Annotated in this window: 112 protein-coding genes and 1 pseudogene (2 of these 113 only partly in view); 59 read left to right on the top strand and 54 right to left on the bottom strand. The window is 63.7% G+C overall.

Annotated features, from left to right (window positions below):
* Positions 1-843: the beginning of a DEAD/DEAH box helicase gene (locus tag IF690_RS26495; RefSeq protein ID WP_202698068.1), read on the bottom strand. 3,474 nt of this gene lie to the left of the window's left edge; 843 of the gene's 4,317 nt are visible here — the first part of the coding sequence; it begins with the start codon at positions 841-843; its stop codon lies off the left edge, out of view.
* 381 nt (positions 844-1,224) lie between these two features.
* Between IF690_RS26495 and IF690_RS26490 the strand changes: the two genes are divergently transcribed.
* Together IF690_RS26490 and pgnE are read left to right on the top strand one after the other, a co-directional pair.
* Positions 1,225-2,109 (top strand): sugar nucleotide-binding protein, encoded by an 885-nt coding sequence (locus tag IF690_RS26490; RefSeq protein ID WP_202698067.1) that lies wholly within the window; start codon positions 1,225-1,227, stop codon positions 2,107-2,109.
* Positions 2,102-3,031 carry a UDP-N-acetylglucosamine epimerase PgnE gene (gene pgnE / locus IF690_RS26485; RefSeq protein WP_202698066.1) on the top strand — a complete coding sequence of 310 codons (930 nt, stop codon included), beginning with the start codon at positions 2,102-2,104 and terminating at the stop codon, positions 3,029-3,031. Before IF690_RS26490 ends, pgnE begins: the two co-directional genes overlap by 8 nt.
* Positions 3,032-3,077: 46 nt before the next feature.
* On the opposite strand, the gene IF690_RS26480 is transcribed toward pgnE, so the two are convergent.
* The 6 genes from IF690_RS26480 to IF690_RS26455 form a co-directional block, all read right to left on the bottom strand.
* Positions 3,078-4,409, bottom strand: coding sequence for an IS4 family transposase (locus IF690_RS26480; RefSeq protein WP_202696895.1), 1,332 nt, complete (start codon positions 4,407-4,409; stop codon positions 3,078-3,080).
* A gap of 118 nt (positions 4,410-4,527) precedes the next feature.
* Entirely contained in the window at positions 4,528-5,226 is a 699-nt protein-coding gene (locus tag IF690_RS26475; RefSeq protein WP_087092695.1) for an OmpW/AlkL family protein, read from the bottom strand.
* Between the two features lie 235 nt (positions 5,227-5,461).
* Positions 5,462-5,980, bottom strand: a complete 519-nt coding sequence (locus IF690_RS26470) for a DUF3299 domain-containing protein (RefSeq protein ID WP_202698065.1) — start codon at positions 5,978-5,980, stop codon at positions 5,462-5,464.
* Positions 5,981-6,006: 26 nt separating this feature from the next.
* Positions 6,007-7,272, bottom strand: coding sequence for an ABC transporter permease (locus IF690_RS26465; protein WP_202698064.1), 1,266 nt, complete (start codon positions 7,270-7,272; stop codon positions 6,007-6,009).
* 1 nt (position 7,273) lies between these two features.
* Complete coding sequence (locus IF690_RS26460) at positions 7,274-7,984, bottom strand: ABC transporter ATP-binding protein (protein ID WP_202698063.1); 711 nt, start codon at positions 7,982-7,984, stop codon at positions 7,274-7,276.
* Between the two features lie 125 nt (positions 7,985-8,109).
* Positions 8,110-8,700, bottom strand: coding sequence for a DUF2796 domain-containing protein (locus IF690_RS26455; protein WP_202698062.1), 591 nt, complete (start codon positions 8,698-8,700; stop codon positions 8,110-8,112).
* A gap of 132 nt (positions 8,701-8,832) precedes the next feature.
* On the opposite strand from IF690_RS26455, the gene IF690_RS26450 reads away from it, so the two are divergent.
* A complete protein-coding gene (locus IF690_RS26450) occupies positions 8,833-9,186 on the top strand; it encodes a hypothetical protein (protein WP_202698061.1) in 354 nt (117 codons plus the stop codon).
* 104 nt (positions 9,187-9,290) lie between these two features.
* Here the strand turns inward: IF690_RS26450 and trxA are convergent, their stop codons facing one another.
* The 3 genes from trxA to IF690_RS26435 form a co-directional block, all read right to left on the bottom strand.
* A complete protein-coding gene (gene trxA / locus IF690_RS26445; RefSeq protein WP_202698060.1) occupies positions 9,291-10,163 on the bottom strand; it encodes a thioredoxin in 873 nt (290 codons plus the stop codon).
* 162 nt (positions 10,164-10,325) lie between these two features.
* Positions 10,326-10,982 (bottom strand): class I SAM-dependent methyltransferase, encoded by a 657-nt coding sequence (locus IF690_RS26440; protein ID WP_202698059.1) that lies wholly within the window; start codon positions 10,980-10,982, stop codon positions 10,326-10,328.
* Positions 10,979-11,437: a hypothetical protein gene (locus IF690_RS26435; RefSeq protein ID WP_202698058.1), complete on the bottom strand. Its 459-nt coding sequence runs from the start codon at positions 11,435-11,437 to the stop codon at positions 10,979-10,981. The genes IF690_RS26440 and IF690_RS26435 overlap by 4 nt, the downstream gene beginning before the upstream one ends.
* Positions 11,438-11,566: 129 nt before the next feature.
* Here IF690_RS26435 and nrdR point away from each other — a divergent pair, with 129 nt between their 5' ends.
* The 12 genes from nrdR to IF690_RS26375 all read left to right on the top strand — a co-directional run bounded on the left by nrdR (position 11,567) and on the right by IF690_RS26375 (position 20,396).
* Positions 11,567-12,031 (top strand): transcriptional regulator NrdR, encoded by a 465-nt coding sequence (gene nrdR / locus IF690_RS26430; RefSeq protein ID WP_007924133.1) that lies wholly within the window; start codon positions 11,567-11,569, stop codon positions 12,029-12,031.
* Positions 12,028-13,161 carry a bifunctional diaminohydroxyphosphoribosylaminopyrimidine deaminase/5-amino-6-(5-phosphoribosylamino)uracil reductase RibD gene (ribD, locus tag IF690_RS26425; protein WP_202698057.1) on the top strand — a complete coding sequence of 378 codons (1,134 nt, stop codon included), beginning with the start codon at positions 12,028-12,030 and terminating at the stop codon, positions 13,159-13,161. The genes nrdR and ribD overlap by 4 nt, the downstream gene beginning before the upstream one ends.
* A gap of 46 nt (positions 13,162-13,207) precedes the next feature.
* Positions 13,208-13,870, top strand: coding sequence for a riboflavin synthase (locus tag IF690_RS26420; protein WP_202698056.1), 663 nt, complete (start codon positions 13,208-13,210; stop codon positions 13,868-13,870).
* Positions 13,871-13,886: 16 nt separating this feature from the next.
* Positions 13,887-14,978, top strand: coding sequence for a bifunctional 3,4-dihydroxy-2-butanone-4-phosphate synthase/GTP cyclohydrolase II (gene ribBA, locus IF690_RS26415; protein WP_202698055.1), 1,092 nt, complete (start codon positions 13,887-13,889; stop codon positions 14,976-14,978).
* 91 nt (positions 14,979-15,069) lie between these two features.
* Positions 15,070-15,546 (top strand): 6,7-dimethyl-8-ribityllumazine synthase, encoded by a 477-nt coding sequence (gene ribH, locus IF690_RS26410; protein WP_007924117.1) that lies wholly within the window; start codon positions 15,070-15,072, stop codon positions 15,544-15,546.
* On the top strand, positions 15,543-16,043 hold the full coding sequence (gene nusB / locus IF690_RS26405) for a transcription antitermination factor NusB (RefSeq protein WP_202698054.1): 501 nt from the start codon (positions 15,543-15,545) through the stop codon (positions 16,041-16,043). The genes ribH and nusB overlap by 4 nt, the downstream gene beginning before the upstream one ends.
* Before the next feature lie 178 nt (positions 16,044-16,221).
* Positions 16,222-17,187 (top strand): thiamine-phosphate kinase, encoded by a 966-nt coding sequence (gene thiL / locus IF690_RS26400; RefSeq protein WP_202698053.1) that lies wholly within the window; start codon positions 16,222-16,224, stop codon positions 17,185-17,187.
* The gene (locus IF690_RS26395) at positions 17,184-17,687 is read left to right on the top strand and encodes a phosphatidylglycerophosphatase A family protein (RefSeq protein ID WP_202698052.1); all 504 of its coding nucleotides are present in this window, start codon (positions 17,184-17,186) and stop codon (positions 17,685-17,687) included. Before thiL ends, IF690_RS26395 begins: the two co-directional genes overlap by 4 nt.
* A gap of 10 nt (positions 17,688-17,697) precedes the next feature.
* A complete protein-coding gene (locus IF690_RS26390) occupies positions 17,698-18,456 on the top strand; it encodes a substrate-binding periplasmic protein (protein WP_202698051.1) in 759 nt (252 codons plus the stop codon).
* Between the two features lie 112 nt (positions 18,457-18,568).
* On the top strand, positions 18,569-19,186 hold the full coding sequence (gene ribA, locus IF690_RS26385) for a GTP cyclohydrolase II (RefSeq protein WP_007924108.1): 618 nt from the start codon (positions 18,569-18,571) through the stop codon (positions 19,184-19,186).
* Positions 19,183-19,602 carry an MFS transporter gene (locus tag IF690_RS26380; RefSeq protein WP_202698050.1) on the top strand — a complete coding sequence of 140 codons (420 nt, stop codon included), beginning with the start codon at positions 19,183-19,185 and terminating at the stop codon, positions 19,600-19,602. The genes ribA and IF690_RS26380 overlap by 4 nt, the downstream gene beginning before the upstream one ends.
* Positions 19,602-20,396: a cobalamin-binding protein gene (locus IF690_RS26375; RefSeq protein ID WP_502710157.1), complete on the top strand. Its 795-nt coding sequence runs from the start codon at positions 19,602-19,604 to the stop codon at positions 20,394-20,396. Before IF690_RS26380 ends, IF690_RS26375 begins: the two co-directional genes overlap by 1 nt.
* Before the next feature lie 117 nt (positions 20,397-20,513).
* On the opposite strand, the gene IF690_RS26370 is transcribed toward IF690_RS26375, so the two are convergent.
* From IF690_RS26370 to IF690_RS26355, 4 genes are all read right to left on the bottom strand, one after another.
* Positions 20,514-22,397, bottom strand: a complete 1,884-nt coding sequence (locus tag IF690_RS26370) for a TonB-dependent receptor domain-containing protein (protein WP_202698048.1) — start codon at positions 22,395-22,397, stop codon at positions 20,514-20,516.
* Positions 22,398-22,497: 100 nt separating this feature from the next.
* Positions 22,498-24,393, bottom strand: coding sequence for a 1-deoxy-D-xylulose-5-phosphate synthase (dxs, locus tag IF690_RS26365; RefSeq protein ID WP_202698047.1), 1,896 nt, complete (start codon positions 24,391-24,393; stop codon positions 22,498-22,500).
* 111 nt (positions 24,394-24,504) lie between these two features.
* Positions 24,505-25,392, bottom strand: a complete 888-nt coding sequence (gene ispA / locus IF690_RS26360; RefSeq protein ID WP_038575447.1) for a (2E,6E)-farnesyl diphosphate synthase — start codon at positions 25,390-25,392, stop codon at positions 24,505-24,507.
* Positions 25,389-25,631, bottom strand: a complete 243-nt coding sequence (locus IF690_RS26355) for an exodeoxyribonuclease VII small subunit (RefSeq protein WP_011063724.1) — start codon at positions 25,629-25,631, stop codon at positions 25,389-25,391. Before IF690_RS26355 ends, ispA begins: the two co-directional genes overlap by 4 nt.
* 225 nt (positions 25,632-25,856) lie before the next feature.
* Between IF690_RS26355 and nirK the strand changes: the two genes are divergently transcribed.
* From nirK to IF690_RS26340, 3 genes are all read left to right on the top strand, one after another.
* A complete protein-coding gene (nirK, locus tag IF690_RS26350; RefSeq protein WP_202698046.1) occupies positions 25,857-26,945 on the top strand; it encodes a copper-containing nitrite reductase in 1,089 nt (362 codons plus the stop codon).
* 66 nt (positions 26,946-27,011) lie between these two features.
* Positions 27,012-27,311, top strand: a complete 300-nt coding sequence (locus IF690_RS26345; RefSeq protein WP_202698045.1) for an ArsR/SmtB family transcription factor — start codon at positions 27,012-27,014, stop codon at positions 27,309-27,311.
* 57 nt (positions 27,312-27,368) lie between these two features.
* Positions 27,369-28,379, top strand: coding sequence for a zinc-dependent alcohol dehydrogenase family protein (locus IF690_RS26340; protein ID WP_202701742.1), 1,011 nt, complete (start codon positions 27,369-27,371; stop codon positions 28,377-28,379).
* 24 nt (positions 28,380-28,403) lie between these two features.
* Here IF690_RS26340 and IF690_RS26335 read toward each other — a convergent pair whose 3' ends face one another.
* Complete coding sequence (locus tag IF690_RS26335; protein ID WP_063433162.1) at positions 28,404-28,853, bottom strand: DUF3828 domain-containing protein; 450 nt, start codon at positions 28,851-28,853, stop codon at positions 28,404-28,406.
* Positions 28,854-28,930: 77 nt separating this feature from the next.
* On the opposite strand from IF690_RS26335, the pseudogene IF690_RS26330 reads away from it, so the two are divergent.
* Positions 28,931-29,183 (top strand): annotated as a pseudogene (locus tag IF690_RS26330) (addiction module antidote protein).
* Positions 29,184-29,599: 416 nt separating this feature from the next.
* Here the strand turns inward: IF690_RS26330 and ppa are convergent.
* The 8 genes from ppa to exaC form a co-directional block, all read right to left on the bottom strand.
* Positions 29,600-30,127: an inorganic diphosphatase gene (gene ppa, locus IF690_RS26325; RefSeq protein WP_007933577.1), complete on the bottom strand. Its 528-nt coding sequence runs from the start codon at positions 30,125-30,127 to the stop codon at positions 29,600-29,602.
* Positions 30,128-30,389: 262 nt separating this feature from the next.
* Positions 30,390-31,199 (bottom strand): M90 family metallopeptidase, encoded by an 810-nt coding sequence (locus tag IF690_RS26320; RefSeq protein ID WP_097305256.1) that lies wholly within the window; start codon positions 31,197-31,199, stop codon positions 30,390-30,392.
* A 5-nt stretch (positions 31,200-31,204) separates the two neighbouring features.
* Positions 31,205-31,861, bottom strand: coding sequence for a DedA family protein (locus IF690_RS26315; RefSeq protein WP_202698044.1), 657 nt, complete (start codon positions 31,859-31,861; stop codon positions 31,205-31,207).
* A gap of 252 nt (positions 31,862-32,113) precedes the next feature.
* The gene (locus IF690_RS26310; protein WP_202698043.1) at positions 32,114-32,572 is read right to left on the bottom strand and encodes a GNAT family N-acetyltransferase; all 459 of its coding nucleotides are present in this window, start codon (positions 32,570-32,572) and stop codon (positions 32,114-32,116) included.
* Between the two features lie 107 nt (positions 32,573-32,679).
* Complete coding sequence (eutC, locus tag IF690_RS26305) at positions 32,680-33,504, bottom strand: ethanolamine ammonia-lyase subunit EutC (protein ID WP_202698042.1); 825 nt, start codon at positions 33,502-33,504, stop codon at positions 32,680-32,682.
* A gap of 10 nt (positions 33,505-33,514) precedes the next feature.
* Entirely contained in the window at positions 33,515-34,909 is a 1,395-nt protein-coding gene (locus IF690_RS26300; protein ID WP_009051054.1) for an ethanolamine ammonia-lyase subunit EutB, read from the bottom strand.
* A gap of 55 nt (positions 34,910-34,964) precedes the next feature.
* Positions 34,965-36,413 (bottom strand): ethanolamine permease, encoded by a 1,449-nt coding sequence (gene eat / locus IF690_RS26295; protein ID WP_062824482.1) that lies wholly within the window; start codon positions 36,411-36,413, stop codon positions 34,965-34,967.
* Positions 36,414-36,579: 166 nt separating this feature from the next.
* Positions 36,580-38,100: an acetaldehyde dehydrogenase ExaC gene (gene exaC / locus IF690_RS26290; protein ID WP_180922942.1), complete on the bottom strand. Its 1,521-nt coding sequence runs from the start codon at positions 38,098-38,100 to the stop codon at positions 36,580-36,582.
* A gap of 434 nt (positions 38,101-38,534) precedes the next feature.
* Between exaC and IF690_RS26285 the strand changes: the two genes are divergently transcribed.
* The 4 genes from IF690_RS26285 to IF690_RS26270 all read left to right on the top strand — a co-directional run bounded on the left by IF690_RS26285 (position 38,535) and on the right by IF690_RS26270 (position 42,903).
* Complete coding sequence (locus IF690_RS26285) at positions 38,535-40,457, top strand: sigma-54-dependent Fis family transcriptional regulator (RefSeq protein ID WP_202698041.1); 1,923 nt, start codon at positions 38,535-38,537, stop codon at positions 40,455-40,457.
* 187 nt (positions 40,458-40,644) lie between these two features.
* The gene (gene mpl, locus IF690_RS26280; protein WP_202698040.1) at positions 40,645-41,994 is read left to right on the top strand and encodes a UDP-N-acetylmuramate:L-alanyl-gamma-D-glutamyl-meso-diaminopimelate ligase; all 1,350 of its coding nucleotides are present in this window, start codon (positions 40,645-40,647) and stop codon (positions 41,992-41,994) included.
* A complete protein-coding gene (gene ubiX / locus IF690_RS26275) occupies positions 41,991-42,623 on the top strand; it encodes a flavin prenyltransferase UbiX (protein WP_023969294.1) in 633 nt (210 codons plus the stop codon). Before mpl ends, ubiX begins: the two co-directional genes overlap by 4 nt.
* On the top strand, positions 42,616-42,903 hold the full coding sequence (locus IF690_RS26270) for a YceK/YidQ family lipoprotein (RefSeq protein ID WP_009051050.1): 288 nt from the start codon (positions 42,616-42,618) through the stop codon (positions 42,901-42,903). Before ubiX ends, IF690_RS26270 begins: the two co-directional genes overlap by 8 nt.
* A 50-nt stretch (positions 42,904-42,953) precedes the next feature.
* On the opposite strand, the gene IF690_RS26265 is transcribed toward IF690_RS26270, so the two are convergent.
* The 3 genes from IF690_RS26265 to IF690_RS26255 form a co-directional block, all read right to left on the bottom strand.
* The gene (locus IF690_RS26265) at positions 42,954-43,595 is read right to left on the bottom strand and encodes an oxidoreductase (protein WP_202698039.1); all 642 of its coding nucleotides are present in this window, start codon (positions 43,593-43,595) and stop codon (positions 42,954-42,956) included.
* A 28-nt stretch (positions 43,596-43,623) separates the two neighbouring features.
* The gene (locus IF690_RS26260; protein ID WP_202698038.1) at positions 43,624-45,342 is read right to left on the bottom strand and encodes a C13 family peptidase; all 1,719 of its coding nucleotides are present in this window, start codon (positions 45,340-45,342) and stop codon (positions 43,624-43,626) included.
* 103 nt (positions 45,343-45,445) lie between these two features.
* Positions 45,446-45,901 carry a MaoC family dehydratase gene (locus IF690_RS26255; RefSeq protein WP_053281082.1) on the bottom strand — a complete coding sequence of 152 codons (456 nt, stop codon included), beginning with the start codon at positions 45,899-45,901 and terminating at the stop codon, positions 45,446-45,448.
* A 181-nt stretch (positions 45,902-46,082) separates the two neighbouring features.
* Between IF690_RS26255 and IF690_RS26250 the strand changes: the two genes are divergently transcribed.
* The 3 genes from IF690_RS26250 to IF690_RS26240 are packed head-to-tail and all read left to right on the top strand — an operon-like array spanning position 46,083 to position 47,759.
* Entirely contained in the window at positions 46,083-46,445 is a 363-nt protein-coding gene (locus tag IF690_RS26250; RefSeq protein WP_009045794.1) for a CidA/LrgA family protein, read from the top strand.
* Positions 46,442-47,158, top strand: a complete 717-nt coding sequence (locus IF690_RS26245; RefSeq protein WP_202698037.1) for an LrgB family protein — start codon at positions 46,442-46,444, stop codon at positions 47,156-47,158. Before IF690_RS26250 ends, IF690_RS26245 begins: the two co-directional genes overlap by 4 nt.
* A gap of 10 nt (positions 47,159-47,168) precedes the next feature.
* Complete coding sequence (locus IF690_RS26240; RefSeq protein ID WP_202698036.1) at positions 47,169-47,759, top strand: LON peptidase substrate-binding domain-containing protein; 591 nt, start codon at positions 47,169-47,171, stop codon at positions 47,757-47,759.
* 19 nt (positions 47,760-47,778) lie between these two features.
* Here the strand turns inward: IF690_RS26240 and IF690_RS26235 are convergent, their stop codons facing one another.
* Both IF690_RS26235 and IF690_RS26230 read right to left on the bottom strand, forming a co-directional pair.
* Entirely contained in the window at positions 47,779-49,095 is a 1,317-nt protein-coding gene (locus IF690_RS26235; RefSeq protein ID WP_202698035.1) for a bifunctional DedA family/phosphatase PAP2 family protein, read from the bottom strand.
* Positions 49,096-49,190: 95 nt separating this feature from the next.
* The gene (locus tag IF690_RS26230; protein ID WP_081359655.1) at positions 49,191-49,877 is read right to left on the bottom strand and encodes a DNA-3-methyladenine glycosylase; all 687 of its coding nucleotides are present in this window, start codon (positions 49,875-49,877) and stop codon (positions 49,191-49,193) included.
* A gap of 176 nt (positions 49,878-50,053) precedes the next feature.
* Here IF690_RS26230 and IF690_RS26225 point away from each other — a divergent pair, with 176 nt between their 5' ends.
* The 13 genes from IF690_RS26225 to IF690_RS26165 all read left to right on the top strand — a co-directional run bounded on the left by IF690_RS26225 (position 50,054) and on the right by IF690_RS26165 (position 62,482).
* Positions 50,054-51,319 (top strand): glutamate-5-semialdehyde dehydrogenase, encoded by a 1,266-nt coding sequence (locus IF690_RS26225; protein WP_009051041.1) that lies wholly within the window; start codon positions 50,054-50,056, stop codon positions 51,317-51,319.
* Positions 51,319-51,963 carry a nicotinate-nucleotide adenylyltransferase gene (gene nadD, locus IF690_RS26220; protein ID WP_009051040.1) on the top strand — a complete coding sequence of 215 codons (645 nt, stop codon included), beginning with the start codon at positions 51,319-51,321 and terminating at the stop codon, positions 51,961-51,963. The genes IF690_RS26225 and nadD overlap by 1 nt, the downstream gene beginning before the upstream one ends.
* Positions 51,964-52,023: 60 nt before the next feature.
* Positions 52,024-52,446 carry a ribosome silencing factor gene (rsfS, locus tag IF690_RS26215; RefSeq protein ID WP_009051039.1) on the top strand — a complete coding sequence of 141 codons (423 nt, stop codon included), beginning with the start codon at positions 52,024-52,026 and terminating at the stop codon, positions 52,444-52,446.
* Between the two features lie 9 nt (positions 52,447-52,455).
* Positions 52,456-52,923: a 23S rRNA (pseudouridine(1915)-N(3))-methyltransferase RlmH gene (rlmH, locus tag IF690_RS26210; protein ID WP_150742311.1), complete on the top strand. Its 468-nt coding sequence runs from the start codon at positions 52,456-52,458 to the stop codon at positions 52,921-52,923.
* A 12-nt stretch (positions 52,924-52,935) separates the two neighbouring features.
* Positions 52,936-54,831, top strand: coding sequence for a penicillin-binding protein 2 (gene mrdA, locus IF690_RS26205; RefSeq protein ID WP_202698034.1), 1,896 nt, complete (start codon positions 52,936-52,938; stop codon positions 54,829-54,831).
* A gap of 31 nt (positions 54,832-54,862) precedes the next feature.
* Positions 54,863-55,966 carry a rod shape-determining protein RodA gene (gene rodA, locus IF690_RS26200; protein WP_041987538.1) on the top strand — a complete coding sequence of 368 codons (1,104 nt, stop codon included), beginning with the start codon at positions 54,863-54,865 and terminating at the stop codon, positions 55,964-55,966.
* 17 nt (positions 55,967-55,983) lie between these two features.
* The gene (gene mltB, locus IF690_RS26195) at positions 55,984-56,997 is read left to right on the top strand and encodes a lytic murein transglycosylase B (RefSeq protein WP_009045789.1); all 1,014 of its coding nucleotides are present in this window, start codon (positions 55,984-55,986) and stop codon (positions 56,995-56,997) included.
* Positions 56,997-57,998: a septal ring lytic transglycosylase RlpA family protein gene (locus tag IF690_RS26190; RefSeq protein ID WP_202698033.1), complete on the top strand. Its 1,002-nt coding sequence runs from the start codon at positions 56,997-56,999 to the stop codon at positions 57,996-57,998. Before mltB ends, IF690_RS26190 begins: the two co-directional genes overlap by 1 nt.
* A 184-nt stretch (positions 57,999-58,182) precedes the next feature.
* A complete protein-coding gene (locus tag IF690_RS26185; protein ID WP_202698032.1) occupies positions 58,183-59,340 on the top strand; it encodes a D-alanyl-D-alanine carboxypeptidase family protein in 1,158 nt (385 codons plus the stop codon).
* A gap of 80 nt (positions 59,341-59,420) precedes the next feature.
* A complete protein-coding gene (locus tag IF690_RS26180) occupies positions 59,421-59,696 on the top strand; it encodes a DUF493 domain-containing protein (RefSeq protein WP_008152827.1) in 276 nt (91 codons plus the stop codon).
* Positions 59,696-60,343 (top strand): lipoyl(octanoyl) transferase LipB, encoded by a 648-nt coding sequence (gene lipB / locus IF690_RS26175; RefSeq protein ID WP_202698031.1) that lies wholly within the window; start codon positions 59,696-59,698, stop codon positions 60,341-60,343. The genes IF690_RS26180 and lipB overlap by 1 nt, the downstream gene beginning before the upstream one ends.
* 1 nt (position 60,344) lies before the next feature.
* The gene (gene lipA, locus IF690_RS26170; protein WP_007927101.1) at positions 60,345-61,367 is read left to right on the top strand and encodes a lipoyl synthase; all 1,023 of its coding nucleotides are present in this window, start codon (positions 60,345-60,347) and stop codon (positions 61,365-61,367) included.
* A gap of 167 nt (positions 61,368-61,534) precedes the next feature.
* Entirely contained in the window at positions 61,535-62,482 is a 948-nt protein-coding gene (locus IF690_RS26165; protein ID WP_202698030.1) for a S66 peptidase family protein, read from the top strand.
* 76 nt (positions 62,483-62,558) lie between these two features.
* Here the strand turns inward: IF690_RS26165 and IF690_RS26160 are convergent, their stop codons facing one another.
* The 5 genes from IF690_RS26160 to leuS form a co-directional block, all read right to left on the bottom strand.
* Complete coding sequence (locus IF690_RS26160; protein WP_202698029.1) at positions 62,559-63,881, bottom strand: lytic murein transglycosylase; 1,323 nt, start codon at positions 63,879-63,881, stop codon at positions 62,559-62,561.
* A 61-nt stretch (positions 63,882-63,942) separates the two neighbouring features.
* Entirely contained in the window at positions 63,943-64,104 is a 162-nt protein-coding gene (gene arfA / locus IF690_RS26155; protein ID WP_007927093.1) for an alternative ribosome rescue factor ArfA, read from the bottom strand.
* Positions 64,105-64,318: 214 nt separating this feature from the next.
* Positions 64,319-65,356, bottom strand: coding sequence for a DNA polymerase III subunit delta (gene holA / locus IF690_RS26150; protein WP_202698028.1), 1,038 nt, complete (start codon positions 65,354-65,356; stop codon positions 64,319-64,321).
* Between the two features lie 39 nt (positions 65,357-65,395).
* Positions 65,396-66,001: an LPS-assembly lipoprotein LptE gene (locus IF690_RS26145; RefSeq protein WP_202698027.1), complete on the bottom strand. Its 606-nt coding sequence runs from the start codon at positions 65,999-66,001 to the stop codon at positions 65,396-65,398.
* 88 nt (positions 66,002-66,089) lie between these two features.
* The gene (gene leuS / locus IF690_RS26140) at positions 66,090-68,696 is read right to left on the bottom strand and encodes a leucine--tRNA ligase (protein WP_202698026.1); all 2,607 of its coding nucleotides are present in this window, start codon (positions 68,694-68,696) and stop codon (positions 66,090-66,092) included.
* A 259-nt stretch (positions 68,697-68,955) separates the two neighbouring features.
* Here leuS and IF690_RS26135 point away from each other — a divergent pair, with 259 nt between their 5' ends.
* Positions 68,956-69,276, top strand: coding sequence for a hypothetical protein (locus tag IF690_RS26135; RefSeq protein ID WP_202698025.1), 321 nt, complete (start codon positions 68,956-68,958; stop codon positions 69,274-69,276).
* 127 nt (positions 69,277-69,403) lie between these two features.
* Positions 69,404-70,174 (top strand): YdcF family protein, encoded by a 771-nt coding sequence (locus IF690_RS26130; protein ID WP_202698024.1) that lies wholly within the window; start codon positions 69,404-69,406, stop codon positions 70,172-70,174.
* A gap of 72 nt (positions 70,175-70,246) precedes the next feature.
* Here IF690_RS26130 and lnt read toward each other — a convergent pair whose 3' ends face one another.
* The 5 genes from lnt to miaB all read right to left on the bottom strand — a co-directional run bounded on the left by lnt (position 70,247) and on the right by miaB (position 75,901).
* A complete protein-coding gene (gene lnt, locus IF690_RS26125) occupies positions 70,247-71,782 on the bottom strand; it encodes an apolipoprotein N-acyltransferase (protein ID WP_502710156.1) in 1,536 nt (511 codons plus the stop codon).
* A 260-nt stretch (positions 71,783-72,042) separates the two neighbouring features.
* Positions 72,043-72,882: a CorC family transporter gene (locus IF690_RS26120; protein WP_007927086.1), complete on the bottom strand. Its 840-nt coding sequence runs from the start codon at positions 72,880-72,882 to the stop codon at positions 72,043-72,045.
* Positions 72,883-72,887: 5 nt separating this feature from the next.
* Positions 72,888-73,382 carry an rRNA maturation RNase YbeY gene (ybeY, locus tag IF690_RS26115; RefSeq protein ID WP_202698023.1) on the bottom strand — a complete coding sequence of 165 codons (495 nt, stop codon included), beginning with the start codon at positions 73,380-73,382 and terminating at the stop codon, positions 72,888-72,890.
* Complete coding sequence (locus IF690_RS26110) at positions 73,375-74,394, bottom strand: PhoH family protein (RefSeq protein WP_007927082.1); 1,020 nt, start codon at positions 74,392-74,394, stop codon at positions 73,375-73,377. The genes ybeY and IF690_RS26110 overlap by 8 nt, the downstream gene beginning before the upstream one ends.
* A 181-nt stretch (positions 74,395-74,575) precedes the next feature.
* Positions 74,576-75,901 (bottom strand): tRNA (N6-isopentenyl adenosine(37)-C2)-methylthiotransferase MiaB, encoded by a 1,326-nt coding sequence (gene miaB / locus IF690_RS26105; protein ID WP_202698022.1) that lies wholly within the window; start codon positions 75,899-75,901, stop codon positions 74,576-74,578.
* 135 nt (positions 75,902-76,036) lie between these two features.
* Between miaB and IF690_RS26100 the strand changes: the two genes are divergently transcribed.
* Positions 76,037-76,363 carry a DUF1820 family protein gene (locus tag IF690_RS26100; RefSeq protein WP_020295297.1) on the top strand — a complete coding sequence of 109 codons (327 nt, stop codon included), beginning with the start codon at positions 76,037-76,039 and terminating at the stop codon, positions 76,361-76,363.
* Between the two features lie 47 nt (positions 76,364-76,410).
* On the opposite strand, the gene IF690_RS26095 is transcribed toward IF690_RS26100, so the two are convergent.
* The 4 genes from IF690_RS26095 to IF690_RS26080 all read right to left on the bottom strand — a co-directional run bounded on the left by IF690_RS26095 (position 76,411) and on the right by IF690_RS26080 (position 79,923).
* A complete protein-coding gene (locus tag IF690_RS26095) occupies positions 76,411-76,965 on the bottom strand; it encodes a tetratricopeptide repeat protein (RefSeq protein ID WP_202698021.1) in 555 nt (184 codons plus the stop codon).
* 217 nt (positions 76,966-77,182) lie between these two features.
* Positions 77,183-78,466 carry a glutamate-1-semialdehyde 2,1-aminomutase gene (hemL, locus tag IF690_RS26090; RefSeq protein WP_023969266.1) on the bottom strand — a complete coding sequence of 428 codons (1,284 nt, stop codon included), beginning with the start codon at positions 78,464-78,466 and terminating at the stop codon, positions 77,183-77,185.
* A gap of 24 nt (positions 78,467-78,490) precedes the next feature.
* Positions 78,491-79,108, bottom strand: coding sequence for a thiamine phosphate synthase (gene thiE, locus IF690_RS26085; RefSeq protein WP_202698020.1), 618 nt, complete (start codon positions 79,106-79,108; stop codon positions 78,491-78,493).
* A gap of 17 nt (positions 79,109-79,125) precedes the next feature.
* Positions 79,126-79,923, bottom strand: coding sequence for a hydroxymethylpyrimidine/phosphomethylpyrimidine kinase (locus tag IF690_RS26080; protein WP_202701738.1), 798 nt, complete (start codon positions 79,921-79,923; stop codon positions 79,126-79,128).
* A 292-nt stretch (positions 79,924-80,215) separates the two neighbouring features.
* On the opposite strand from IF690_RS26080, the gene IF690_RS26075 reads away from it, so the two are divergent.
* The 4 genes from IF690_RS26075 to IF690_RS26060 all read left to right on the top strand — a co-directional run bounded on the left by IF690_RS26075 (position 80,216) and on the right by IF690_RS26060 (position 86,671).
* The gene (locus IF690_RS26075; protein ID WP_202698019.1) at positions 80,216-82,594 is read left to right on the top strand and encodes a hybrid sensor histidine kinase/response regulator; all 2,379 of its coding nucleotides are present in this window, start codon (positions 80,216-80,218) and stop codon (positions 82,592-82,594) included.
* A 75-nt stretch (positions 82,595-82,669) separates the two neighbouring features.
* On the top strand, positions 82,670-84,319 hold the full coding sequence (locus IF690_RS26070) for an acyl-CoA dehydrogenase family protein (RefSeq protein WP_202698018.1): 1,650 nt from the start codon (positions 82,670-82,672) through the stop codon (positions 84,317-84,319).
* A gap of 167 nt (positions 84,320-84,486) precedes the next feature.
* Positions 84,487-85,959, top strand: a complete 1,473-nt coding sequence (gene amn / locus IF690_RS26065; protein WP_202698017.1) for an AMP nucleosidase — start codon at positions 84,487-84,489, stop codon at positions 85,957-85,959.
* Between the two features lie 70 nt (positions 85,960-86,029).
* Positions 86,030-86,671: a pseudouridine synthase gene (locus tag IF690_RS26060; protein ID WP_252189519.1), complete on the top strand. Its 642-nt coding sequence runs from the start codon at positions 86,030-86,032 to the stop codon at positions 86,669-86,671.
* Here IF690_RS26060 and IF690_RS26055 read toward each other — a convergent pair.
* Together IF690_RS26055 and IF690_RS26050 are read right to left on the bottom strand one after the other, a co-directional pair.
* Positions 86,666-86,875 carry a DUF2788 domain-containing protein gene (locus IF690_RS26055; protein WP_007927060.1) on the bottom strand — a complete coding sequence of 70 codons (210 nt, stop codon included), beginning with the start codon at positions 86,873-86,875 and terminating at the stop codon, positions 86,666-86,668. The genes IF690_RS26060 and IF690_RS26055 overlap by 6 nt on opposite strands.
* A gap of 227 nt (positions 86,876-87,102) precedes the next feature.
* Positions 87,103-87,582 (bottom strand): Lrp/AsnC family transcriptional regulator, encoded by a 480-nt coding sequence (locus IF690_RS26050; RefSeq protein WP_009045772.1) that lies wholly within the window; start codon positions 87,580-87,582, stop codon positions 87,103-87,105.
* 443 nt (positions 87,583-88,025) lie between these two features.
* Here IF690_RS26050 and IF690_RS26045 point away from each other — a divergent pair, with 443 nt between their 5' ends.
* A complete protein-coding gene (locus tag IF690_RS26045) occupies positions 88,026-89,021 on the top strand; it encodes a DUF6515 family protein (RefSeq protein ID WP_202698016.1) in 996 nt (331 codons plus the stop codon).
* Here the strand turns inward: IF690_RS26045 and IF690_RS26040 are convergent.
* Positions 89,015-89,911: a cation diffusion facilitator family transporter gene (locus tag IF690_RS26040; RefSeq protein WP_202698015.1), complete on the bottom strand. Its 897-nt coding sequence runs from the start codon at positions 89,909-89,911 to the stop codon at positions 89,015-89,017. The genes IF690_RS26045 and IF690_RS26040 overlap by 7 nt on opposite strands.
* A gap of 31 nt (positions 89,912-89,942) precedes the next feature.
* A complete protein-coding gene (pmcY, locus tag IF690_RS26035) occupies positions 89,943-90,362 on the bottom strand; it encodes a periplasmic Zn2+ metallochaperone PmcY (RefSeq protein WP_202698014.1) in 420 nt (139 codons plus the stop codon).
* 117 nt (positions 90,363-90,479) lie between these two features.
* Between pmcY and hrpB the strand changes: the two genes are divergently transcribed.
* Positions 90,480-93,011, top strand: coding sequence for an ATP-dependent helicase HrpB (gene hrpB, locus IF690_RS26030; protein ID WP_202698013.1), 2,532 nt, complete (start codon positions 90,480-90,482; stop codon positions 93,009-93,011).
* A 116-nt stretch (positions 93,012-93,127) separates the two neighbouring features.
* On the opposite strand, the gene IF690_RS26025 is transcribed toward hrpB, so the two are convergent.
* Positions 93,128-94,207 (bottom strand): endonuclease/exonuclease/phosphatase family protein, encoded by a 1,080-nt coding sequence (locus IF690_RS26025; RefSeq protein ID WP_202698012.1) that lies wholly within the window; start codon positions 94,205-94,207, stop codon positions 93,128-93,130.
* Between the two features lie 88 nt (positions 94,208-94,295).
* Entirely contained in the window at positions 94,296-94,955 is a 660-nt protein-coding gene (locus IF690_RS26020) for a DUF7847 domain-containing protein (protein ID WP_202698011.1), read from the bottom strand.
* 180 nt (positions 94,956-95,135) lie between these two features.
* On the opposite strand from IF690_RS26020, the gene IF690_RS26015 reads away from it, so the two are divergent.
* From IF690_RS26015 to IF690_RS26005, 3 genes are all read left to right on the top strand, one after another.
* Entirely contained in the window at positions 95,136-95,918 is a 783-nt protein-coding gene (locus IF690_RS26015) for a DUF2076 domain-containing protein (protein WP_202698010.1), read from the top strand.
* Between the two features lie 147 nt (positions 95,919-96,065).
* Complete coding sequence (locus IF690_RS26010; protein WP_023969253.1) at positions 96,066-96,545, top strand: NYN domain-containing protein; 480 nt, start codon at positions 96,066-96,068, stop codon at positions 96,543-96,545.
* A 32-nt stretch (positions 96,546-96,577) separates the two neighbouring features.
* Entirely contained in the window at positions 96,578-97,189 is a 612-nt protein-coding gene (locus tag IF690_RS26005) for a 3'-5' exonuclease (RefSeq protein ID WP_016703733.1), read from the top strand.
* A gap of 178 nt (positions 97,190-97,367) precedes the next feature.
* On the opposite strand, the gene IF690_RS26000 is transcribed toward IF690_RS26005, so the two are convergent.
* Positions 97,368-97,820, bottom strand: coding sequence for an Lrp/AsnC family transcriptional regulator (locus IF690_RS26000; protein WP_009051006.1), 453 nt, complete (start codon positions 97,818-97,820; stop codon positions 97,368-97,370).
* 161 nt (positions 97,821-97,981) lie between these two features.
* Between IF690_RS26000 and yedA the strand changes: the two genes are divergently transcribed.
* Both yedA and rhlE1 read left to right on the top strand, forming a co-directional pair.
* Entirely contained in the window at positions 97,982-98,896 is a 915-nt protein-coding gene (gene yedA / locus IF690_RS25995; RefSeq protein ID WP_202698009.1) for a drug/metabolite exporter YedA, read from the top strand.
* A 153-nt stretch (positions 98,897-99,049) separates the two neighbouring features.
* Entirely contained in the window at positions 99,050-100,384 is a 1,335-nt protein-coding gene (gene rhlE1, locus IF690_RS25990) for an RNA helicase RhlE1 (RefSeq protein ID WP_016703731.1), read from the top strand.
* 192 nt (positions 100,385-100,576) lie between these two features.
* On the opposite strand, the gene IF690_RS25985 is transcribed toward rhlE1, so the two are convergent.
* Together IF690_RS25985 and IF690_RS25980 are read right to left on the bottom strand one after the other, a co-directional pair.
* Entirely contained in the window at positions 100,577-101,818 is a 1,242-nt protein-coding gene (locus tag IF690_RS25985; protein WP_202698008.1) for a TIGR03862 family flavoprotein, read from the bottom strand.
* A 912-nt stretch (positions 101,819-102,730) separates the two neighbouring features.
* Positions 102,731-103,651: a histone deacetylase family protein gene (locus IF690_RS25980; RefSeq protein ID WP_202698007.1), complete on the bottom strand. Its 921-nt coding sequence runs from the start codon at positions 103,649-103,651 to the stop codon at positions 102,731-102,733.
* A gap of 74 nt (positions 103,652-103,725) precedes the next feature.
* On the opposite strand from IF690_RS25980, the gene IF690_RS25975 reads away from it, so the two are divergent.
* The 3 genes from IF690_RS25975 to IF690_RS25965 all read left to right on the top strand — a co-directional run bounded on the left by IF690_RS25975 (position 103,726) and on the right by IF690_RS25965 (position 105,856).
* Positions 103,726-104,295, top strand: coding sequence for a GNAT family N-acetyltransferase (locus IF690_RS25975; protein WP_202698006.1), 570 nt, complete (start codon positions 103,726-103,728; stop codon positions 104,293-104,295).
* 101 nt (positions 104,296-104,396) lie between these two features.
* The gene (gene tesB / locus IF690_RS25970; RefSeq protein ID WP_202698005.1) at positions 104,397-105,266 is read left to right on the top strand and encodes an acyl-CoA thioesterase II; all 870 of its coding nucleotides are present in this window, start codon (positions 104,397-104,399) and stop codon (positions 105,264-105,266) included.
* Positions 105,263-105,856: an HAD family hydrolase gene (locus IF690_RS25965; RefSeq protein ID WP_202698004.1), complete on the top strand. Its 594-nt coding sequence runs from the start codon at positions 105,263-105,265 to the stop codon at positions 105,854-105,856. Before tesB ends, IF690_RS25965 begins: the two co-directional genes overlap by 4 nt.
* Before the next feature lie 117 nt (positions 105,857-105,973).
* Here the strand turns inward: IF690_RS25965 and IF690_RS25960 are convergent, their stop codons facing one another.
* Together IF690_RS25960 and ypfJ are read right to left on the bottom strand one after the other, a co-directional pair.
* Entirely contained in the window at positions 105,974-106,951 is a 978-nt protein-coding gene (locus IF690_RS25960) for an alpha/beta hydrolase (RefSeq protein WP_202698003.1), read from the bottom strand.
* Positions 106,951-107,847, bottom strand: a complete 897-nt coding sequence (gene ypfJ, locus IF690_RS25955; RefSeq protein WP_202698002.1) for a KPN_02809 family neutral zinc metallopeptidase — start codon at positions 107,845-107,847, stop codon at positions 106,951-106,953. Before ypfJ ends, IF690_RS25960 begins: the two co-directional genes overlap by 1 nt.
* A gap of 139 nt (positions 107,848-107,986) precedes the next feature.
* Between ypfJ and pcaQ the strand changes: the two genes are divergently transcribed.
* From pcaQ to pcaG, 3 genes are all read left to right on the top strand, one after another.
* Complete coding sequence (gene pcaQ / locus IF690_RS25950) at positions 107,987-108,916, top strand: pca operon transcription factor PcaQ (RefSeq protein ID WP_202698001.1); 930 nt, start codon at positions 107,987-107,989, stop codon at positions 108,914-108,916.
* 103 nt (positions 108,917-109,019) lie between these two features.
* Positions 109,020-109,739: a protocatechuate 3,4-dioxygenase subunit beta gene (pcaH, locus tag IF690_RS25945; protein WP_009050995.1), complete on the top strand. Its 720-nt coding sequence runs from the start codon at positions 109,020-109,022 to the stop codon at positions 109,737-109,739.
* 11 nt (positions 109,740-109,750) lie between these two features.
* Positions 109,751-110,356 carry a protocatechuate 3,4-dioxygenase subunit alpha gene (gene pcaG, locus IF690_RS25940; protein ID WP_202698000.1) on the top strand — a complete coding sequence of 202 codons (606 nt, stop codon included), beginning with the start codon at positions 109,751-109,753 and terminating at the stop codon, positions 110,354-110,356.
* Positions 110,357-110,814: 458 nt separating this feature from the next.
* Here the strand turns inward: pcaG and IF690_RS25935 are convergent, their stop codons facing one another.
* Positions 110,815-111,044 carry the final stretch of an FAD-dependent oxidoreductase gene (locus tag IF690_RS25935; RefSeq protein WP_202697999.1) on the bottom strand. Its footprint extends 1,498 nt past the window's final position, so 230 of the gene's 1,728 nt are visible here — the last part of the coding sequence; the start codon falls outside the window, past its right edge — the gene reads right to left on this strand; the stop codon is at positions 110,815-110,817.

Raw genomic sequence — 111,044 nt, 5'->3', positions numbered from 1 at the left:
CAGGGTGGTGCGGTGTTCCCGCGCCAGTTCGGCGATGCGCTCGTAGACCCGCTCCCAGACATCGTTGGCCATGACCGCCGACAGCGGCACGGGCGGCACTTCGATGGCCAGGTCCCGGGGCCGGGCGTGGCCGATGTCGACGATCTCGCAGGGGCGCTCATGACCGACCAGGAAACGCGATACCGCTTCGATGGGCTTCTGCGTGGCCGACAGGCCGATCCGCATCAGCGGCTCGCCGCACAGCGCTTGCAGGCGCTCCAGGCTCAACGCCAGGTGGCTGCCGCGCTTGCTGGCGGCGATGGCGTGGATTTCGTCGACTATCACCGTGCGCGTGCTGGCGAGCATCTGCCGGCCAGAGGTCGAGCCCAGCAGCACATACAGCGATTCAGGGGTGGTCACCAGGATATGCGGCGCGCTCTTGCGCATGGCACTGCGGTCTTTTTGCGGGGTGTCGCCGGTGCGCACCGCGGTGCTGATGCGCAATTGCGGCAGGCCCATGCGTTCGAGCTGTTGGGTAATCCCGGCCAGCGGATCCTGCAGGTTGATCTGGATATCGTTGCTCAAGGCCTTGAGCGGCGAGACGTACACCACCAGCGTCTGTTCCGGCAGCGTGCCACCATTTTCCAGGCCACGGTGCACCAGCTCGTCGATCACCGCGAGGAAGGCGGTCAGGGTCTTGCCCGAGCCGGTGGGCGCGGCGATCAGGGTCGAGCGGCGCTGGCGGATCAACGGCCAGGCCCGGGCCTGGGCAGTAGTCGCCGCGGGGAAGCAGCTGTTGAACCAGGCGCTGACCGCGGGGTGGAAACCCGGCAGGGCGTCGGCGGGGATCTGGGGAAGGTTCATGCACAACGTTATGCGACCGCCGGGGCGAAGTTGCAAGGCTGTCTCGTCAGTGGCTACACGGACGCCACGTGCTCTGTAGCCGCTGCCGCAGGCTGCGATCGAGCTGGGCGGCATTCCGACGTAGCGCTCGTAAAACCAGCCAATGCGATTTTCCAGACAGATCGCGGACTCAGGGTTTGCGGCAACTGCGTTGCCGATCGCAGCCTCGCGGGGCTCGGCAGCGGCTACAGAGGGACGGTATGACCGACGGCGCTGCACTTTCTCAGTGACGATTGCGCCGGAAACCCGCAAAATGCAACGATTCTGAGCAATATTCATGGCCAAACCCCGGGTCTGGCCGCTTCAAACCATCGTTCCGAACAGATTGGGCCTGCTGACTCTATGCGAATGCGCCTTATGTTACTGGGCGGCGGAAATGCCCTTGGGCAGGCGCTGATTCGCCTCGGTGCAGAGGAAGACATCGGTTTCCTCGCCCCCCGTCCGCCGCAAGACGGCTGGGATGCCGCGAGCCTGACGCAACTGCTCGACGACACCCGTCCGGATGCCTTGATCAACCTTGCGTACTACTTCGACTGGTTCCAGGCGGAGAGTGTCCCCGAGGCACGCCTGGCTAGCCAGGAGCGGGCGGTCGAGCGGCTTTCCGAGCTGTGCCAGCATCACAACATCATTCTTCTGCAGCCTTCCAGCTACCGCGTGTTCGACGGTTCGCGGGCCACTGCCTACAGCGAAAAGGACGAACCGGTACCGCTGGGCCTGCGTGGCCAGGCCTTGTGGCGGATCGAGCAGAATGTGCGCGCCACTTGCCCGCAGCATGTGCTGCTGCGTTTCGGCTGGCTGCTGGATGACAGCGCCGAAGGCACCCTGGGGCGTTTCCTGGCCCGTGCCGAGCAGCCCGAAGAGCTGCTGCTGGCCGACGACCGCCGGGGCAACCCGACACCGGTGGACGATGCTGCCCGGGTGATCATTTCCGTACTCAAGCAACTCGATTGCGCCGCGCCGCTGTGGGGCACCTACCACTACGCTGGCCATGAGGCGACCACGCTGCTGGCGCTGGGCCAGGCGATCCTCACCGAGGCCCGCAGCCTGCATCCGCTGGCCATCGAGGCCCCGACCGCCCAGGCCCACGCCGCCCGGCCGGACGCCGCCGAAGAACCGCAGCACGCGGTGCTGGCCTGCAAGAAAATTCTGCACACCTTCGGGATCAAGCCACGCGCCTGGCGCGCGGGACTCCCGGCTCTACTGGATAGGTTTTATCGTCATGGCTGATGGCCCAATTCTGATCACTGGCGGTGCCGGTTTCATCGGTTCGCACCTGACCGACGCTTTGCTCGCCAAGGGCTACTCGGTGCGGATCCTCGACGATCTGTCCACTGGTAAACCCAGCAACCTGCCGCTGGACAACCCGCGGGTCGAACTGATCGAAGGCGACGTCGCCGATGCGGCCCTGGTGGCGCGGGCGATGAGCGGCTGCCGGGCGGTGGCACACCTGGCCGCAGTCGCTTCGGTACAGGCTTCGGTGGACGACCCGGTGCGTACCCACCAGAGCAACTTCATCGGCACCCTCAACGTCTGTGAGGCCATGCGCCAGGCCGGCGTCAAGCGCGTGCTGTTTGCCTCCAGCGCGGCGGTCTATGGCAACAATGGCGAGGGCGAATCGATCGACGAAGACACGCCCAAGGCACCGCTGACGCCCTATGCGTCGGACAAGCTGGCCAGCGAGTACTACCTTGATTTCTATCGCCGCCAGCATGGCCTGGAGCCGGCGATCTTCCGCTTCTTCAACATCTTCGGGCCGCGCCAGGATCCGTCCTCGCCGTATTCCGGGGTCATCAGCATCTTTTGCGAGCGCGCGCAGAAAGGCCTGCCGATCACCGTATTCGGCGATGGCGAGCAGACCCGCGATTTCATGTATGTCGAAGACCTGGTGGACGTGTTGGTGCAGTCCCTGGAAATGCCGCGGCTGGAAGTCGGCGCGGTGAATGTCGGCCTGAACCAGGCCACCACCCTCAAGCAGTTGCTCGAGGCCCTGGGCGAGGTGGTGGGGCAGTTGCCGCCGATCAGCTACGGCCCGGCGCGTTCGGGGGACATTCGCCATTCGCGGGCGAACAACCAGCGCCTGTTGCAACGCTTCAAGTTCCCCGAACCGACCCCGATGAGCGTCGGGCTGGCACGCTTGCTGGGCCTCTGAGCTTTCTCCAGCGATGAAAAAAGGCGCCTTTGCAGGCTAATGCCAGTCAGTTAAGCTGACTGGCATTTTTATTTTTGATCGGATACTTCGGCGATTTGAGCCGGATGGCCCGTGGATAAGCACGCTCTTCCCGGCGATGTGGCAAGACATAGTGCGGGGTCGAGGCATGCAATTCGGCGAGATATTTGGGGATGTTCCCTGAGCGATCCGCAGAAACCCCGTTGATAAACCCCAGGATCGCCCAGGTGCAGGCGGTGAAGCTCAGTTCGCACGGATGGATGCCCGGACAATGGCGGCTCATTTCCACCATCTGATAACGCAACAGGTTGTAGCCCAGCAACACACCCCACAACTCTTGTTCGATCATCTCGGGCGTCTTGCTACGCAGCGTGTAGCTGCTGTTGAGCAGTGTCTGTTTCATCTCCCTGAACCCTAATTCGATCTCCCAGCGATGGCTGTACAGGTCGACGATTTCATCGGATGGGAAGCGCAGCGGGTCGGCCATTGACGTCAAAATCTGACAGACCTTGCCCTTGACGGTTTTGCTCAGGAGCCTTGCAGTCAGGCGCTCCGGCAATCCCGGCCATTGCTTGCGGGCCTGCGGCGAAGTGTTTAACGAGACCACCGCATCCTGACGGCCCAACCGCTGAATCACTTCGTACTGCGCCCCTTTGCGTAACGGCATCAGCCAATGCCGCTCGGTGCCGGCCTGTTGCCACTGATGCAGCAACCCCAGGGAGTAAAAACCGCGATCGAACAGCGTCAGCGAGTGATCCGGCGTGGTGTCGATCAGTTGCTCTGCCAGCTTCATTTCGTTGCTGCGATAGCCGTCAAAGGCACTGCCGATCAACAAATGACTGGTCAGCTCCATTTGGCAAACCATGCGTACCTGAGGAAAACCGGTATCGCCATGTTGATTGCTGGCGGAGTCGTAACGCGCACGGTTTTCGGGTGTATCGGGCGTTCGCCAGACGACGCCATCGACCCCCAGCAAACGCAACCCGGCCCAGGTCGGATGGCCGGCCGCTTCATGCCAGCTTTTCTGTGTCAGATCGAAGACTTGTCGTACGGCCTCGCTGCCCAATCGCCGACGGGCCTGGACTACGGCGCTGGGCGCGACCAGCGGACGTTGCCCAGGCAGCATGATGTTCATGCGACTGACCACATCCCACGCCGACATGCGCCGAAAAAACGCCATGGAGATGACGCACCAAAGCATCATCTCCAAGGGCAAACGGCGCTTGCGCAGAGTGGCCACACCAGCCTGTTCCAGGGCCTGCTCGACCAGAGAGGGGTCAAGCAACGAGTCCAATCCCTCAAGCGAATTGGGGGTTGAGACGATGTTGTGGGTCAGTTCCAGTGCCCGAGCCAGACGCATAAAAAAATCCGATGCCTATTCAGGCATCGGATTTTGATTTCTTGCGGCCAAAGGTCAAGCAGAAGGGCTTAACTGATCGGCATTAGCCTTTGCAGGCGCCTTTTTTTGTCTGGCCGATTTAGAACTTGTAGCCCAGGCCGACCATGTAGACCCATGGATCGACGTCTACGTCGACCTTGGCCCGGGTACCGCCGGCGACTGCGTTGTTGTTCACGTAGGCGGTGGTGTCGATGTCCACGTAACGTACCTGGGCGTTGATCATCACGTTGTCGGTCAGCATGTAGTCGGCACCGACCTGCCAGGCCAGGCCCCAGGAGTTCTTTGCCCGGAAATTATCGAAACCGGCGGCGCTGGCGCGGCTGCCGACGTGCTCGTCATAGATCCAGGTGTAGTTGATGCCGGCACCGACGTAAGGCTGGAAGGCGGCCTTGTGGTCCAGCGGGTAGTACACGACGCTCAGGGTCGGCGGCAGGTGCTTGAGGGTACCGAGCTTGCCGTTGGCGGCGTCCAGCGCGGTGCCCTTGAGCTTCACGTCATGTTCGAACGGGGTGGCTGCGAGCAGTTCGATACCGACGTTGTTGGTCAGCATGTAGGCGAAGTTCAGGCCCAGCTGGGTGTCGCTGCTCATGGTCGCCTTGCCGCCGAGGTTGGCGCCGGCCAACGGGCCGCGGTCGACCTTGACGTCGCCGCTGTCGGCTTTCGGATTGACGGTGATGGCACCGGCGCGAACGATGATGTCGCCCGCTTCGTGGGCGTGGGCGATCGGGGCGGCGAGCGCGAGCGCGAACAGGGAGGCGCTGAGCAGGGACTTGTGCATGGGAGCTCCAAAGGACGGTTCAAATTGGCTAGGTCCAATGGTAAGGATCGTCAAGGAGCAGGCTTTGACTCAGCTCAATGAAAACCGGATCAGCGTCGAAGCAGGGGAACTGCGGGCGCTGTGTAGGCTCCAGAACTGATCGCGAGCAAACATGCGGCTACAGGGAACTGTGCTGCAGTGTGGGGGCCGGTTTGCTTGCGATGAGGTCATGAATGGCACTGCGAAAAACGCGGGTTCACTCCTGCAATTCGTACACGTAGATCTTCTGCGCCTCCATCTGGTAACCCGCGTCGGCGATTTCGCTGGTGGACGCCTTGACCTGCATCGGCCCCTCGATCCAGTACGGCTGATACAGCTCGTCGAGCTTCACGCCGACTGCGCTTTTCACGTGCACGATCTGATTCGACGGCGGTGGCGGCACGTGGATGCAGGCGCCGAAATACGGCACCAGCAGAAACTCCGTGGTGCGGCCTTCCTCACCGACTTCCAGCGGCACTATGTAGCCGGGCAGGCGCACCGACAGGCCGTCCAGGCTCTGCACCACCGGGGCGTTGGGCATCTCCTGCCTGGCCGCCGGGGCGGACTCGGCGGCCAGGGCGTCGCTCATCTGCGACAGGTCGTGCAGCGGCTTCATGTTCGGCACTTCCGCCGGCGCGTCTGGCGGGATCATTTCCGACCAGGCCAGGTCCCGGGGTTCGGCGGCCCATAGCGGCAGGGCGACCAGCATCAACAGTGCAAGCAGGGCACGGGGCATGCCGGAGCTCCTCATGACTTGAGACCTCATAAACGGATGGACAGGCCATCGGCCAGCGATTGTCGGTAGGCGCGCCAGGCCGGCACGCTGCCCATCAGCAGGGCGGCGATCAGGATAGCGCCGAGCAGCGTCCACTCATACTCGCTCGGCCAGGCCAGCGGCAGGTACAGGCCGTAGGCCGACTGCACATAGCCCTGGGCCAGGGCGATGCCCAGGTACAGCAGGCCCAGCCCGGCGAGCACGCCGAACAGCGCCAGGGCGAAGGCTTCCAGCACCAGCAAGGTCGCGATATGCCAGGGGCGGGCACCGACCGAACGCAGGATCGCCATCTCCCGGCGGCGCTCGTTGAGGCTGGTGAGGATCGCTGTGAGCATGCCGATCAGACCGGTCAACACCACGAACAACGACACCACGAACAAGGCCTTTTCCGCGGTGCCCATCAGGCTCCACAGCTCCTGCAGGGCGACCCCGGGGAGGATCGCCAGCATCGGTTCGCCGCGGTATTCGTTGATCTCGCGCTGCACGGCGAAGGTGGCGATCTTGCTGTTCAGGCCGAGCATGAAGGCGGTGATCGCTTGCGGCGTCAGGTCCATGTTGCGCGCCTGGTCGGCGCTGATACGGCCGTTGCCCTGGGCGGGCACGCCGTTGTGCCAGTCGATGTGGATTGCCTCCATGCCGCCGAGGCTGATGTGCAGCGTGCGGTCCACCGGGGTGCCGGTGCGCTTGAGGATGCCGACCACGGTGAAGGGTTTGTCGTCGTGCTTGACCAGGCTGATGGCCGCCACGCCGTGGGCCAGCACCAGCTTGTCGCCGAGCTTGTAATGCAGGGCCTCGGCGACTTCGGCGCCGAGCACCACTTCGAACGGATCGCTGGCGAACTCGCGGCCGCTGGCCAGTTGCAGGTTCTGCTGGTGGCCGTATTGGTAGTGCTCGAAGTAGGCCTCGGTGGTGCCCATCACCCGGTAGCCGCGATGGGAGTCGCCGAGGGAAATCGGGATCGCCCATTTCACTTTCGGGCTACCCGCGAAGTGTTCGAAGCTGTCCCAGCGAATGTTGTTGGTGGCGTTGCCGATGCGGAACACCGAGTACAGCAGCAGGTTCACCGAACCGGAGCGGGCGCCGACGATCAGGTCGGTGCCGCTGATGGTGCTGGCGAAGCTGGCGCGGGCTTCGGTGCGCACCCGTTCGACCGCCAGCAGCAGGCAGACCGACAGGGAGATGGCGAAGGCGGTGAGGATCGCGGTGAAGCGGCGGTTAGCCAGGCTGGCCATGGCTAGACGGAACAGATACATCTCAGACCTCTGCGGGCGTGGCGGCGCGATTGAGTTCGGCCAGCGACAGGTTGCGATCGAACAGCGGCGCCAGGCTCTGATCGTGGCTGACGAACAGCAGGCTGGCCCCGGCCTCGCGGCATTCGGCGAACAGCAGGCGGATAAAGGCTTCGCGGGCATCGTAGTCGAGCGCCGAGGTGGGTTCGTCGGCGATCACCAGTTCCGGTTGGCCGATCAGGGCACGGGCGGCGGCGACCCGCTGTTGCTGGCCGATGGACAGCGAGTCGGCGCGACGTTCGAGCAGGTCGGGGTCTTTAAGCCCCAGGTGGGCGAGCAGGGTGGCCGCGGCCTGGTCGACACCGCCGTGGCGCTGTATGGCGCGGCCGGCGCGCAATCTGGAGAAGTGGCAGGGTAGCTCGACGTTCTCGCGCACCGAGAGAAACGGCAGCAGGTTGAACTGCTGGAAGATGTAGCCGGTGTGATCGACCCGGAAGCGGTCGCGGGCGCCGGCGGAAAGTTCGGTCAGCTCCTGGCCCAGCAGGCGGATGCTGCCGCGGTCGGGTTTCTGCACGCCGCCGAGCAGGCCGAGCAGGGTGGTCTTGCCGCTGCCGCTGGGGCCCTTGAGGAACAGCGTTTCACCCGCTTCCAGGCGAAATGCCGGGATATCCAGCAACTGCGGATGGCCGGGCCAGCTGAAGCCCAGTTCGGACAATTGGATAAGTGCTTGGGTCATGTCGGGCCGATCATGGTGTGAGTTTTGTAGCCGCTGCCGCAGGCTGCGATAAGGTCCGCAGGACCTTCCGAGGACCTCAAGAGCAACGGCCCCTCCGCCTGCGGCAGCGGCTACAGGCGTCGCGGTCAGAACTTCAGGCTGGCGGCCTTGGAGGTCGCTTCCACGCCTTGCTGGCCGCTTGGCGAGATGAGTTGTACCTGAATTTTCTGAGTGGCGGGGAAGGTTTTGAACACGCCGGCCAGGTCCAGGCTTTTCAACGCGCCCGGCGTGGCACAGGTGAACTGGTAGTGTGCATGGATCTCGCTGTGTTCGTGGTGATGTTCGTGGCCTTTGGCGTCCTTCGCTTCGTCATGATCCTCAGGCTTGTCGCCAAACAGCGGGCTTTCCAGTTCCTGTTGCGCCACCACGCAACCGGCGGCGGGCGGCAGGCTGAACAGCGCCAGCGGTTTTTCCAGCTGGGCCCGCACGGCGGCGACCTTGGCCTTGTCCGCGTCGGTGCTGGCGGCGTGCTCGAAACCCACCAGGTTCATCGCCGGGCTTTCCAGCTCCAGCTCCAGGGCCTGGCCGTCCAGCGCGGCGTTCAGGCGAGCCACGCCATGCTCGTGAGCGCCGAGGCTGCCATGCTCATGCTCATGGTCGTGATCGTGTTTTTCGGCCGCGTGAGCAATGGCCAGGGGCAACAGGGCGAACGGCAGGGCGAGCAGCAGACGACGCATGGCAAGTCTCCGGAGCGAACATAAAAAATGTTATGTAATCTTATAACAATGGCCGCGAGAGTTTGACCGCCTGCTTGGCGTTGCGCAAGACGCATGGGAGCATGCCCGTCAGAAATATTCGGGAGCAGAGCGATGGTACGGATTCGTGGAAGCATCGGCGAATGGCCGGTGGATTTGACCCTGGAACTGGACGAGGCCGATTGGGATCAGTTGAGTGCCCGGCTGGGGGCGCCGTTGCAGGCGGCGAAAATCGAAAGCGGCGCGCCCGTGGCCAAGCCGGCGAGCCAGGACGATGCGCTGTGGCAGATCGCCAGGGATTTGTTGCGCAAGGCCGGGCAATTGAGTGGCCCGGACCTGCTGGAGCAATTGGAAGGCCTGACCGGCAGCGCTGCGGCGGGCAAGCGCCTGCTGGTGCGCCTGCGCCATAGCGCTCAGGTCAAGGTGGTGAGCGGCGGCGATACGCCGCTCTACAGCTGGGTCGATTAGGCGTCCTGGAATCGGCGCGCCTGTAGCGAGCTTGCTCGCGATAAACCTCGCGCGGAGTGCCAGGTACACCGCATCGCCAGCACACTGCTGCCCACAGCGGTGAATCAGTACAGCGCGGCGAACAGCTTGCGGCGGTAGGTGGTCACCAGCGGGTGATCGTTGCCCAGCAGCTCGAACACTTGCAGCAAGGTTTTGTGTGGCAGGCCTTCGCTGTAGCCGCGGTTGCGGATGAACAGCTTGAGCAGTGCCTCCAGCGCCGCGTCGTACTGCTGGCGCGCCAGTTGCTGGATAGCCAACTGATACACTGCTTCGTCATCTTGCGGGTTCTGCGCCAGGCGGCTTTTCAGGTCGGCGCTGTCCGGCAGGTCGGCGGCCTGCTTGAGGAAGGTGATCTGCGCCTTGGCCCCGGCCAGCGCGGCCTTGTGCTCATCACCGGTAACCGCATCGAGCACGCTCTGGGCTTCGCCCAGTTCACCGCGTTCGGCCAGGCAGCGGGCGTAGAGGATCAGCGCCTTGGCGTTGCTGTTGTCTTCGCCCAGCAGCACTTTCAGCGTGGCTTCGGCATCGGCGATGCGGCCTTCGGCGAACAGCGTTTCAGCCTGTTCCAGCGGGTCGGCGGCCTTGGGCGGCGGCATCTGCACATGGGGTTCGAGCATGGCACGCACCGCGGACTCCGGTTGCGCCCCGGCAAAACCGTCCACCGGCTGGCCGTCCTTGAACAGCACCACGGTCGGCAGGCTGCGAATACCGAAACGGGCAACGATGTCCTGCTCGATATCGCAGTTGACCTTGGCCAGCAGCAGCTCGCCCTGATAGCTCTCGGCGATCTGTTGCAGCATCGGCATCAGCGCCTTGCAGGGCGCGCACCATTCGGCCCAGAAATCCACCAGCACCGGCTTGTGGAACGAGTTCTCGATCACCGACTGGTCGAAGTCGGCGGTGCTGGCGTCGAAAATGTACGGCGTGTCCTGACTCATGGGGGATCTCGAAGAACGTGAATGGGTCAACTATAAGGCTTGGCGGGGGGCGGCTGAAAGCGGGGTATGGGGTGGCCGGTAGAGTGTTTCGCGGGCAAGCCTCGCTTCTATGGATGCCGCGGGGCTTAGCAGGAGCGAGACTTGCCCGCGATCTGTCCTTCATCAATCACGCTGCGCGTGATACAGGCTCACCTCGCGGAATTCCCAGGGCTCGGCCAGATCCGGCAGGGTCAGGGCGTGGAGCATTTCCAGGCGTCGATACCGCGGATGCTGGAAGTCCTTGACCCGGGAGTCCGCCACCAGCGCCTGGCGTCCGCGGCTGAGGAATTCATCCAGCAGTGGCAGGTTGGCGCGATCGTAGAGCACGTCGGCCACCAGGATCAGGTCGAAGCGGTCGGCTTGCGCGAAGAAGTCCGTGGAGTAACCCAGTTCAACCCCATTGAGCGCGGCATTCGCCCGGCAGGCGGCAATGGCCAGCGGGTCGAGGTCGCAGGCCACCACTTCCAGCGCGCCGGCCTTCAAGGCGGCGATGCCGGCCACGCCGGAGCCGGCGCCGAAATCCAGTACCCGCTTGCCTTGCACCCACTGCGGGTGTTCGGCCAGGTAGCGGGCCAAGGCCAGGCCGCTGGCCCAGCAGAAGCTCCAGTACGGCGGTTCGTGGAGAATTCGCCGGGTTTCTTCCGGGGTGAAGGCGCGGTCCATGTTGTCGGCATCGATCAACCACAGCTTCAGCTCGGTTTCCGGTAGTTCGCTGGCCACCAGCTGGGCGTCGCCCAGCAGTTCGCTCAGGGCGCGTTGCAGGTCGAGCGGTGGGGTCATGGTGCTTTGACGAATTGCAGCTGGCCCACGGCCTGGGTGGTCGGCTGAGTGATGAGTTGCGCCGGCAGGTGCAGGATCAACTGGCCGGACTGGCTGGCGCGGCCGCGCAGTTCGACGCGGGCGCCCAGCGGAAAGACATCGGGATTGAAGCGCAGGCGAAACGGCAGGACCTTGTTGTTGCCGATCAGGTTGCTGCTGGCCAGCAGGCGTTGCGGGCGACCGCGCTCGTCGATCACCAGCAGCGCCAGTTCCACTTCGGCGCCGCTCGGAACGCCTTGCAGGGTGCCGCTCAGTTCGCGCTGATAGGCCGGCAGCGGGCCGAGGTCAGTGGATTTCTGGGCTTTCTTCACACTCTGCTGCGGCGGCACGGTGGAGACGGCCGGTTTCGGGGCGTCGCTGCTGCAAGCCACCAGCAGGCTGAAAAGGCTGAGCAGAACGAGCGGTCGTAGTGGCATGCGAAGCTCCAACAAGGCGAAATTCCATGTGCAAAACATAATAGTCGGTCTGTATACCGTAAAGGCTATGGCTTGTCTTGCCAGTGGGATGCGCTACCATGGCCCTCCCTTTTTTTGTTGCCTGCCACCATGCACTGTCCCTTCTGCGGTGCCAACGACACCAAGGTCATCGACTCGCGTCTGGTCGCCGAAGGCGAACAGGTGCGCCGCCGGCGTGAATGCCTGGCCTGCGGTGAACGTTTCACCACTTTCGAAACCGCCGAACTGGTGTTGCCGCGCCTGATCAAGACCGACGGCAGCCGCCAGCCCTTCGACGAAGAAAAACTCCGCGCTGGCATGCAGCGTGCCCTGGAAAAACGTCCGGTCAGCGTCGAGCGCCTGGAAGCCGCGCTGGTGCATATCAAGCACAAGCTGCGCGCCACTGGCGAGCGCGAGGTCAAATCCCTGGTCGTCGGCGAACTGGTGATGGCCGAACTGCAAAAGCTCGATGAAGTGGCCTATATCCGCTTCGCTTCGGTCTACCGGCGCTTCCAGGATCTCAACGAATTCCGCGAAGAGATCGACCGTCTCGCCCGCGAGCCGGGCAAAGAATGAATATCTCCAGCGAACAGGCGGTGCTCGACGCCCACTACATGGCGCGAGCCTTGGAGCTGGCCGCCAAAGGCCGCTTCAGCACTCACCCCAATCCCCGGGTCGGTTGTGTGATCGTGCGTGACGGCCAGGTCGTCGGCGAAGGCTGGCATGTGCGGGCCGGCGAGCCCCACGCCGAAGTCCACGCCCTGCGTGCCGCCGGTGCCAACGCCCGCGGCGCCACGGCTTACGTGACCCTCGAACCCTGCAGCCATCACGGCCGTACGCCGCCGTGCGCCGATGCCCTGGTGGATGCCGGTGTGGCGCGGGTCGTGGCGGCAATGCAGGACCCCAACCCGGAAGTCGCCGGTTGTGGCCTGCAGCGCCTGGCCCAGGCTGGCATCGCCACCCACAGCGGGGTGATGGAGCAGGAAGCCCGGGCGCTCAACCGGGGTTTCCTCAAGCGCATGGAGCGCGGCCTGCCGTTCGTGCGGGTCAAGCTGGCCATGAGCCTGGACGGGCGCACCGCCATGGCCAGCGGCGAAAGCCAGTGGATCACCGGCCCCGCCGCGCGTTCCGCGGTGCAGCGCCTGCGGGCCGAGGCCAGCGTGGTGTTGACCGGTGCCGACACGGTGCTGGCGGACAATGCCCGACTGACCGTGCGTGCCGAGGAGCTGGGTCTGGATGCGGAGCAGACCGCCCTGGCCATGAGCCGTCCACCCTTGCGCGTATTGATCGACGGTCGCCTGCGGGTGCCGCTCGATGCGCCGTTCTTCAAGGCGGGGCCGGCGCTGGTCGCCACCTGTGCCGCGGTGGAGGAGCAGTACGCCAATGGGCCGGAATGCCTGATCGTGCCGGGTGCCGATGGCCAGGTGGATCTGCGTCGGCTGCTGAGCGAGCTGGCCGCCCGTGGCGTCAACGAAGTGCTGGTGGAAGCCGGCCCACGCCTGGCGGGTGCCTTTGCCCAGCAAGGCTTGGTGGACGAGTACCAGATCTTTGTCGCCGGCAAGTTCCTCGGCTCTTCGGCCCGGCCGCTGCTCGACTGGCCGCTGACGCAGATGCGCGAGGCGCCGCAGCTGAAAATCATTGAAATGCGCGCCGTAGGCGATGACTGGCGAGTCATTGCCATTCCTCTGCCAGCAGCGAGCGTATAATTTCGGGCCTTCGCCACGCGGCGGCCCTGTTCTCGAGGAGGACTCCATGTTTACAGGCATCATCGAATCCATCGGCAGCATCCGTGCATTGACCCCCAAGGGTGGCGATGTGCGGGTGTATGTGGAAACCGGCAAGCTCGACCTGGGCGACGTGAAGCTGGGCGACAGCATCGCGGTGAACGGCGTCTGCCTGACCGCGGTGGAGCTGCCGGGCGACGGCTTCTGGGCCGACGTCAGCCGCGAGACCCTGGACTGTACCGCTTTCCATCAGTTGAAGGCCGGCAGCCGGGTCAACCTGGAAAAGGCCCTGACTCCGACCACCCGCCTCGGTGGCCACCTGGTCAGCGGCCACGTCGACGGTGTCGGCGAGGTGCTGGCCCGGGAAGAAAATGCCCGCGCCATCCAGTTCCGCATCCGCGCGCCCAAGGACCTGGCCAAGTACATCGCCCACAAAGGCTCGATCACCGTCGACGGCACCAGCCTGACGGTCAACGCGGTCAATGGCGCCGAGTTCGAGCTGACCATCGTCCCGCACACGCTGGCCGAAACCATCATGGCCGACTACCGGCCGGGTCGGCAGGTCAACCTCGAGGTCGACCTGCTGGCGCGTTACCTGGAGCGCCTGCTGCTGGGCGACAAGGCCGCGCAGCCTTCGAGCGGCGGCATTACCGAAAGTTTTCTGGCCGCTAACGGCTACCTCAAATCCTGACTCAAGGGGGTGCCGCGTGGCGCTCAACAGCATCGAAGAACTGGTTGAAGACATCCGCCAAGGCAAGATGGTCATCCTCATGGATGACGAAGACCGCGAGAACGAAGGCGACCTGATCATGGCCGCCGAGTGCTGCAAGGCCGAGCACATCAACTTCATGGCCAAGCACGCCCGTGGCCTGATCTGCATGCCGATGAGCCGCGAGCGTTGCGAGCTGCTCAAGCTGCCGTTGATGGCGCCGCGCAACGGTTCCGGGTTCGGCACCAAGTTCACCGTGTCCATCGAGGCCACCACCGGGGTGACCACCGGCATCTCCGCCGCCGACCGCGCACGCACGGTGCAAGCGGCTGCCGCCAAGGACGCCAAGGCCGAAGACATCGTCAGCCCGGGCCACATCTTCCCGTTGATGGCCCAGCCGGGTGGCACCCTGGCCCGCGCCGGCCACACCGAAGCCGCCTGCGACCTGGCGCGCATGGCCGGTTTCGAACCGAGCGGGGTGATCTGCGAAGTGATGAACGACGACGGCACCATGTCCCGTCGCGCCGAACTGGAAGCCTTCGCCGCCGAACACCAGATCAAGATCGGCACCATCGCCGACCTGATTCACTACCGGATGATCCACGAACGTACCGTTCAGCGGATTGCCGAGCAGCCGCTGGACAGCGAATTGGGCCAGTTCAACCTGGTGACCTACCGCGATTCGGTGGAAGGCGACGTGCACATGGCACTGACCCTGGGCAACATCTGCGCCGAAGAACCGACCCTGGTTCGCGTGCACAACATGGACCCGCTGCGCGACCTGCTGATGGTCAAGCAGCCTGGCCGCTGGAGCCTGCGGGCCGCGATGGCCACGGTGGCCGAGGCCGGCAGCGGCGTGGTGCTGTTGCTGGGCCACCCGCTGGACGGCGACGTGTTGCTGGCGCATATCCGCGAAACGGCCGAGCACGCGCCTGCGAAAAAGCCGACCACCTACAGCATCGTCGGTGCCGGTTCGCAGATCCTGCGCGACCTGGGCGTACGCAAAATGCGCCTGATGAGTGCGCCGATGAAATTTAATGCGATATCCGGTTTCGACCTGGAAGTTGTAGAATACGTGCCCTCCGAATAAAAGCCGGCTGCCTGCGGCTTGAAATTCGCGGTTCAAATATCACCAGTGAGCGCGTAGTGAACGCGCTCCGGCTCTTTAAGAGATTTGTCGAATGACCCTGAAGACCATCGAAGGTACCTTCATCGCCCCCAAAGGCCGCTATGCCCTGGTGGTCGGCCGTTTCAACAGCTTCGTCGTCGAAAGCCTGGTCAGCGGCGCCGTTGACGCCCTGGTCCGCCACGGCGTGAGCGAAAGCGACATCACCGTGATCCGTGCCCCTGGCGCCTTCGAGATTCCGCTGGTTGCGCAGAAAGTCGCGCAGAAGGGTGAGTTCGCGGCGATCATCGCCCTGGGCGCGGTCATTCGTGGCGGTACTCCGCACTTCGAATACGTGGCGGGCGAATGCACCAAGGGCCTGGCCCAGGTGTCCATGGAGTTCGGCGTACCGGTCGCCTTCGGCGTGCTGACCGTCGACTCGATCGAGCAAGCCATCGAACGTTCCGGCACCAAGGCCGGCAACAAAGGTGCTGAAGCTGCCTTGTCCGCTCTGGAAATGGTCAGCCTGCTGGCGCAGTTGGAGGCCAAGTGATTAGCGACGATAGCGATCGTTTCAACCCGCGCGATCCGAAACCTGCGGACGCTGGCAAGCCATCCAAGAGCGCCAAGCGTCGCGAGGCCCGTCAGCTCGCGACCCAGGCGCTGTACCAATGGCACATGGCCAAGCACTCGCTGAACGAGATCGAAGCGCAGTTCCGGGTCGACAACGATTTCACCGACATCGACGGTGCCTACTTCCGTGAGATCCTGCACGGCGTTCCGGCCAACAAGAATGAGATCGACAACGCTCTCGCCCCTTGCCTGGACCTCACCATCGAAGAGCTGGACCCGGTCGAGCTGGCGGTCCTGCGCCTGTCCACCTGGGAACTGCTCAAGCGCGTCGACGTGCCATACCGCGTTGTGATCAACGAAGGTATCGAACTGGCCAAGGTCTTCGGTTCCACTGACGGCCACAAGTTCGTCAACGGTGTACTCGACAAGCTGGCCCCGCGTCTGCGTGAAGCCGAAGTGAAGGCATTCAAGCGCTGATCCGCGCTAGCAGCAGTGTCCTGCCTCGCCGATACGTTCCTTTTTTGGGGAGAGTGGCTGTTGTTGCCAGGCAAGGCGCCGCGACAAGTCATAGCCCGCTATGGCGAGGCGCGGCAACGCAGTCTGGCGACAACAGATGTCGCCAAAAAAGAACAGTATTGGTGAGACAGGATACCCAATGGGCGAGTTTGAGCTGATCCGTACCTTCTTCGCTGCCGCGCCTTGTGCCCAGGGTGGCGAGGGCGTTGCACTGGGGATTGGCGACGACTGCGCCTTGCTGGCTGTTGCCCCTGGCGAACAGTTGGCGATTTCCACCGACACCCTGGTGGCCGGTGTGCATTTCGCAGAACCCTGCGACCCTTTCCTGCTCGGCCAGCGCTCGCTGGCAGTGGCGGTCAGTGACCTGGCGGCCATGGGCGCGGCGCCCATCGCCTTCACCCTTGCCCTGACCTTGCCGACGGTTGAAACCGTTTGGCTGCAAGCCTATGCCAATGGCCTGAGCGCCATGGCGCAGAGCTGTGGCGTGCGCCTGGTCGGCGGCGACACCACGCGCGGCCCGTTGACTCTGACCATGACTGTGTTCGGTCGCGTGCCGGCGGGCCAGGTCCTGACCCGCAGCGGTGCCCGTCCGGGTGACCTGCTGTGTGTCGGTGGCGAACTGGGCAATGGTGCTGGCGCCTTGCCTTTGGTGCTCGGGCAGCGTAGCGCCGATCCGGCAGTCGCCGAACCCTTGCTGGCCCACTACTGGTCGCCGCAACCGCAACTGGCCCTGGGCCAGGCGCTACGTGGCAAGGCCACCGCGGCCCTGGATATCTCCGACGGCCTACTGGCCGACTGTGGGCACATTGCCGTTGCTTCGGCTGTCGGCTTGCTGATCGAAAGTGAAAAACTGCCGATGTCCCGGGCGTTGTTGAGCTTTCTCGGTGAGAATGACGCCCGCTTGGCGGCGCTCAGCGGCGGCGACGATTACGTGCTGGCCTTCACCTTGCCCGAGGCCGAGCTGGCGCCGTTGCTCGCCGCCGGCTGGCCGGTGCATGTGCTGGGCCGGGTCGTGGCCGGGCAGGGCGTGGTTCTGCTGGATGCCGAGGGGCGGGACATCACCCCGAGCACTCGGGGCTATCAACATTTTCGGGAGACACCGTGACAGATCATCCCAAACAGGTTCCGGCAGAGTGCGTGCCGCCCTCCGTCTGGCGTAATCCCTGGCATTTCCTGGCCTTCGGCTTCGGTTCGGGCACCTTGCCCAAGGCCCCGGGGACCTGGGGCTCGCTGGTGGCGCTCCCTTTCATTCCGCTGTGGCAGATGCTGCCGGACTGGGGCTACTGGCTGATGCTCGGCATCACCATGCTGTTCGGCTTCTGGCTGTGCGGCAAGGTGGCCGACGACCTGAGGGTGCATGACCACGAAGGCATCGTCTGGGACGAAATGGTCGGCATGTGGATTACCCTGTGGCTGGTGCCGGAAGGCTGGCAGTGGCTGCTGGCGGGCTTCCTGATGTTCCGCTTCTTCGACATTCTCAAGCCCTGGCCGATTCGCTGGATCGACCGGCATGTGCACGGTGGTATCGGGATCATGCTCGACGACGTGCTGGCCGGTGTCTTCGCCTGGTTGGCGATGCAGGGCCTGGTGTGGTGCTTCAGTTGAGGAATTCGCCATGCCGGTCGCTCGCGTTCTACTGGTAACGCTCTGTGTCTTGATCGCCAGCCTGGTCCGGGCCGCTGAACCGGTGGCGCTTCCCGGCGAAATCCGGGTGGCCAGCGAGGAGTGGGACCGCTACACCCAGGCCGATGGCCAGGGCATGGCCTGGGATATCCTGCGCGAGGTCTTCGAGACCCAGGGTGTGAAGCTCGACATGCGCAGCGTGCCCTACACCCGCTCGGTCGGGCTGGTGCAGCGGCGTGAGGTCGATGCCCTGGTCGGCTCCTATCGGGACGAAACCGATGGCGCCCTGTACCCGCGCTGGAACTACGACACCGACCATATCTACAGCCTGGGCCTGGCAACGCATTCGCCACCGACCCTGGCTTCGCTCGGTAACTACCGCCTGGTCTGGGTGCGCGGCTACCGCTACCAGGACTACTTGCCCAATATTCAGCGCTTCAATGAAATCCGCCGGCGTGTCGGTATCTTGCCGATGCTCCAGCAAGGTCGCGCCGACTTTTATATCGATGCCCTGACCGAGGTCGATTTTGTCCTGTCCCAGGCCGAGGACCGCTCGCAGTTCCGACGCACCCATCTGGCCGAACTGCCATTGTTCCTGGGCTTTGCCGACAATGAGCGGGGCCGGGTGCTGCGCGCGCTGTTCGATCGACGGATGGACGAGTTGGTTAAAAACGGTCGTTTGCGCCCGATTTTCCAACGCTGGCAGCAACCCTATCCATTCGATACCGGACGTCCGCCCAAAGACCGCTGATCTAACTTCTCGATCTTTATGTCCGATAATTCAGCCTAAGCGTCTGCCGGAAGCTGCTGTTACAATGCCGCCTCTGCGAATCTCCAGTCCCATACAGATCAGGAGCACAACGGTGCCCGTCGTTTTTGTTGCCGCTTCCAAGCTGCCCACCCCTTTTGCGCAATTCACCATGCACGGTTTTCTCGATGAAGCCACCGGCCGCGAGCACGTCGTGCTCAGCCTGGGTGATATTGCCGATGGCGCTCCGGTGCTCGGCCGGTTGCACTCCGAATGCCTGACCGGCGATGCTCTGTTCAGCCAGCGCTGCGACTGTGGCTCGCAACTGGAAGCCGCCCTGCAGGCGATCGCCCGCGAAGGCCGTGGCGTGCTCCTGTACTTGCGTCAGGAAGGCCGCGGCATCGGCTTGCTCAACAAGATCCGCGCCTATGAGTTGCAGGACGGCGGCGCCGACACCGTGGAAGCCAACGAGCGCCTGGGCTTTGCCGCCGACCAGCGTGACTACGCCATGTGCCTGCCGATGCTTGAGCACCTGGGGGTGAAATCCCTGCGCCTGATGACCAATAACCCGCGCAAGGTCAAGGCCCTGACCGAGATGGGCATAGTCGTTGCCGAGCGCGTACCGCTGCATACCGGCCACAACCCGCACAACAAACTCTACCTGGCCACCAAGGCCAGCAAGCTCGACCACATGATGGGCAACGAGCACCAGGGCGAGGTAGACCGGGCGTGACCCGCGGTCAGGTCCGGCGGCGCCTGGCCGTCAGCTGGTGGCAATACCTGGCGCTGGCGTTGCTGCCGCTGTTCGTGATCAACCTGGTGTTTGGCCAGGGCGAGCCGCTGCTGCCAATCCTGGCGATGCCGTTTTTCATCGCCGGGGTGGCCTCGATGTTTGTCAGCCTGCGTTTTTTCGGCGGCTACAAGCGTGCGTTGATCGTCACCCATAAAGCCCTCGATACCCCTGAAGAGCCGACCGCCTGGATCGAGCTGGCGGCTCGCCGTCGCGCGGCGTTCCTGGCCGCCGCGCTGCCGGCATGGATCGGCGCCCTGGCTGTGTTCGTCGGCCTGGAAGCGGTGCCGCTGATCCTGCTGGCGCTGTCCACCGCCGTGCTGTTCTACCTCTACCGCATCCCGCGTCAGCTCGGTTGATGTCTCGCTGGCTGGCAGTCCTGCTGCTGGCCCTCGGCGGCCCGGCGCTGGCCGTGGAGCGCGTGGTCAGCCTGGCGCCTTCGCTGTCGGAAATCGTTGTCGAACTGGATTCCGCCGACCTGCTGGTCGGTGTGCTGGATGCGGGCGAGCGTCCTTCTGAACTGCAAAACCTGCCGTCGGTGGGGCGCTACGGCCAGCTGGACATGGAGCGGCTGCTCAGCCTCAAGCCGGATTTGCTCCTGCTCTGGCCCGGCAGCGTTGGCCCGGCCCAGCGCGAGCAGCTCAGCCGCCTGGGTATCCCGACCCTGGTGGCCGAACCCCATAGCCTCGACCAGCTCACCACCCAGATCGAAACCATCGCCGCACGGCTAGGGCGCCCACAACGTGGCCTGGAGCGGGCCAATGCGTTGCGGCAGCAGTTGACCAGCCTGCGTCAGCGCCATGCCCGCAGTGCGCCGATGGCGGTGTTTTATCAGGTCTGGGACCAGCCGCTGTACACCGTGGGCGGTGGACAAATCATCAGTGACGCCTTGAGTGTGTGCGGCGCGCGCAACGTGTTTGCCGACCTGCCGCTGCCGGCGCCCCAGGTCAGCGTCGAGGCGGTGTTGCAGCGCAACCCTGAAGTGATCCTGGCCAGTACCCAGGCCCAACTGGATGCCTGGAAAGCCTGGCCGCAACTGAAGGCCGTGGCCCAGGGCCGGTTGTTGCTGATCAGCGATAAAGGCCTGGAGCGGCCGAGTGGACAGATGATTGCCGCGACGGCCAAGCTCTGTGAGTTGCTTGAGTTTGAGTAGCCGCGGCCAGGGCATCGCGGGCAAGGACTGGGCGTCCTCCTGCTCCTGCAGAAAAGCATGCAAATCCGCTATAGGAACGAGCTTGCCCGCGATAGCACCCTGACAGGCGCTGCATGACTAAAACTCCGGCGTCCAGGTCACCCCGAACATCCAGGCCCGGCCTGGCTCCCGATACCCATACTGCGCGCCGTCATGGCTGTACAGCACCCGGCTGTAGGACTTGTCGAGCAGATTGTCGACCTTCAACTCCAGCCGGACCTCGCGATTCAGCGCCCAGCTGCTGCGCAAGCCCAACAGGGCATAACCGCCGAGGCGTTGCTGGTTGGCCAGGTCGTCATAGCTGCTGCTCACCGCCTGCCAGCTGGCGCCGAGGCCCAGGCGGTCGAACTGCCGGTCCAGGTCCAGGCTCAGGGTGCGTCGGGCACGGCGGGCCAGGGTGTGGCCGGTGTCGCGGTCGCGGGGATCGATGATCGCCAGCCCCAGATTGCTCTGCCAGCCGAACAGCTCTTGTCGCAGCGCCGCCTCGAAGCCGTTGATACGTGCCGAGGCAACGTTCTGCGGGCGCGAGTTGCTGCCGAAGATAATCGCGTCTTCCAGGTCGGTGCGGTACAGCGAGGTTTCCAGGCGAGTGCTCTCGCTCAACTGGCTGCGCCATTGCAGTTCGTAGCTTTTCGAGGTCTCGGGCTTGAGGTCGGGGTTGCTGAAGTCGGGGTAATACAGGTCGTTGAAGGTCGGGGCGCGGAAGCCTTCGCTGTAGGTCAGCAGGACATCGTTGTCGGCGTTCAGCGGCAGGGAGAGGGTGCCGCTCCAGCTGTTCTGACTGCCGAACTGCTGGTTCTGGTCGCGACGCAGGCCCAGCTCGGTGGAGAAACTGTCGGCCTTGAAGCGATGCTGGACAAAGGCCGCGCGGTTCCAGCGGCTGTCCTCGGCGAAGGTGGCGCTGCTGTTGACCCGGTCTTGGTACCAGTCGCCGCCGACGATCAGGCTGTTGCGTTCGTCGAGGGTCAGGTCGTTCTGCCAGTTGATCGAGTCACGGTAGGTGTTGAACACCGTGCGTTCGTCGCTGAGCTTGTCGAAAGTCTTCTCGCGGTTTTCGCTGTGGCCCAGTTCCAGGCGTGACTTCCAGGCTTCGTTGATACGGCCGTCGACATAACTGCTGAAACTGCTGACCGCGAATTCGCTGTAGGGCTTCTGGGGGAGGCTCTCGAAGGTGCGGCTGTCGAAGCGCCCGAAGGGGTTGTCGAATTCGCTTTTGCCACGGTTATCCAGCAGGTTCAGGCCCGCTTCCCAGTCGTCGTTGAAGGCGTGGCTCAGGCTCAGGCTGAGGGACTGGTTGCGGTAGGCGTCATCATCGCGATCGCTGGCATAGGATTCGTGGGTGCGATTGCTTCCGGCGGTGTCGTCAAGGCTGGCGCCCAGGCTGAAGCGGGTCTGCTGGTCGCCGCCGGACAGGCCGATGCTGCGTTCCCAGCTCTGGTGGCTGCCCACCCCCAGGTGCAGGCGTGGTTGCAGGCCCTGCTCGGCGCCGCGCCGGGTGAAGATCTGGATCACCCCGCCGATGGCGTCGCTGCCGTAGATCACCGAGCGCGAACCGCGCAGCACTTCCACCCGCTCGATCTGCTCAATGTTCAGATGCTGCAGGTTGCTGTCGCCGGAGCTCGAACTGCCGATGCGCTGGCCGTCCACCAGCACCAGGGTCTGCGCCGACGAAGTGCCGCGGACATAGATCCCCGGCACGCTGCCCCGGCCGCCGCTCTGCGCTACCTGTACGCCCGGCACCCGTTGCAGCAGGTCGGTGACGCTGGAGGGTTGCAGGCGGTCGATATCATCGCGGGTGAACAGGGTGTTGGCGGCGCTGCTGTCGTTGCGTGCTTGCACCTGGCGGTTGGCGCTGATCAGCACGTCCGGCAGCTTGAGGGCCTGTTCGCGCTCGAGGTTGTCGGCCAGCAGTTGGCCGGTGGGCAGCAAGACAAGGGGCAAGAGCAGGCGGGAAGCTTTCATCGACAATCCGTTGCGAATTGGTCAGGCGAGAAAAAATGCTAGCCGCTGCCTCGAAAGCAACGCCCTTCGGGGCGATTGCAGTCTTGGCCGCGGCTACAGGTTACAGGCCGAGCAGCTGCAGGCGTGCTTGTACGGCGGCTTCGATGCCGGCTTCGTCCAGGCCGCATTCGGCCAGCATCTGCGCCGGCTTGGCGTGTTCGACGTAGAGGTCCGGCAAGCCCAGGTGCAGGATCGGCTTGAGAATCGCCTCGCGCGCCAGGAACTCGCCGACCGCGCCGCCGGCACCGCCCATGATGGCGTTCTCTTCGACGGTCACCAGCAGTTCGTGGCTGGCGGCGATTTCGCGCACCAGGGCTTCATCCAGCGGCTTGACGAAACGCATGTCGACCACAGTGGCGTCCAGCTTGTCGGCGACTTTCAGTGCCTCGGCCAGTTGCACGCCGAACACCAGCAGGGCGACCTTGCTGCCCTGGCGGCGCACCACGCCCTTGCCGATCTCGATCGGCTGCAGGTCTTTCTCGATGGTGGCGTTCGGGCCGGTACCGCGCGGGTAACGCACGGCGGCCGGGCCGTTGTACAGGTGGCCGGTGCTGAGCATCTTGCGCAGCTCGTTCTCGTCGCTGGGGGTCATCACCACCATGCCGGGGATGCAACGTAGGAACGACAGGTCGAAGCTGCCGGCGTGGGTCGGGCCGTCCTCGCCCACCAGGCCGGCGCGGTCGATGGCGAACAGCACGTCGAGGTTCTGCACCGCCACATCGTGAATCAGCTGGTCGTAACCGCGCTGCAGGAAGGTCGAGTAGATCGCCACCACTGGCTTGACGCCTTCGCAGGCCATGCCGGCCGCCAAGGTCACGGCGTGCTGCTCGGCAATCGCCACGTCGAAGTAACGCAGCGGGAAACGCTCGCTGAAGGCCACCAGGTCCGAGCCTTCCTTCATCGCCGGGGTAATGCCCACCAGGCGCGGGTCGGCGGCGGCCATGTCGCACAGCCATTCGCCGAACACACTGGAGTACTTCGGCCCACCGGCCTTTTTCGGCGTGGCGGGGCTGTCCAGGGGATCGAGCTTGGTGATGGCGTGGTAGCCGATCGGGTCGACTTCCGCCGGGGCGAAACCCTTGCCCTTTTTGGTCACTACGTGCAGGAACTGCGGGCCCTTGAGGTCGCGCATGTTGCGCAGGGTGGCGATCAGGGTCGGCAGGTCATGGCCATCGATCGGGCCGATGTAGTTCCAGCCCAGCTCTTCGAACAGGGTGCCGGGAACCAGCATGCCTTTTGCGTATTCTTCGGTGCGGCGGGCGATTTCCCAGGCGCCGGGCAGGCGCGACAGCACCTTCTTGCTGCCTTCGCGCATGCTGGCGTAGGTGCGGCTGGAGAGGATCTTGGCCAGGTAATTGGACAGGCCGCCGACGTTGCGCGAGATCGACATGTCGTTGTCGTTGAGGATCACCAGCATGTTGGCGTCCACTTCCGGCGCGTGGTTCAGCGCCTCGAAGGCCATGCCCGCGGTCAGGGCGCCGTCGCCGATCACCGCGATCGCCTTGCGCTCGCTGTTCTGCAGGCGGGCGGCAATGGCCATGCCCAGCGCGGCACTGATCGAGGTACTGGAATGGCCGACGCCAAAGGTGTCGTACTCGCTCTCGGAACGCCGTGGGAAGGCGGCCAGGCCGTCCTTCTGGCGCAGGCTGGCCATGCGCTCGCGGCGACCGGTGAGGATCTTGTGCGGATAAGCCTGATGACCCACGTCCCATACCAGACGGTCGTCCGGGGTGTCGAAGACGTAATGCAGCGCGATGGTCAGCTCGATGACGCCCAGGCCGGCACCGAAATGCCCACCGGTCTGGCCGACCGTATAGAGCAACTCCAGGCGCAACTCATCGGCCAGGGTTTCCAGCTCGGCTTCGCCTAACCGGCGCAGGCCGTCCGGCGTGTTGGCACGGTCGAGCAGGGGCGTGGTCGGGCGCTTGCGGGGAATCTCATGGAACGTCGTGGGCATCAGGCGAATCGTTATAGGTATAAAAGAGGCGGCAGTTTACCTTATGCATCGCAAGCTGCCCACGCAGAGCGCGGAACTTGGCCGATATGCGGTCTGCCGCGCCGGGGTCGATCAGCTGCGTCGTTCGACGATATAACGCGCCAGCTCCCGCAGGGGCTCGGCGCCCGCGTCAAAGGGTCGCAGTGCGTGCAGCGCCTGATCGCGCAGCTCCAGGGCATAGGCCTTGGCCGCTTCCAGGCCGAGCAGGGCCGGGTAGGTCGGTTTGTCCCGGGCGATGTCAGCACCCTGGCGTTTGCCGAGGGTCGCGGTATCGCTTTCCACGTCGAGAATGTCGTCCTGCACCTGGAACGCCAGGCCGATGGCCTGGGCATAGGTCTGCAGGGACTTGAGCTCGTCTTTCTCGGCCCGGCCGCTGGCCAGGGCGCCGAGCTTGACGCTGGCCTCGATCAGCGCGCCGGTCTTGTGCCGGTGCATGTATTCCAGGGCTTTCTGGTCGAGCTTGAGGCCCACCGAACCGAGGTCGATGGCCTGGCCGCCGACCATGCCCGCCGGGCCCGCCGCCAGCGCCAGGGCGCTGACCATCTGCAGGCGGATCTCGGCGCTCGAATCGCTCAGGCGCGGGTCGAGCAGGGCGCTGAAGGCCAGGCTCTGCAAACCGTCGCCGGCGAGGATTGCGCAGGCTTCATCGAAGGCTTTGTGGGTGGTCGGCTGGCCGCGACGCAGGTCGTCGTCGTCCATCGCCGGCAAATCGTCGTGCACCAGGGAGTAGGCGTGGATCAGTTCCACCGCGCAGGCCGCGCCGTTGGCCTGCTCCGGCCGGGCACCGAGGGCTTCGCAGGCGGCATAGGCCAGCAGCGGACGTACGCGCTTGCCGCCGTTCATCACGCTGTAGCGCATGGCCTCGTAAAGACGGGCCAGCTCCGGGCTTGGCGCGTGGAACAGGGTTTCCAGTGCAGCATTGACCCGGGCCTGACTGCTGGCCTGATAGGCCGCAATCATTCTGGCTGTTCCGCGTCGAAGGGTTGTTCGGCCAGCTCGCCATCGCGCTCCAGCAGGATCTGCACCTTCTGCTCGGCCTGGGCCAGCGCCGCCTGGCAATCGCGGGTCAGGCCGATGCCTTGCTCGAAGGCGGTCAACGAGTCTTCCAGCGACAGCTCGCCGTTCTCCAGACGCTCGACCAGCGTTTGCAGGTCGGCGAGGGATTGTTCGAAATCTAAGGCAGCTTTTTTGCGGGCCATGGCGGCTATCCCGGTTGACGTTAAACCGGCGCGACACTAGCAGACATGGGGTGTCGGGGCAAATGAGCGGCGCTCGCCGAACGGCTCGGCAGGGCGATTTTCTGCCCTGGGTCAGGGCTTGTTGCGGGGGCCAGACTTCTGTCGCCATTTCTTGCTTCACGACAAGGAAAGTTGCGCGCGCTTGCCTTGCAATGCCCCATCGTTGATTGGCAAGGAGACGCTGCAATGAGTGTTTTTCGAAGTGTATTGGGAGCCTGTGTGCTGCTTGGCAGTTGTGCCAGCAGCCTGGTCCTGGCCAGTGGGGCCGAGGGGTTGCAGCGGGTGAAGGTCGACCTGGTCGCGCCGCCGCTGGTGCATCCCCATGAGCAGGTGGTCAACGGGCCGCCCAAGGTGATGCAGTTCCGCATGAGTATCGAAGAGAAAAAAATGGTCATCGACGACCAGGGCACCACGCTCCAGGCCATGACCTTCAACGGGTCCATGCCGGGCCCGACCCTGGTGGTGCACGAGGGGGACTATGTGGAGCTGACGCTGGTCAATCCGGCGACCAACAGCATGCCCCATAACGTCGACTTTCACGCAGCCACCGGCGCCCTGGGCGGGGCAGGCCTGACCCAGGTGGTACCGGGGCAGGAAGTGGTGCTGCGCTTCAAGGCCGACCGCAGTGGCACCTTTGTCTACCACTGCGCACCGCAAGGCATGGTGCCTTGGCATGTGGTGTCGGGCATGAATGGCGCGCTGATGGTGCTGCCGCGTGACGGCCTGCGCGACCCTCAGGGCAAGCCCCTGCATTACGACCGCGTCTACATCATCGGCGAGTCCGACCTGTATATCCCCAAGGACAAGGACGGCCGCTACAAGGACTACCCGGACCTGGCGTCCAGCTATCAGGACACCCGTGACGTCATGCGCACCCTGACCCCAAGCCACGTGGTGTTCAACGGCCGTGTCGGAGCCCTGACCGGGGCCAACGCGCTGACCGCCAAGGTCGGTGAAAGCGTGCTGTTCATCCATTCCCAGGCCAACCGCGACAGCCGTCCGCACCTGATTGGTGGCCATGGCGACTGGGTCTGGACCACCGGCAAGTTCGCCAACCCGCCGCAACGCAACATGGAAACCTGGTTTATCCCCGGCGGCTCCGCGGTGGCGGCGTTGTACACCTTCAAGCAGCCGGGCACCTATGTGTACCTCAGCCATAACCTGATCGAAGCCATGGAACTGGGAGCCCTGGCCCAGATCAAGGTGGAGGGACAGTGGGACGATGACCTGATGAGCCAGGTGAAGGCGCCAGGGCCGATCGTCGAGAGCAAGTGATAGGAGGAAGGGCGGGGATATTGCTCAGGTCTTGATCATTTCGGAAAAGTCCGTAATATCCCCGCCATGCTCATCGATCAAATCAAAGCGCTGGCCAGCGACATCCGCATACAGATGCTTGAATGGCTGAAGGACCCGGAAGGCAATTTTCCGCCCCAGGGGCATGACGCACCGAAGGAAATCGGCATCTGCATGACTCACTTGCAGCACAAGGCGGCGCTTTCGGCGTCCAGCACCTCCAGCCATCTGGCGATCCTGCAGCAGGCCGGGCTGGTCGAGGCCACGCGCATCGGCAAGTGGACTTACTTTCGCCGTAACGAAGCTGCTATTGCGGCCTTTGCCGAGCAACTGAAGCGCGAGCTCTGAGTTTTTTTATTTGAACATTTCGTTATTTTTCGAAATGAAAAAGCAACCCAGGAGGATCTGTCCATGAAAGCAATCTACGTACAACCCGGTGGTGGCTACGACAAAGTAGTGGTCGGCGAGGCTCCGGCCGCGGCGCCACAAGCAGGCGAAATCACCGTGCGCCTGCGCGCGAGCTCCCTCAACTACCACGATTTCGCGGTGGTCAGCGGCATGTGGGGGCCAACTGAGTCGCGTATCCCGATGGCCGATGGCGCCGGTGAAGTGATCGCCGTGGGCGAAGGGGTCAGTGAATTCGCCGTTGGCGACTCGGTGGTCAGCACCTTCTTTCCCGAGTGGCTGGACGGCCGGCCCAATGTCGTAGGTTTTGCCACGGTGCCGGGCGACGGCCTGGACGGTTACGCCCGTGAAGTCGTTACCGCCCGCGCCACCTCCTTTACCCGTGCGCCCAAGGGCTGGAGCCACGCCGAAGCGGCGACCCTGACCACCGCCGGTCTTACCGCCTGGCGTGCTCTGGTGGACGACGGCCGGGTGACCGCTGGCGATACCGTACTGGTACAAGGCACCGGCGGCGTGTCGATCTTCGCCCTGCAATTCGCCAAGATGCTCGGCGCTACTGTGATCGCCACTTCGTCCAGCGATGCCAAGCTGGAACGACTGGAAGCCCTCGGCGCCGATCACTTGATCAACTACCGCGAGGATCCGGCCTGGGGCGAAACCGTGCAGAAACTCACTGCCGGCCGTGGTGTCGACCATGTGATCGAAGTGGGCGGCCCGGCCACCCTGGAGCAATCGATGATCGCTGCCCGGGCCGGTGGCCATATCTCGGTGATCGGTATCCTGACTGGCGTGGCCGGCGAATTCCCGATCGTCACCGCGCTGCTCAAGCAACTGCGCCTGCAAGGCGTGCTGGTGGGCAACCGCCGGCAGCAGCAGGACATGGTCCGCGCCATCGATGCCAACGGCATGCATCCGATCCTCGACAAGCATTTCACCCTGGATGCGATAGTCGATGCCTTCCGCTACCAGGCAAGCAACCAGCACTTCGGCAAGATCATTCTCGATATCTGACCCTGCCTGGCCGGCCGCTACGGATCACTCACTCTGATCCGTGGTGGCCAGCACCTCGTTGATCTTCCAGCAACCCTTGTCCTTGACCAGCAGCAGATCGACGATCTGCGTGGTGTCCGGCGTATTGCCCAGGGTCACCGACTCACGCGCCGAGGTGCCTTGCACCTGCGGTTCGCTGACCTTGATCTGAGTCAGCCACTCGTCCATGTAGTCCTGGGTCTTGAGGAAGTAGTCCTCTTCCAGGCCTTCTGGGCTGCTCATCTGCTTCTTGATCCGTTCGATCAGCGCTTGCGTCACGTACTGCTGCAGGTGCGGCAGGTCATCGGTGATCGGGTCTTTTTCGTTGCTGAAACTCTGCAGGTACCAGTTGTAGAAGGCCTCGGCCACCGGCTTGGGCGAGCTGGCGCAATCGGCGAGGGCGAGGGGTTGATGGAAAGCCGCGGCGAGGAGCAGCAGGGGGAACAGCTTTCTCATGGGGCATCCTTACAGGGAAGTGGGGGGCTTTAAGGCATTGAGACAGCAAGAAAGGGGCGGGTGTTCGATTTCACCACGTGGTGGCTTGGATCGCCATCGCCCTGTTTATGGCGGACGCCTTCGAGACCGGCGATGCCGGCAATATCGCCAAGGCCCTGGGCGTGGTAGCGCGGGCCAGGGGCATGACCGAACTGGCCCATGAAACCGGGTTGTCCCGCGAGCAGATGTATCGCTCGTTCAGTGACAAGGGCAACCCGCCCCCTGAAGACCCTGCTGGCGGTGATGCGCGCCCTGGGGCTGGACATGACGGCGCGGGTGCATGGGGTGTAAAGCCCGCAGCCCTTTATCTATTCAGGCGATCAGGTCGATTTTGAGGCTGCATGGGAATATTCCAGGCATTAAAAAGCCGGCTTGTGGCCGGCTTCTCGGGGACTGGCTTGGTTCATTTTTGGTAAACCGCACCAGCCTGCAAAACGTACACCCAGCTCTTGCGGCTGGCTGTGGGACTTGGCGAGAAAATCATCTGCCGCATCGGGCGGATCTGACCGGTTGAACAGGTCGATGCGCAAAGGTGGGGCGCAGCATACTGATATTCGAGGGAAATTCCCAGCGCGAAGAGCTATTGGCGGGCAGAAAACCCGGGTGTTTGGTGTCTGGGGGAGGGGCAATATGCGGCAGGCATAAAAAAGCCCCGGATGACCGGGGCTTTTTCTTGAGGCTTGTCGCTGGAAGCTTGCAGCTGCTTTTTAGCCTTTGTAGGCAGCAACCGACTTCGTGATCGCGGCGCGGGCGGCGTCTGCGCCGTCCCAGCCTTCGATCTTCACCCACTTGCCTTTTTCGAGATCCTTGTAGTTCGCGAAGAAGTGCTCGATCTGCTGAATCAGCAGCGCTGGCAGGTCGGTGTACTCCTTCACGTCGACATACAACTGGGACAGCTTGTCGTGTGGAACAGCGATGACTTTGGCATCGCCGCCGCCGTCGTCGGTCATGTTCAGGATGCCGACCGGACGGGCGCGGATGACCGAGCCTGGAGCCACCGGGTAAGGGGTCACGACCAGCACGTCGAGGGGGTCGCCGTCGTCGGCCAGGGTGTTAGGAATGTAGCCATAGTTGGCCGGGTAGAACATCGGGGTGGCCATGAAACGGTCAACGAACAGGCAGTCGCTGTCTTTGTCGATTTCGTATTTGATCGGCGCGTGGTTGGCCGGAATCTCGATTGCGACGTAGATGTCGTTCGGCAGGTCTTTGCCAGCCGGAATCTTGCTGTAGCTCATTGGGCGATGCCCCCGTTAGTTGACCAGAATGTCTTGGCCGGATTGACCAAAAAGTGGCGGCGATTATAGGCATATTCCAAGGGCTGTGCCACGTACCGAAGGACGTATGGACGCCTTGGCTCCACCGCCGCAAACCCAGCGCAGGAGCGGCTCGCGACGCTCGATTGCCGGCGAAAAGAAGAGTCGCTGCAAGGCGTTTGGTTCAGAGGCGTGCATCAGGATCGGCGATTATTTCGCCAGCGGACGGGCTCCGACGGGCGCCTCAGTGTTGCTGGTAGTGCGGGTCGCTGGCCTGCAGTTGCTGGAGCCGGGCCAGGGGATTCTGCCGGTAAAACAGCTGCAGTTGCTCGTAGACCTTCGGATAGGCCTCGTGGAGCAGGTCCGGGGCGCTGAAGAAGTATTCGCTGGTGACGGCGAAGAATTCCGCGGGGTTTTCCGCGGCGTAAGGATCGATGGCGGTTTCGGCGTCGGGGTTGTGGTCGAGCTGGCGGTTGAGGTCGTCGTAGGCCGCCTGCATCACCTGCGCCCAGTCGCTGATGCGCATGTCGCTGTGCAACGGTGGCAGGCCGTTGGCATCGCCGTTGAGCATGTCCAGCTTGTGCGCCAGTTCGTGGATCACCAGGTTGTAGGCTTCCCAGCCGCCGCTGGCGAGCACGCCGGGCCAGGCCAGGATGATCGGCCCCTGTTGCCAGGCTTCGCCGCTGTGTTCGCCGTCCCATTCATGTTCGACGCCGCTGGCATCGCGATGGCGCTGAGGGCTGAGGAAATCGTCGGGGTAGAGGACGATTTCGTGAAAGCCCTGGTACCAGTTCAAGTCTCCCAGGTGCAGCAGCGGCAACTGGGCCTGCGCGGCCAGCAGCAGGCGCTCGAACTGGTGCAGTTCGACCCCGGGCAGGGCGCTCAGGTGCTTGTCGTCGAGAAACAGTACGCTGGTTTCCCGCAGCCACTGGTCCTCGGCGGCGCTCAGGCCATCAAGGAAGGGCAGGTGCTGGCGCACCCGTTGCCACATCTCATCGGCAACCGGGTGCTTGGCCAGCCGACGCCGGCGGCGCCAGGTACTGAGGGGCCACATACCGATCAGTGGCTTTCGGCCTTTGCCGCCGAGCGGCCCAGGCGGCTGCGCACCACGCCGACGATCATCGGCACCAGCGACAGCAGGATGATGCCCACCACCAGCAGCGACAGGTTTTTCTTGATGAACGGCACGTTACCGAAGAAGTAGCCGAGGGTCACCAGGCCGCCGACCCAGAGGATGGTGCCGGCCACGCTGAAGGCGAAGAAACGCGGGTAAGGCATCTTGGCCACGCCGGCGACGAAGGGGGCGAAGGTGCGGATGATCGGCAGGAAACGCGCCAGGGTCACGGTTTTACCGCCATGACGGTCATAGAAATCGTGGGTCTTTTGCAGGTAGTCGCGGCGGAAGATCTTCGAGTTCGGGTTGCTGAACAGTCGTTCGCCCACCGTTCGCCCGATGATGTAGTTGGTGCTGTCGCCGAGAATCGCCGCCAGCATCAGCAGGCCGCCGAGCAGCACCGGGTCCATGGCGCCACCGGCGGCGACCGCGCCAGCGATGAACAGCAGGGAGTCGCCAGGCAGGAACGGCGTCACCACCAGGCCGGTTTCACAGAAAATCACCAGGAACAGGATGGCGTAGATCCATGGCCCGTAGTTGGTCACCAACATGTCGAGGTAAACGTCGAGATGGAGGATGAGGTCGATCGGGTTGAAATCCATTGAGGCACCTGTGGTGACGGCCCGGTTCGGCGGGTTTGTGCGATGACTGGGGCAAAAACTTACAGCTGGCGCAGATTCATCTTACGCCCCGAAAAGGTCGGCATTATAAGACCTGATAGGTGAAATGGGCGCTGAGTTTGTAGCGGGGAGTGTCTTGGCGGCGCGGACTGGCCAGAGGCGAAAAATCGTGGCCTTCGACAGCGTCTGCGCAGGCGCTGTCGAAGGTGGTGATGGGGGTGTTCCAGATGGGGCTTACTCGTCGCTGATCGGCAATATGTAGTTCTTGAACTCGGTATCTTCGCGAAAACCGATGGATTCATAGGTTTTCTGTGCCACTTCGTTGTCACTGCTGGTGGAAACACGCATGCGCACGGCGTGGGTTTCCTTGGCCATTTTCTTCGCGGTGCGGATCAGGTTGTCGGCCACCAGTTGGCGACGGGCATCTTCGGCGACGTAGATGTCGTTGAGGATCCACACCCGCTTGAGGGACAGGGAGGAGAAGCTGGGGTAGAGCTGGCAGAAACCGAGGAGTTTCTTGTCGTCATCGTCGGGCAGGGCCAGGTAGATCACCGATTCCTTGCGGCGCAGACGCTTTTCCAAGAAAGCCCGGGACGAGTCCGGAAAAGGCAGGGCGCCATAGAACTCGCGGTATTTGACGAACAGGGGGGTCAACAGATCCAGGTGTTCGAGGGTCGCTTGAGTAATCCGCATGAGTTGTCCTCAACTTCGAATGGATACGACGGCAAACGGTTCATTACTCGGGCAGCCGTGTTTCGATGCTGCCTAAAGCGCGGAAAAAGCGCAATCGTCTCGAAAAGTCACGACTTTGCAGGCCCCAGCAGGAAATTACCCTTGGTGGTGTCGGGCGAGTCGCTGTCCAGGGTATTTACCTGGGCTTCGTCTTTCAGGTTGACCCCCGAGAGCTGCCGCCTGCAGGCCTCGCGCATCAGGTATAGCAAGCGGTGGGCCGCCATGCCGTAGCTCAGGCCTTCCAGGCGCACATTGGAGATGCAGTTGCGATAGGCATCGGTGAGCCCGATCTTGGGGTTGTAGGTGAAATACAGCCCCAGGCTGTCCGGTGAGCTGAGGCCCGGGCGTTCGCCGATCAGGATCACGGTCATTTTCGCGCCGAGCAGCTCACCGATTTCGTCAGCCACCGCCACCCGGCCCTGTTCCACCAGAATGACCGGCGACAGCGACCAGCCTTCGGCCGCGGTCTGTTCTTCAAAGCGGGCAAGAAACGGCAGGGTATGGCGATGCACTGCCAGTGCTGATAAACCGTCTGCCACCACCACGGCCAGATCCACACCGCCCGGGTTGGCCGATGCGTGCTCGCGCAGGGCCTGGGCCGACGCGTCGCTGAGTTTGCGCCCCAGGTCCGGGCGTTGCAGGTAGCTGTGGCGATCGCTGGCGGCGCTGTGCAGCAGCAGGCTGTCGCGGCCGCGTTCGGCCAGTTGGCTGCTCAACCCGGCATGGTCGAAGGGCAGGTGCACCGCATCGCGGGCCTGGGCGTGGGCGAACTGGAAGTCCAGCTGGGCGCCGGTGGGCAGGCTGGTGCCGGTACGGCCCAGGGCGATACGCGCTGGGGTCAGGCGGCGCAGCTCCAGCCAGGGGTTCTGGCTGTCGGTCGGATGTTTGTCCATAAGCCTGTCCTTACTGAAGCTGTGCCAGCGCCTGGCGGAAGGCCGGCGGCAGGTTGTGGCCGAACTGCACCTTGCCGTCGGGCTGGGTGAAGATGCCGGTTTTCGCCAGCCACTGCTCGAACTCCGGCGCCGGTTTCAGGCCCAGGGTCTGGCGGGCGTAGAGCGCGTCGTGAAAGGAGGTGGTCTGGTAGTTGAGCATGATGTCGTCGGAGCCGGGGATGCCCATGATGAAGTTGATCCCGGCCACGCCCAGCAGGGTCAGCAGGGTGTCCATGTCGTCCTGGTCGGCTTCGGCGTGGTTGGTGTAGCAGATGTCGCAACCCATGGGTACGCCCAACAGTTTGCCGCAGAAGTGGTCTTCCAGGCCGGCGCGGATGATCTGCTTGCCGTTGTACAGGTACTCCGGGCCGATGAAGCCGACCACGGTGTTCACCAGGAACGGCTTGAAGTGCCTGGCCACGGCATAGGCGCGGGTTTCGCAGGTCTGCTGGTCGACGCCGAAGTGGGCGTTGGCCGACAGCGCGCTGCCCTGGCCGGTCTCGAAATACATCAGGTTCTGCCCCAGGGTGCCGCGCTTGAGGCTCAGGCCGGCCTCGTAGCCTTCCTGCAATACATTGAGGTTGATGCCGAAGCTGGCGTTGGCCGCCTCGGTGCCGGCGATCGACTGGAACACCAGGTCCAGCGGCACGCCACGGTTGATCGCCTCGATGGAGGTGGTGACGTGGGTCAGCACGCAGGCCTGGGTGGGGATTTCATAACGCTGGATGATCGCGTCGAGCATTTCCAGCAGGGCGCAGATCGAGGCGATGCTGTCGGTGGCCGGGTTGATGCCGATCATGGCGTCGCCGTTGCCGTAGAGCAGGCCGTCGAGAATGCTCGCGGCGATGCCCGCCGGCTCGTCGGTCGGGTGGTTGGGTTGCAGGCGCGTCGACAGGCGCCCGCGCAGGCCCAGGGTGCCGCGGAAGCGGGTGACCACGCGGATCTTCTGCGCCACCAGCACCAGGTCCTGGACACGCATGATCTTCGACACGGCGGCGGCCATTTCCGGGGTCAGCCCGGGGGCCAGGGCGCGCAGGCTCTGTTCGTCGGCGGCGTCGCTGAGCAGCCAGTCGCGAAAGCCGCCGACCGTGAGGTGGCTGACGGTGGCGAAGGCGGCCTTGTCGTGGGTATCGATGATCAACCGGGTGACTTCATCGGTTTCGTAGGGGATCAGCGCTTCTTCGAGGAAGTGCTTGAGCGGAATGTCCGCCAGGGTCATTTGCGCGGCGACCCGCTCGCCGTCGTTGAGGGCGGCGACGCCGGCCAGGAAATCCCCGGAGCGCGCCGGGCTGGCCTTGGCCATGACGTCCTTGAGGCTGTCGAAGCGGTAGGTCTGGGCGCCGACGGTGTGGGCGAAACTTGCCATACAGGTTCTCCGTGACGACGCAGGGAACCACCCCCTGCGTCGAGGTTTTCGGCGGTTAGTGCAAGGCTTCTTCAGCTTTCTGAATGGCCGCGAATTCTTCTTCGGGCGTGCCTGCTACCAAGTGATGCCGACTGTAGAAAGCAAAGTAAGCAATTAATACTCCATAGATGATCGCGGCGCCAATGACCACCCGCGGATCCACCAGGAAGCCCGCCACCACGGCGATGCAGGCCAGTACCAGGGCCACGCCGGAGGTGAAGATGCCGCCCGGGGTGCGGTACGGACGATCCATTTTGGGGCGGCGGATGCGCAGGGTGATGTGCGCGGCCATCATCAGCACGTAGGAGATGGTCGCGCCGAACACCGCCACCAGGATCAGCAGGTCGCCCTGGCCGGTCAGCGACAGGCCGAAACCGATGATCCCGGGGATCACCAGCGCCAGGACCGGCGCCTTGCTCTTGTTGGTTTCCGACAGCTTGCGCGGCAGGTAGCCGGCGCGGGACAGGGCGAAAATCTGCCGGGAGTAGGCGTAGATGATCGAGAAGAAACTGGCGATCAAGCCGGCCAGGCCCACCAGGTTGACGAAGCTACCCATCCAGGTCGAACCGCCGTAGGCCTTGGCCAGGGCTTCCACCAGCGGGTTGCCCGAGGTCAGCAGGGCGTTGGCCCCCGCACCACCCGGGCCGATCACCAGGATCAGCAGGGCGAAGCTCAGCAGCACCAGCATGGCGCCGATCAGGCCGCGGGGCAGGTCGCGCTTGGGGTTCTTGGTTTCTTCCGCGGCCAGCGGCACGCCTTCGACCGCCAGGAAGAACCAGATCGCGTAGGGAATCGCCGCCCACACGCCGACATAACCGAACGGCAGGAAGCTGCTGGCGCCCACGGCCTCGGTGACCGGGATGTCCAGCAGGTTGGCGACGGAGAAGTGCGGCACCATCGCCACCAGGAACACGCCCAGGGCCAGGGCGGCGACTGCGGTGATGATGAACATCAGCTTCAGCGCCTCGCCGACCCCGAAGATGTGGATGGCGATGAACACGATGTAGAACGCCAGGTAGATCATCCAGCCGCCGATGCCGAACAGCGACTGGCAATAGGCGCCGATAAACACCGCGATCGCCGCCGGGGCGATCGCGTATTCGATGAGGATCGCGGTCCCGGTGAGAAAACCGCCCCAGGGGCCGAAGGCACTGCGGGCAAAACCGTAGCCGCCGCCGGCGGTGGGGATCATCGAGGACAGCTCGGCCAGGGAAAAGCACATGCACAGGTACATGGTGGCCATCAGCAGGGTGGCGAGGAACATGCCGCCCCAGCCGCCCTGGGCCAGGCCGAAGTTCCAGCCGGCGTAGTCGCCGGAAATGACGTAGGCCACGCCCAGGCCCACCAGCAGGACCCAGCCTGCCGCGCCTTTTTTCAGTTCGCGTTGTTGGAAATAGTCGGAGCCGACTTTTTCAAAGTCGACGGAAGAGCCAGCCGACTGCACGCCGGTATGTTCGCTAGGCATAAGGGTTCACCTGTTCTTATTGTTGTGCCCGGTCGGCAGACCGGATCGGTGTTGCAAGGCGATGGTGTGTTTTGCCTTGAGGACGTCATCGCGAGCTTGTTCGCGACCGGCCCCCAAGGGTGAAGCCGCATTGGCGGCTCCACCCTTGTCCCTGGCTTGATTGGCTTTAGAAGAATCCCAGCGGATTGATGTCGTAGCTCACCAGCAGGTTTTTGGTCTGCTGGTAGTGGTCGAGCATCATCTTGTGGGTTTCACGGCCGACGCCGGACTTCTTGTAACCGCCGAACGCCGCGTGGGCGGGGTACAGGTGGTAGCAGTTGGTCCACACACGACCGGCCTTGATCGCCCGGCCCATGCGGTAGGCGCGATTGATGTCGCGGGTCCAGAGGCCGGCGCCGAGGCCGAACTCGGTGTCGTTGGCGATGGCCAGGGCTTCGGCTTCGTCCTTGAAGGTGGTGATGCTCACCACCGGGCCGAAGATTTCTTCCTGGAACACGCGCATCTTGTTGTTGCCCTTGAGCAGGGTCGGCTGGATGTAATAACCGCTGGCCAGGTTGCCCTCGAGTTTTTCCACCTTGCCGCCGGTCAGCAGCTGCGCGCCTTCGCCCTTGGCGATGTCCAGGTACGAGAGGATCTTGTCGAACTGCTGCTCGGATGCCTGGGCGCCGACCATGGTGTCGGTGTCCAGCGGGTCGCCGCGCTTGATCTGCTCGACCTTTTTCATCACCACTTGCATGAACTCGTCGTAGATCGACTCTTCCACCAGGGCGCGGGACGGGCAGGTGCAGACTTCGCCCTGGTTGAAGAACGCCAGCACCAGGCCTTCGGCGGCCTTTTCGATGAAGCTCGGTTCGGCCTGCATGATGTCGGCGAAGAAGATGTTCGGCGACTTGCCGCCCAGTTCCACGGTCGACGGGATGATGTTCTCGGCGGCGCACTTCATGATGTGCGAGCCCACCGGCGTCGAACCGGTGAAGGCGATCTTGGCGATGCGCTTGCTGGTGGCCAGGGCTTCGCCCGCTTCCTTGCCGAAACCTTGCACCACGTTGAGCACGCCCGGTGGCAGCAGGTCGCCGATCAGCTCCATCAGCACGCAGATGCCCAGCGGGGTCTGCTCGGCCGGCTTGAGTACCACGCAGTTGCCGGCGGCCAGGGCGGGCGCGAGTTTCCAAGCGGCCATCAGCAGCGGGAAGTTCCACGGGATGATCTGCCCGACCACGCCCAGCGGTTCGTGAATGTGATAGGCCACGGTGTTGCCGTCGATTTCCGCGGCGCTGCCTTCCTGGGCCCGCAGGCAGCCCGCGAAGTAGCGGAAGTGGTCGGCGGCCAGGGGGATGTCGGCGTTGAGGGTTTCGCGCACGGCCTTGCCGTTGTCCCAGGTTTCGGTGATGGCCAGCAGTTCGAGGTTCTGTTCGATACGGTCGGCGATTTTCAGCAGGATCAGCGAGCGGGCCTGTGCCGAGGTGGCACCCCAGGCATCGGCGGCGGCATGGGCGGCGTCCAGGGCTTTCTCGATGTCTTCGGCAGTGGAACGCGGGAACTCGGCGATCGGTTGGCCGTTTACCGGCGAGGTATTGGTGAAGTACTGACCTTTGACAGGCGCGACGAATTCGCCGCCGATGTAGTTACCGTATTTGCTCTTGAACGAAACGATAGCGCCTTCAGTACCGGGGTGTGCATAACGCATGGTGGGTATCTCCTGGCTTTTGTGCTTATAGGGGAGGACGCGCTGTTGCGCTTGTAAAAGCGTAGAGCAAAGCCCGGGCCACCGCGTTGCAGGCCAGCCAAATCAAGGGTTTATGAATGTTTCAACGGCTGCGTTCCAGGCGCCTGTGGCAGTTGTGGCACGGCCCTGGTGACACTTTGTATCGTTTGTGGCACAACCTGTGACTCATTGGTCGAAGCGGCATTGCAATGCATCCATGGCTGGAGGATGCTGGGCTTCGCCTTGATCCGAAGGGGTCGATGTAGCCGCTGCCGAAGGCTGCGATCGACCGCAAAGCGGGCGTCGTTCTGGCAACCGCTAAAGGTCCTGCGGACCTTATTGCAGCCTTCGGCAGCGGCTACAGGGTTCGCTTGACGAGCGATCCGGGTCTTACCTCTCGGGGAGAACAATAAGAAATGCACAGCAATCACCTCACCCGGCACGCCCAGCAAGTGCTGACCGTGACCCAAGGCAAGGCCCATTTGCAGGGGCCTGGCAGCGATCCTTCCATCGCCCGTTCCTGGCTGCGTTGCCTGGAGGACTATCACCTCGACCCGGCCCTGAGCATGGCGCCCACCGTGCTTGAGCATGGCCGCCTGCTGGAAAGCCGCGAACGCCTGCAGCAGGTGCTGCAAATCGCCGGCAGCGAGATGACCAGCCTGCACCAGCAACTGTCCGGCGCTGGCCATGCGGTGCTGCTGACCGACGCCCGCGGGGTGATCCTCAACTGCGTCACCGCGCCCGCCGAGCGCAAGATTTTCGAGCGCGCCGGGCTCTGGCTCGGCGCCGACTGGAGCGAGGCCTGCGAGGGCACCAACGGCATCGGCACCTGCCTGGTGGAGCGCCAGTCCCTGACCATCCATCAGGACGAACATTTCCGTGGCCGTCACACCGGCTTGACCTGCTCGGCGAGCCCGGTGTTCGATCCCCACGGCGAACTGCTGGCGGTGCTCGACGTCTCCTCGGCGCGCCCGGATGTGTCGCGGCAGAGCCAGTTCCATACCATGGCCCTGGTCAACCTCTCGGCGAAGATGATCGAGAGCTGTTATTTCCTGCGTTATTTCGACAATCAATGGTTGCTGCGTTTTCACCTGCAGGCCGAGTCCGTCGGCCTGTTCAGCGAAGGCCTGCTGGCGTTCGACGGGGAAGGGCGGATCAGTGCGGTGAACCAGAGCGCCTTGAACCTGCTGGGGCATATTCGCGGCGGCTTGCTGGGCAAACCGGTGGAAGCCTTTTTCGATTGCTCGCTGGACGAGCTGCTGGGGCGCGCCAGTATCAATGCCAGCGCTAGCTGGCCGCTGCGCACCCGCGATGGCCGGCATCTGTTCGCGGTGTTGCGTGGCCAACCGCGCAGCGTGCCGAAACCGCTGCCGCCGAGGACGCTGGAACTGGAGCGTCCGCGGCTGTCCGGGATCTGCCTGGGCGATGCGGCCCTGCAAGAAGACTTCCGCAAATCCTTGCGCGTGTTCGAGCGTGATGTGCCGCTGCTGATCAACGGCGAAACGGGATCCGGCAAGGAGGCGTTCGCCAAGGCGGTGCACCAAGCCAGCCAGCGGGCGGAGAAAGCCTTCGTTGCCTTGAACTGCGCGGCAATCCCCGAGAGCCTGATCGAAAGCGAGCTGTTCGGTTATCGCGGCGGCAGCTTCACCGGGGCGCGCAAGGAAGGCATGCGCGGCAAGTTGCAGCAGGCCGATGGCGGCACGCTGTTCCTCGATGAAATCGGCGATATGCCATTGGCCTTGCAGACCCGTCTGTTGCGGGTCCTGGAGGACCGCATGGTAGTGCCTATCGGCGGCGAACCGCAGTCCGTCAACGTGCGCATCATCAGCGCCACTCACCGCGACCTGCTGGCAAGGGTACGGGATGGCAGCTTCCGCGAGGATTTGTATTACCGCCTCAATGGCCTGGAAATCAGTTTGCCGGCGCTGCACGAGCGCAGCGACAAATCCCAGCTGCTGGATTTTCTCCTGGCGCAAGAGGCCGGCGACCAGCAGGTGTCGCTCGACGGCCCGGCGCGCCAGGCCCTGCTGGACTTCCATTGGCCAGGCAACGTGCGGCAACTGCGCAACGTGTTGCGCACCCTGGCGGCGCTCTGCGACCACGGACGAATCGGCCTGGAGGATATACCGGCGATGATTCGCCAGGGCCGCCCGGTGCCGGTGCAGCCGGCTACCGAGGAGGCGGGCGAATACCCGCTGGACGATGCCGAACGCCTGGCCTTGCTCAACGCCCTGGAACAGCAGCGCTGGCATATGACCCACACCGCCGAGCAACTGGGGGTGAGCCGCAACACCCTCTATAGAAAGCTGCGCAAGCATGGGATCGCGCGCCAGGCGTGAGACCGCGTCAGCGTTCATCGCGAGCAAGCCCGTTCCTGTAGGCGCTTGCTCGCGATAGGCGGCGCAGCCGCCGATTGACCGGCCACCGCTTTGGCGATTTCTACCCTCCTGGTGTTCCCCCATCAGCTAAAGAGTGCGATTTGCAGCCCTCTACGCTAACCTGCCTCGATGTTTTACGAGGCCTTCTATGCACATTCATATTCTCGGTATTTGCGGCACTTTCATGGGCTCGATGGCGGTTCTGGCCAAAGAGCTGGGCCATCACGTCACCGGCTCCGATGCCAACGTCTACCCGCCGATGAGCACCCAGCTCGAAGCCCAGGGCATCGAGTTGACCCAGGGTTACGACCCGGCCCAGCTTGACCCGGCGCCGGACCTGGTGGTGATCGGCAATGCCATGTCCCGCGGCAACCCGGCGGTGGAATATGTGCTGAACAAGGGCCTGCCCTATGTTTCCGGCCCGCAATGGCTGGCCGACCATGTGCTGCAAGGCCGCTGGGTACTGGCGGTCGCCGGCACGCACGGCAAGACCACCACCAGCAGCATGCTGGCCTGGGTGCTGGAGCATGCGGGCATGAGCCCGGGCTTCCTGATCGGTGGCGTGCCGCAGAACTTCTCGGTGTCGGCGCGCCTGGGCGGCACGCCGTTCTTCGTGATCGAGGCCGATGAATACGACAGCGCCTTCTTCGACAAGCGCTCGAAGTTCGTCCACTACCGTCCGCGCACGGCGATCCTGAACAATCTCGAGTTCGATCATGCAGACATCTTTCCCGATCTTGCGGCTATCGAGCGGCAGTTCCACCATCTGGTGCGGACCATTCCGAGCGAAGGCCTGGTCATCCACCCGACCACCGAACCGGCCTTGTTGCGGGTGATCGAAATGGGCTGCTGGACTCCGGTGCAAACCACCGGCGCGGGCGGCCAATGGCAGGTCAAGCTGCTCAGTGAAGACGGTTCGAAGTTCGAAGTGATGTTCGAGGGCGAGGCCCAAGGCGTGGTCGAGTGGGACCTGACCGGCCAGCACAACGTCGCCAACGCCCTGGCCACCCTGGCCGCGGCGCGCCATGTCGGCGTGGTGCCGGCCATGGGGATCGCCGCGCTGAGCGCGTTCAAGAGCGTCAAGCGGCGGATGGAGAAGGTGGCTGAAGTCCATGGCATCACCATCTACGACGACTTCGCTCACCACCCGACCGCCATCGCCACGACTCTGGACGGCCTGCGCAAGCGCATCGGTGATGCGCCGTTGATCGCGATCATCGAACCGCGCTCCAACTCCATGAAGCTCGGCGCTCACCGTGACGGGCTGCCGGAAAGCGTCAACCAGGCCGACCAGGTGGTCTGGTATTCGCCAGCCAACCTCGGCTGGGATCTGGGTGCCACCGCCGCGCTGTGCACCGTGCCATCGATTGTCAGTGACTCCCTGGAAGGCATCATCGAGCGGGTGAAGAGCCAGGCCAAGCCGGGCACCCACGTGGTGATCATGAGCAACGGCGGCTTCGGCGGCCTGCACGGCAAGCTGGCCGAGGCACTGCGATGAACAACGGCCCGGAACGCATCACCCTGGCGATGACCGGCGCCTCGGGCGCCCAGTACGGCCTGCGCCTGCTGGATTGCCTGGTGCGCGAAGACCGTGAAGTGCACTTCCTGATCTCCAAGGCGGCGCAACTGGTGATGGCGACCGAGACTGACGTGACCCTGCCGTCCAAGCCGCAGACCATGCAGGCCTTCCTTACCGAGTACACCGGTGCCGCTGCCGGGCAGATCCGCGTGTATGGCAAGGAGGACTGGATGTCGCCAGTGGCCTCGGGCTCCGGTTCGCCGGCGGCGATGGTGGTGGTGCCTTGCTCCACCGGCACCTTGTCGGCCATCGCCACGGGCGCTTGCAACAACCTGATCGAGCGCGCGGCGGACGTCACCCTGAAAGAGCGTCGCCAGTTGATCCTGGTGCCGCGCGAGGCGCCTTACTCGAGCATCCACCTGGAGAACATGCTCAAGCTGTCGAACATGGGCGTGACCATTCTGCCGGCCTCTCCGGGTTTCTATCACCAGCCGCAGACCATCGACGACCTGGTGGATTTTGTCGTGGCGCGGATTCTCAACCTGTTGAACATTCCGCAGGACATGCTGCCGCGGTGGGGCGAGCATCATCCGGGCAGCGATGAGTAAGTCGCTGCTGATCCTGCTGGTTGCCCTGCAGCTGGGCGGTTGCGCCACTGCGCGCACGCTGAACGCAGCCAAACCGGGCGCGCCGGTGGTGTATTCCGGGACGCGCCTGGATCTGTATGTAATGCAGGGCGGCTGTTGCCCGATGGATCGTTTCGGTGCTGAAGCGCCGAGTTATCCGGGTGTCGATCTGCCGGCCAGCGCCTTGCTCGACACCCTGCTGTTGCCGCTGTCGGTGCTGACGGTATTGGGGGTTGGGTTTCAGGCCACGGGCGGGTTGTAGTTCCTGCGCGGGCAAGTCGGATCGCCGCCCGCGATGCTTTCTAATGTTCGTTATTTACCCAGCTTGCGCAGCTCGTCGGACTCGACGATCCGCACGCCATCCTGCTCTTCCAGCGCCAGGCGCCACATGGCCCGGGCCAGATGGCAGGCTTCGATGCCGTGGTATTTGCCGGGAATCAGCTTGGACAGCGGCCCGGCCAGCTGTTCGGCGAGACGTGGCTCAAGGCGTTCGCCCAGCAGCAGCGACGGCCGGCAAATGGTCAGTTGCGGCCAGTCCTGGGCCTTCAGCGCCTGTTCCATTTCGCCTTTGACCCGGTTGTAGAAAATCGAGGATTTCGCGTCCGCGCCCAGGGCGCTGATCACGACCAGGTGCCGCGCACCCATCTCCCGCGCGCGCTTGCCGAAGGCCACCACCAGGTCCAGGTCGACGGCGCGGAATGCCTGTTCGGAGCCGGCCTTCTTGATGGTGGTACCCAGGCAGCAGAACGCCAGGTCCACCTGGCCGCTGAGCTGCGGCAGGAGTACTGCCGGGTCGCCGACCGGGTTTTCCAGGCGCGGATGTTCGCTCAAGGGGCGTCGGCTGGGCGCCAGAACGCGGGTTACCGTGGGTTCGTTGAGCAGGCGGTCGAGCAAGTGCTCGCCCGTCAGGCCGGTCGCGCCGGCGAGCAAGATATGCTGAGGTGTCAAGTACATAGTGTTTCCCCCTTGATACTGTTTCAGCTTAGTTGCTCTTTGCTTCCTTGCTGTCGTTGGCGGCGCTTTGCAGTGCCTTTCGGGCTTGTTGCTTGCGCAGATGCTGCCAGTGCGCCAAGACCCCCTTGGGCGCCCAGATCTGCGGTTCGGAGGCTTCGAAGTTGTCCGTCAGTTCACGTTCGGCCACGGTCGCCCGGGCCAGCTTGAAGGCCTGTTCCAGGTCGTCGGTCTGGTTCAGTGCCCGGGCGAACAGGGCATCGCCGAAGTAGGTGAAGTCGGCTTCTTCCGAGCAACCGAACGATACGCGATCGGCCTGCGAAGCGGTCATGATCAGGGTCCGCTCATCCTTGAGCGCGGGAATGAACCCGCCGGAATAACAGGCCGAGATCACGATGATCTTGTCGCGGTTTTTCAGGGGCGCCAGTACCGCGGCCAACTCGTCGGCCGGCAGGTCGGCCAGCTCCAGGCGCGGCTGGTCGAGCACCAGTTCGTGTTCGCTGGTGCCGTGACTGGTCAGGTAGATGAACAGCAGGTCTTCCGGGCCACTGCGTTCGGCCAGGACCTGTACCGCGCGCCGCAGGTTTTCCCTGGTGGCCATGGGCCGGCTGTCGAGGCGGTCGCGGTGGTTGACCAGGCGGATCTGCCCGTAGGCGCCGAAGCGGGTGACGAGCATGTTGCTGACATAGTCGGCCTCGCGCAGAAACACGCTTTGCTTGCCGTCACCGGCCAGCGTCAGGCTGTAGAGCTCGATGGCGGGTGTCGACGCCGGCACCGCACTGAGGGCGTCGTCGAGCAGGTGGCCCTGGGCCAGCAGGCCGGTCTCCAGCGGATCGGGCAACAACCGGCCATCGGCATCGCGAACCCGCAGGCCATTGATCCAGTCGCCGCTTTGCACGGTGCCATCGCGCAACACCAGCACACCATGGCCCTGGTAGTTGTCGCCTTCGAAGCCACCGATATAGAAGCTGCCGTCGCTGAGATTCAGGCGGCCCTGGCCGCTGAAGCGCCAGTCGCTGAAACGGCCGATGTAGTGGCTGCCGTCGACGCCGATCAGTTCACCCTTGCCAGTGAGGGCGCCTTCCTTGAACTGGCCGATCCAGACATCACCGTCGGCATTTTCGTAGCGACCCTTGCCGCTGAGCTGGTTCTGTTTGAAACCGCCGACGTAGAGATCGCCCTCGGCGCTACTGAAGGTACCGTTGCCTTCCAGCTGGCCGTCGACGAAGTGGCCGCTGAACTGGTTGCCGCTGGCATCGCTGCGCTGGCCTTCGCCGTTGGGTTTGCCGCGGGAGAACTGGCCCTGGTACTGGCTGCCGTCTTCCAGTTCGAGGCGGCCGAGCCCGGAATACAGGTCGGACTTGAATTCGCCACGGTAGGTCATGCCGCGTTCCTTGAGGGTGCCTTCACCGTCGCGCCGGCCCAGTTTGAAGCCGCCGGTGTAGCTGCTGTCCTTGGTGGTCAGGCTGCCCTGGCCGTGGAACAGGCCCTGCTGGAACTGTCCGCGGTAGACCTCGCCGTCGCTGCCGTGCCATTCGCCCTGGCCATGCCACTGGCCACTGTCGAACTGGCCGGCATACCAACTGCCGTTGGGGTAGTCGATGCGGCCTTGGCCTTGCAACAACCCGTTGACCACATCGCCGCGGTAGCGGCCTCCGTCCGGCAGGCGGGCATCGGGAGGCAGCAGCGATTCGCCGTCTCCACATGCGGTGAGCAACAGGGTTAGAGCCAGGGGTACAAGTGGGCGCATAGCGGGATCCGGGTAATTAGGGGACCGAGTATGCCGCAGCAGCGAGGCTTATATATAGAGAGGCTGCGCGAAACAGCGTGAGCTGTTTCGCATCAGGAAGGTTTCAGACAAAGCAGAGGGACAATGGCTCGGCGATGTAGGCTGGTTTTTCCTGGCCTTCGATTTCAAGTGTGGCGGTGGCCTTGAGCAGCCATTGGCCGGGTTTCTTCTCGGTGACATCCACCAGGTCGACCTTGAGGCGGACCCTGGAATCGACCTTGACCGGCTGGATGAAGCGCACGCTGTCCAGGCCGTAGTTGACCGCCATCTTCAGACCCTCGGGCAGGATCAGGATGTCTTCCATCAGTTTCGGGATCAGCGACAGCGACAGGAAACCGTGGGCAATGGTGCCGCCGAATGGCGTCTGGGCGGCTTTTACCGGGTCTACGTGGATGAACTGGAAGTCACCCGTGGCTTCGGCGAACAGGTTGATACGCTGCTGATCGATGGTGAGCCATTCGGAACGTCCTAGTTCCTTTCCGACATAATCTTTGAGCTCTGCAACAGGAACGTACGGCATTGAGACTCTCCTTGGGTTCATCGGTTTTATCGTTCTAAAAGGGGCGGGGGCGTACCCCCTGACAACCCACTGTAGATCATCATGGGGGGTTGTTCCGGTCAACCTTCCATGCTTTTGGCGAATGCCGGTCCATAGCGTTCGCGTGCTTATAATGCCCGGCGTTTTTTCGGGGAGATGAGAGATGTTGTTACGCGGTCTGACATGGCTGGTGCTGTTTCAATTGCTCGGCACGGCGATCAATCATCTGTTCCTGCCGATCCTGCCGGGGCCGATTGTCGGTCTGCTGTTGCTGCTGATCTTCCTGGTGGCGCGCGGCGAGGTGGGCGAGCCGCTGAACCTGGCCGCCTCCAGTCTCCTGCGTTACCTGCCCCTGTTGCTGGTGCCGCCCGCGGTGGGGGTGATGGTGTACGCGGCGGATATCGCCGCGGATTTCTGGGCGATAGTCGGCGCCCTGGTGTTGTCGCTGGTGATCTCCATGGCCTTCGTCGGCGTGCTGATGCAGCGGCTGGTCAAGCGTCACGGACATCGGGAGGGTGGCCAATGATGTTCGACTGGCAGGGCGCCTGGGCGTCGCTGATCCACCATCCCTTGTTCGGCATCGGCATTACCCTGGGCGCTTATCAACTGGTGCTCGCGGCCTTCGAGAAAACCCGCTGGATCTTTCTGCAGCCGGTGCTGGTCTCCATGTTGCTGGTGATCGGCGTGCTGCTGGGCTGTGGCCTGAGCTACGCCGAGTACCGCAAGAGCACGGAGATCCTCAGCATTCTCCTGGGCCCGGCCACGGTGGCGCTGGCGGTACCGCTGTACCTCAACCTGCGGCGGATTCGGCAGTTGTTCTGGCCGATATTTACTACGCTGGTGATTGGAGGGGTGGTCGCCACCGGCCTGGGCGTACTGCTGGGGTGGTGGTTCGGTGCCGAGAACATGATCCTGATGACCATGGCGCCGAAATCGGTGACCTCGCCAATCGCCATGCTGGTGGCCGAACAGATTGGCGGTGTCGCAGCACTGGCTGCGGTATTCGTATTGATCACTGGGGTGATCGGGGCGATTTTCGGTCCGGCCATTCTCAACCGCTTGCAGGTGCATAGCCCGGAAGCCCGAGGTATGGCACTGGGCATGACGGCTCACGCGGTGGGCACTTCGGTGGCCTTGCAGGAAGGTGACGAGTGCGGTGCTTTCGCGGCGCTGGCGATGAGTCTGATGGGTGTGGCCACGGCGGTCTTCCTGCCGTTGGCGGTGTCATTGGTGGTTTAAGGAAACCTGTATGAGCCTGGCGCTTTTCCCGCTGAACACAGTGCTGTTCCCCGACTGCATTCTCGATTTGCAGATTTTCGAGGCGCGCTACCTGGACATGATCGGTCGCTGCATGAAACAGGGCTGTGGCTTCGGCGTGGTGTGCATCCTTGAAGGCGAAGAGGTGGGCATCGCCCCGGAAGGTTTTGCGCGGGTGGGCTGCGAAGCGCTGATCACCGACTTCCATCAGCAGGACAACGGCCTGCTGGGGATTCGGGTCAAGGGCGGGCGGCGTTTTCGGGTGCTGAGCAGTGAAGTGCAGCGCGATCAGTTGCGGGTGGCTGAAGTCGAGTGGCTGTGCGAGGCGCCGGAGCGGCCGCTGCAGGAGGAAGACGGGGACCTGATCGCCTTGCTCAAGGCGCTGGCCGAACACCCGATGGTCGAAGCCCTGAGCATGGGCACCGAAGCCAGCGGCCAGCAGTCGCTGGCCAACCAACTGGCCTACCTGTTGCCGTTCTCCGAGCTGGACAAGATCGACCTGCTGCAACTGGACGACCCGCAACAACGCCTGGATGCGATCCAGGCCTTGCTGGACGAATTGCAGGGTGAGCTGTTCGCTTGATCCTCGTGGCTACAAGACCTCAGTACGCATAACGCAGCATCGCGTGCGGTAGATGCCTGACTGCTTCGAAACCGAACAACGCTACCAGCGCCGGCAATACCAGCCACCAGATCTTGGCCGGCATGGGTTCCAGCGGGGTCTGGCGCTGGGCGACCCACAGGCTGGCGGCGCACACGCAGGCGGCAAGCATGGCGCCGGCGAGGATGTCGGAGGGCCAATGCGCGCCCAGGTAAATCCGTGACAAGGCAATCGCCGCCGCCGGCAGACAGCCCAGCAGCAGCCAGGTCAGGCGCATGCGCGGCGGCTGGCCGCGACCGGCGAGCACCGCCAGGGTCAGGAACAGGGCGAACGAACCGGAGCTGTGGCCGCTGGGCATGCTGTAGCTGGTCAGTGGGTCGGTCAGGACTTCCGGGCGCACGCGGGCGAAGAACAGCTTGGTGCCGGTGTTGGCCAGCGCGGTGCACAGCAGTGTGGCGCCCGCAAAAATCGCCTGCCGCCATTGCCGGGCAACCAGCAACAGCAGGGTGACCAGGGCGCTGGCGAACAGCATGGTGCGGAATTCGCCGAACTGGGTGAGCACCACCATCACCTCGTCCATTGCCGGGCTGCGGTGCTCCTGGACCAACGTCATCAGGCCCTGGTCGAAATGGTTCAGGTAGGGGTAACCGATGAACAGCCCCACCAGGATCGCCAGGCTGAGGCCAGCCACCAGCGGGCTGGCCTTGCGATGGCGGCGCACGGTGCTGTTGATGCTCAGGCCCAGCAGCACGGCGATACTGGCGGCAACTATTCCCGCCTGCGGCCAGAAACCTTCAGGCAAGGGCAGGCGGATCGCCGCGCCCGTGGCCCAGCCCGGCAGCAGGTAGGCGACGGTCCAGCCGGCCGCGGCCAGCAGGCTGACGGCGAAAAAGCGCGGGAACGACATGTCGAACATGCCGGCGACCATCGGCAGCATGGGCCGCAAGGGGCCGATAAAGCGCCCGACCAACAGACTGGCGATACCGTAACGCTGGAAATAGGCTTCGGCGCCGTTGATCCATTCCGGATGATGGCGCAGGCCCGGCAGGCGGCGGATGTTCTGGTGAAAACGGCGGCCCAGCAGGTAGGACACCACATCCCCGAGCAAGCCGCCGAAGAACCCCAGCGCCAGGGTTTCACCCAGGGACAGGGCGCCGCTGCCGGCCATTACGGCAATGGCGAACAGCAGCACGGTGCCAGGTACGATCAGGCCGGCAATCGCCAGGCATTCGACGCAGGCGACGATGAACACGGCTGCCGCCAGCCATTGGGGGTTCATCGTCAGCCAGCCGGTTATTCCATCGAGCCATTGGCCCATAGGGTTTCAACTCCGGTTATTCGGTGGTTCAACTGTAGGGGCGGGGTGGCTCGCGGTAAAACTATCCGCGGGCACGCCGGCTCCTGCGAAAGGGATCAATCGAGCAGCAAATAGTCGCGACCTTCGACCTGCCCGCGGCGTAGCGGGTTCCGGGTGCAGTAGGGGGCGTAGGCGGCATCGACAAAGCGGTACATCAGATGTTCGTCGCGACCGTGGGGGATGCCCAGGCGGGTGGTCTGGATGATGCTGGCGACGGGCGTGCCGACGTCCTCGACGAACAGCACTTCATGGTCGAAGCGTTTGGCATCCCACACCGGGACTTTCAGGCCCAGGGCCTTGCACAACAGGGTCTGGCCGGCGCAGAGCTTCTGCGAGGGGCGCGGCCGGCCGCTGGCGTCGGGATTGTTCAGGAGCATCTGCGCCAGGCTGGCCGGACCTGAGACTTCGTCGACCCAGGGGTAGGCCGACTTGATCAGCACCGCGTTGCCTGGCCCCTGGGCGCTGAAGTTCAGCGAATCGCCACCGCGGGCGTAGTACATATAGATGTGACCTCCGTCCAGAAACAAAGCCTTACGCTTTTCTGTGTAGCCGAGGGAGGCATGGCTGCCTTTTTCCTCGCAGTAATAGGCTTCTGTTTCGATAATGCGCGCCGACAACCACAGGTCGCCGACCCGATGGCGGATGATTTTGCCGAGCAGTTCACGGGCCAGGACCTGGGCGTCTCGATCGAAAAAGCTGTCGGGCAGGGCCTTGGGCAGCGTCGGAGTGGACAGAATGGACATGGTAGCCAGGAGCGATGACGGGAATTGGGTCGGAATGATATCAATTCCAGGCTTAATTCAGGCTGAACGAGAGGTATTTGCCGTCCATTTCGACCATCCGCCCGTGACCGCTGTCCGTGGGCCGGCGCGACAGCTATAATCAGCCGCTTTCCTCTTTGCCAAGACCACAGCAGACCATGACTGAGTCCGTTCTTGACTACATGACCCGTTTGGGTCGCGCTGCCCGCGAAGCCTCGCGGGTAATCGCCCGTGCCACCACTGCGCAGAAAAACCGCGCATTGCTGGCGGCTGCCGATGCATTGGACGCTGCTCGCCCCGAGCTGAGCGCGGCCAATGAGCAAGACCTGGCCAACGGCCGGGCCAATGGTCTGGAACCGGCATTGCTCGATCGTCTGGCGCTGACCCCGGTGCGTATCGACGAAATGATCGAAGGCCTGCGTCAGGTGGCCAAGCTGCCTGACCCCATCGGTGAAATCCGCGATATGCGCTACCTGCCTTCGGGCATCCAGGTCGGCAAGATGCGCGTGCCCCTGGGCGTGATCGGCATTATCTACGAGTCGCGCCCCAACGTGACCATCGACGCCGCCAGCCTGTGCCTGAAGTCCGGCAACGCCACCATCCTGCGGGGCGGCTCCGAGGCGATCAATTCCAACCGCGCCATTGCCACCTGCATCCAGCAAGGGCTGGCGGTGGCCGGCCTGCCGGCGCAGGTGGTGCAGGTGGTGGAAACCACCGATCGCGCGGCCGTTGGCGCGCTGATCACCATGCCCGAGTTCGTCGATGTGATCGTGCCGCGTGGCGGCAAGAGCCTGATCGAGCGGGTCAGCCGCGACGCCAAGGTGCCGGTGATCAAGCACCTGGACGGCGTCTGCCATGTGTTCATCGACGTGGCGGCCGACCTGGACAAGGCGATTCGCATCGCCGACAACGCCAAGACCCAGCGCTATGCGCCCTGCAACACCATGGAGACCCTGCTGGTCCACGCCGGTATTGCCGAGCGCGTATTGCCGCCGCTGGCGGCGATCTATCGCGACAAGAAGGTCGAGCTGCGCGGTTGTCCGCGTACCCGTGCCTTGCTGGGCGACGATGTGATCGAGGCCACCGAAGAAGATTGGCGCACCGAATACACCGCGCCGATCCTGTCGATCCTGGTGGTCGATAGCCTGGACGCGGCCATCGAGCACATCAACACCTACGGTTCGCAGCACACCGACGCCATCGTCACCGAGAACTTCACCGACGCCCGGCGCTTCCTCAACGAGGTGGACTCCAGCTCGGTGATGGTCAATGCCTCGACCCGGTTTGCCGACGGTTTCGAATATGGCCTGGGCGCGGAGATCGGTATTTCCACCGATAAGCTGCACGCCCGCGGCCCGGTCGGCCTGGAAGGGCTGACCAGCGAGAAATATGTCGTCTTCGGCGACGGCCATGTGCGCACTTGATGAGCAAACGTATCGGTCTGCTGGGCGGTACCTTCGACCCCGTGCACATCGGCCACCTGCGCAGCGCGCTGGAGGTGGCCGACTCGCTGGGGCTCGATGAGCTGCGGCTGACGCCCAGCGCGCGACCGCCGCATCGCGATACGCCGCAGGTGTCGGCCCTGGACCGTCTGGCGATGGTCGAGTGCGCGGTGGCGGGCGTTTCACCCCTGGTGGTGGACGACCGTGAGCTGAAACGGGACAAGCCGTCCTACACCATAGACACCCTGGAACAGATGCGGGCCGAGATGGCCGCGGATGACCAGTTGTTCCTGTTGCTGGGCTGGGACGCTTTTTGCGGCCTGCCTACCTGGCATCGCTGGGAAGAGTTGCTCCAGCATTGCCACATCCTGGTGCTGCAACGCCCGGATGCCGACAGCGAGCCGCCGGATGCGTTGCGCAACCTGCTGGCGGCGCGCTCGGTGAGCGATCCCCTGGCCCTGCAAGGGCCTGGAGGACACATTGCATTCGTCTGGCAGACACCGCTCGCGGTGTCCGCCACCCAGATCCGTCAACTGCTGGCCAGCGGTAAGTCGGTACGTTTCCTGGTGCCTGATGCGGTCCTGGCCTATATCGATGCCCACGGTCTTTACCGTGGGCCGAACTGAAGGCGCGCTGCCGGCCGATGCCGTGCAACGCGCCAAACATACGAGCTGAACGAGTTTTATATGACTAACCAAGTAATGAAAGGCGAAGATCTGGTCAAGGTGGCAGTCGCCGCGCTGGAAGACGTCAAGGCCCAGGACGTCCTGGTGATCGATGTTCGCGACAAGCAGAGCATCACCGACTACATGATCATCGCCACCGGTACTTCCAATCGCCAGATCGGCGCGATGCTGGAAAAGGTCCGCGAGATGGTCAAGGCCCAGGGCGTCAAGCCGCTGGGTGAAGAAGGCAAGGGCGACAGCGACTGGGTGCTGCTGGACCTGGACGACGTGATCGTGCACATGATGACCGCCTCCGCACGCCAGTTCTACGACCTGGAACGCCTGTGGCAGGGCGCCGAGCAGAGCCGTGCGGCCGATGGCAAGCACCACAGCCCGGAACACACCCATGAGCACTTCACCAAGCTCAACAAAGACCAGCAATAAGGGACGGCTGTGCGCCTGCGTCTGATCGCTGTCGGTTCACGCATGCCCAAGTGGGTGGAAGAGGGTTGGCACGAGTATGCCAAGCGTCTGCCATCCGAACTGGCGCTGGAACTGGTGGAAATACCGCTCAATACCCGTGGCAAGAACGCCGATGTGGCCCGTTTCATCCGTCAGGAAGGCGAAGCCATGCTGGCCAAGATCGGCCATAACGAGCGGATTGTCACCCTCGAGGTCCACGGCAAGCCCTGGAGCACCGAGCAACTGGCGGTGGAACTGGATCGCTGGCGCCTCGACTCGCGCACCGTGAACTTCATGGTCGGCGGCCCCGAGGGGCTGGCGCCGGAAGTCTGCGCGCGGGCGGATCAGCGCTGGTCGCTGTCGCCGCTGACCTTGCCGCACCCGCTGGTACGGATCCTGATCGGTGAACAGCTGTATCGCGCCTGGACAGTCCTGTCCGGGCACCCTTATCACAAATAGCCCGCGCGCCTAATGTCCCAGCCGATCCGTATCAAGGACCACGAAAAAGACGCCCGTCTGGTGCGTGGCCGGGTCGTGTTCGGGGCTATTGCCGTGGTCTGCCTGATCGGGGTGCTGATCGCGCGCCTGTATTACCTGCAGGTGATCCAGTACGACTATCACTCGACCCTGTCGGAAAACAACCGGGTCCACGTCCAGCCGATTCCGCCGACCCGCGGCCTGATCTTCGACCGTAATGGCGTGGTGGTGGCCGATAACCGGCCCAGCTTCAGCCTGAGCATGACTCGCGAGCGTTCCGGCGACTGGCGCCAGGTGCTCGACGTCATTGTTGAAGTGCTGGAGCTGACGCCGGAAGACCGGGTGCTGTTCGAGAAACGCATGAAACAGGGGCGCCGGCCGTTCGAGCCGGTGCCGATCCTGTTCGAGCTCAACGAAGAGCAGATCGCCCGGATCGCGGTCAACCAGTTCCGCCTGCCCGGGGTGGAAGTGGTGGCGCAGTTGGTCCGCCATTACCCCCAGGGCGCGCACTTCGCGCACTCGGTGGGCTACATGGGGCGAATCAACGAGAAAGAGCTGAAGACCCTGGATCCGGTGAACTACAGCGGCACCCACCACATCGGCAAGACCGGCATCGAGCGCTTCTACGAGCCCGAACTGCACGGCCAGGTGGGGTACGAAGAGGTCGAGACCAACGCTCGCGGTCGCGTGTTGCGGGTGCTCAAGCGGACCGATCCGATTCCCGGCAAGGACATTGTCCTGAGCCTGGACATCAAGCTGCAGGAAGCCGCCGAGGCCGCCTTGGGCGGCCGGCGTGGCGCGGTGGTAGCGCTGGACCCGAACACCGGGGAAGTGCTGGCCATGGTCAGCCAGCCGAGCTTCGACCCGAACCTGTTCGTGACCGGCATCAGCTTCAAGGCCTATGCCGAACTGCGCGACTCCATCGACCGTCCGCTGTTCAACCGGGTACTGCGCGGCCTGTATCCACCGGGCTCGACCATCAAGCCGGCGGTGGCCATCGCCGGTCTCGATTCCGGAGTGGTGACGGCCTCCACGCGGGTCTATGACCCGGGCTACTACCAACTGCCCAACTACGACCACAAGTACCGTAACTGGAACCGCAGCGGTGACGGTTACGTCGACCTCGACACCGCGATCATGCGATCCAACGACACCTACTTCTATGACCTGGCCCACAAGTTGGGGATCGATCGGTTGTCGGCCTACATGAACAAGTTCGGGATCGGCCAGAAGGTCTCGCTGGACATGTTCGAGGAATCGCCGGGCCTGATGCCGTCGCGGGAGTGGAAGCGTGCCACCCGTCGCCAGGCCTGGTTCCCGGGCGAGACGCTGATTCTCGGGATCGGCCAGGGTTACATGCAGTCCACCCCGTTGCAGCTGGCCCAGGCCACGGCGCTGGTGGCGAACAAGGGCAAGTGGAACCGTCCGCACCTGGCCAAGACCATCGAAGGCGAAAAGCCGGTGGATGAGAACCCGATGCCGGACATCATCCTGCGCGATCCGTCGGACTGGACGAAGGTCAACCACGGCATGCAGCAGGTGATGCACGGTGCCCGGGGTACGGCGCGCAAGGCGGCCATCGGCTCGCAATACCGGATCGCCGGCAAGAGTGGTACGGCCCAGGTGGTCGCGATCAAGCAGGGTGAGAAGTACGACCGCTCCAAGGTTCAGGAGCGTCATCGCGACCATGCCCTGTTCGTCGGCTTCGCGCCGGCGGAAAACCCGAAAATCGTGGTCTCGGTCATGGTCGAGAACGGCGAGTCCGGCTCCGGCGTGGCGGCCCCGGTGGTGCGCCAGGTGATGGACGCCTGGCTCCTCGGCCCGGATGGCCTGCTCAAGCCTGAGTTTGCCGGCCCTATCAGTGCGGAGGCTACGGCCCGTGAAGAGTAATTTCGATCGCATCCTGTCCAGCGAGGATGTGATGCGTCGCCGTGCGACGCTGTTGCAGCGCATGCACATCGACGGTCCATTGCTGATCCTGTTGCTGACCCTGGCGGCCGGCAGCCTGTTCGTCCTGTATTCGGCGAGCGGCAAGAGCTGGGACCTGCTGGGCAAGCAGGCGACATCGTTCGGCATCGGCCTGGTGTCGATGATCATCATTGCCCAGCTCGAGCCCCGGTTCATGGCCCGCTGGGTGCCCCTGGCCTATGTGTTCGGCGTGGTGCTGCTGGTGGTGGTGGATGTCATGGGGCACAACGCCATGGGCGCCACCCGCTGGATCAATATCCCCGGGGTGATTCGCTTCCAGCCCTCGGAGTTCATGAAGATCATCATGCCGGCGACCATCGCCTGGTACCTGGCCAAGCGCAGCCTGCCGCCACAGCTCAAGCATGTGGGCATCAGCCTGATCCTGATCGGTATCCCGTTCATTCTGATCGTGCGCCAGCCGGACCTTGGTACCTCGCTGCTGATCCTTGCCGGTGGCGCCTTCGTGCTGTTCATGGGCGGCCTGCGCTGGCGCTGGATCCTCAGTGTGCTGGCCGCCGCGGTACCGGTGGCGATCGCCATGTGGTTCTTCATCATGCACGACTACCAGAAGCAGCGGATCCTGACCTTCCTCGACCCGGAAAGCGATCCGCTGGGCACCGGCTGGAACATCATTCAGTCCAAGGCGGCCATCGGTTCCGGCGGCGTCTTCGGCAAGGGCTGGTTGCTGGGCACCCAATCCCACCTGGACTTTTTGCCCGAGAGCCACACCGACTTTATTATCGCGGTCATGGGCGAGGAGTTCGGCCTGGTGGGCATTTGCGCCTTGCTGCTGATCTATCTGCTGCTGATCGGTCGTGGGCTGGTGATCACCGCCCAGGCGCAGACGCTGTTCGGCAAATTGCTCGCCGGCGCCCTGACCATGACGTTTTTTGTTTACGTTTTCGTCAACATCGGTATGGTCAGTGGCTTGTTGCCGGTCGTGGGGGTGCCGTTGCCGTTCATTAGCTACGGAGGAACTTCGCTGGTGACGCTGCTGTCAGCGTTTGGGGTTTTGATGTCGATCCATACCCATCGCAAGTGGATCGCGCAGGTTTGAATAAGGTGAAGAATTCAATGCAAGTAATGCGTGGCTGGACCGCTCGGTATGCGCCGTGGGTCGGTCTGGTAGGCATCCTTGGTGCGGCGCAGGAAGCGCTGGCCGGCGGCGAATACGAAGGTTCGCCCCAAGTGGCCGAGTTCGTGGGCGAAATGACTCGCGACTACGGCTTCGCGGGTGAACAGCTGATGGGTGTGTTTCGCGAGGCCGAGCGCAAGCAGTCGATCCTCGACGCCATTTCCCGGCCTGCCGAGCGGGTCAAGCAGTGGAAAGAATACCGGCCGATGTTCATCACCGACGCGCGTATCGCCCGCGGCGTGGACTTCTGGCGCCAGCACGAGGCGGTACTGGCCCGTGCCGAGCAGGAATACGGGGTGCCGGCCCAGGTGATCGTGTCGATCATCGGCGTTGAAACCTTCTTCGGGCGCAACACCGGTAATTATCGGGTGATCGATGCGTTGTCGACCCTGGGCTTCGATTACCCGCCACGTGCCGAGTTCTTCCGCAAGGAATTGCGCGAATTCCTGTTGCTGGCGCGCGAGGAACAGGTCGATCCACTGACCCTCAAAGGCTCCTACGCCGGTGCCATGGGCTTGCCGCAGTTCATGCCGAGCAGTTTTCGCGCCTATGCTGTGGACTTCGACGGTGATGGCCACATCAATATCTGGACCAATCCGGACGATGCCATCGGCAGCGTTGCCAGCTATTTCAAGCGTCATGGCTGGGAGGCCGGGCAGCCGGTGGTCAGCCGGGCCGAAGTGCGTGGCGATCAGGTCGACGAAGGTCTGACCACCGGTATCGAGCCGACGAAAACCGTCGGGGAGTTGCGGGCGCTGGGCTGGTCGAGTCATGATGCGCTGCGCGATGATATGCCGGTCACGGCTTTTCGCCTGGAAGGTGACAATGGCCCCGAATACTGGATGGGGCTGAAGAATTTTTACGCGATCACGCGTTATAACCGCAGCGTGATGTACGCCATGGCCGTACATCAGCTCTCTGAACAGCTGGTCCAAGCACGGGGCGTCAAGTAATGCTGGCATCGCCAATCCGCAAACCCCTGAAGCTGGTGGCTCTTGCCGCGTTGTCCTTGCTGGTGGTCAGTTGCTCGTCAACCCAGGCGCCGAAACAGAAAGGCCCGACGACAGCCGTACGTTCGAAACCGGGCCTGGACATCAATCGCGCCCACAAAGACGGCGCGCCCTGGTGGGACGTCGATGTATCGCGTATCCCCGACGCCACGCCGACCCTGCATACCGGCCCGTACAAGGCCAACCCTTATACGGTGCTGGGCAAGACCTACTTCCCGATGGCCGAATCCAAGCGTTATGTCGCTTCGGGCACGGCCTCTTGGTACGGCACCAAGTTTCACGGGCAGAACACCGCCAATGGCGAGGTGTATGACCTGTACGGCATGAGTGCCGCGCACAAGACCCTGCCCTTGCCGAGTTATGTGCGGGTGACCAACCTGGACAACCACAAGAGCGTGATCCTGCGGGTCAACGACCGTGGGCCGTTCTATTCGGACCGGATCATCGATTTGTCCTATGCCGCGGCCAAGAAGCTCGGTTACGCCGAGATCGGTACCGCCCGGGTCAAGGTCGAAGGCATCGACCCGCAGGAGTGGTGGGCCCAGCGCGGCCGGCCGGCACCCTTGATGCTCAATGAGCCGAAAGCCGCGCCAGTGATGACGGCGTCCACGGGGACGGTAGAGCAATGGACTCCACCTGCGCAGCAGCACGCCGCGGCCGTCGTGCCGGTGCAGCTGGATGCAAAAAAAAACGCTTCTGCGCAAGCCTCTGGCCAGTATCTGCAGGTGGGCGCCTTCGCCAACCCGGACGCTGCCGAGCTCCTGCGCTCGAAGCTGAGCGGGATGGTGAGCGCTCCGGTGTTCATCAGCTCGATCGTGCGCAATCAACAGACCCTGCACCGGGTTCGCCTGGGGCCGATCGGCTCGCCGGGTGAGATCCAGCAAGTGCAGAACAGTGTCCGGCTGGCCAATCTGGGGCAGCCGAGCCTGGTAACCGCCGAGTAATCGGATTCTGATTCATGGTTCACCCGCGGTATTTGGGGAGTGGACCCAGGTTGTTGGCTCGTCGTACAACAAAAGCCCGGCAAGGGTCGTGAGTGAACAACTGAACACGCGACAGCCCTTTAGAAGGCTGTCTGAATAGTTTTGTCCGCGAGGACAAGTTTCCATTAGCAATTTCGAGAGACGGATGAACATCACCACCTTTGCCAAACGCCTGTGTCTGCTTGTCCCGCTGATCATCACGCCTGCCGCCTGGGCGGTAGAAGTGATGCCGTCGCCACCGCAGCTGGCCGCCAAGTCCTATGTGCTCATGGAGGCCAGCAGCGGTAACGTGCTGGTGGAGAACAACGGTGACCAGCGTCTGCCGCCAGCCAGCCTGACCAAGCTGATGACTGCCTACATCGCGACCCTGGAAATCCGTCGCGGCCAGATCGGTGAGAACGATCCGGTGACCGTCAGCGAGAACGCCTGGCGTACCGGCGGTTCGCGGATGTTCATCAAGGTCGGCTCGCAGGTCACTGTCAGCGACCTGCTGCACGGCATCATCATTCAGTCGGGTAACGACGCCAGCGTCGCGGTTGCCGAGCACATCGCCGGCAGCGAAGACGCCTTTGCCGACATGATGAACAAGACCGCCGGCGACCTGGGCATGACCAATAGCCACTTCATGAACCCGACCGGCCTGCCGAACCCCGAGCACTACTCGTCGGCGCACGACATGGCCGTCCTGGCTCGCGCCATCATTCACGAAGACCCGGCTCACTACGCGATCTACTCGCAGAAAGAGTTCTTCTGGAACGGCATCAAGCAACCTAACCGCAACCTGTTGCTGTGGCGTGACAAGACCGTCGATGGCCTGAAAACCGGTCACACCGACGAAGCCGGCTACTGCATGGTGTCCTCGGCCGTGCGTGACGGCATGCGCCTGATCGCCGTGGTGTTCGGTACCAACAGTGAGCAGGCTCGCGCGGCCGAAACCCAGAAGCTGCTGACCTATGGTTTCCGCTTCTTTGAAACCCAGACCTTCTACCAGAAGGGCACCGAGCTGGCTCAGGCGCCTGTCTGGAAAGGCACCACCTCCCAGGTCAAGGCCGGTCTGGCCCAGGACCTGACCATGACCATGCCAAAAGGCCAGCTGAAGAAGCTCGCGGCCAGCATGACCATGAATCCGCAATTGATCGCGCCTATCGCCAAGGGCGACGTGATCGGTAAAGTCGAAGTGAAACTGGACGACAAGGTGGTGCACAGCGCTGACCTGATCGCTCTGGACGCGGTCGACGAAGGTGGTATCTTCCGCCGCATGTGGGATAGCATCCGCCTATTCTTCTACGGCTTGTTCAACTGATATTGTCGACCCGCGTGGCCCTCCCTCTGAAATAGAGCGAGGGCCACGTCCGTCGCCACGGCTTACGAGGCCGTTACGCCATGACAGACACCGAAGTAAAGGCGCCAAAGATCGAATTCCCCTGTGCGGATTACCCGATTAAGGTGATCGGCGACACCGGCGTGGGTTTCAAGGACAAGATCATCGCGATCCTTGAGAAACACGCGACCGTTGACCACAAGACCCTGGCCGAGCGCCAGAGTACCAACGGCAAGTACACGACCATCCAGCTGCACATCATCGCCACCGGTCAAGAACAGCTGTACGACATCAACAGCGAGTTGCGGGCCACCGGCTTCGTGCACATGGTGCTGTGATGCCACAAACGCTGGGCTTTCGCGAGCTCGGCCAGATGGCCTACGAGCCGGTCTGGCAGGCCATGCAACGCTTCACCAACGAACGCGGCACCGACGCTCCCGATGAAGTCTGGCTGGTGCAGCATCCGCCGGTCTTTACCCAGGGCCAGGCGGGCAAGGCCGAACACCTGTTGCTTCCCGGGGATATCCCGGTAGTGCAGGTCGACCGGGGGGGCCAGGTGACCTATCACGGTCCTGGCCAACTGGTGGCCTATCTGCTGCTGGACGTGCGCCGCCTGGGTTTTGGCGTGCGCGACCTGGTCAGCCGGATGGAGCAGTGCCTGATCGAGCTGCTGGCCAGCTACGGCGTGGCTGCGGCGGCCAAGCCGGATGCCCCCGGCGTTTACGTCGATGGCGCGAAAATCGCCTCCCTGGGCCTGCGGATCCGCCATGGTTGTTCCTTTCACGGCCTGGCCTTGAACGTGGACATGGATCTGCAGCCGTTTCGACGGATTAACCCCTGTGGCTATGCCGGGCTGGCAATGACCCAGCTGCGCGACCACACAGGACCGATTGAATTTGCCGAGGTAAGTGCCCGGCTGCGTGCGCAGCTCGTCAAACACCTCGACTATGCTGAGCAGACGACCCTAACGGGCGGAATCGACTGATATGACTACTGCGCAAGACGCTGTGCAAACCCTGATCCCGACGCTGGATGTTTCCGAGCGCCCGGCCCGTGCGAAAGTTGAAACCGGCGTTAAATTGCGCGGTGCCGAGAAAGTCGCACGTATCCCGGTGAAGATCATCCCGACCACCGAACTGCCGAAGAAACCGGACTGGATTCGCGTGCGTATTCCGGTTTCCCCGGAAGTCGACCGGATCAAGCAACTGCTGCGCAAGCACAAACTGCACAGCGTCTGCGAAGAAGCATCCTGCCCGAACCTGGGCGAATGTTTCTCCGGCGGTACCGCGACCTTCATGATCATGGGTGATATCTGCACCCGTCGCTGCCCGTTCTGCGACGTCGGTCACGGCCGTCCGAAACCTCTGGATGTCGATGAGCCGATGAACCTGGCGGTAGCGATCGCCGACCTGCGCCTGAAGTACGTGGTGATCACTTCGGTCGACCGCGACGACCTGCGCGATGGCGGTGCCCAGCACTTTGCCGACTGCATCCGCGAAATCCGCAAGCTGTCGCCGAACGTGCAGCTGGAAACCCTGGTCCCGGACTACCGTGGTCGCATGGACGTGGCGCTGGAAATCACCGCCGCCGAGCCACCGGATGTGTTCAACCACAACCTGGAAACCGTACCGCGCCTGTACAAGGCCGCACGCCCGGGTTCGGACTACCAGTGGTCGCTGACCCTGTTGCAGAAGTTCAAGCAACTGGTGCCGCACGTACCGACCAAGTCCGGCCTGATGCTGGGGCTGGGAGAGACCGACGACGAAGTCATCGAGGTCATGAAGCGCATGCGGGAGCACGACATCGACATGCTGACCCTCGGCCAGTACCTGCAGCCTTCCCGCAGCCACTTGCCGGTGCAGCGTTTCGTGCACCCGGACACCTTCGCCTGGTTCGCCGAGGAAGGTTACAAGATGGGCTTCAAGAACGTCGCCTCGGGCCCGCTGGTACGCTCTTCGTACCACGCCGACGAGCAGGCGAAGCTGGCCAAAGAAGGCCTGGTCTCCTGATGTAATGCGCCCGCAAGGTCTTTCCTTGCGGGCGTCATCTTCCGTTACGCCCGCATCTCCCTCCCTTCATAGACTTTTCCTGCAAGCGCCGTGGCGTTTCGGCACTTCTGTTTGCCTGCTTTCATGTCTACTGTGCACTAGAGAATCCACACAGGGAGAACCATTGGATGACCCTCCAACCGACTGACGTCCTTTGTGCGCAACGCCCGGTGCCGGCGCTGCCTTCGCAAGGGTTGATCGGCTTGATTGCACCTGCCGGGCCCGCTGCCCTGGATACTGAGCAAGCCGCCCGCTGGATGCGCGCTCGAGGTTATTCGCTGCGGATCTACCCCGGGGTCCAGCAGAAGGACGGCTATCTGGCCGGTAGCGATGAGGTCCGCCTGAACGACCTGCACGCCGCTTTCTCCGATGACGATGTCGATACCATCTTGTGCCTGCGGGGTGGCTACGGCAGCCCACGCTTGCTCGACCGGATCGATTACGAGCTGCTACGCCAGCATGCCAAGCCGTTTGTCGGCTACAGCGACATCACCGCGCTGCATCTGGCCATCAATCGTCATGCGGGTTTCGTGACCTTTCATGGGCCGATGCTCAATGCCGACCTGTTGGGCGACAAGCAGCCGCCGACCGAGTCTTCGCTGTTCAGCCTGCTCCGGGGGCAGTTGAAGGCTGGCAGCCTGCTGGCGCATCCGGCGGCTTATCCCTTGACCACCGTCGAGCCTGGCATTGCCTGCGGCCAACTGCTGGGGGGCAATCTGTCGTTGGTCGCCGCGACCATGGGCACGCCGTACGAGATCAATGGCGACGGCATCATTCTGTTTATCGAAGACATCAACGAGCCGCTGTACCGGATCGATCGTCTGCTGACGCACCTGCGTCTGGCTGGCAAGCTCGACAGGCTTCGCGGTGTGCTGGTGGGGGATGTGGCGGGCGTGGAGCCCCTGGCGCTTGCCGGGCTGCTCAAGCAGACCTTCGAACCCCTGTGCATTCCTGTGCTGGCTGGCTGGCGCAGTGGCCACTGCGATCCGAACCTGACCCTGCCATTGGGGGCGATGGTCAGGCTGGATGCGGGGGAGAAGCAATTGATCCTGGAACAGGATGTGGTATTCGGCTGATCAGCCCGTGCTCGCTCCCCTAGTGGGAGCGAGCTTGCTCACGATGCGCCCCTATGATTCGGCGTGTAGGCCCGGCTCAACGCGAGCGCAGGCTCTCCAGCAGCTTGTGGGTCGGATAGCCGTCGGCAGGCCAGCCCAGCGATTGCTGCGCGCTGCGAATCGCCTTGCGGGTGTTGGCGCCGATAATGCCGTCCGGATTGCCGGCATCGTAATTGTTGGCGCTGAGCAGGTTCTGCAACTCGATGCGTTCGGAGCGGCTGAGGGGCATGTCGTCCTTCGGCCAGACGCCGTTGATCAAGCCTGAACCGTTGAAGCGTTGCGACAACAGGTTCACCGCCAGGGCATAGGACGAAGAGTTGTTGTACTTCAGAACGGCGCGGAAGTTGTCGAGGATCAGGAACGCCGGACCGCGATAACCCGCCGGCAGCAGCAAGGCCGCCGAAAGCTGCTCGGAGCCTGGCGGAACGCTGGCGCCGTTGGGCCGCTTCATGCCCAGGCGCATCCACTCGGCCACCGGTTTACGGATCGCACCGTCCGCCAACGCATAGTCGAAGCCGTTCGCCAGCTCCACTTCGAAACCCCATGGCTGGCCTTTCTGCCAGCCGGAGCTTTGCAGATAGTGCGCGGTCGAGGCCAGGGCGTCGGCCGGGCTGTTCCAGATATCTCGACGGCCATCGCCGTCGAAGTCCACGGCGTGGGTGTTGTAGGTGGTTGGGATGAATTGGGTCTGCCCCATCGCACCGGCCCAGGAGCCGAGCATCTTCTCGGGTTGAATATCGCCGTGCTGGAGGATCTGCAGGGCGGCCAGCAGCTGGCTGTTGGCGAAGGCCGGGCGACGGCCTTCGTAGGCCAGGGTCGCGAGGGAGCGGATGACCGATTTGTTGCCCTGGAACTCACCGAAATTGCTTTCCATGCCCCAGACCGCCACCAGGGCCTGGCGATCGACGCCATAACGCTGTTCGATCTGCTGCAGGATGTCGGCGTACTGATTGATCAGCGCCTGGCCCTTGCGCACGCGCAGCGGCGACAGAGCGCCGTCGAGGTACTCCCATACCGGCCGGGTGAATTCCGGCTGGCTGCGGTCGGCCTTGATCACGCCCATGTCCGGGGTGATGCCGGCGAATGCCCGGTCGAAAATATCGGCGCGGATCCCGGCGTTCAGGGCTTCGATACGGAAACCTGCCTGCCATTGGGCAAAGGTCTGGGTCGGCTGGATGTCCAGGTTGTCGACGGCCAGCGGAGCGACGGTTGCAGGCGCGGCGAGAGGGGCGGCTTGAATGCTGGGCAGTGGCTGGGCATCGGCGGCGGTGGGTTTTTCCGCGCAGGCGACGAGCAGGGCAAGGCTGGAGGCAGCGATCAGTTGGCGTAGGTGCCAACGACGGGAAAGACAGAAGGGCATGCACAGGTCCAGAGAATACGAATCAGATACAGACCTTATCACGCCGGCGGGGTTCTCTGCTTTATGCAGCCAGAAAGTAAGAAGCCTCCCAGCTTTTAGACTGGAAGGCTTCGCGGCGGTAGCTGCCTTTGCCCTTGGCGGGTCGTTCCTGACGGCTGCGGAACAGGGGCTGGGCAATGATGGATTTGGCCTTGTTGGGGCCATGCTTGGATGGCTTGCTCATTTTGGGTTCTCGCTTGAGGTGGGTTTGCGCAGCAGATGATCGGCCAGCTTTACCCCGCTGTCCAGCCCCGCGATGTGTAGGGCTTTTCAGTGTTTTTCGTTGGATCTCCCGAACCTGTAGGAGCGAGCTTGCTCGCGACAGCGATTGGCCAGGAAACCGCGGTACCAAGGCTGGTGCTGATCGCGAGCAAGCTCGCTCCTACAAAGTGCTGGGTTTATTCGGCGGGGAGAGGCAGGCGTTGTCCGGCCATCAGCAGCGACAGGCGGCTCAGGCTGCTCCAGGGCGAGCCGGCGGCCTGTCCCTTGATCTGCGCATCGATACGCTGGGCATCGAGCAGCAATTGCGCCCAGCGCGGCGCGGAATAGCGCTGCAGGGCCTTGCTCATCAGCGGCTTGCGTTTGTCCCAGACGGGCGGGCGGGCCTGGCTGAACACCTTGTCCAGCGGCGTGCCCTGGCTGTACTGCAGCGACATATTGGCCAGCGACCGCAGTTCCCGGGACAGTGCCCAGAGAATCACCGGAGGCTCGACACCTTCACCGCGCAGGCCTTCGAGCATGCGCAGGGCATGCGCGGCCTCGCCATTGAGGATGGCGTCCACCAGCCCGAAAACATCGAAGCGCGCGCTGTCGGCGACTGCCGCCTGCACGGTTTCCACCGTGATCTGGCCGCCCTCGGCCATCAGCTTGAGCTTTTCGATTTCCTGGGCCGCGGCCAGCAGGTTGCCTTCGACCCTGGCCGCAATGAGTTCCACGGCGTCCTGGCTGGCGGAAAGCCCGGCCTGGGACAGGCGTTGGCGAATCCACTGCGGCAACTGGCTGGCATCCACCGGCCAGATCTGAATGAACTGGGTCTGCTCGCCGTCGACCAGGGCCTTGCCCCATTTGGTCTTTTGCGCGCTGCCATCGAGCTTGGGCAGGCTGATCAGCAGCAGGGTGTCTTCGGCCGGTCGTGAGCAGTATTCGATGAAGGCCGCGGCGCCTTTGTCACCGGGCTTGCCCGAAGGCAGGCGCAGTTCCAGCAGGCGCTTTTCGGCGAACAGCGACATGCTTGCGCCGGCTTGCAACAGCGTCCCCCAATCGAAATTGGCGTCGGCGCTGAATACCTGGCGTTCATCGAAGCCCTGCTGGCGGGCGGCGCTGCGAATGGCGTCGGCGGCTTCCTGGCACAGCAACGGATCGTCGCCACTGATGACGTAGACCGGTGCGAGCGGGCCTTGCAGGTGTTTGCCGAGTTGAGCGGGGGCGAGTTTCATAAGGAGGGGCAAGCGGGGCGCTTGGGCGCCCCACGAGACTTACTGGTTCGGCAGCTGCATAGGCGACTGCTGCGGGGTTTCCGCCTCAGCCTTCTGCGCGGCTTCCAGCGCTTCGGCCTCGGCCTTGGCGCGGGCATCCGCGGTCTGCTGCAGTTGATCCAGCTGGCTCGGAGTCAGCAGTTGCAGGCGCAGCATCATGTTCTGCACCAGGTCGCGACGCATTTCCTTGCGCACTTCCAGCGACTCCTGGTCGGAACCCACCAGGTTGTTGCCGTCGTGGATATAGACCTTTTGCACTTGCAGCTTGTCGCTGAGTAGCGTCAGGTTGTTCTGGCCCTGGATGTCGTAGTTCAGCACAGTGGTCAGCTCATACTCGGCCGAACGACCGGCACCGGCGTAGCTCAGGCTGCGCTGGGATTCCTGTTCGCGGGTCAGCACCAGCTTGTAGGGCGCGCCGGCGTAGACCTTGACGCCACTGTTCTGCAGGACTTGGCGCAGCTGGGTCACGGTTTCGCCGTAAGCGTTGCGGGCGCTCAGGTCGAGTTCCTTGATCGCCAGTTCGGTGGTGCCGGTACCGCGCAGCTGAAAGCCGCAGGCGCTCAGCAGTACGGCCAGGCCGATCACCAGGAAGTTGCGTTTGATCATCTTGTTGCTCCCCTTGAAACCATGTGGGCCGGCAGGGCGGCCCTGGAGGTTTTATTCGGCGTCAGCCTGGGGCTGACGCCTGATCCAATTAGCTAGCGACGATATTGACCAGCTTGCCAGGCACGACGATCACTTTACGAATCGTCAGGCCTTCGGTGAAGCGCAGCACGTTCTCGTTGCTCCGGGCGGCGGCTTCGATCTCTTCACGGCTGGCGCTGGCCGGCATTTCGATCTGGCCACGCAGTTTGCCATTCACTTGAATGACCAACTGCAGGCTGTCCTGAACCAGCGCGTTTTCATCCAGCACCGGCCAACCGGCGTCGATGATGGCGCCGCTGCGACCCAGCTGGCTCCACAGCTCGTGGCTGATGTGCGGGGTGATAGGCGCCAGTAGCAGGGCCACGGTTTCCAGGCCTTCCTGCAACAGGGCACGGTCCTGCGGGGTGGCTTGCGGTGCTTTTTCCAACACGTTCATCAGCGTCATGACCTGAGCGATGGCGGTGTTGAATTTGTGGTTCTGGCCGACGTCCTGGCTGGCTTGCTTGATCGCCAGGTGGATGGCGCGACGAATGACTTTCTGTTCGTCGTTCAGCGCACCCAGTTCCAGTGCGCCCGGCAGGCCTTGGGCCACATGGGCTTGGGCCAGACGCCAGACGCGCTTGAGGAAGCGGTGGGCACCCTCGACACCGGAGTCGGACCATTCCAGGCTCATGTCAGGCGGCGAAGCGAACATCATGAACAGGCGGCAGGTGTCCGCGCCGTACTGTTCGATCATCGATTGAGGGTCGACGCCGTTGTTCTTCGACTTGGCCATTTTCTCGGTCCCGCCGATTTCCACCGGCAGGCCATCGCTGATCAGCTTGGCGCCGACGATCTTGGCCTTGCTGTCACGCTCCAGCTCGACATCGGCCGGGTTGTACCAGGTGTAGGCGCCATTGGCTTCGCGACGGTAGTAGGTCTCGGCGACCACCATGCCTTGTGTCAGCAGGTTCTTGAACGGCTCGTTGGAGCTGACCAGGCCCTCGTCGCGCATCAGCTTGTGGAAGAAGCGGGCGTAGAGCAGGTGCAGGATCGCGTGTTCGATACCGCCGATGTACTGGTCCACCGGCAGCCAGTGATTGGCCGCGGCCGGGTCGACCAGGCCACCCTCGTATTTTGGCGAGGCGTAGCGAGCGTAGTACCACGAGGACTCGACGAAGGTGTCCATGGTGTCGGTTTCACGCTTGGCGGGCTTGCCGCATTTCGGGCAGCTGCACTCGTAGAACTCCGGCATGCGCGCCAGTGGCGAACCGGCGCCGTCCGGCACCACGTCTTCCGGCAGCACTACTGGCAGTTGGTCTTGCGGTACCGGTACATCGCCGCAACTGTCGCAGTGGATGATCGGGATCGGGCAGCCCCAGTAGCGCTGGCGGCTGATGCCCCAGTCGCGCAGGCGGAACTGGGTACGGGATTGGCCGAGGTTTTTCTTCAGCAGGGCCACTTCGATGGCGTCGAAGGCGCCGGCAAAATCCAGGCCGTTGAATTCGCCGGAGTTGATCAGTTCGCCGTGTTCGCCGTAGGCGTCCTGCCAAGGCGCAGGCGTTTCGTCGCCAGCGCTGGTGCGCACCACGCTCTTGATCGGCAGGTTGTACTTGGTGGCGAATTCGTAGTCGCGCTCGTCGTGCGCCGGAACAGCCATTACCGCGCCATCGCCGTAGTGCATCAACACGTAGTTGGCGACCCATACCGGGAGTTTTTCACCGGTCAGCGGGTGTTCGACGAACAGCGAAGTCGGCAGGCCTTTCTTCTCTTGAGTGGCGATGTCGGCCTCGGCGACGCTGCCGCCCTTGCACTCGGCGATAAAGGCTTGCAGCGCCGGATCGTTCTGCGCCGCCAGGGTGGCCAGCGGGTGCTCGGCGGCCACGGCAACGTAGGTTGCGCCCATCAGGGTGTCAGGGCGGGTGGTGAAGACTTTCAGTGTGCCCGCTTCGCCGATGGAGGCCTGGTCGTAGGGGAATTGCACTTCCATGCCACGGGATTTGCCGATCCAGTTGCGTTGCATGGTCTTGACCTGCTCGGGCCAGCCCGGCAGCTCGTCGAGACTCTCCAGCAGCTCATCCGCGTAGGCGGTGATCTTGAAGTAGTACATCGGGATTTCGCGTTTTTCGATCAGCGCGCCGGAGCGCCAGCCGCGACCGTCGATCACCTGTTCGTTGGCCAGAACGGTCTGGTCGACCGGGTCCCAGTTCACGGTGCCGTTCTTGCGGTAGATCACGCCTTTTTCGAACAGGCGAGTGAACAGCCATTGTTCCCAGCGGTAGTAGTCCGGCTTGCAGGTGGTGACTTCGCGGGACCAATCCACCGCCAGGCCCAGGCTGCGCAGTTGGGACTTCATGTAGGCGATGTTTTCGTAGGTCCACTTGGCCGGCGCGACGTTGTTCTTCATCGCGGCGTTTTCCGCCGGCATGCCGAAGGCGTCCCAACCCATGGGTTGCAGCACGTTCTTGCCTTGCATGCGCTGGTAGCGGGAAATCACGTCGCCGATGGTGTAGTTACGCACGTGCCCCATGTGTAGCTTGCCGCTGGGGTAAGGGAACATCGACAGGCAGTAGTAAGTCTCCTTGCCTGGCTGTTCACTGACTTCAAAGGACTTTTGCTCATCCCAGAACGACTGGGCGGCGGCTTCGATTTCACGGGGCTGATAGTGTTCGTGCATGGCTACTTTTGAACTGAATAGGGGTGGCCTAATCCTCTTCAATGCAACGTTGGGTGGTGATGACGCCAAATGTGGCGTTTTCGCTACCCAGTCGAGCTGGAAGTGGAGTTACAGGAAGCGCCGTAGCATACATGACCGCGCTCTGCCGAGGGAAACCCTGATTACGCGCCGTGGGCCGTTGGTCGCGGCACCCGGCCGGTTTCGGCAGTGCGGCTAAGCTCAAAAAGGGGAGTGAGTCTTACTTTCATGAGGTGAGTGGATGGTTGAGTCGCAGCGAAAAGTTACAAAACCCGAGTTGTACGAACGATTGATAGATCGTCTGGCTTTGGCTCTGGATACAGCGAGAACGGCAGGGAGCTTGCGTAATGAGCGTCCTGTGGAGTTGGAGTTGCGGGGCCTGAGTCATGCCGAGCTCGAGGTGATCAAGGCCTATCTGGATCGTAGCGAGTGTGAGACGCAATTGAACGTGCTCGAATGCCTGAGGCACGAAGTGACTCCTCATTCGGCCAAGGTCATCTGGTTGAAAGACAAGGTGCCCGCCCGGGATGCGGTAAAGGTCCGATCCCTGCACTTCAAGTGAGTCTGCGCAGCCCATTCGGGCATCTGCGCAGCGTCAACGCCGCGTACCTCGTGCATAAAATCTGTTTCGTATCTGTTGTTGCTTTGCTTTTACCCACTTAGGCTTCGAGCATCTTTGGAGATGCTCGATGCCTTTTCGTTATTTCGTCAAACAACTACTCCTGCCGCCAGGCCTTCTGTTGCTGTTGCTTCTGTTCGCCTGGTGGTTTCGCCGCTCGAGGCCGCGATTGGCCGGCGTGTGTTTTACCCTCGGCCTGGGCGGGTTCTGGTTGATGAGCCTGCCTGTGATGGTGGAGTGGGGCGCGAGTGCCTTGGAAAGTGAGCCGGCGCTGACGCAAAGCCAGTGGTCGACCCTGGCCGAACAAGCCGATGCGATCGTGGTGCTGGGCTCGGGACGGGAGCGGGGCGATCCGGCCTGGGGCTCCGACCAGCCGACTGGGGTCGGGCTCGAGCGCCAGCGTTACGCGGCGCGCCTGGCCAAGGCTTCCGGGTTGCCGGTCCTGACCAGCGGAGGCTTGCACTACGGCACGCCGCCTACGGAGGCGGCGCTGATGGCCGAGTCGCTGTTGGACGATTTCGACGTGAAGGTGCGCTGGCAGGAAGGGCGCAGCCGCACGACCTGGGAAAACGCCCAATTCACCGCGCAGGTGCTGGAGCCGCAAGGCGTCAAGCGTGTGGTGCTGGTCACCCAGGCCTGGCATATGCAGCGGGCTGTCTGGAGTTTCGAGCAGGCAGGATTCAGCGTGGTGCCGGCCCCGGTGGGATTCCTCGGGGTGGATAACGCCAGGCCGCTGGGCGGCTGGATGCCAGAGTTCAAATCAATCTGGCAGAGCGGTCAGTTGCTGAACGAGGCGGTGGGGCTGGTGGGCTACAAGCTGTTTTATCGTGGAGAGGACTAGGTTCATCTCGAGCCAGTCCGCTCCCACGGGAATCGCAAATCCCCGGCAGGAGCGAGCAGGCTCGCGATGAGGTCAGACGGTCTTGGCGATCCGACTGGCCAGCAGGGCCCAGCCGAACAGCAGGACGCTCAGGATGATCAGGGGCCAGGAGCGCCATTGCAGGTAAGGCGTCAGGTTGTGCATCGGCACCACTTCGCCATAAAGAATTCCGCGTTCGAACTGTGGAATCTGCACGGTGATCTTGCCGAACGGATCGATCAGGCCGGTCACCCCGTTGTTGGTGGCGCGGATCATCCAGCGGCCGGCTTCCAGGGCGCGCATCTGGGCCATCTGCAAGTGTTGCAGCGGGCCGATCGAAGTGCCGAACCAGGTGTCGTTGCTGATGGTCAGCAGCAGGTCGCTGCGGGCTGACAGGCTGGCGGCGAATTCCGGATACACCACCTCATAGCAGATGAACGGCGCGATCTGGTAGCCCTTGGCTTGCAGCAAGGGCTGGTCGGCGGGGCCACGGGCGAAGTCCGACATGGGCAGGTCGAAGAACGCGATCAGGCCGCGCAATAGGTCTTGCAGGGGCACGTACTCTCCGAATGGCACGAGCTTCTGCTTGAGGTATTCGCCATCGCCTTCGCCGACCACGGTAATCCCGTTGAAGTAGCGTTTCTGGTGGTGCACTTCCTGGCGGATCGGTACGCCGGTAATCAGCGCCGAATGCCGGTCGGCGGCGAAGTTGCCCATCATGTTCAGATAACCTTCGGCCGACTCCTTGAGCACCGGCACCGCGGTTTCCGGCCACACCAGCAGATCCACGCGCTTGGAGCCGAAGCTCAGGTCGCGGTATAGCGCCAACTGGGAGTTGAGTTGTGCGGGGTCCCATTTCAGGCTCTGTTCGATATTGCCCTGGATCGCCGCCACGCTCAGCGGCTCGCCCGACGGGCTGGTCCAGGCGTGTCCCTTGAGCGCGATGCCGATCACCCAGGGGGCAACCAGCAGCACCAGGCCGGCGGCGGTAAACCCCTTGCGTCCGGCACGGATCAGGCCGGGCAGGTTGTAGAGCAGGGCGGCGGTCAGCGCCAGGGTAAAGGAGATCAGCCACATGCCCCCCAGCGGGGCCAGGCCAGCCAGGGGGCCGTCGAGCTGGCTGTAGCCGGAGTAGAGCCAGGGGAAACCTGTCAGGAACCAGCCGCGGAAGGCTTCCTGCCCTACCCAGAGGGCGGCGAAGGCCAGGGCGTCGGCGAGGGGCGCCTCATTACGACGCAGCCAGCGTGCCCAGAGCCAGGCCGGCAAGGCGAAAAAGAAGGCGATGGCGGCAATGAAGGCCAGCATCAGCAAACTGGCCAGCAGCACCGAGGCGCCACCGTAGGTATGGATGCTGACGTAGATCCAGCTGGTGCCGGCGGCAAACAGACCGAAGCCGAAACACCAGCCGCGCCACAGTGCCTGGCGCGGGCTCAGCTCGCGCAGACCGGCATAAAAGAAGCCGACCGCCAGCAGTGCCAACGGCCAGATGTCGTACGGTGCCAGGGCCAGGGTGGTGATTGCACCAGCCGCCATGGCCAGCAGGTTACCGGGCCAGCCGGGGCGGGTTAAGCGCAGCAAGAGGCGTGTCATCTGCTCTTTCCTGTGTCGCGCCGGAGCCTGCTGTTGCGCAAGGCAGGGCGCGAGGAGTGTGGTTTGGTTTTTTCAAATGAACGACGAGTAACCCAGCCCCGCGCAACAGCAGGCCCGACCCTTCGGGTTGTGCCTGAACGCTGGCCAGGCTGCGTTGCAGTCCTTGGAAAGGGAATGCCATTCCCTGCGGACTGCGCCTTGCCTGGCCAGCTTTCAGGTGACAACGCGACGCGGGAAAGAGCAGGTGGCACGCCTTTTCCTTAGCGGGGGATAGGTGTTAGTCGCAGCAGATGAATCCGACGGCTGTCGGCATTCAGGATACGGAAGCGATAGGCACCGATTTCGGTGATTTCGTTGCGTTTGGGCAGGTGCCCGAACGCGCTCATCACCAGGCCGCCGACGGTGTCGAATTCGTCGTCGGAGAACTCGCTGTCGAAAAACTCGTTGAAGTTCTCGATCGGCGTCAGCGCCTTGATCAGGAAGTCGCCGCTCGGCAGCGGCTTGATGTAGCTGTCTTCCTCGACGTCGTGCTCGTCCTCGATATCGCCGACGATCTGTTCCAACACGTCCTCGATGGTCACCAGCCCCGCCACGCCGCCGTATTCGTCGATGACGATGGCCATGTGGTTGTGGTTGGCGCGGAACTCGCGCAGCAGCACGTTCAGGCGCTTGGACTCGGGCACGAAGGTCGCCGGACGCAGCAGGTCCTTGATGTTGAAGCTGTCGCCGTTCTCCTTGAGGATCAGCGGCAGCAGGTCCTTGGCCAGCAGAACGCCCATGACGTCGTCATGGCTTTCGCCGATCACCGGATACCGCGAGTGCGCGGAATCGAGGACGGACGGCAGGAATTCGCGGGGAGTCTGGGTCGCCTTGATGCTGATCATCTGCGAGCGCGGAACCATGATGTCCCGTACCTGCAGGTCGGCGACCTGGATGGCGCCTTCGACGATGGCCAGCGCTTCGCTGTCCAGCAACTTGTTCTGATGGGCTTCGCGCAGCAGCTCCAGCAGCTCCTGGCGGTTTTTCGGCTCATGGGCAAAAGCCTGGGTCAGTTTTCCCAGCCACGACTTTTGCCCGCTGCTCGATCGGTCTTCGCTCATAGCGATTACTCTAAATCCTTGGTTGTTACAGATGGATGTTCTTCGGTTTCGTCGTCCGCATAAGGGTCGGGATGACCCAGTTCTGCAAGCAACGTTCGTTCCAGTGCTTCCATTTCTTCGGCTTCGTCGTCATCTATATGGTCGTAACCCAATAGATGCAAGCAGCCGTGAATCACCAGATGGGCCCAGTGGGCCTGGAGGTCCTTGCCTTGTTCGGCGGCTTCGCGCTCGACCACTTCGACACAGATCACCAGGTCGCCGAGCAATGGAATGTCCAGCAGCTCGTCCGGCACATCGGCGGGGAACGACAGGACGTTGGTGGCATAGTCCTTCTGCCGCCAGGTGCGGTTCAGTTCGCGGCCTTCGGGCTCGTCCACCAGGCGGATGGTCAGTTCCGAGTCGGCGGTGCGCTGGCGCAGGGCCAGCTCACACCATTGGCGGAACAGGGCTTCGCTGGGAGCAGTTCCCCGGCTTTCAAGCTGCAGATCAAGCTCAAGCATCGTGGCGATTGCCTTTTTCCGCGGCGGATTGGGCGGATTCGTCGGCCACGCGCTGCTCGAAGCGCTCGTAGGCTTCGACAATGCGTTGCACCAGCGGATGGCGCACCACGTCCTTGGGCATGAAGTGAGTGAAGCTGATGCCCGGGACATCCTTGAGGACGTTGATCACATGGGCCAGGCCGGACTTGGTGCCCTTGGGCAGGTCGACCTGGGTGATGTCACCCGTGATCACGGCGGTGGAGCCGAAGCCGATCCGGGTCAGGAACATCTTCATTTGCTCGACGGTGGTGTTCTGGCTTTCGTCGAGGATGATGAAGCTGTTGTTCAGCGTACGGCCGCGCATGTAGGCCAGTGGCGCAATCTCGATGACCTGGCGCTCGATCAGCTTGGCGACGTGTTCGAAGCCGAGCATTTCATACAGCGCGTCATACAACGGGCGCAGGTACGGGTCGATCTTCTGGGCCAGGTCGCCGGGCAGGAAGCCGAGCTTCTCGCCGGCTTCGACCGCCGGGCGCACCAGCAGGATGCGCCGTACCTGCTCGCGCTCCAGCGCATCTACCGCGCAGGCCACGGCCAGGTAGGTCTTGCCGGTACCGGCCGGGCCGATGCCGAAGTTGATGTCGTTGCCGAGGATTTCCTTGACGTAGCGCTGCTGATTCAAGCCGCGTGGGCGAATCATGCCTTTTTTGGTGCGCAGGGCTACGGCCGCTTCGGCGACAGGGTGATTGTCCAGTTCTTCGACGGCGGATTCCTGGAGGAACAGGTGCACCATGTCCGGCGACAGCTCGGTACCCTTGGTTTCCCGGTAAAGGCGGCGCAGGAGGTTTTCCGCGGAGGTGGTGTGCTTGGGTTCGCCGATCAGTTCGAACTGATTGCCGCGGTTGCGGATCTCGATGGTCAGGCGTTGTTCGATCAAGCGCAAATGCTCGTCGAATTGCCCGCATAGATTGGCGAAGCGGCGAGCCTCAAAGGGCTCGAGGATGAAACGATGTGGTTCTATGGGTGCGTTCAAGGTCGTTTTTTAGCCGCCCAACGGCAATAAAGGATGAATTCAAGGATAACGCCAGTGGCCTGGGTGCGAAAGCTCTTATACGAAGCAATGTCTTTCGCCACATTTTCCTTGGAAGCCGGCTTCCCGGCGATGGCGTGCCCGAGGTCGTTACCGCTGGTCAGCCAGTATCGGCCGCAGGTTATTACAGCAGCGATCCGCGCAACGAGTGAGGCTGGGCGGAGTCGATATGCACGTCGGCAAACTGGCCGATCAGGGTCGGGTTGTCGCAGCGGAAGTTGACGATGCGGTTGTTCTCGGTCCGCCCCTGGAGTTCGCCCGGGTCTTTCTTCGAGTAGTCGGTGACGAGGATGCGCTGGATAGAGCCGACCATCTGTCGGCTGATTTCGAATCCTTGCTGATTCAACCGGTGTTGCAGCGCATTCAGGCGTTCTTTTTTCAACTCTTCCGGGGTGTCGTCCGCCAGATCGGCCGCCGGGGTGCCCGGGCGTTGGCTGTAGACGAACGAGTAGGAGAAGTCGAAGCCGACGTCTTCGATCAGCTTCATGGTTTGTTCGAAGTCTTTTTCGGTTTCGCCGGGGAAGCCGACGATGAAGTCCGAGCTGATGCAGATGCCTGGCACGGCGGCGCGCAGTTTGCGCAGCTTGGACTTGTATTCCAGCGCCGTATGGTTGCGCTTCATGGCCGCCAGGATCCGGTCGGAACCCGATTGCACTGGCAAATGCAGGTGTTTCACCAGTTCCGGCACTTCGGCGTGGGCCTGGATCAGGCTGTCGGAGAACTCCAGCGGGTGGGAGGTGGTGTAGCGGATGCGCTCGATGCCATCGACCGCCGCGACCACGCGGATCAGTTCGGCGAGGTCGGCCAGGCGGCCATCATGGGTCTGGCCGCGGTAGCCGTTGACGTTCTGTCCCAGCAGGGTGACTTCACGCACGCCGTTTTCCGCCAGGTGGATGATTTCGGAGATCACGTCGTCGAACGGCCGGCTGACTTCCTCGCCACGGGTGTAAGGCACCACGCAGAAAGTGCAGTACTTGCTGCAGCCTTCCATCACCGAGACATAAGCGCTCGGGCCGTCGATGCGCGGCTCTGGCAGGTGGTCGAACTTCTCGATTTCCGGGAACGAGACGTCGACCTGCGGCAGCTTGCTGCTGCGGGCGGCATCGATCATTTCCGGCAGGCGGTGCAGGGTCTGTGGGCCGAAGACCACGTCGACGTACGGCGCCCGGTCACGGATGGCCGCGCCTTCCTGGCTGGCCACGCAACCGCCGACGGCGATGACCATCTCCGGGTTGGCCAGCTTCAGCTCGCGCCAGCGTCCCAGTTGGGAATACACCCGGTCCTGGGCTCGTTCGCGGATCGAGCAGGTGTTGAGCAGGATGACGTCCGCGTCTTCGGCGCGGGCGGTGACTTCCAGGGCCTGGTGTTCACCCAGCAGATCGACCATGCGCGAGCTGTCGTACTCGTTCATCTGGCAACCGTGGGTTTCTATGTAAAGCTTCTTGGCCATGGAAGGGGTCATCACGTGATTCAAAGAACCGCGCATTATAGGGAACATGCTCCGAGGTTCCTACCGCTACGCGTCCGGTGGCTATGCTATAGTTCGCGCCCTCTTTTATATCCCCCGATGTGTTACCCGCCCACCATGACCAAACGCGAAGCTCCAATCTACAAGGTGATTTTCCTCAACCAGGGACAGGTGTTCGAAATGTACGCCAAGCAGATCTATCAAAGTGATCTGTGGGGTTTCCTGGAGGTGGAAGAGTTCGTCTTTGGCGAGCGCACGCAAGTGGTCGTCGATCCGAGCGAAGAGAAGCTCAAGGCCCAGTTCGAAGGCGTGGTGCGCAGCTTTGTGCCGATGCATTCGATCGTGCGCATCGACGAGGTCGAGCGCCTGGGTACGCCGAAGATCAGCGAGGCGCGTGGCATGAGCAACGTCATGCCGTTTCCGATGCCGATGCCTGAGAAGTAAGGGCTGTATCGAGTGGGCTATCGCGAGCAAGCGTGCTCGCGATGCCATCAAGGCAGGGGCGAGAAGGGCGAACGCCCGTCGGCGCTCTGCAATTCCATCAGGTACTTGCGGAAAATCTGCCCCAGCACCTGGGTGGCGACTTCCAGCTCATCGCGCTGCATGTGCTCGGCTACTTCGTCGGCCGTGTCCAGTGCCTCTTCGGCGCCGTTGACCGCCGCCATCTTCAGCACGATATAGGCCTGGACGTTGTTGGCCGGTACGCCTTCGCCGCGGAAGAACATGGTGCCGAGCTTGAATTGCGCCTGGGCGTGGCCTTGCAGCGAGGCCTTTTCAAAGTAGCTCAGGGCCTGATTGAGATCGCGCTGGGTATTTTTACCTTCGTAGTAGAACTCGCCCAACTCGTATTGCGCTTGCGCATCCCCTTCGTCAGCCGCCTTCTGGCAGACCGCCAGGGCCTCGGACAGATCTTGTGACTGAGTATTGAGGGTGCAGCGACCCATCGCTGGGATCAACAACGAGTTGCCGCCTGCTTGTGCATGCGCGAGCAGGGGCTGAAGGAGCAACAGGCAGCCCAGTGCAAGGGCGCGGCCGGTGCGGTTCATGGGAATCGACTTACCTCTGAAGGGCGCGCGGACCCGTCGAGGGATCCAATAAGCGCGCATTATGAAATAAGCAGGGCCAACCTTACAAAGTCTTTACTCGTTTTTCTGCTGCGCGGACGCGATATCTGCCGCTTTCGGGGCTGTTTCGGGAGTTGGGGCGCAAATGCCGCGTAAAACCGGCACCAGGAAGCGCTGGCGCCGGTTTGGCAGGGGAAGATTACTTCAGGGCGGCGAAAGCGCGTTCGGCCGCGTCCAGGGTCAGCTTCAGCTCGGCGTCGCCGTGGGCGATCGAGGTGAAGCCGGCTTCGAAGGCGCTCGGGGCCAGGTAGACACCGCCTTCGAGCATCAGGTGGAAGAAGCGTTTGAACAGGTTGGCGTCGCTGGCCATCACGTCGTCGAAAGTGACAATGTCGTCGGCGCCGCTGAAGTACAGGCCGAACATGCCGCCCGCCTGGGTGGTCACGAACGGGATGCCGGCGGCGTCAGCGCGTTGCTGCAGGCCGTCGAGCAGGCGGCTGGTGTAGTCGCTCAGCTCGGCATGGAAGCCTGGGCGGCTGATCAGGCGCAGGGTGGTCAGGCCGGCGGCCATGGCCAGCGGGTTGCCCGACAGGGTGCCGGCCTGGTAGACCGGGCCCAACGGTGCGATGTGTTCCATGATCTTGCGTTTGCCGCCGAAGCAGCCCACTGGCATGCCGCCGCCGATGATCTTGCCGAAGGTGGACAGGTCCGGGGTAACCCCGTAGTGCGCCTGGGCGCCGCCCAGGGCGACACGGAAACCGGTCATCACTTCGTCGAAGATCAGCACCACGCCGTGCTTGTCGCACAGGCTGCGCAGGCCTTCGAGGAAGCCCGGGGCCGGAGGCACGCAGTTCATGTTGCCGGCCACTGGCTCGACGATGATGCAGGCCACTTCCTGGCCGACTTCGGCGAGCATCTTCTCAACCGCGTCGATGTCGTTGAACGGCAGGGTCAGGGTGTGTCTGGCGAAGGCCGCCGGTACGCCAGCCGAGCTTGGTACGCCCTGGGTCAGTGCGCCGGAGCCGGCCTTGACCAGCAGGCTGTCGGAGTGGCCGTGGTAGCAGCCTTCGAACTTGATGATGCTGTCGCGGCCGGTGAAGCCACGGGCCAGGCGGATCGCGCTCATGGTCGCTTCGGTGCCGGAGCTGACCATGCGCACCATTTCCATGGACGGCACGATGGAACAGACCAGGTCGGCCATTTCGGTTTCCATGGCGGTCGGGGCGCCGTAGGACAGGCCGTGTTCCAGCTGTTTGCGTACCGCGTCCAGCACGTCCGGATGGCTGTGGCCGAGGATCATCGGCCCCCAGGAGCCGACATAGTCCACATAACGCTTGTCGTCTTCGTCGGTGACGTAGGCGCCTTCGGCGTGCTTGAAGAACAGCGGCGTGCCGCCCACGCTCTTGAACGCGCGCACGGGCGAGTTCACGCCACCGGGGATGTGTTTCTGAGCATTGGCAAACAGGGTTTCGGAACGAGACATGATCGGGCTCTCGGAAATCAGCGGTTAGAAGAGGGCGTTGAAGGCGCGGGCACGGCGGGTCACTTCCTGGGCGCTGTCGGCGCCGAACAGGCCATGGACCACGGCCAGCAGGTCGACGCCATGGGCGACCAGCGGCGCGGCGTTCTCCAGGGTGATGCCGCCGATCGCGCAGATCGGCAGGTGCAGCCGGGTGCGGGCCTGGTCCAGCAGCTCCAGGTTGGCCGCCGGTGCGCCGGGCTTGGTGTTGGAGTTGAAGAAGCGACCGAAGGCGACATAGCTGGCGCCCTCTCTGGCGGCTTGCTCGGCCAGATCCAATTGGGCGTGGCAGGTCGAGCCGATGATTGCCTGGCGGCCGAGCAGGGCGCGGGCCGGAGTCAGCGGGCCATCGGTCTGGCCCAGGTGCACGCCGACGCCAATGCGCGCGGCCAGTTCGGCATCGTCGTTGATGATCAGTTGGGTCTTGTAGCGCTCGCACAAGCTGTGCAGGGCTTCGGCTTCGCGCAGGCGCCGGGCCTCGTCGCTGCTCTTGTCGCGGTATTGCAGGAGGGTCACGCCACCGTCCAGCGCCGCCTCCACGTACTGCAGGAATTTGCCGGCCAATAGTTGGCTGTCGGTAATGGCATACAGACCACGTAGTTTCATCGAGCGAGCCTCATGGCTTACGAGCAGAAGTCCAGCGGCAGGCGGCGCGGTACGAACTGGCCTTGGCCCAGTTGCTCGGCGTCGCGCAGGGTGCGCCAGGTGTAATCGAGGGCCGACTTCACGGCGCTGGCCAGGTTTTCGCCCAGGGCCAGGCGTCCGGCCAGAGCGCTGGCCAGGGTACAACCGGAACCGTGGTAGCTGCCCGGCAGACGCTGACAGGTGTAGGTGTGACGGCTGCCGTCGCGGCTGTACAGGCGATTATGCACTTCATGCTCGTCGCCATGGCCGCCGGTGATCAGCAGGTGCTTGACGAACGGCAGGAGCTTTTCCGCGCACTGGTCCGCGCTGCCTTCGGGTAATTCGGCGAGGATCCGTGCTTCCGGAAGATTCGGGGTGGCGATGGTCGCCAGTGGCAGCAGGCATTCACGCATGGCGTAGCCGACCTCGTCCTTGCCCAGGCGTCCACCGCCGCCGGCGCGCAATACCGGGTCGCAGACCATCGGCAGATGCGGGTGTGCCTGCAACAGCTCGACCACGGTGTCGACCATTTCCAGCGAACCGAGCATGCCCAGCTTGACCGCGGCGACTGCGGAGTCGTTGAGCACGGCGTTGGCCTGGGCCAGCACCCACTGGCGATCGAGCACGCGGAAGTCGCTGACGTTGACCGTATCCTGCACGGTCAGCGCGGTCACAGCGGGAGCTGCATGGCAACCCTGGGCGAGCAGGGCTTCGATATCTGCCTGCAGGCCGGCGCCACCACTGGGGTCGTGGCCGGAGAGACAGAGGACAACGGGGCGAGAGCTGTAGATATTCATGGTGCGCGAGCTTACCACCAAACGTCTTTTTTGCACGGCTCCTCGCGTGTTGGACAGGGCTGGTTTTTCCGCCTTGCCGGCAAGTTGACCGAAGCAACAGCTCTAGATCAATGGGTAGCGCTGAAATGCCCGTTCTAGAGCCTTTAGACTAAAATTTTCCGTGGTGTTCATTGGTCGTCAACGGCTATGCTAGAGTGGATCCAAACCAATAACAGGTCATGCCGGTTTCACGTCTACTCAAAGGGAAATGGGGGGCTTCCTGACACCACCGGACAGGCCATGCTGGGGCTTTATGCGCTATTTGCTGATGTTGCTGTTGAGCTTGCCGATGCTGGCTGGCGCGGTCGAGTTCGACGAGTTCACCCAGAGCCTGCCCTTGGGGCGGGTGATGCAGGTGTTTGAAGACGCGAGTGGTCAGGCAACGATCGCGGATGTCAGCGCACCGGCCATGGCCGGCAGTTTCAAGACCCATGACAAGGCTACCCTCAACGCCGGTTACTCCCGCTCGGCATTCTGGCTGAAAATCGACCTCGGCTACCGTCCCGCCAACCCTTCCATACGACACGCCTGGCTGCTGGAGCTGGCTTATCCGCCGCTCGATCATCTGGAGCTGTATGTGCCCGATGAAGCCGGTGGCTACCGTCTGGCCCAACGCACCGGCGATGCCTTGCCGTTCGACAGCCGGCAGATCCGCCAGAACAATTACCTGTTCGACCTGAGCTTCGCGCCCTACGAACAAAAGACCCTCTTCCTGCGCCTGCAGAGCCAGGGCTCGGTCCAGGCGCCGGTGACGCTGTGGTCCAGCACGGCATACCTGGAAGCGCAGCCGGTGCGCCTGTATGTGCTCGGCCTGATCTACGGCGTGCTGCTGGGAATGCTGGTCTACAACCTGTTCATTTACCTGAGCGTGCGCGATACCAGTTACCTCTATTACATCCTCTACATCGCCTCGTTCGGGCTGTACCAGCTGTCGGTGAACGGCGCCGCGGTGGAGTACTTCTGGCCGGACAACCCGTGGTGGGCCAACGCGGCGACGCCATTCTTCATTGGCGCGGCGGCCTTGTTCGGCAGCCAGTTCGCCCGCAGTTTCCTGCAGACCGCCCGCCACAGCCGCTGGGTCGATCGCCTGCTGCTGGGGCTGATCCTGTGCAGCACCGTGGTGGTGGCCCTGTCGCTGATGACCAGCTACGCCCTGGCGTTGCGTCTGGCCACGGCCCTGGCGCTGGTCTTTACCGTGGTGATCTTCGTCTCCGGCATCGTCGCCTGGTGCCGCGGCATGCGCGTGGCGCGTTACTTCATCATCGCCTGGTCGGCGTTCCTGGTGGGCGGGATCATCAATACCCTGATGGTGCTGGGCTATCTGCCGAATATGTTCCTGACCATGTATTCCAGCCAGATCGGTTCGGCCATCGAAGTGGCGCTGTTGTCGCTGGCCCTGGCCGACCGTATCAACTCGATGCGCGAGCAGCAGGCCCAGACCCTGTTCGATGCCGGGCAGAAGCTCGAAGTGCTCAACCAGCAACTGGCCCACAGCAACCGGCTCAAGGATGAATTCCTCGCCACCCTGACCCATGAACTGCGCACGCCGATGAATGGGGTGATCGGTTCCCTGGAGCTGATGCAGACCGTCGATCTCGACCCGGAGCTGGAGCAATACCAGCAGACCGCCGCCGGTTCGGCCCGGGACATGATGCGCATGGTCAACGGCATCCTGACCCTGACCGAGCTGCAGGCTGGCAAGCTCAGTGCCCAGCGCGAGACCTTCAGCCTGCGTTCGCTGCTCGATGCCTTGCAGGGCCAGTTTTCCGCCAATGCCTCGGCCAAGGGACTGGGTTTCGATGTCGACCTGGCCGCCGGGCTGCCCGATCGGCTGTTGGGCGATCGCGGCAAGTTGAGCCAGTGCCTGGAGTGCCTGCTGGACAATGCCATCAAGTTCACCCGGGTGGGTGGCCTGGTCCTGCGAGTGACCGGCAAGCCGGCGCCGGGACGGCTGACGATGACCTTCGCGGTGATCGATACCGGCATCGGTTTCGTCAATCTCGATGAGGCTTCGTTGTATCAGCGTTTCTTCCAGCTCGATGGTTCGATGACCCGTGAATACGGCGGGCTGGGCGTGGGGCTGGCGATCTGTCGGCAACTGGTGGATCTGTTGGGTGGCCATCTGACCCACGAATCGGAGCCGGGGCGCGGCAGCTGTTTCCGCCTGGAGGTGACCTTCGATCTGGACGGCGAGCAGCCGATGGTTTCCCAGCCGGCCTTGCGTGTCCGTTCCGCCCGGCGCATGCCGCAGGATTGCAGCGTGCTGCTGGTGGACGACAACAGCATCAATCAGTTGGTGATCCGCGGCATGCTGCTCAAGCTGGGGTATCAGGTGCGCACGGCGGAGAACGCTCGCGGGGCGCTGGCGTTGTTGCGCCGAGAGTCGGTGGACGCGATATTGCTCGATTGCCAGATCGAGCAGGCCGAGGCACTCAAGCTGTACGACCAGGTGCATGGCATGCCGGGTTGCGCCGGGTTGCCGGTGCTGCTGGTATCGGCCTCGGCGCATGGCCTGGAGGCTGAGCGCTGCCTGCTCGATTACCTTTCCAGGCCGGTGAAATTCGAGGAGTTGCAAGGCGTTCTGGCGCGTCGCGTACTGGCTCCGGAACAGGGCGAAAGCGCCGGCATTTAGGCGGGTATGCCACTTTGTTCGTCGGGGAGGGGGTGCTTAACTGAGGTTCTGGCACACCCCTCAAGGAGCCCCGACATGAACCTGCACCAGTTCGCCGAGACCCACGAAGTCACCAACCAGCCACCTTCCCTGGACGGTACCAACCTCTATCGAATCGATCTGCCGTTGCAGGAGTGGGCGCGGCGTTTTGGCGCCGGCTGGGCCGAATCGCGGATCGACGCCTACGGTGCCCTGGCCGGTGGGCCGCTGATGGAAGCGGGGTTCCTGGCCAACCAGAACAAGCCGGTGTTCACCAGCCATGACCGTTACGGTCATCGCCTCGACCTGGTGGAGTTTCATCCGGCGTATCACGAGTTGATGCGGACTGCCATCGAGCACGGCCTGACATCCTTGCCCTGGGCTCATCCGCAATCCGGGGCGCATGTCGCCCGTGCCGCCATGACCTATCTGCACAGCCAGGCCGAGGCCGGTAGCGGTTGCCCGCTGACCATGACCTTCGCCTGTGTGCCGGCGCTGAAACTGCAACCGGACCTCGCCGAGCAATGGCTGCCGAAAGTCCTCGCCACCGAATATGACCCGCGCAATGTCGGCATGGCCCACAAGCCTGGCGTCACCATCGGCATGGCGATGACCGAGAAACAGGGCGGTACCGATGTGCGCGCCAACACCACCAAGGCGTATCCGGTGGGCGCTACGGGGCCGGGGCAAGCCTATGAATTGGTGGGGCATAAGTGGTTCTGCTCGGCGCCGATGTGCGACGCCTTCCTGACCCTGGCCCAGACCGAAAAGGGCCTGACCTGCTTCCTGTTGCCTCGCCACCGTCCGGATGACAGCCGCAACCAGTTCTATATCCAGCGCCTGAAAAACAAACTCGGCAACTGCTCCAATGCCTCCAGCGAAGTGGAGTTCCGCGGGGCCCTGGCGTGGATGGTCGGTGAAGAGGGCCGTGGTGTGCCGACCATCATCGAGATGGTGGCCATGACCCGCTTCGATTGCATGGTCGGTTCCAGCTCGCTGATGCGCCAGGCGCTGACCCAGGCCAGCCATCACTGTGCCCATCGGCTGGTGGGGGGGCGGCTGCTCAGCGAGCAGCCCTTGATGCAGAACGTGCTGGCCGACCTGGCGCTGGAAAGCGAAGCGGCGTTGGCCTTGAGCCTGCGCATGGGACGCGCACTGGACAACCTGGATGATCCGCAAGAAGCAATGTTCTCGCGACTGGTGACGGCGGTGGGCAAGTACTGGATCTGCAAGCGGGCCCCGGCGATGATCAACGAGGCAGCCGAGTGCATGGGCGGCGCCGGTTATGTCGAGGAGAGCATCCTGCCGCGGCTGTACCGCGAAGCACCGGTCAACTCGACCTGGGAAGGCTCCGGCAACGTGCAGTGCCTGGACGTGCTGCGTGCCTTGTCCAAGGAACCGGGCGTACTCGATGCGCTGTTCGCCGAGCTGGGCGACGGCCATGGCGACAGGCGCCTGGCCGCGCATATCGCCAACCTGAAAGGCGCCTTCCAGGACACCGACGACATTCAGTTCCGTGCCCGCCAACTGACCGAGGACATCGCCTCGGGCCTGCAGGCCAAGCTGTTGCTGGAAGCCGGCAACGCGGTGGTCAGCGATGCCTTTATCGCCAGTCGCCTGGGTTCGGGAGGAAGGGTCTACGGCACCTTGCCGCGGGGGCTGGATGTCGAGGCGATAGTCGCGCGCTCGACCCCGGCAGGCTTCTGACGCCGCCAGGTGTAGGAGCGAGCTTGCTCGCGATAAATATTCCGGGCCACCGATTCCTTGGGGCTTGAAAGGTCTTTCGCGAGCAGGCTCGTTCCTGGCAGATATTCCGTTGTTCCCGTGAGACGGTGTTGCAGGCAAGATGAAGGCCTGCAAGATCAGAACACAGGATGCTTACCGTGACCGAAGCTTTTATTGTCGTTCAAACCGCCGAGCAAGCCGTGGACCGGCTTGCCGCTTTGCATGAGCGGGCTACCACGTCGCTGAGCCAGGCGCTCAAGCGTTACCTCAAGGATCGCGTCGAGCCCGACGCCGAACAGCGCGCCCTGTTCCGTTACCCGGAGTTGCGCCTGACCTATCACTGCCAGGGCGAAGTCCCGCAGACCACCCGGGCCTACGCCAAGGTCCAGCTGCCGGGCACCTACAGCGTCACGGTCACCCATCCCGCCGCCTTCCGTAAGTACCTGCTGGAACAGCTGGTGCCTCTGATGCACGACTTCACCGTGACCGTGGAAGTGGGCGTCAGCGAGCAGAACATCCCGTATCCGTACGTGGTCGAGCAGGGCGATGAACTGGCTGGTTCCGGCGTCACCGCCGCGGTACTGGCGCGGGTGTTTCCCAGCACCGACCTGTCCGCCGCCACCGATGGCATCGCCGACGGGTTGTACGATTGGGAAAACACCCATCCGCTGCCCCTGGCGCTGTTCGATGCCGCACGGGTGGATTTCTCCCTGCGTCGCCTGGTGCATTACACCGGCAGCGACTGGCGCCATGTGCAGCCATGGATCCTGCTGACCAACTACCACCGTTATGTCGACCAGTTCATCACCCACGGTCTTGAACAGCTGCGCAGCGATCCGCGGTTCGTGCGCATGGTCTTGCCGGGCAATGTGATCATCGAGAAGGGCATGGACCACGGCGAAGCTTCGTCGATCGCCGCCGGGGTGGTCTGGCACCGCTACCAGATGCCGGCTTATCACCTGCAGGCCAGCGACGGCCACGGCGTGACCCTGGTGAACATCGGGGTTGGCCCGTCCAACGCCAAGAACATCACCGACCACCTGGCGGTATTGCGTCCGCATTGCTGGCTGATGATCGGCCATTGCGGTGGCCTGCGGCAGTCGCAGACCATCGGCGACTACGTGCTGGCCCACGCCTACATGCGTCGCGACGGTATTCTCGATCGTGTGGTGCCGCCGAACATTCCGATTCCGGCCCTGGCCGAAGTGCAGCTGGCGCTGCAGCAGGCTGCCGCCAACGTCACCGGCGAGAAGGGCGACGATCTGAAGAAACGCCTGCGCACCGGCACCGTGCTGACCTACGACGACCGTAACTGGGAGCTGCGCTGGGCCCAGGAGCGTCCGCTGATCAATCTGTCCCGCGCCGTAGCGGTGGACATGGAAAGCGGCACCATCGCCGCCCAGGGGTATCGCCTGCGGGTGCCATACGGCACATTGCTCTGCGTCTCGGACAAGCCGCTGCACAGCGAAATCAAGCTGCCAGGTTCGGCCAACGCCTTTTATGAGCGCGCGGTCAGCCAGCACCTGAAGATCGGTATCGCCGCGGTGGATCTGCTGCGTACCGAGCTCAACTCGCTGCACTCGCGCAAACTGCGCAGCTTCGACGAGCCGCCGTTCCGCTGATCGCGGGATGGCCATTTAACGGTCAGGCCACTAGCATGGTCGGCCCTGACCGTTAGATGTTCTTTTCACCATGTCTCGTCCTCCTCGTCCCGCTTCCCGCCGCCCTGGCGTGAAGAATCCTTCGCTGTCTTCCGTGCCGCGCCGTGTTGCCAAGGCGCCACCGGCCGAGCCGAAGTTGATCCTGTTCAACAAACCCTTCGATGTGCTGACCCAGTTCAGCGACGGCGAAGGGCGGGCGACCCTCAAGGACTTCATCGCGATACCCGGCATCTACCCGGCCGGCCGCCTGGACCGCGACAGCGAAGGCTTGCTGCTGCTGACCAACGACGGCCAGTTGCAGGCGCGCATCGCCGATCCCAAACACAAGCTGGCCAAGACTTATTGGGTGCAGGTGGAGGGCGAGCCCACGGCCGAGCAATTGCAGCGTCTGCGCGATGGCGTGGAATTGAATGACGGCATGACCCTGCCGGCCGAAGCCCGGCAGCTGGAAGAGCCGCAGCTGTGGCCGCGCAACCCGCCGGTGCGCTTTCGCAAGAGCGTGCCCACCAGTTGGCTGGAGTTGATCATTCGTGAAGGGCGCAATCGCCAGGTGCGGCGCATGACCGCTGCCGTGGGCTTGCCGACATTGCGCCTGGTGCGGGTCAGGATCGGCGACTGGACGATCGAGGGGCTCGATCAGGGCCAGTGGAAGGAGGTTCCGGCGCGCTTATAAGGCGCCGGATTCGATCAGGCCGATCACCACGCTCTTGATGATGAATGCGGCCACGCCCAGGCCCAGGACGAAGAACAGGATGAACGAGCCGAAGCGTCCGGCCTTGGACTTCTTCGCCAGATCCCAGACGATGAAGGCCATGAAAATGATCAGGATGGTCACCAGGCCGGTCATCATCCACTCTTCGAATACTGCAGGATCCATCGAACATCTCCAGCGCGGGCAAGGCTAAAAAGGCGGGGGCGAGTATACGCCAAGGGGCCGCGAGCGGGCATTGATCCAGGTGCGCTTCGTCGTCACACCATCGGGGCCCTTGTAGGAGCGAAGCTTGCTCGCGATAGCGATCTCTGGGGTCAGGTGATGTGTAGCCAGGAACATTTATCGCGAGCAAGAACAGGGTGGTCCCCCTTGCTCCTGCAGAGGGAAGCAGATCAGTTGCGCAGGTGGGTCAGCGGCAATTCGGTGCTGTTGAGCACCTGGTTGAGCACGAAGCTGGAGCGGACGCTGGTCACGCCTTCGATGCGGGTCAGATGGCCCAGCAGCAGTTTCTGGTAGTGGTCCATGTCCGGCACCACCACCTTGAGCTGGTAGTCGGCGTCCATCCCGGTCACCAGGCTGCATTCGAGAACCTGCGGCAGGCTGCGGATCGCCGCCTCGAAGTTCTCGAAACGCTCGGGGGTGTGGCGGTCCATGCCGATCAGCACGTAGGCGGTCAGGCTCAGGCCGAGCATCTTGCGGTCCAGCAGGGCGACCTGGCGAGAAATGTAGCCGTCGTCTTCCAGCTGCTTGACCCGACGCGAACACGGCGAAGGCGACAGGCCGATACGTTCGGCCAGTTCCTGATTGGAGATGCGGGCGTCGCGCTGCAATTCCGCCAAAATGCTGAGGTCGTATCGGTCGAGTTTGCTCATGGATCAGGCCTTTGTCATAACTATTGCGCGATATTATCTATCCTGGGTTAAAAATTGCGCAAGTCATGTTTTATAGAGCAATCTTCGCAATCCTCTGTCGGCACGCCAGGCCTATTCTTATCACCAGAATCACTGCCCGGACATAGAGTCCACTGCGGCCCGCCGAATCAGGCCTGCCGCGGCCGCCAATCCCACAGGGTTGAGCCGGCCCCGGGCTACACACTGTCCAGAAGACGGCGTGAGGTGAGCCGGCGTCATAAGCGTCGAGCACGGATGAAGTTCTCAAAGGGGGGCCGACGGGTCCCCCTTTTTTATTGCCTGCACGCCAGGAAATATCCCGTGGCGCCCTCAATAAATAAGTGTTGCGACTGATAACCTGTGGCAGAACCGGCCTGGGATTTTCCAGTCTTATCTACAGGCCCCTATCCGTAGTGAGGAATAGCATGAAATCGCGCATCTGGCGTTTGGCAGGCGTTGGTTTGCTGTGTGTGAGCGTCAGTGCGCAGGGGCTCGCCGATGACCGCGATAACCGCAATGACGGTCGCGGTGGCCACGATGGCGGCCAGCGCGGTGGCGAGGGGCGCCCGGGCAAGGGGCAGGGGCGCGGCGAAAACCAGCCGCCTGAAATCATTCGTGGCGACAACAGCCAGCAGTTCGAGCGCAACGTCGAGAATGGGCGCTGGCAGAACCACGGGCCGAATGATCAAGGGCGGGGACGACTGGCACAGCCGTCCGCCAACCTGCCGATCCAGGGCCGCCCCGATACCGTCCGCCAGACCCAGGAACCGCGCCAGGGTTATTACCAGGACATCCCGCGCCGTAATGACTACAACCCGCATTGGCAGGCTGGCGGACCGGGCTCGCGCCCCTACGACTATCGCTGGCCGGGCCGTCCGGACGGTCGTGGCAATGGCTGGGGCCCCGGCCCTCAGTATCGGCCAGGTTATGTGATCGATCGTTTTCCGGACCGGCATTACCGCGTGCCTTATCGTGGCCGGGACTATTACTTCTCCGGTGGCTATTGGTACCGCCCACAGGGACCGCGCTACATAGTGGTGCGCCCACCCTACGGGATTCGCGTGGCCTACTTGCCGGACTACGCGCGAGAGGTGTGGATCGGTAGTGCGCTGTTCTTCCTGGCCGCGGGTGCCTACTACATCTACGAGGCCAGTACCCAGCATTACGTGGTGGTCGAGCCGCCGGTGGCCAGCCCGCCGCCGCAGGCCGGCAATGATTACAACGTGCTGGCCTATCCGGTCAGAGGCCAGAGCCCGCAGCAGATCAATCAGGACCGCTACGACTGTTATCGCTGGGCGGTGCAGCAGAGCGGCTTCGACCCGGCGACGATGACCTATCCACCGGCGCCGCAGGTGGTCCAGACCTACCGCCAGGCCCAGGGCGGTTGCCTGAGCTCGCGCGGCTATCAGGTGACTTACTGAGCCCGGGCGGCCATCACCGCTTCCTGCGGGTCGGCGTGCACCAGCACCTCGGCCCGTGGATAGGCCGCATGAATCGCCTCGGCGGCCTGATCGCTGATGCCGTGGGCCACCGACAGGGTCAGCTCCCCCGGTAATTCCAGGTGCAGTTGCACGAACCAGTGGTTGCCGGAAATCCGCGTACGCAGATCGTGGGCGCCGAGTACCCCGGGCACCGCGCATACCAGTTCGAGCATGTGCTGGCTGACCTCGAGCGGCAACTCCTCATCCATCAGCACTGCCACACTTTCGCGGGCGATGTGGATTGCGCTCCACAGGATGTAGACGGCAATGGCCAGGCCGAACCAGGCGTCCAGTTGCTGCCAGCCGAAACTGGCCAGCACCAGCGCCAGCAGGATGCTGCCGTTGAGCAGCAGGTCGGAGCGATAGTGCAGCGAATCGGCGCGCACCGCGGTGGAGCCGGTTTCGCGGATCACTCGGTGTTGCACCATCAGCAGCGCCATGGTCAGCGCCAGGGACAGCAGCATCACGCCGATACCGATCCAGGGCGCGCCCAGCGGTTCGGGGTTCTGCAGGCGCTCGACGGCTTGTACCCCGATCAGCACCGCGCTCACTGCGATGAACAGCGCCTGGGCTATGCCCGACAAGGACTCGGCCTTGCCATGGCCGTAGCGGTGATCGGCGTCGGCCGGGCGCAGGGCGTAATGCACGGCCAGCAGGTTGAGGAACGACGCGGCGCCATCGAGCAGCGAGTCGGTGAGGCCGGCCAGCAGGCTGACCGAGCCGCTCAGCCACCAGGCGATGGCCTTGGCCACGATCAGGATACTGGCCACCGCCAGCGAGGCGCGGGTCGCCAGGCGCAACAGGCGCGCGTGTTCCGGGCTACTGCTCATACAAGGCTTGTTCCTTCAAGAAGCGTGAGGGTCAGGCTGCCGGTTGCAGACCGTACAGGGCCAACTGCTGGGTGCTGCCCTGGTGCTGGACCAGGCGTGGATCGTCCAGCGGAAAGCTGCGGCCCAGCTCGCTTTCGAGGATAGCCTGCAACTTGTGGTTATCGACTTGGCCGTCGGCGCCTATGGCTTGCTGCAGCTTGTGCGGGTCGATCTGCGCGGTCTTGCCCGGTTCCAGGTAGATGGCGCCGGTGGCGAAGTCGACGCCAAAGGCAATCAGCCCCGGGATCACATAAAACAGCAGGCCCACGGCGTCGAGCACGGCTACCAAAGGGTCGATCTTGCCGTCGATCTGGCCGCGCCGGTCGGGGAAGAAGATCGAGCCGCAGGCGGTGAGCTGAGTCAGCAGGGTGGCAACCAGGACGCCACCGATGATGCGGAAGGGAATACGCATGTAAATCTCCTGAACAGACACGAGAGAGCAAGGCTGAAGCGTTGCCGGTATGAATTCAGACCGTGATTAACGCCAGGCAGTTCGCCGTTATACTCGCGCCTCTGTTTGGGAGCCAGCATGAATTCTTTGCCAATTGATGAAGTTTTACCCGCCCTGCGTGAAGCCCTGGCGACACGCCACGAGGCCGTGCTCGAAGCACCGCCCGGCGCCGGTAAGACCACCCGCGTGCCTTTGGCCCTGTTGAACGAACCCTGGCTGGCCGGACAACGCATTCTCATGCTCGAACCACGGCGCCTGGCGGCGCGGGCGGCGGCCGAACGGCTGGCCAGCGAGCTGGGGGAAAAGGTCGGCGAAACCGTGGGCTACCGCATTCGCCTCGACAGCAAGGTCGGCCCGAACACCCGTATCGAGGTGGTCACCGAGGGGATCCTGACCCGCCGCCTGCAGGACGATCCGGCGCTGGAAGGCGTCGGCCTTTTGATCTTCGACGAATTCCACGAGCGCAGCCTCGATGCCGACCTGGCCCTGGCCTTGAGCCTCAATGGCCGCGATCTGTTCCGCGACGAGCACCCCCTGAAAATTCTCCTGATGTCGGCGACCCTGGAGGGCGAGCGCCTGGCCGGGCTGTTGGACGACGCGCCGATCCTGCGCAGCGAAGGCCGCATGTTCCCGGTCGATGTGCGTTGGGGGCGGCCCTTCCAGCCGGGCGAGTTCATCGAATCGCGGCTGGTGCAGACCATTCTTGAAGCGCTGGACAATGAAAGCGGCAGCATCCTGGTGTTCCTGCCGGGGCAGGCCGAGATCCGCCGGGTGCATCAGCAGTTGGCCGATGCCGTGGGCGAACGCCCGGAGATTCTGCTCTGTCCGCTGCACGGTGAACTGGACCTGGCGGCGCAGCGCGCGGCCATCGAGCCGGCGCCGTCTGGCAAGCGCAAAGTGGTGCTGGCGACCAATATCGCCGAGACCAGCCTGACCATCGACGGTGTGCGCGTGGTGGTCGATGCCGGGCTGGCGCGGGTGCCGCGTTTCGACCCGGGCAGCGGCATGACCCGTCTCGACACCCAGCGTGTTTCCCGCGCCAGCGCCACGCAGCGCGCCGGGCGGGCCGGGCGCCTGGAGCCGGGCGTGTGTTATCGCCTGTGGTCCCAGGACCAGCACGAACAGCTGGCGGCCTATGGCAGTGCGGAAATTCTCCAGGCGGACCTGGCAGGCCTGGCCCTGCAATTGGCGCGCTGGGGTGTGACGCCGACGCAACTGGTGTGGCTGGATGCGCCGCCCGGTGCGGCTTATGCCCAGGCCCAGGACCTGCTCGAACGCCTCGGTGCCCTGACAGCCAAAGCCGGCGAGGACTGGAAGCTGACAGCCCATGGCCAGGCGATGGCCGAGTTGCCGGCCCATCCGCGCATTGCCCATCTGCTGTTGCGCGGCCAGGCCCTGGGGCTGGCGAACATGGCCTGCGACGTCGCCGCCTTGCTCGGCGAGCGCGACATCCTGCGCGGTGGCGGTGCCGACCTGCATAGCCGCCTGGTGCTGCTGTCCGGCGAGGAGCGTGCGGCCCGCGGCGCCCAGGGCGGCGTACAGCGGGCTCGGCAACTGGCCCGGCAGTACCGCGGTTACCTGCGTGGGCAGCCGAGCCAGGCGGTGGCGGACCCGGACCATCCACGCTGGCTGGGCGCCTTATTGGCGCTGGCCTATCCGGATCGGGTCGCCCAGCAACGCCGCCCTGGCGGTGCCGAATACCGGCTGGCCAACGGTCGCGCGGCGCTGTTCAGCGAGACCGACAGCCTGATGAAGCAACCCTGGCTGGTGATCGCCGACCTGGGCAGTCGCCAGGGGCAGCGGGAGGAGCGCATCTACCTGGCGGCGGATTTCGATCCGGCGCTGTTCGACTCGGTCCTGGCCGAGCAGGTGCGCAGCGTCGACCAGCTTGATTGGGACGAGCGCGAAGGCGTGTTGCGCGCCGAGCGCCAGCGCAAGGTCGGCGAACTGGTGCTCAGCCGCGAGCCATTGACCGGGCTGGACGAGGCGGCGCGGTGCCAGGCCCTGGTCAACCTGGTGCGGCGCAAGGGCCTGGAACTGTTGCCCTGGACCCCGGAACTGCGCCAGTGGCAGGCCCGGGTGGCCTTGTTGCGCCAGCTCGATCTAGAGGCCAAGGGCGAAAGCGAGTGGCCGGATGTCAGCGACGCGTCCTTGCTCAAGAGCCTGGAGAGCTGGCTACTGCCGTACCTGGGCAAGGTTTCGCGCCTCAGCCACTTCGCCAACCTGGAGCTGGCCAGCATCGTCCACAACCTGCTGCCATGGCCATTGCCGCAGCGCCTGGACGAGTTGGCGCCGCACCACCTGACGGTGCCGTCCGGCTCGTCGATCCGCCTCGACTACAGCGAGCAGCCACCGATTCTCGCGGTGCGCCTGCAGGAGCTGTTCGGCCTGGCGGAAACGCCACGGATCGCCGGTGGCCGGCAGGTGGTCAAGCTGCACCTGCTGTCCCCGGCACGACGGCCGGTGCAGGTCACCCAGGACCTGGCGAACTTCTGGCGCAGCACCTACGCCGAGGTGAAGAAGGACCTCAAGGGCCGCTACCCGAAACACTACTGGCCGGATGATCCGCTGGTGGCCGAAGCCACGGCCCGCGCCAAACCGCGCAAGTAATCCACCGTGTGGCCGCTGCCGCAGGCTGCGATAAGGCGAAGGCCTTCAGCGGTCTCAAGATCTTGCGCCCGCGTTGTCGGAATGCCGCCCAGGTCGATCGCAGCCTGCGGCAGCGGCTACAACGCGGCGGGCAGCAGGAAGCGGGCGATCAGCGGCAGGTGGTCGGAGATGCGCAGGGTGTCGTCCTGTCGTACCTGGGCCTCGACCCGTTTGATCCGCGGGCTGTGGAACAGGTAGTCGACGGTGCGATCCGGGCCGCTCAGGGCCGGATCGTTGGGGTAGTGGGTCAGCCACAGGGCGCGGTCGATGCCGCTGGCTTCGTTGTTGGTGGGGATCATCGGGTACTTGTCCCAGAGCCTGTGCAGCGCGCTGTCGGCGGAATAGGGCGTGCGTTGTTCGGGGGCGAGCCGCTGGTACTGGCCCAGGGGCAGCAGATTGAAGTCGCCGCCGATCAGCCAGGGCGTGCCGCGGGCCTCGAAGCGGTCGAGGATCCTGGTGACCGCGTTCACCTGGGCTTGCTGGGTGTCGTCGGGCTTCGTCGCGCGGTCCAGATGGGTGTTGAGCACTGCCATCTGCCCACCGTCGCTCAAGGGCAGGTAGCTCACCAGCACGGCATTTTTCGGCTGGAACTGGCGGCTGATGAATTTGGCCTCGGGCACCGGCAATTGCAGGCGTTCGGCGTGTTCGATGCGGTAGCGGCTCAAGGTCGCCAGTTGCCGGCCGACGCTGCCGAAGATGTGCGGGGAGGGTACGAAATCGGCCTTCCAGTCGAAGGCCTGGGTGCTGCAGGGATACAGGTCGGTCAGGCGTTCCTGCAGCAGCTTGAGCTGGTCCTGGTAGTCGCTGGCCTTGGCGCCATCATCCAGTTCCTGCACCAGCACGATGTCCGGCTGCTCGTCGCGAATCACCCGGGCCACTTCGTCCAGGCTGAAAGCCATGTCTTCCAGGGTCGGGCGCTCATCCGGCCCCCGGGCCTGGTCGTTCCAGAACACATAGCGCTTGCCCGCCAGGTACTGCAGGTTCCAGGTCATCACCTTCAGCGCCTGGCCCGGCACCAGGTTGGGCGCCTTGCCAGCGCAGGCGACCGGCAGCGACTCCTTGGCGTCGGGGCGCCAGGTCAGGCTGTAGACCAGGGCTGACAACAGGCCTGCGCTGATCAGCAGGCCCAGGAGGATGAAGCGAAATGGACGGGGCATCGGCTCGGCTTATGGCGTTGCTGGATTGAGCCCGAGCATAACCGAGAGCGGGGCCGCGGCCCAAGGGGCAGAGCGGTCGGATACTGCGTCATTGCTTGTCAGGCAAATCGCCGATCAGCATGAACAGGCGAAATACCACCACACTGGTGAACAACTGCAGGAAGCTGTGGGCGCTTTCGATCAGCAGCGACAGCATCGGGCCGGGCTCGGGATACGCCGCCAGGCTGGCGCCCTTGAGCACCCACAGTGGGGCCATCACGGCCAGGATACAGACCAGGATCCGCAGGAAGTGCCCGCGGGTCAGGCGCAAGCTTTCCTTGATCGCGGCCAGCGGTTGCAGGCCCTTGAGCACCAGCAGGTATTCGGCGAAGGCCAGGGTCACCATCAGCCACAGCCCGGGCAGGAAATACAGCGACAGGCCCAGCAAGATCAGCAGGGTGTTGATGGCGGTCAGCAGGGCAAAACGCGGCCACAGGCTGACGGTCGCGGCGAGCAGGTCGCGGGCCAGTGGCGACTCGCCACGGCTGCGGGCATCGAGGAACAGGATCAGCACCCCGGTGTACAGCGGGTAGATCAGCAGGCCGACGACCACGCTGTAGCCGGGAAAGGCCTCGGGGCCCAGCGAGCGGTCGACCGCCTGCTGCAGCAGCGCTTCGAGGACCACCAGCGGCAGGCACAGCTGGACGATGCGCCCCAGGTTGCGCTGGCAGAAGTACAGGGAGTCGCGCAGAACGGTTAACGGATTCATCAGTGGTTATCGCAGATCACAAAAAGCGGTTGGACACTTTAACCGATGCGACCCCGGGGCGAGCAAACGTAAACCTTAGGTAAAGGCCATTGAAAGCCCGCTGGGCAGCCCCATTACTGGTTGCACCTTGTGCATAACGGACAAGGCCCCGTTTTTTACCGGCAATCTAAAGAGGTCGCCATGAACAGCGAAGAGCAAACCCTGATCGATGGACTGTTTTCACGGTTGCAGCAAGCCGAGAAGGATTCAGCCCCGCGCGACGCCCAGGCCGAGACGCGGATCAAGGAGCATCTGGCCCGGCAGCCTGGCGCCGGGTATTTCATGACCCAGGCGATTCTGGTGCAAGAGGCGGCCATCAAGAGCCTCGACGAGCAGAACAAGCAACTCACCCAGCAGGTCCAGCAACTGCAGGCCGAACTGCAACAAGCCAGGTCCCAGGCCGCGGCACCGGCGCCCAGCGGCGGCGGGTTCCTTTCGAGCATCTTCGGTGGCGGTTCCCGCGATCCGCAGCCGGCGTCGACGCAAAGCGCTCCGGCCTCGTCCGGCGGTGGCTGGCGCGAGCCAGCACGGCCGGCGTTCAACCCGCCGCCGCAGAACTTCGGCGCGCCGCAACAGAGCTATCCCCAGCAAAACTATGCCGCGCCACCCCAGCAGGCTCCGGCCGCGGCGGGCAGCAGCTTCCTCGGCGGCGCACTGAAGACCGCCGCCGGCGTGGCGGGGGGCGTGATGCTGGCGCAAGGCCTCAGCAGCCTGTTCCACGGCAACCAGCAGCCGCAGGAAATCGTCGAAGTGATCAAGGAAGAACCGGCACCCGCCAGCGACAACGCAGGTGGCTGGGGCAATGACGAGCAGCGCATGGCCAACAACGACTCCTGGGGCAACAACGACCAGGGCGGCTTCAGCGATGCCGACTACGGCAACGACGACAGCTCGTTCTTTTCCGACGACGATTCCTTCGTCTGATCGCCATCGGTCCGGAACGCTACTGCGCTTCGGACCTTACAACACCGATTATTCGCGGAACCTTCCTTCTGGCTGGCATACTGGGCGACTTTTTCAGGGGTTGAGTCCCGGCCCAGTTCGCGCGCGTGAGCGCCATGAGGATAAGCGGTGAAGAAAATCGCTGTGTTCGCCGATGTCCAGAATCTCTATTACACCGTGCGCCAGGCCTATGGCTGTCACTTCAACTATGCCGCCCTGTGGGCCGATATCAGCCAACGCGGGCAGATAGTCGAGGCCTATGCCTATGCGATCGACCGGGGCGACAGCAAGCAGCAGCAGTTCCAGCAGATCCTGCGCAACCTGGGCTTCACGGTAAAACTCAAACCCTATATCCAGCGCAGCGACGGCTCGGCCAAAGGCGACTGGGACGTGGGTATCACCATCGACATCATGGACGCCGCCGCCCATGTCGACGAAGTGGTGCTGGCCTCCGGGGACGGCGATTTCGACCTGTTGCTCGAGCGCATCATCAACAAGCACGGCGTCGAAGCGGTTGCCTATGGCGTGCCGGGGCTGACCGCCAATTCGCTGATCCGCGCGGCCACGCGCTACGTGCCGATCGAAGGCGCGCTGCTGCTCAAAAGCTGATCTGACAATTTTTCGTATGGAGCTGGACAGGTTTGGAACGCATCGCAGTCATCGACTTTGAAACCACCGGGATCTCCCCGAGCAGCAGTTGCCGGGCCACGGAAATCGCCGTGGTGATCCTTGAGCAGGGGCGCATCGTCGAGCGTTACCAGAGCCTGATGAATGCCGGCGTGCGGGTGCCGGCCTTCATCGAACAGCTGACCGGCATCAGCAACGCCATGCTGCGCAGCGCGCCGCCGGCCGAGCAGGTGATGAACGAGGTCAACGAGTTCGTCGGCACCACGCCGCTGCTGGCGCACAACGCCGCGTTCGACCAGAAGTTCTGGGACTACGAACTGGGCCGGATCAAGCGCACCCGCTTGCAAAACTTCGCCTGTTCCCTGTTGCTGGCGCGCCGGCTGATGCCGGCGGCGCCCAATCACAAGCTCGGCACGCTGACCACGTTCGCCAGCCTGCCCCATACCGGCCAGGCTCACCGGGCCATGGCCGACGCGGAAATGGCCGCCAACCTCACCGCGCACCTGGCGCTGGAGTTGCGGCAGAAACACGGGCTGCGCGAGCTGTCCCACGACTTCCTGTGCAAATTGCAGAAAGTGCCGGCCGCCAAGATCGGCGAACACCTCAAGCGTCATCGCGGCGCCTGACCCGCAACCCCTGTAGCCGCCTGTAGCCATCTGTAGCCGCTGCCGAGCCTTGGCGAGGCTGCGATAAGGCTCGAAGAGCCTTCCAAGGCCCTCAAGAGCGCGTCTCCTGCGGAGCCGATCCGCAGCCTCGCTGGGGCTCGGCAGCGGCTACAGGCGGCTACAGGCGGCGTGGATTGGCTTATTTGCCGTTGCTTTCCAGATGCCCCAGCGGCACGCGCTGTTCGATGGCGCTGGAGAGCACGATCGAGGTCTTGCTGAAACCGAACTGGGCAACGCGGTTGATCAGCTCTTCCAGCTCCGGCATCGAGCCGACGGCGGCGCGCATGATCACGCACGGATCGCCGGTGACCCGTTGGCATTCGGTGAGTTGCGGGATCCGGCTCAGTTCGTCGTAGGCTTTCTGATTGCCGTGCTGGGCCATGCGCAGTTCGATCACACACTGGATCGGCAGCCCGAGCTTGGCCAGGTCGACCTTGGCCTGGTAGCCGGTGATCACCCCGCTGGCTTCGAGTTTGGCCACCCGTTCGGCCACGGCCGGGGCGGAGAGGTTCACCTTGCGCGCCAGTTCGGCGTAGCTCGCCCGGCCATTTTCCAGCAGGGCGGCGAGGAGCATGCGGTCATATTTGTCCATGATAAGGCTTCCCAATACAGCAACTTTCGAAAGCATGGGTTATAGCCACAATCTCCGTGTTTTGAAAAGTGTACTGGCGCTTTAAACAGGTTTTGTAGCTTAAGTTCCGTCGGCCGGCTTTCTAGAATAAGCCCTCTCCCTTGCCTGTCTTCGAGCTTCCCATGCCTGGCCTACGTCGTTTTCCCTTGCCTTTGATTGCCGCTTTTTTTGCGCTGTACGTGATCTGGGGGTCGACCTACCTGGTGATCCGTATCGGTGTCGAATACTGGCCGCCGCTGATGCTCGCCGGCATTCGTTTCGTCATCGCCGGTAGCCTGATGTACGGCTTCCTGCGCTGGCGCGGGGCGCCGGCACCGACCTGGGCGCAATGGCGGGCGGCGGGGGTGATCGGCATCTTGCTGCTGAGCTGTGGCAATGGCGCGGTCACCGTTGCCGAACACATGGGCGTGGCGTCCGGAGTGGCAGCCCTGGCGGTGGCCACGGTGCCGCTGTTCACCCTGCTGTGCGGTTATTTCTGGGGCGCGCGCAACACCCGCCTGGAATGGGCCGGGATCGTCCTCGGGCTGATCGGCATTGCCATGCTCAATCTTGGTTCCAACCTGCAGTCAAGCCCGATCGGCGCGGCCTTGCTGGTGTTCGCGGCGGCGGCCTGGGCCTTTGGTTCGGTGTGGAGCAAGCACCTGCCGTTGCCGCAAGGGGCGATGGCCAGTGCCGTCGAGATGCTGGTGGGCGGCGTGGTGCTGTTGATCGGCAGCTGGTTGAGCGGCGAGCAACTGGCCGCCGTTCCGCCCCTGGAAGGCTGGGCGGCCCTGGCGTATTTGATCGGCTTCGGCTCGATCATCGCCTTCAACGCCTACATGTACCTGCTCAAGCACGTACGCCCAGCGGCGGCCACCAGCTATGCCTACGTCAACCCGGCGGTGGCGGTGTTGCTGGGGATCGTGTTTGTCGGCGAGACCATTGGCCTGGAAGAGGCGCTGGCGATGGTGGTGATCATCAGCGCCGTGGTGCTGATCGGCCTGCCGCAGTGGCGCAAGCCCAAAGCCGCCGCGATACAGGAAGAAGCCACGGCTTGAAGTGGCCGGTTGGCGCGGAATCAAAAACGCCGGGCAATGCCCGGCGTTTTTTGTGCCGGCCTGTTGTGCCCGGGCCGCAGAGAACACCCTCACAATTAGGGTAAACTGCCGCCCATTGCACACCTGCGCTGACATTTTTCCTACGGTATCCCCATGACATTCGCCACTCTTGGCTTGATCGAACCCTTGCTGCGCGCCCTCGAAACGCTTGGCTACCAGACCCCGACGCCGGTGCAGGCGCAAGCCATTCCGGCGGTGCTGGGTGGTCGCGACCTGATGGCCGCGGCGCAGACCGGCACCGGCAAGACCGCCGGCTTCGCTTTGCCGCTTCTGCAATCGCTGACCCTGGAAGGGCCGAAAGTGGCCAGCAACTCGGTGCGCGCGCTGATCCTGGTGCCGACTCGCGAGCTGGCCGAACAGGTGCACGAGAGCGTGCGCCAGTACGCCGAACACCTGCCGTTGAGCACCTACGCGGTGTACGGCGGTGTCAGCATCAACCCGCAAATGATGAAGTTGCGCAAAGGCATCGACCTGCTGGTGGCGACCCCGGGTCGCCTGCTCGACCTGTACCGGCAGAACGCGGTGAAGTTCAGCCAGTTGCAGACCCTGGTGCTGGACGAAGCCGACCGCATGCTCGACCTGGGTTTCTCCGAAGAGCTGAAGGACATCTACGCGGCGTTGCCGAAAAAGCGCCAGACCCTGCTGTTCTCCGCGACCTTCTCCGATGCCATCCGCCTGTTGGCCGGGCAGATGCTCAATGACCCGCTGAGCATCGAAGTCAGCCCGCGCAACGTTGCCGCCAACACCGTCAAGCAATGGGTGGTGACGGTGGACAAGAAGCGCAAGCCGGAGCTGTTCAGCCACCTGCTGCGCAAGAACCGCTGGAAGCAGGTGCTGGTGTTCGCCAAGACCCGCAACGGCGTGGACGCACTGGTGGAAAGGCTGCAGGGCCAGGGCGTGAATGCCGACGGCATCCATGGCGACAAACCCCAGGCCACCCGTCAGCGCGCGCTGGACCGCTTCAAGGCCAGCGAGATCCAGATCCTGGTGGCCACCGATGTGGCAGCCCGTGGCCTGGACATCGAGGACCTGCCGCTGGTGGTCAACTTCGACCTGCCGATTGTCGCCGAGGATTACATCCACCGCATCGGCCGTACCGGCCGTGCCGGTTCCACCGGTGAGGCGATCTCGCTGGTGTGCGCCGATGAAGTGAACTTGCTTTCGGCCATTGAAATGCTGACCCGCCAGACCCTCAAGCGCCATGACGAGCCGGACTTCATCCCTGACCACCGGGTGCCGGAAACCGACGCCAGCGGCCAGGTGATCAAGAAGCCGAAAAAGCCGAAGAAGCCCAAGGCGTCCGGCGGTGGCGGCAAGCGCAACCTGGGCAAGTGGGTGGACAGCGGCGAAGTGGCCGAAGCCCCGGCGGTGAAACCGGTGCGCAAGGTGCCGGCGTTCAACACCGGGCCGCGCAAGCGCAAGCCGTAAGCCTGGCGAGCGGTCAACACCGCTCGCTGCTGTAGCCGCTGGCGCAGCCTGCGATCGAGGGCGTAACCCTCGCAAAAAAGAACGACCCGGTTTTCTAGAGAAGCCGGGTCGTTTGGTTTTGCGGCCGCGGCGTCGGAATGCCGCCCAAGCCGATCGCAGGCTGCGCCAGCGACTACAGGATGGACACCGGTCTCAAGCCTTTTCCCGCAACCATTCGATCATCCCCAACCCCGCCGCCCGCCCGCTGGCGAAACACGCGGTGAGCAGGTAGCCGCCGGTGGGCGCCTCCCAGTCGAGCATCTCCCCGGCGCAGAACACGCCGGGCAATTGCTTGAGCATCAAGCGTTGGTCCATGGCCTCGAACGTCACGCCGCCGGCGCTGCTGATGGCTTCATCCAGGGGCCGGGTTCTCACCAGGGTCAACGGCAGGGCCTTGATCGCCTTGGCCAGCCGCGCTGGGTCGGCGAAGCAATCGGCAGTGGTCAGTTCGCGCAAGAGCGCGGCTTTGACCCCGTCGATGCCCAGCTGGCTGTGCAGGTGCTTGGCCATGGAGCGCGAGCCCCGTGGCTTGCTCAGCGCGGCCTGGATCCGGTCATGGGGTTTGCCTGGCAGCAGGTCGATATGCACGGTGGCCGAGCCGTGGCGGTTGATGGCTTGCCGAATCGGCGCCGACAGCGCGTAGATCAGGCTGCCCTCGATCCCGGTGGTGGTGATCACGCATTCGCCGAGGCGGGGGATGTCGTCGTTCAGGCCGATGGCCACGTTCTTCAGCGGGGCGCCGGCGAACTTGCTGCGCAGCAGATCGCTCCAGTCCTGCACTTCGAATCCGCAGTTGCTCGGTTGCAGGGGCGCCAGTTGCACGCCGCGCTGTTCCAGCGGCAGCATCCAGGCCCCATCCGACCCCAGCCGTGCCCAGCTACCGCCGCCCAGTGCCAGCAGCAGGGCATCGGCCTGGACCGACTTTTCGCCTTCCGGACTGTGGATGCGCAGGCTGCCATCGGCATTCCAGCCGAGCCAGCGATGACGGGTGTGGATAACCACGCCGGCATCGCGCAGGCGCTTGAGCCAGGCGCGCAGCAGCGGCGCGGCTTTCATGTCGGAGGGGAACACCCGGCCCGAGCTGCCGACGAACGTCTCGATGCCCAGGCCGTGAATCCATTGGCACAGTGCCTCGCTGCCGAACTCGCGCAACAGCGGGGCTATCTGTGGGGCCCGCTCGGCATAACGCGAGAGGAAGACCGGGTAGGCCTCGGAATGTGTGATGTTCATCCCGCCGACCCCGGCCAGCAGGAACTTGCGGCCCACCGACGGCATGCCGTCGTAGAGGTCGACGCGGATGCCCGCCAGGCTCAGTACCTCGGCCGCCATCAAGCCGGCGGGGCCGCCACCGACAATGGCGACGTGATGGGGCAGGGTGGGGCTGGATAAGGTCATGGCGGGCGGTGGCGTGGCGGAATAAGCCGGGCATTCTACCCGAGGCAGGCCTGTCGCCAATGCTCCATGCGCCCCGCGGCAGCTTATGCAGGGGCTGATCAAAAAATGTTCAGTGCTCGGCAGGGCTTGTACAGCATGGCCTGCAGCGCCTTGCACTCAGGTTATCCACAAGCGGCTCCACAGAGATTGGGGGTAAGGCGCTCACAGTTTCATGACTGCTTGATGAAGGCTTTTGTAGCCGCTGCCGCAGACTGCGAAAGGTCCGCAGGATCTCCAGCGGCCTCTATTGGTGCTCCCGCTTCGTAGCATTCAGCAGTGCTTATCGGGCCTGATCAAAAAATGATCGCCTGTCTGTAGGGCACGGCCAGCCTGGCTTGTAGCCGCTTGCACTCAGGTTATCCACAAGCGGTTCCACAGAGATTGGGGGTAAGGCACCCACAATTTCATGACCGCCTGATGAAGCTTTTGTAGCCGCTGCCGCAGGCTGCGAAAGGTCCGCAGGACCTCCCGCGGCATCACTATTTATGCTCCCGCTTCGTAGCATTCAGCAGTGCTTATCGGGTCTGATCAAAAAATGATCGCCTGTCTGTAGGGCACAGCCAGCCTGACCTGCAGCCGCTTGCGCTCAGGTTATCCACAAGCAGCTCCACAGAGATTGGGGGTAAGGCACCCACAATTTCATGACCACCTGATGAAGGTTTTTGTAGCCGCTGCCGCAGGCTGCGAAAGGTCCGCAGGACCTCCAGCGGCATCACTATTTATGCTCCCGCTTCGTAGCATTCAGCAGTGTTTATCGGGCCTGATCAAAAAATGATCGCCTGTCTGTAGGGCACGGCCAGCCTGGCCTGCGGCCGCTTGCGCTCAGGTTATCCACAAGCGGCTCCACAGTCATTGTGGGTAAGGCCCCAGCTTTCAGTGACAACCTGATGACGTCCACACCCGTTGCGCACTGTGATGGAGGATGCCGTGGCGGCGCGCCAGGGCCTGGCGGTCCTTGCTGTAGCCACCGCCGATCACCCCGAGCACCGGGATGTCGCGGCCCAGGCAATGGCGCATCACCTGTTCGTCGCGGTCGGCGACGCCCTGGTCGGTCAACTTCAGGTAACCCAGGGCATCGTCCTTGTGCACATCCACCCCGGCGTCGTACAGCACCAGGTCCGGCTGGTACAGCGGCAGCAGGTAATTGAGGGCATCGTCGACCACCTTCAGGTAATCGGCGTCGCCCATGCCCATGGGCAGGGGGATGTCCCAGTCGCTGGTGGCCTTGCGCGCCGGAAAGTTTTTTTCGCAATGCAGCGAGACGGTCACGGCGTCCGGGGTATGTTCGAGAATCCGCGCGGTGCCGTCGCCCTGGTGCACGTCGCAGTCGAAGATCAGCACCCGGCCGACCCGCCCGGCTTCGAGCAGGTAATGGCTGATCACCGCCAGGTCGTTGAAGATACAGAAGCCCGCCGGGTGGTCGTAGTGGGCGTGATGGGTGCCCCCGGCCAGGTGACAGGCCAGGCCATGCTCCAGGGCCTGTTCGGCGGCCAGCAGCGAGCCGCCGACAGCGCGCACAGTGCGCCGGGCCAGGGCTTCGTTCCAGGGCAGGCCAAGGCGCCGCTGGTCTTCCCGCGACAACTCGCCGGCCATATAACGTTCGATATACCCAGGGTCGTGGGCCAGGGCGAGAATCTCCTTCGGGCACAACTCCGGGCGCAGCAGGTCGGCATCGCGGGCCAGGCCACTGTCCACCAGGTGGTCGCGCAGCAGGCGAAACTTGTCCATGGGGAAGCGGTGCTCCGCCGGGAACTCGGGGCTGTAGTCGTCGTGGTAGATCAGCGGCAGTGGCATGGCAATTTCATGTAGGAATCCGAAAAGGATCCTACCAGCGATGTAAACTGGCGCGCATGAAAATGGAGGGGATGATGGAGCCGATACTGCAACTTGAAAGTGCTCGACTGCTGTTGCGCCAGTGGCGCGACGAGGATTTGCCAGCGTTTGCGGCGATGTGTGCCGATCCGCAAGTGATGCGTTACTTTCCAGCCCCCTTGAGCCGCCTGGAAAGCGCCGCGCTGATCGGTCGGATACGTGGGCATTTCGCCGAGCACGGTTTTGGCACGTGGGCGCTGGAGCGCAAGGACACCGGCGCCTTTATCGGTTTTACCGGGCTGGGCGTGGTGGGCTTCGAAGCGCCGTTCACCCCGGCGGTGGAAATCGGCTGGCGCCTGGCGCGCGAGCACTGGGGCCTGGGCTATGCCAGCGAAGCGGCCTGGACCGCGCTGCGCTGTGGCTTCGATCGCCTGGCGCTGAAGGAAATCGTCGCCTTCACCACCACCAACAACCTGCCGTCGCAGAAAGTCATGCAGGCCATCGGCATGCAACACGATGCGCACGACGATTTCGATCATCCAAAGCTCGGCAGCGAGCATCCGCTGCGTCATCATGTGCTGTATCGCATCAACCGCGAACAATGGTTGGAAACCTTGCATGGATAGCAGGTCGGGGGCATCTGGAGTATGCCCATGTGCGTGAACCCGATTGAATCGACCGCGACAGCCAGGACTGCGCGGTATTGCTCTGTGTGAGGAGAGTCTGAATGAGCCACGTGTTGGATGATCTGGTCGACCTGTTGAGCCTGGAACCGATCGAGGAAAACCTGTTTCGCGGTCGTAGCCAGGACCTGGGCTTCCGCCAGCTGTTCGGCGGCCAGGTATTGGGCCAGTCCCTGTCCGCGGCCAGCCAGACTGTCGAAGAGGCGCGCCATGTGCATTCGCTGCATGGTTACTTCCTGCGCCCGGGCGATGCGGCGTTGCCGGTGGTGTACCAGGTCGACCGGGTGCGCGATGGCGGCAGCTTCAGCACTCGCCGGGTGACGGCGATCCAGAAGGGCAACCCGATCTTCACCTGCAGCGCCTCGTTCCAGTACGACGAGGAAGGTTTCGAGCACCAGGACGCGATGCCCCAGGTGGTCGGCCCGGAAAACCTGCCGTCGGAGCTGGAGATCACCCAGCAGCGCGCGCACCTGATCCCCGAGCACATGCGCGAAAAACTGCTGTGCCCCAAGCCCATCGAAGTGCGCCCGGTGACCGAGAAAGATCCCTACAACCCGCAGCCGGCGGACCCGATCAAATATGTCTGGTTCCGCGCCGACGGCGAGTTGCCGGACATTCCCGCGCTGCATAAATACCTGCTGGCCTACGCTTCGGACTTCGGCCTGCTGACCACCTCGATGCTGCCCCACGGCAAGTCGGTGTGGCAGAAGGACATGCAGGTCGCCAGCCTCGACCACGCGCTGTGGTTCCATGCCGACCTGCGTGCCGACGACTGGCTGCTGTATGCCATGGACAGCCCGTGGGCCGGCAATTCCCGCGGTTTCTCCCGCGGCAGCGTGTTCAACCGCGCCGGCCAGCTGGTGGCGTCGGTGACCCAGGAAGGCCTGATCCGCCACCGCAAGGACTGGGCATGAGCCTGGCCGAGGTTCGTCATTGGGTGTTCGACATGGACGGCACCCTGACGGTGGCCGTGCATGATTTCGCGGCCATCCGCGAAGCGCTGGGGATCCCTGCGGAACACGACATCCTGACCCACCTCGCGGCGTTGCCCGCCACCGAAGCCGCGGCGAAACACGCCTGGCTGCTGGAGCACGAACGCGACCTGGCCCTGGGGTCGCGGCCGGCGCCGGGGGCGGTGGAGCTGGTGCGGGAGCTGGCGGCCCGGGGCTATCGGCTGGGCATCCTGACCCGCAATGCGCGGGAGCTGGCCCATGTCACCCTGGAGGCCATCGGCCTGGCCGACTGCTTTGCCGTCGAGGACGTGCTGGGGCGTGATGAAGCGCCACCCAAACCTCACCCCGGCGGCTTGCTGAAACTGGCCGCGGCCTGGGAGGTGGCGCCGGCTGAGATGGTGATGGTCGGCGACTACCGCTTCGACCTTGATTGCGGTCGTGCGGCGGGCACCCACACGGTGCTGGTGAACCTGCCGGATAACCCATGGCCGGAACTGGCCGACTGGCATGCCGAGGATTGCGTGGTCCTGAAGCGGATGTTGTCGGTTTGAGATTTATCGCGAGCAAGCTCGCTACAGGCATATGAGGCGTTCACGGGACCTGCGACCGTCATCGTTACTGTAGGAGCGAGCTTGCTCGCGATAGCGTCCTTCCGGACACCGCTACGTCTATTGGCCGAACAATGCCTTCTGCCCCTCGGGCGAAGTGAACATCTTGTCGCCGTCATGCCCGACCCCGGGCACTTCGATCAACTGCTGTTGCAATCCCTGCGGATGGCGCTGTTTCAGGTAGTCGAAATAGTTGTGCCCGCGAATCAGCCGGTAGGCGCCCTGGGCCTCGGCGGCGCAGCGAGTGTCCAGCGCCGGGTGGTGCGGGTCGGTGTCCTGTTTGCCCAGCAGGTAGGTGATGTCGCGTTTGACGTAGCGCTGTTCCAGTTGCTGCGCGGTCTGGCCGGCGGCATAGGCAGGCCGCTTGAGCAGGCCGTACTTCCAGTGGTTGAAACCGGGGCACGCGCCGGCGTCGACCTTCACCGGGCGCTGCTCGTCGAAGTAGGCATAGGACGACGGGTTGGCAATCACATAGCGCAGCTTGATGCCGTCATCCTCCAGGCCCGGATGCCGCAGGCCGAGCAGGGCAAAGCGCTGCACTACCTGGGCGCCACCGGAGTGGCCGGCGATGACGATCTCGGTCAGGGACGGAAACTGCTGGCGATCGCTCAGCCGCGTGATGATCGCGTCCAGCACCGCATAAGAGCTTTGTGGCCTGGGCCCGCTGGACGGCTCGCCAGCCATCCAGTCATTGCCCTGCCAGCGCAGCAGCGAAGCGGGTAGCCGGTGACGCGCGATATCGCGCTGATTGAGAAACTGCGGCGCGATCACCAGGGTGGTCGCGCTTTGCCCGGCCTGGCTGGCGGCCTGTTCGGCGCTGTGCAGGTAGGTTTGGGCGTTGCGCAGGCGCCCGTGGACGATGATCAATGCCCGCTGGATCTCGGGCAACGGCTGCTGCCAATCCTGGCTCAGGCCGATGGCCAGTTCGCCGCCTTCGAGGTCCAGCCGCGTGGGACTGATCGTTTTGACGCCCTGCACGGCCGCCTGTGTGCTGGCGCAGACCAGCCATAAGGTGACCAGCGCCAGCGCTCGGCGCATTACAGGCTTTTCGCCGCGAAGGTGTCGCACTGGCCAACCTGGCCCTGAGTGAAGCCGGCCTTGAACCAGCGCACCCGTTGTGCCGAGCTGCCGTGGGTGAAAGAGTCCGGTACCACGCGGCCCTGGCCTTGCTGTTGCAGGCGGTCGTCACCGATGGCGTTGGCGGCGTTCAGGGCTTCTTCGATATCCCCCGGTTCCAGCCAGTTCAGGCGCTTCTGCGCATGGTTGGCCCACACACCTGCCAGGCAGTCGGCCTGCAGTTCCTGGCGCACCAGCAGGCCGCCGTCGCCTTCCATCTGCCGGCCCTGTTGGCGGGCCGCCTGGATTTTCGCCGAGACGCCGAGCAGGGTCTGTACGTGGTGGCCGATTTCGTGGGCGATCACGTAGGCCTGGGCGAAGTCGCCGGCGGCCGAGAAGCGCTGGTCCATCTCGCGGAAGAAGTCCATGTCCAGGTACACCTGCTGGTCGGCCGGGCAATAGAACGGGCCGGTGGCGGAAGTCGCCGAGCCGCAGGCAGAGTTCACCCGGCCGCGGAACAGGATGAGCTTGGGTTGCTGGTAGGCGCGTCCGGCCTGCTGGAAGATCTGGCCCCAGGTGTCTTCGGTGTCGCCGAGGATGGAGCGCACAAACTCCGCCTGCTCGTCATTGGCCGGCGGCGCCTGGCGGGTCTGCTGGGTGGTGGCGGGCGCCGAGGACTGATCCATCTGCCCGACGAGTTGTCCGAGGATTTGCAGCGGGTCCTGGCCGGTAACCCAGCCGATGCCGACGATCAGGATGATGGCGGTCAGGCTCAGGCCCTTGCCGCCGCCAAAACGCAGACCGCCGCCTCCACCGCCGCCACTGTCATCGCGAGCATCCACCACGTTGTCGCTGCGCCGTCCCTTTTTCCAAAGCATGGGTGAATCCTCGTTTTAATGTGCTGGTCAGTGTTGCTGGTGAGCAGGGCCGACGCCAGTCCGGTCGTCAGCCTTTTGCATGCGCGCTACCATTGCCCGCAGCCGCATCGATTCTATCGCGACACCGCCGGGGCCTTCTTTGAACATCGATACCCGCATCAAATTCCGTCACCTCGTATGTTTTCTTGAAATGTCTCGCCAGGGCAGCCTGGCGCGGGCGGCGGATGTGCTCGCGGTGAGCCAGCCGGCGATGTCGAAGACCCTCAAGGAACTGGAGGAGCTGCTCGACACCCGGCTGTTCGCCCGGAGTAAGGCCGGGCTCAGCCTGACCGATGCGGGCATGGCTTTTCTGCGTTACGCCGGGCCCTCGGTGCAGGCCCTGCGCGAAGGGGTGAATACCTTGCGTGGCGGTGAATATGCCGCCGGCGTGGTGCGCCTGGGGGTGCTCTCGACTGCCGAAAGCCTGCTGCTACCGGAGGTGGTGCGGCGCCTGCACGAACGGCATTCGGCGCTGGTGGTGAGCGTGGTCACCGGTCCCAGCGACTACCTGCTGTCGCAGTTGCGGGTCGGCGATGTCGACCTGGTGGTCGGGCGCATGACGGACAGCCCGCAGATCCAGGGCCTGAGCTTCGAGCATCTGTACAGTGAGTCCATGACCCTGGTGGCGCGTCCCGATCATCCGTTGCTGCACGGGCCGCTGGACCGGCATGCGCTGGAGCAGTACCCGCTGGTACTGCCGCTGGCCGGCACCACCATTCGCAAGTTCGCCGACAGCCTGTTCGTGCAGTGCGGCATCAGCCAGTCGCGCCAGCGCCTGGAAACCCTCTCGGTGGCCTTGAGCCGGCGCTATGCACTGTCCAGCGATGCGCTGTGGATCGCCCCGCTGGACGCGGTGCGCCTGGACCTGGCCAATGGCGAGCTGCGCGAGATCGACCTGGGGCAGCGCGAGCCGGGCGGCTCGGTGGGTATCTCCAGCAACGCCAGCCTGCCGCTGTCGCTGGCGGCGCAGTGGTGCGTCGAGGTGCTGCGGGAGGTTGGGCAGGCCTATCGCGAGGGGCGTTATCCATAACCTTTTGGTTATGTTATTGATGGGCCTTTTCAATAGTCGTCGGGCTGCCGTTGTTTGAAACTGCGTGGGCTGCGCTCCATAAATCAAACAACAGGAGATCGACATGTCTGATGCAGACAGCAGTCGTTTCGTTATCCGTGACCGTAATTGGCATCCCAAGGCCCTGACCCCCGACTACAAGACCTCCGTGGCCCGTTCGCCGCGCCAGGCGCTGGTGAGCATCCCGCAATCGCTGAGCGAAACCAGCGGCCCCGATTTTTCCCATCTGAAGACCGGGCGTTTCGATAACGACCTGCTGCTCAACTTCAATAATGGCGGCTTGCCGGTGGGCGAGCGAATTATCGTGGCCGGTCGGGTCTGCGATCAGTACGGCCAGCCGATTCCCCACACCCTGGTGGAGATGTGGCAAGCCAACGCCGGTGGCCGCTACCGGCACAAGAACGACCGCTACCTGGCGCCCCTGGACCCGAACTTCGGCGGCGTCGGCCGGGCCCTGACCGACCGTGACGGCTACTACAGTTTCCGCACCATCAAGCCCGGCCCTTACCCGTGGCGCAACGGCCCGAACGACTGGCGCCCGGCGCATATCCACTTCTCCATCAGCGGGCCGTCGATCGCCACGCGGTTGATCACCCAGCTGTATTTCGAAGGCGACCCGCTGATTCCGCTGTGCCCGATCGTCAAGTCGATCGCCAACCCGGAAGCGGTGCAGAGCCTGATCGCGCGCCTGGACATGAGCAGCGCCAACCCGATGGACTGCCTGGCCTATCGCTTCGACATCGTGTTGCGCGGCCAGCGCAAGACCCACTTCGAAAATTGCTGAGGAGCCCCGCCATGCCTATCCAATTGCTGCCTGAAACCCCCTCGCAAACGGCCGGCCCTTATGTGCACATCGGCCTGGCGCTGGCTGCCGCGGGCAACCCGACCCGCAGCGACGAGATCTGGAACCGGATGGCCGGGCCTGACGCCCAGGGGGAAAAGATCCTGCTGATCGGCCATGTGTATGACGGCAACGGCCACCTGGTGCGCGACTCGTTCCTCGAGTTCTGGCAAGCCAACCACGAGGGTGTCTACGACCCCGTGTTCGATTCGGAGAAAGCCTTCAACAGCTTCGGTCGCACGGCCACTACCTTCGATGCCGGCGAATGGACGCTGCACACGGTCAAGCCGGGCGTGGTGAAGAATGCCGCCGGGGTGCCGATGGCGCCGCACATCAACGTGGCGCTGTTCGCCCGGGGGATCAACATCCACCTGCACACCCGCCTGTACTTCGCCGACGAAGCCGAAGCCAACGCCGCCTGCCCGGTGCTGAACCTGATCGAGCAGCCGCAACGGCGCGAAACCCTGCTGGCGCATCCCTGCGAAGTGGATGGGCAGCGGGCGTACCGCTTCGATATCCGCATCCAGGGGGAAGGCGAGACGGTGTTCTTCGATTTCTGACCTGCCATTCGCGACCGCTCTCCCGGGGCGATCTGGTCCGCCGCGGCAGCCGGTTTGCGTCTCCTGCGCAGCCGATCGCAGCCTCGCGGGGCTCGACAGCGGCTACAGGAGTTCCATGCTTCCTGTGGCCGCTGGCGCAGCCTGCGATAGGGGCCGCAGGACCTTCAAGCGATCTCAAGTTTGCGTCTCCGGCGCAGCCGATCGCAGCCTCGCGGGGCTCGACAGCGGCTACAGGAGTTCCATGCTTCCTGTGGCCGCTGGCGCAGCCTGCGATAGGGGCCGCAGGACCTTCAAGCGATCTCAAGTTTGCGTCTCCGGCGCAGCCGATCGCAGCCTCGCGGGGCTCGGCAGCGGCTACAGGAGTTCCATGCTTCCTGTAGCCGCTGGCGCAGCCTGCGATAAGGTCCGCAGGACCTTCAAGCGATCTCGGGAGCCACACCCTTTTCGAAGTTGCCACCTTATTCGTAAGCGCTGGCCCCGGCGATATGCCGACCGGCGATGTAGCCGAAGGTCAGCGCCGGGCCGAGATTGATACCGCCGGCGGGATAGTGGCCGCCCATTATGCTGGCCATGTCGCTGCCGGCGGCGTACAGGCCGGCGATGGCCTGGCCCAGGCCGTCGAGCACCTGGGCGTGGGCGTTGACCTTGAGCCCGGCGAACGTACCGAAGCAACCCGGCTGGACTTTCA

The sequence above is a fragment of the Pseudomonas sp. SK3(2021) genome (assembly GCF_016772375.1).
In the GTDB taxonomy this organism is placed as follows: Bacteria; Pseudomonadota; Gammaproteobacteria; order Pseudomonadales; family Pseudomonadaceae; genus Aquipseudomonas; species Aquipseudomonas chlororaphis_I.
The sequence above is the reverse complement of the archived record's forward strand: the minus strand, read 5'-3'. Positions and strand labels throughout refer to the sequence as shown.

Excerpts from the sequence above, each read along its gene's own strand:
- IF690_RS26490 (WP_202698067.1), top strand. The coding sequence starts at position 1,225 with ATGCGAATGCGCCTTATGTTACTGGGCGGCGGAAATGCCCTTGGGCAG.
- pgnE (WP_202698066.1), top strand. The coding sequence starts at position 2,102 with ATGGCTGATGGCCCAATTCTGATCACTGGCGGTGCCGGTTTCATCGGT.
- IF690_RS26480 (WP_202696895.1), bottom strand. The coding sequence starts at position 4,409 with ATGCGTCTGGCTCGGGCACTGGAACTGACCCACAACATCGTCTCAACC.
- IF690_RS26475 (WP_087092695.1), bottom strand. The coding sequence starts at position 5,226 with ATGCACAAGTCCCTGCTCAGCGCCTCCCTGTTCGCGCTCGCGCTCGCC.
- IF690_RS26470 (WP_202698065.1), bottom strand. The coding sequence starts at position 5,980 with ATGCCCCGTGCCCTGCTTGCACTGTTGATGCTGGTCGCCCTGCCGCTA.
- IF690_RS26465 (WP_202698064.1), bottom strand. The coding sequence starts at position 7,272 with ATGTATCTGTTCCGTCTAGCCATGGCCAGCCTGGCTAACCGCCGCTTC.
- IF690_RS26460 (WP_202698063.1), bottom strand. The coding sequence starts at position 7,984 with ATGACCCAAGCACTTATCCAATTGTCCGAACTGGGCTTCAGCTGGCCC.
- IF690_RS26455 (WP_202698062.1), bottom strand. The coding sequence starts at position 8,700 with ATGCGTCGTCTGCTGCTCGCCCTGCCGTTCGCCCTGTTGCCCCTGGCC.
- IF690_RS26450 (WP_202698061.1), top strand. The coding sequence starts at position 8,833 with ATGGTACGGATTCGTGGAAGCATCGGCGAATGGCCGGTGGATTTGACC.
- trxA (WP_202698060.1), bottom strand. The coding sequence starts at position 10,163 with ATGAGTCAGGACACGCCGTACATTTTCGACGCCAGCACCGCCGACTTC.
- IF690_RS26440 (WP_202698059.1), bottom strand. The coding sequence starts at position 10,982 with ATGACCCCACCGCTCGACCTGCAACGCGCCCTGAGCGAACTGCTGGGC.
- IF690_RS26435 (WP_202698058.1), bottom strand. The coding sequence starts at position 11,437 with ATGCCACTACGACCGCTCGTTCTGCTCAGCCTTTTCAGCCTGCTGGTG.
- nrdR (WP_007924133.1), top strand. The coding sequence starts at position 11,567 with ATGCACTGTCCCTTCTGCGGTGCCAACGACACCAAGGTCATCGACTCG.
- ribD (WP_202698057.1), top strand. The coding sequence starts at position 12,028 with ATGAATATCTCCAGCGAACAGGCGGTGCTCGACGCCCACTACATGGCG.
- IF690_RS26420 (WP_202698056.1), top strand. The coding sequence starts at position 13,208 with ATGTTTACAGGCATCATCGAATCCATCGGCAGCATCCGTGCATTGACC.
- ribH (WP_007924117.1), top strand. The coding sequence starts at position 15,070 with ATGACCCTGAAGACCATCGAAGGTACCTTCATCGCCCCCAAAGGCCGC.
- thiL (WP_202698053.1), top strand. The coding sequence starts at position 16,222 with ATGGGCGAGTTTGAGCTGATCCGTACCTTCTTCGCTGCCGCGCCTTGT.
- IF690_RS26390 (WP_202698051.1), top strand. The coding sequence starts at position 17,698 with ATGCCGGTCGCTCGCGTTCTACTGGTAACGCTCTGTGTCTTGATCGCC.
- IF690_RS26375 (WP_502710157.1), top strand. The coding sequence starts at position 19,602 with ATGTCTCGCTGGCTGGCAGTCCTGCTGCTGGCCCTCGGCGGCCCGGCG.
- IF690_RS26370 (WP_202698048.1), bottom strand. The coding sequence starts at position 22,397 with ATGAAAGCTTCCCGCCTGCTCTTGCCCCTTGTCTTGCTGCCCACCGGC.
- dxs (WP_202698047.1), bottom strand. The coding sequence starts at position 24,393 with ATGCCCACGACGTTCCATGAGATTCCCCGCAAGCGCCCGACCACGCCC.
- ispA (WP_038575447.1), bottom strand. The coding sequence starts at position 25,392 with ATGATTGCGGCCTATCAGGCCAGCAGTCAGGCCCGGGTCAATGCTGCA.
- IF690_RS26355 (WP_011063724.1), bottom strand. The coding sequence starts at position 25,631 with ATGGCCCGCAAAAAAGCTGCCTTAGATTTCGAACAATCCCTCGCCGAC.
- nirK (WP_202698046.1), top strand. The coding sequence starts at position 25,857 with ATGAGTGTTTTTCGAAGTGTATTGGGAGCCTGTGTGCTGCTTGGCAGT.
- IF690_RS26345 (WP_202698045.1), top strand. The coding sequence starts at position 27,012 with ATGCTCATCGATCAAATCAAAGCGCTGGCCAGCGACATCCGCATACAG.
- IF690_RS26335 (WP_063433162.1), bottom strand. The coding sequence starts at position 28,853 with ATGAGAAAGCTGTTCCCCCTGCTGCTCCTCGCCGCGGCTTTCCATCAA.
- ppa (WP_007933577.1), bottom strand. The coding sequence starts at position 30,127 with ATGAGCTACAGCAAGATTCCGGCTGGCAAAGACCTGCCGAACGACATC.
- IF690_RS26320 (WP_097305256.1), bottom strand. The coding sequence starts at position 31,199 with ATGTGGCCCCTCAGTACCTGGCGCCGCCGGCGTCGGCTGGCCAAGCAC.
- IF690_RS26315 (WP_202698044.1), bottom strand. The coding sequence starts at position 31,861 with ATGGATTTCAACCCGATCGACCTCATCCTCCATCTCGACGTTTACCTC.
- IF690_RS26310 (WP_202698043.1), bottom strand. The coding sequence starts at position 32,572 with ATGCGGATTACTCAAGCGACCCTCGAACACCTGGATCTGTTGACCCCC.
- eutC (WP_202698042.1), bottom strand. The coding sequence starts at position 33,504 with ATGGACAAACATCCGACCGACAGCCAGAACCCCTGGCTGGAGCTGCGC.
- IF690_RS26300 (WP_009051054.1), bottom strand. The coding sequence starts at position 34,909 with ATGGCAAGTTTCGCCCACACCGTCGGCGCCCAGACCTACCGCTTCGAC.
- eat (WP_062824482.1), bottom strand. The coding sequence starts at position 36,413 with ATGCCTAGCGAACATACCGGCGTGCAGTCGGCTGGCTCTTCCGTCGAC.
- exaC (WP_180922942.1), bottom strand. The coding sequence starts at position 38,100 with ATGCGTTATGCACACCCCGGTACTGAAGGCGCTATCGTTTCGTTCAAG.
- IF690_RS26285 (WP_202698041.1), top strand. The coding sequence starts at position 38,535 with ATGCACAGCAATCACCTCACCCGGCACGCCCAGCAAGTGCTGACCGTG.
- mpl (WP_202698040.1), top strand. The coding sequence starts at position 40,645 with ATGCACATTCATATTCTCGGTATTTGCGGCACTTTCATGGGCTCGATG.
- ubiX (WP_023969294.1), top strand. The coding sequence starts at position 41,991 with ATGAACAACGGCCCGGAACGCATCACCCTGGCGATGACCGGCGCCTCG.
- IF690_RS26270 (WP_009051050.1), top strand. The coding sequence starts at position 42,616 with ATGAGTAAGTCGCTGCTGATCCTGCTGGTTGCCCTGCAGCTGGGCGGT.
- IF690_RS26265 (WP_202698039.1), bottom strand. The coding sequence starts at position 43,595 with ATGTACTTGACACCTCAGCATATCTTGCTCGCCGGCGCGACCGGCCTG.
- IF690_RS26260 (WP_202698038.1), bottom strand. The coding sequence starts at position 45,342 with ATGCGCCCACTTGTACCCCTGGCTCTAACCCTGTTGCTCACCGCATGT.
- IF690_RS26255 (WP_053281082.1), bottom strand. The coding sequence starts at position 45,901 with ATGCCGTACGTTCCTGTTGCAGAGCTCAAAGATTATGTCGGAAAGGAA.
- IF690_RS26250 (WP_009045794.1), top strand. The coding sequence starts at position 46,083 with ATGTTGTTACGCGGTCTGACATGGCTGGTGCTGTTTCAATTGCTCGGC.
- IF690_RS26245 (WP_202698037.1), top strand. The coding sequence starts at position 46,442 with ATGATGTTCGACTGGCAGGGCGCCTGGGCGTCGCTGATCCACCATCCC.
- IF690_RS26240 (WP_202698036.1), top strand. The coding sequence starts at position 47,169 with ATGAGCCTGGCGCTTTTCCCGCTGAACACAGTGCTGTTCCCCGACTGC.
- IF690_RS26235 (WP_202698035.1), bottom strand. The coding sequence starts at position 49,095 with ATGGGCCAATGGCTCGATGGAATAACCGGCTGGCTGACGATGAACCCC.
- IF690_RS26230 (WP_081359655.1), bottom strand. The coding sequence starts at position 49,877 with ATGTCCATTCTGTCCACTCCGACGCTGCCCAAGGCCCTGCCCGACAGC.
- IF690_RS26225 (WP_009051041.1), top strand. The coding sequence starts at position 50,054 with ATGACTGAGTCCGTTCTTGACTACATGACCCGTTTGGGTCGCGCTGCC.
- nadD (WP_009051040.1), top strand. The coding sequence starts at position 51,319 with ATGAGCAAACGTATCGGTCTGCTGGGCGGTACCTTCGACCCCGTGCAC.
- rsfS (WP_009051039.1), top strand. The coding sequence starts at position 52,024 with ATGACTAACCAAGTAATGAAAGGCGAAGATCTGGTCAAGGTGGCAGTC.
- mrdA (WP_202698034.1), top strand. The coding sequence starts at position 52,936 with ATGTCCCAGCCGATCCGTATCAAGGACCACGAAAAAGACGCCCGTCTG.
- rodA (WP_041987538.1), top strand. The coding sequence starts at position 54,863 with ATGCGTCGCCGTGCGACGCTGTTGCAGCGCATGCACATCGACGGTCCA.
- mltB (WP_009045789.1), top strand. The coding sequence starts at position 55,984 with ATGCAAGTAATGCGTGGCTGGACCGCTCGGTATGCGCCGTGGGTCGGT.
- IF690_RS26190 (WP_202698033.1), top strand. The coding sequence starts at position 56,997 with ATGCTGGCATCGCCAATCCGCAAACCCCTGAAGCTGGTGGCTCTTGCC.
- IF690_RS26185 (WP_202698032.1), top strand. The coding sequence starts at position 58,183 with ATGAACATCACCACCTTTGCCAAACGCCTGTGTCTGCTTGTCCCGCTG.
- IF690_RS26180 (WP_008152827.1), top strand. The coding sequence starts at position 59,421 with ATGACAGACACCGAAGTAAAGGCGCCAAAGATCGAATTCCCCTGTGCG.
- lipB (WP_202698031.1), top strand. The coding sequence starts at position 59,696 with ATGCCACAAACGCTGGGCTTTCGCGAGCTCGGCCAGATGGCCTACGAG.
- lipA (WP_007927101.1), top strand. The coding sequence starts at position 60,345 with ATGACTACTGCGCAAGACGCTGTGCAAACCCTGATCCCGACGCTGGAT.
- IF690_RS26165 (WP_202698030.1), top strand. The coding sequence starts at position 61,535 with ATGACCCTCCAACCGACTGACGTCCTTTGTGCGCAACGCCCGGTGCCG.
- IF690_RS26160 (WP_202698029.1), bottom strand. The coding sequence starts at position 63,881 with ATGCCCTTCTGTCTTTCCCGTCGTTGGCACCTACGCCAACTGATCGCT.
- arfA (WP_007927093.1), bottom strand. The coding sequence starts at position 64,104 with ATGAGCAAGCCATCCAAGCATGGCCCCAACAAGGCCAAATCCATCATT.
- holA (WP_202698028.1), bottom strand. The coding sequence starts at position 65,356 with ATGAAACTCGCCCCCGCTCAACTCGGCAAACACCTGCAAGGCCCGCTC.
- IF690_RS26145 (WP_202698027.1), bottom strand. The coding sequence starts at position 66,001 with ATGATCAAACGCAACTTCCTGGTGATCGGCCTGGCCGTACTGCTGAGC.
- leuS (WP_202698026.1), bottom strand. The coding sequence starts at position 68,696 with ATGCACGAACACTATCAGCCCCGTGAAATCGAAGCCGCCGCCCAGTCG.
- IF690_RS26135 (WP_202698025.1), top strand. The coding sequence starts at position 68,956 with ATGGTTGAGTCGCAGCGAAAAGTTACAAAACCCGAGTTGTACGAACGA.
- IF690_RS26130 (WP_202698024.1), top strand. The coding sequence starts at position 69,404 with ATGCCTTTTCGTTATTTCGTCAAACAACTACTCCTGCCGCCAGGCCTT.
- lnt (WP_502710156.1), bottom strand. The coding sequence starts at position 71,782 with ATGACACGCCTCTTGCTGCGCTTAACCCGCCCCGGCTGGCCCGGTAAC.
- IF690_RS26120 (WP_007927086.1), bottom strand. The coding sequence starts at position 72,882 with ATGAGCGAAGACCGATCGAGCAGCGGGCAAAAGTCGTGGCTGGGAAAA.
- ybeY (WP_202698023.1), bottom strand. The coding sequence starts at position 73,382 with ATGCTTGAGCTTGATCTGCAGCTTGAAAGCCGGGGAACTGCTCCCAGC.
- miaB (WP_202698022.1), bottom strand. The coding sequence starts at position 75,901 with ATGGCCAAGAAGCTTTACATAGAAACCCACGGTTGCCAGATGAACGAG.
- IF690_RS26100 (WP_020295297.1), top strand. The coding sequence starts at position 76,037 with ATGACCAAACGCGAAGCTCCAATCTACAAGGTGATTTTCCTCAACCAG.
- IF690_RS26095 (WP_202698021.1), bottom strand. The coding sequence starts at position 76,965 with ATGAACCGCACCGGCCGCGCCCTTGCACTGGGCTGCCTGTTGCTCCTT.
- hemL (WP_023969266.1), bottom strand. The coding sequence starts at position 78,466 with ATGTCTCGTTCCGAAACCCTGTTTGCCAATGCTCAGAAACACATCCCC.
- thiE (WP_202698020.1), bottom strand. The coding sequence starts at position 79,108 with ATGAAACTACGTGGTCTGTATGCCATTACCGACAGCCAACTATTGGCC.
- IF690_RS26080 (WP_202701738.1), bottom strand. The coding sequence starts at position 79,923 with ATGAATATCTACAGCTCTCGCCCCGTTGTCCTCTGTCTCTCCGGCCAC.
- IF690_RS26075 (WP_202698019.1), top strand. The coding sequence starts at position 80,216 with ATGCGCTATTTGCTGATGTTGCTGTTGAGCTTGCCGATGCTGGCTGGC.
- IF690_RS26070 (WP_202698018.1), top strand. The coding sequence starts at position 82,670 with ATGAACCTGCACCAGTTCGCCGAGACCCACGAAGTCACCAACCAGCCA.
- amn (WP_202698017.1), top strand. The coding sequence starts at position 84,487 with ATGCTTACCGTGACCGAAGCTTTTATTGTCGTTCAAACCGCCGAGCAA.
- IF690_RS26060 (WP_252189519.1), top strand. The coding sequence starts at position 86,030 with ATGTCTCGTCCTCCTCGTCCCGCTTCCCGCCGCCCTGGCGTGAAGAAT.
- IF690_RS26055 (WP_007927060.1), bottom strand. The coding sequence starts at position 86,875 with ATGGATCCTGCAGTATTCGAAGAGTGGATGATGACCGGCCTGGTGACC.
- IF690_RS26050 (WP_009045772.1), bottom strand. The coding sequence starts at position 87,582 with ATGAGCAAACTCGACCGATACGACCTCAGCATTTTGGCGGAATTGCAG.
- IF690_RS26045 (WP_202698016.1), top strand. The coding sequence starts at position 88,026 with ATGAAATCGCGCATCTGGCGTTTGGCAGGCGTTGGTTTGCTGTGTGTG.
- IF690_RS26040 (WP_202698015.1), bottom strand. The coding sequence starts at position 89,911 with ATGAGCAGTAGCCCGGAACACGCGCGCCTGTTGCGCCTGGCGACCCGC.
- pmcY (WP_202698014.1), bottom strand. The coding sequence starts at position 90,362 with ATGCGTATTCCCTTCCGCATCATCGGTGGCGTCCTGGTTGCCACCCTG.
- hrpB (WP_202698013.1), top strand. The coding sequence starts at position 90,480 with ATGAATTCTTTGCCAATTGATGAAGTTTTACCCGCCCTGCGTGAAGCC.
- IF690_RS26025 (WP_202698012.1), bottom strand. The coding sequence starts at position 94,207 with ATGCCCCGTCCATTTCGCTTCATCCTCCTGGGCCTGCTGATCAGCGCA.
- IF690_RS26020 (WP_202698011.1), bottom strand. The coding sequence starts at position 94,955 with ATGAATCCGTTAACCGTTCTGCGCGACTCCCTGTACTTCTGCCAGCGC.
- IF690_RS26015 (WP_202698010.1), top strand. The coding sequence starts at position 95,136 with ATGAACAGCGAAGAGCAAACCCTGATCGATGGACTGTTTTCACGGTTG.
- IF690_RS26000 (WP_009051006.1), bottom strand. The coding sequence starts at position 97,820 with ATGGACAAATATGACCGCATGCTCCTCGCCGCCCTGCTGGAAAATGGC.
- yedA (WP_202698009.1), top strand. The coding sequence starts at position 97,982 with ATGCCTGGCCTACGTCGTTTTCCCTTGCCTTTGATTGCCGCTTTTTTT.
- rhlE1 (WP_016703731.1), top strand. The coding sequence starts at position 99,050 with ATGACATTCGCCACTCTTGGCTTGATCGAACCCTTGCTGCGCGCCCTC.
- IF690_RS25985 (WP_202698008.1), bottom strand. The coding sequence starts at position 101,818 with ATGACCTTATCCAGCCCCACCCTGCCCCATCACGTCGCCATTGTCGGT.
- IF690_RS25980 (WP_202698007.1), bottom strand. The coding sequence starts at position 103,651 with ATGCCACTGCCGCTGATCTACCACGACGACTACAGCCCCGAGTTCCCG.
- IF690_RS25975 (WP_202698006.1), top strand. The coding sequence starts at position 103,726 with ATGGAGCCGATACTGCAACTTGAAAGTGCTCGACTGCTGTTGCGCCAG.
- tesB (WP_202698005.1), top strand. The coding sequence starts at position 104,397 with ATGAGCCACGTGTTGGATGATCTGGTCGACCTGTTGAGCCTGGAACCG.
- IF690_RS25965 (WP_202698004.1), top strand. The coding sequence starts at position 105,263 with ATGAGCCTGGCCGAGGTTCGTCATTGGGTGTTCGACATGGACGGCACC.
- IF690_RS25960 (WP_202698003.1), bottom strand. The coding sequence starts at position 106,951 with ATGCGCCGAGCGCTGGCGCTGGTCACCTTATGGCTGGTCTGCGCCAGC.
- ypfJ (WP_202698002.1), bottom strand. The coding sequence starts at position 107,847 with ATGCTTTGGAAAAAGGGACGGCGCAGCGACAACGTGGTGGATGCTCGC.
- pcaH (WP_009050995.1), top strand. The coding sequence starts at position 109,020 with ATGTCTGATGCAGACAGCAGTCGTTTCGTTATCCGTGACCGTAATTGG.
- pcaG (WP_202698000.1), top strand. The coding sequence starts at position 109,751 with ATGCCTATCCAATTGCTGCCTGAAACCCCCTCGCAAACGGCCGGCCCT.